Source organism: Paenibacillus helianthi, assembly GCF_001909055.1.
In the GTDB taxonomy this organism is placed as follows: Bacteria; Bacillota; Bacilli; order Paenibacillales; family Paenibacillaceae; genus Paenibacillus_AQ; species Paenibacillus_AQ helianthi.
The window spans coordinates 1-108,707 of record NZ_LVWI01000042.1 but is presented as its reverse complement, the minus strand read 5'-3'; the positions used below and the strand labels follow the sequence as shown (position 1 = coordinate 108,707).

The 108,707-nt window shown below is 50.6% G+C and carries 87 protein-coding genes and 1 riboswitch; of the genes, 77 read left to right on the top strand and 10 right to left on the bottom strand.

From position 1 onward, the window contains the following. The first annotated feature begins 10 nt into the window (after window positions 1-10). From A3844_RS15780 to A3844_RS15725, 12 genes are all read left to right on the top strand, one after another. Window positions 11-196 (top strand): group II intron maturase-specific domain-containing protein, encoded by a 186-nt coding sequence (locus tag A3844_RS15780; protein WP_083607069.1) that lies wholly within the window; start codon window positions 11-13, stop codon window positions 194-196. A gap of 585 nt (window positions 197-781) precedes the next feature. After that, window positions 782-2,353: an FAD-dependent oxidoreductase gene (locus A3844_RS15775; RefSeq protein ID WP_074107863.1), complete on the top strand. Its 1,572-nt coding sequence runs from the start codon at window positions 782-784 to the stop codon at window positions 2,351-2,353. 194 nt (window positions 2,354-2,547) lie between these two features. Continuing rightward, the gene (locus A3844_RS15770; protein WP_074087367.1) at window positions 2,548-2,883 is read left to right on the top strand and encodes a DUF3243 domain-containing protein; all 336 of its coding nucleotides are present in this window, start codon (window positions 2,548-2,550) and stop codon (window positions 2,881-2,883) included. 184 nt (window positions 2,884-3,067) lie between these two features. Continuing rightward, a complete protein-coding gene (locus A3844_RS15765) occupies window positions 3,068-4,087 on the top strand; it encodes an LLM class flavin-dependent oxidoreductase (protein ID WP_074107862.1) in 1,020 nt (339 codons plus the stop codon). A 114-nt stretch (window positions 4,088-4,201) separates the two neighbouring features. Beyond that, window positions 4,202-4,678 carry a glutathione peroxidase gene (locus A3844_RS15760; protein ID WP_074087365.1) on the top strand — a complete coding sequence of 159 codons (477 nt, stop codon included), beginning with the start codon at window positions 4,202-4,204 and terminating at the stop codon, window positions 4,676-4,678. A 244-nt stretch (window positions 4,679-4,922) separates the two neighbouring features. Next, on the top strand, window positions 4,923-6,563 hold the full coding sequence (locus A3844_RS15755; protein WP_074107861.1) for a formate--tetrahydrofolate ligase: 1,641 nt from the start codon (window positions 4,923-4,925) through the stop codon (window positions 6,561-6,563). A 329-nt stretch (window positions 6,564-6,892) separates the two neighbouring features. Beyond that, window positions 6,893-8,257 carry an FAD-dependent oxidoreductase gene (locus tag A3844_RS15750; protein WP_074107860.1) on the top strand — a complete coding sequence of 455 codons (1,365 nt, stop codon included), beginning with the start codon at window positions 6,893-6,895 and terminating at the stop codon, window positions 8,255-8,257. A gap of 276 nt (window positions 8,258-8,533) precedes the next feature. Beyond that, complete coding sequence (locus A3844_RS15745) at window positions 8,534-9,361, top strand: formate/nitrite transporter family protein (RefSeq protein WP_074087362.1); 828 nt, start codon at window positions 8,534-8,536, stop codon at window positions 9,359-9,361. A 278-nt stretch (window positions 9,362-9,639) separates the two neighbouring features. Then, entirely contained in the window at window positions 9,640-11,736 is a 2,097-nt protein-coding gene (locus A3844_RS15740) for a molybdopterin-containing oxidoreductase family protein (protein WP_083606876.1), read from the top strand. 129 nt (window positions 11,737-11,865) lie between these two features. Then, window positions 11,866-13,077 carry an MFS transporter gene (locus A3844_RS15735; RefSeq protein WP_074087360.1) on the top strand — a complete coding sequence of 404 codons (1,212 nt, stop codon included), beginning with the start codon at window positions 11,866-11,868 and terminating at the stop codon, window positions 13,075-13,077. A gap of 75 nt (window positions 13,078-13,152) precedes the next feature. Continuing rightward, window positions 13,153-13,683, top strand: coding sequence for a GNAT family N-acetyltransferase (locus A3844_RS15730; RefSeq protein WP_074087359.1), 531 nt, complete (start codon window positions 13,153-13,155; stop codon window positions 13,681-13,683). After that, the gene (locus A3844_RS15725) at window positions 13,649-14,308 is read left to right on the top strand and encodes an MOSC domain-containing protein (protein WP_425270604.1); all 660 of its coding nucleotides are present in this window, start codon (window positions 13,649-13,651) and stop codon (window positions 14,306-14,308) included. Before A3844_RS15730 ends, A3844_RS15725 begins: the two co-directional genes overlap by 35 nt. 333 nt (window positions 14,309-14,641) lie before the next feature. On the opposite strand, the gene A3844_RS15720 is transcribed toward A3844_RS15725, so the two are convergent. Then, a complete protein-coding gene (locus tag A3844_RS15720; protein ID WP_074087358.1) occupies window positions 14,642-15,190 on the bottom strand; it encodes a GNAT family N-acetyltransferase in 549 nt (182 codons plus the stop codon). A gap of 27 nt (window positions 15,191-15,217) precedes the next feature. After that, on the bottom strand, window positions 15,218-15,463 hold the full coding sequence (locus A3844_RS15715; protein WP_074101976.1) for a DUF2164 domain-containing protein: 246 nt from the start codon (window positions 15,461-15,463) through the stop codon (window positions 15,218-15,220). Window positions 15,464-15,690: 227 nt separating this feature from the next. Here A3844_RS15715 and A3844_RS15710 point away from each other — a divergent pair, with 227 nt between their 5' ends. Then, window positions 15,691-17,391 carry a glutamine--tRNA ligase/YqeY domain fusion protein gene (locus A3844_RS15710; protein WP_074087356.1) on the top strand — a complete coding sequence of 567 codons (1,701 nt, stop codon included), beginning with the start codon at window positions 15,691-15,693 and terminating at the stop codon, window positions 17,389-17,391. A 381-nt stretch (window positions 17,392-17,772) separates the two neighbouring features. Here the strand turns inward: A3844_RS15710 and A3844_RS15705 are convergent, their stop codons facing one another. After that, a complete protein-coding gene (locus A3844_RS15705) occupies window positions 17,773-18,993 on the bottom strand; it encodes an MFS transporter (RefSeq protein ID WP_074107858.1) in 1,221 nt (406 codons plus the stop codon). A gap of 145 nt (window positions 18,994-19,138) precedes the next feature. Here A3844_RS15705 and mobA point away from each other — a divergent pair, with 145 nt between their 5' ends. The 4 genes from mobA (at window position 19,139) to A3844_RS15685 (ending at window position 23,414) form a co-directional block, all read left to right on the top strand. Then, window positions 19,139-19,771 carry a molybdenum cofactor guanylyltransferase gene (gene mobA / locus A3844_RS15700; protein WP_083606874.1) on the top strand — a complete coding sequence of 211 codons (633 nt, stop codon included), beginning with the start codon at window positions 19,139-19,141 and terminating at the stop codon, window positions 19,769-19,771. A gap of 105 nt (window positions 19,772-19,876) precedes the next feature. Further along, window positions 19,877-21,742, top strand: coding sequence for an ABC transporter ATP-binding protein (locus A3844_RS15695; RefSeq protein WP_074101974.1), 1,866 nt, complete (start codon window positions 19,877-19,879; stop codon window positions 21,740-21,742). Then, entirely contained in the window at window positions 21,672-22,349 is a 678-nt protein-coding gene (locus tag A3844_RS15690) for a response regulator transcription factor (protein ID WP_074101973.1), read from the top strand. Before A3844_RS15695 ends, A3844_RS15690 begins: the two co-directional genes overlap by 71 nt. Continuing rightward, window positions 22,350-23,414, top strand: coding sequence for a sensor histidine kinase (locus tag A3844_RS15685; protein ID WP_074107857.1), 1,065 nt, complete (start codon window positions 22,350-22,352; stop codon window positions 23,412-23,414). It begins immediately after the preceding gene. Here the strand turns inward: A3844_RS15685 and A3844_RS15680 are convergent. After that, the gene (locus A3844_RS15680) at window positions 23,407-24,150 is read right to left on the bottom strand and encodes an SDR family oxidoreductase (protein WP_074107856.1); all 744 of its coding nucleotides are present in this window, start codon (window positions 24,148-24,150) and stop codon (window positions 23,407-23,409) included. The two genes, A3844_RS15685 and A3844_RS15680, sit on opposite strands and share 8 nt — an antisense overlap. A gap of 34 nt (window positions 24,151-24,184) precedes the next feature. Continuing rightward, window positions 24,185-24,790, bottom strand: a complete 606-nt coding sequence (locus tag A3844_RS15675; RefSeq protein ID WP_074087350.1) for a TetR/AcrR family transcriptional regulator — start codon at window positions 24,788-24,790, stop codon at window positions 24,185-24,187. Between the two features lie 182 nt (window positions 24,791-24,972). On the opposite strand from A3844_RS15675, the gene A3844_RS15670 reads away from it, so the two are divergent. Then, window positions 24,973-28,755 (top strand): immunoglobulin-like domain-containing protein, encoded by a 3,783-nt coding sequence (locus tag A3844_RS15670; protein ID WP_074087349.1) that lies wholly within the window; start codon window positions 24,973-24,975, stop codon window positions 28,753-28,755. Between the two features lie 179 nt (window positions 28,756-28,934). On the opposite strand, the gene A3844_RS15665 is transcribed toward A3844_RS15670, so the two are convergent. Next, a complete protein-coding gene (locus A3844_RS15665; RefSeq protein WP_074107871.1) occupies window positions 28,935-30,395 on the bottom strand; it encodes an aminotransferase-like domain-containing protein in 1,461 nt (486 codons plus the stop codon). A gap of 282 nt (window positions 30,396-30,677) precedes the next feature. On the opposite strand from A3844_RS15665, the gene A3844_RS15660 reads away from it, so the two are divergent. The 4 genes from A3844_RS15660 (at window position 30,678) to A3844_RS15645 (ending at window position 34,767) form a co-directional block, all read left to right on the top strand. Continuing rightward, complete coding sequence (locus A3844_RS15660) at window positions 30,678-31,289, top strand: LysE/ArgO family amino acid transporter (protein ID WP_074101968.1); 612 nt, start codon at window positions 30,678-30,680, stop codon at window positions 31,287-31,289. A gap of 175 nt (window positions 31,290-31,464) precedes the next feature. After that, the gene (locus A3844_RS15655; protein WP_244169784.1) at window positions 31,465-32,859 is read left to right on the top strand and encodes a helix-turn-helix domain-containing protein; all 1,395 of its coding nucleotides are present in this window, start codon (window positions 31,465-31,467) and stop codon (window positions 32,857-32,859) included. A gap of 385 nt (window positions 32,860-33,244) precedes the next feature. Then, on the top strand, window positions 33,245-33,424 hold the full coding sequence (locus A3844_RS15650; protein WP_074101967.1) for an aspartyl-phosphate phosphatase Spo0E family protein: 180 nt from the start codon (window positions 33,245-33,247) through the stop codon (window positions 33,422-33,424). A gap of 53 nt (window positions 33,425-33,477) precedes the next feature. Then, window positions 33,478-34,767 (top strand): helix-turn-helix domain-containing protein, encoded by a 1,290-nt coding sequence (locus A3844_RS15645; RefSeq protein ID WP_074101966.1) that lies wholly within the window; start codon window positions 33,478-33,480, stop codon window positions 34,765-34,767. A gap of 310 nt (window positions 34,768-35,077) precedes the next feature. On the opposite strand, the gene moaA is transcribed toward A3844_RS15645, so the two are convergent. Beyond that, a complete protein-coding gene (moaA, locus tag A3844_RS15640; protein WP_074101965.1) occupies window positions 35,078-36,079 on the bottom strand; it encodes a GTP 3',8-cyclase MoaA in 1,002 nt (333 codons plus the stop codon). Between the two features lie 488 nt (window positions 36,080-36,567). Here moaA and A3844_RS15635 point away from each other — a divergent pair, with 488 nt between their 5' ends. From A3844_RS15635 to A3844_RS15625, 3 genes are all read left to right on the top strand, one after another. Next, window positions 36,568-37,263: a TorD/DmsD family molecular chaperone gene (locus A3844_RS15635; RefSeq protein WP_074087346.1), complete on the top strand. Its 696-nt coding sequence runs from the start codon at window positions 36,568-36,570 to the stop codon at window positions 37,261-37,263. A 167-nt stretch (window positions 37,264-37,430) separates the two neighbouring features. Next, entirely contained in the window at window positions 37,431-37,904 is a 474-nt protein-coding gene (locus A3844_RS15630) for a MarR family transcriptional regulator (protein WP_074087345.1), read from the top strand. A gap of 156 nt (window positions 37,905-38,060) precedes the next feature. Continuing rightward, the gene (locus A3844_RS15625) at window positions 38,061-39,296 is read left to right on the top strand and encodes an MFS transporter (RefSeq protein ID WP_074107855.1); all 1,236 of its coding nucleotides are present in this window, start codon (window positions 38,061-38,063) and stop codon (window positions 39,294-39,296) included. 66 nt (window positions 39,297-39,362) lie between these two features. Here the strand turns inward: A3844_RS15625 and A3844_RS15620 are convergent, their stop codons facing one another. Then, window positions 39,363-42,521, bottom strand: coding sequence for an efflux RND transporter permease subunit (locus A3844_RS15620; RefSeq protein ID WP_074107854.1), 3,159 nt, complete (start codon window positions 42,519-42,521; stop codon window positions 39,363-39,365). 108 nt (window positions 42,522-42,629) lie between these two features. Beyond that, a complete protein-coding gene (locus A3844_RS15615) occupies window positions 42,630-43,547 on the bottom strand; it encodes a TetR/AcrR family transcriptional regulator (RefSeq protein WP_083606872.1) in 918 nt (305 codons plus the stop codon). 235 nt (window positions 43,548-43,782) lie between these two features. Here A3844_RS15615 and cls point away from each other — a divergent pair, with 235 nt between their 5' ends. Next, window positions 43,783-45,291: a cardiolipin synthase gene (gene cls, locus A3844_RS15610; protein ID WP_074087342.1), complete on the top strand. Its 1,509-nt coding sequence runs from the start codon at window positions 43,783-43,785 to the stop codon at window positions 45,289-45,291. A 142-nt stretch (window positions 45,292-45,433) separates the two neighbouring features. Here cls and A3844_RS15605 read toward each other — a convergent pair whose 3' ends face one another. Continuing rightward, a complete protein-coding gene (locus A3844_RS15605; RefSeq protein ID WP_208619436.1) occupies window positions 45,434-46,978 on the bottom strand; it encodes a phospholipase D family protein in 1,545 nt (514 codons plus the stop codon). Between the two features lie 280 nt (window positions 46,979-47,258). Between A3844_RS15605 and fni the strand changes: the two genes are divergently transcribed. From fni to A3844_RS15350, 51 genes are all read left to right on the top strand, one after another. Continuing rightward, a complete protein-coding gene (fni, locus tag A3844_RS15600) occupies window positions 47,259-48,386 on the top strand; it encodes a type 2 isopentenyl-diphosphate Delta-isomerase (protein WP_083606871.1) in 1,128 nt (375 codons plus the stop codon). A 39-nt stretch (window positions 48,387-48,425) separates the two neighbouring features. Beyond that, window positions 48,426-48,896, top strand: coding sequence for a GNAT family N-acetyltransferase (locus A3844_RS15595; protein ID WP_244169783.1), 471 nt, complete (start codon window positions 48,426-48,428; stop codon window positions 48,894-48,896). A gap of 233 nt (window positions 48,897-49,129) precedes the next feature. Continuing rightward, window positions 49,130-50,230, top strand: a complete 1,101-nt coding sequence (gene ychF / locus A3844_RS15590) for a redox-regulated ATPase YchF (protein WP_074087341.1) — start codon at window positions 49,130-49,132, stop codon at window positions 50,228-50,230. A gap of 298 nt (window positions 50,231-50,528) precedes the next feature. After that, entirely contained in the window at window positions 50,529-51,596 is a 1,068-nt protein-coding gene (gene prfA, locus A3844_RS15585) for a peptide chain release factor 1 (RefSeq protein WP_074087340.1), read from the top strand. 4 nt (window positions 51,597-51,600) lie between these two features. Then, window positions 51,601-52,785 (top strand): N5-glutamine methyltransferase family protein, encoded by a 1,185-nt coding sequence (locus A3844_RS15580; RefSeq protein WP_074107853.1) that lies wholly within the window; start codon window positions 51,601-51,603, stop codon window positions 52,783-52,785. Between the two features lie 669 nt (window positions 52,786-53,454). Continuing rightward, window positions 53,455-54,639 carry an FtsW/RodA/SpoVE family cell cycle protein gene (locus tag A3844_RS15575; RefSeq protein WP_074101961.1) on the top strand — a complete coding sequence of 395 codons (1,185 nt, stop codon included), beginning with the start codon at window positions 53,455-53,457 and terminating at the stop codon, window positions 54,637-54,639. Between the two features lie 224 nt (window positions 54,640-54,863). Beyond that, the gene (locus tag A3844_RS15570) at window positions 54,864-56,030 is read left to right on the top strand and encodes an FtsW/RodA/SpoVE family cell cycle protein (protein ID WP_074107852.1); all 1,167 of its coding nucleotides are present in this window, start codon (window positions 54,864-54,866) and stop codon (window positions 56,028-56,030) included. Window positions 56,031-56,124: 94 nt separating this feature from the next. Further along, the gene (spoIIR, locus tag A3844_RS15565) at window positions 56,125-56,883 is read left to right on the top strand and encodes a stage II sporulation protein R (RefSeq protein WP_074107851.1); all 759 of its coding nucleotides are present in this window, start codon (window positions 56,125-56,127) and stop codon (window positions 56,881-56,883) included. A 168-nt stretch (window positions 56,884-57,051) separates the two neighbouring features. Next, on the top strand, window positions 57,052-58,314 hold the full coding sequence (locus tag A3844_RS15560; RefSeq protein WP_074107867.1) for an L-threonylcarbamoyladenylate synthase: 1,263 nt from the start codon (window positions 57,052-57,054) through the stop codon (window positions 58,312-58,314). Between the two features lie 145 nt (window positions 58,315-58,459). Continuing rightward, window positions 58,460-59,032, top strand: a complete 573-nt coding sequence (locus A3844_RS15555) for a manganese efflux pump MntP (RefSeq protein ID WP_074087336.1) — start codon at window positions 58,460-58,462, stop codon at window positions 59,030-59,032. Window positions 59,033-59,092: 60 nt separating this feature from the next. After that, window positions 59,093-59,680, top strand: coding sequence for a low molecular weight protein arginine phosphatase (locus tag A3844_RS15550; RefSeq protein ID WP_074101958.1), 588 nt, complete (start codon window positions 59,093-59,095; stop codon window positions 59,678-59,680). 51 nt (window positions 59,681-59,731) lie between these two features. Continuing rightward, a riboswitch (ZMP/ZTP riboswitch) is annotated at window positions 59,732-59,814 on the top strand. A gap of 94 nt (window positions 59,815-59,908) precedes the next feature. Next, a complete protein-coding gene (locus tag A3844_RS15545) occupies window positions 59,909-60,562 on the top strand; it encodes a TIGR01440 family protein (RefSeq protein WP_074087334.1) in 654 nt (217 codons plus the stop codon). Between the two features lie 114 nt (window positions 60,563-60,676). Then, complete coding sequence (locus A3844_RS15540; RefSeq protein ID WP_074087445.1) at window positions 60,677-61,927, top strand: serine hydroxymethyltransferase; 1,251 nt, start codon at window positions 60,677-60,679, stop codon at window positions 61,925-61,927. A gap of 701 nt (window positions 61,928-62,628) precedes the next feature. Beyond that, window positions 62,629-63,258 (top strand): uracil phosphoribosyltransferase, encoded by a 630-nt coding sequence (gene upp, locus A3844_RS15535; protein WP_074087330.1) that lies wholly within the window; start codon window positions 62,629-62,631, stop codon window positions 63,256-63,258. 68 nt (window positions 63,259-63,326) lie between these two features. Continuing rightward, a complete protein-coding gene (wecB, locus tag A3844_RS15530; RefSeq protein ID WP_074107850.1) occupies window positions 63,327-64,514 on the top strand; it encodes a non-hydrolyzing UDP-N-acetylglucosamine 2-epimerase in 1,188 nt (395 codons plus the stop codon). Window positions 64,515-64,675: 161 nt separating this feature from the next. Then, a complete protein-coding gene (locus A3844_RS15525; protein WP_074087328.1) occupies window positions 64,676-64,930 on the top strand; it encodes an AtpZ/AtpI family protein in 255 nt (84 codons plus the stop codon). Continuing rightward, window positions 64,923-65,315 carry an ATP synthase subunit I gene (locus A3844_RS15520; RefSeq protein WP_074087327.1) on the top strand — a complete coding sequence of 131 codons (393 nt, stop codon included), beginning with the start codon at window positions 64,923-64,925 and terminating at the stop codon, window positions 65,313-65,315. The genes A3844_RS15525 and A3844_RS15520 overlap by 8 nt, the downstream gene beginning before the upstream one ends. A gap of 15 nt (window positions 65,316-65,330) precedes the next feature. Next, a complete protein-coding gene (atpB, locus tag A3844_RS15515; RefSeq protein ID WP_074087326.1) occupies window positions 65,331-66,149 on the top strand; it encodes a F0F1 ATP synthase subunit A in 819 nt (272 codons plus the stop codon). Window positions 66,150-66,237: 88 nt separating this feature from the next. Next, window positions 66,238-66,468: a F0F1 ATP synthase subunit C gene (gene atpE / locus A3844_RS15510; RefSeq protein WP_074087325.1), complete on the top strand. Its 231-nt coding sequence runs from the start codon at window positions 66,238-66,240 to the stop codon at window positions 66,466-66,468. A 126-nt stretch (window positions 66,469-66,594) separates the two neighbouring features. Continuing rightward, window positions 66,595-67,083: a F0F1 ATP synthase subunit B gene (atpF, locus tag A3844_RS15505; RefSeq protein ID WP_074107849.1), complete on the top strand. Its 489-nt coding sequence runs from the start codon at window positions 66,595-66,597 to the stop codon at window positions 67,081-67,083. Further along, on the top strand, window positions 67,080-67,631 hold the full coding sequence (locus tag A3844_RS15500; protein WP_074087323.1) for a F0F1 ATP synthase subunit delta: 552 nt from the start codon (window positions 67,080-67,082) through the stop codon (window positions 67,629-67,631). The genes atpF and A3844_RS15500 overlap by 4 nt, the downstream gene beginning before the upstream one ends. Window positions 67,632-67,642: 11 nt before the next feature. Next, window positions 67,643-69,154, top strand: coding sequence for a F0F1 ATP synthase subunit alpha (gene atpA, locus A3844_RS15495; RefSeq protein ID WP_074087322.1), 1,512 nt, complete (start codon window positions 67,643-67,645; stop codon window positions 69,152-69,154). 154 nt (window positions 69,155-69,308) lie between these two features. Further along, window positions 69,309-70,181 (top strand): ATP synthase F1 subunit gamma, encoded by an 873-nt coding sequence (atpG, locus tag A3844_RS15490; RefSeq protein WP_074087321.1) that lies wholly within the window; start codon window positions 69,309-69,311, stop codon window positions 70,179-70,181. 133 nt (window positions 70,182-70,314) lie between these two features. Further along, window positions 70,315-71,712: a F0F1 ATP synthase subunit beta gene (atpD, locus tag A3844_RS15485; protein WP_074087320.1), complete on the top strand. Its 1,398-nt coding sequence runs from the start codon at window positions 70,315-70,317 to the stop codon at window positions 71,710-71,712. A gap of 59 nt (window positions 71,713-71,771) precedes the next feature. After that, window positions 71,772-72,188 (top strand): F0F1 ATP synthase subunit epsilon, encoded by a 417-nt coding sequence (locus tag A3844_RS15480; RefSeq protein ID WP_074087319.1) that lies wholly within the window; start codon window positions 71,772-71,774, stop codon window positions 72,186-72,188. 258 nt (window positions 72,189-72,446) lie between these two features. After that, window positions 72,447-72,704 (top strand): DUF1146 family protein, encoded by a 258-nt coding sequence (locus A3844_RS15475; RefSeq protein WP_074107848.1) that lies wholly within the window; start codon window positions 72,447-72,449, stop codon window positions 72,702-72,704. Between the two features lie 191 nt (window positions 72,705-72,895). Further along, window positions 72,896-74,278, top strand: a complete 1,383-nt coding sequence (gene murA, locus A3844_RS15470; protein ID WP_074087317.1) for a UDP-N-acetylglucosamine 1-carboxyvinyltransferase — start codon at window positions 72,896-72,898, stop codon at window positions 74,276-74,278. A gap of 218 nt (window positions 74,279-74,496) precedes the next feature. Beyond that, window positions 74,497-75,582, top strand: a complete 1,086-nt coding sequence (gene spoIID, locus A3844_RS15465; RefSeq protein WP_244169782.1) for a stage II sporulation protein D — start codon at window positions 74,497-74,499, stop codon at window positions 75,580-75,582. Window positions 75,583-75,643: 61 nt separating this feature from the next. Beyond that, entirely contained in the window at window positions 75,644-76,387 is a 744-nt protein-coding gene (locus A3844_RS15460; RefSeq protein WP_074087315.1) for a M23 family metallopeptidase, read from the top strand. A 310-nt stretch (window positions 76,388-76,697) separates the two neighbouring features. After that, on the top strand, window positions 76,698-76,985 hold the full coding sequence (gene spoIIID / locus A3844_RS15455) for a sporulation transcriptional regulator SpoIIID (protein WP_019915029.1): 288 nt from the start codon (window positions 76,698-76,700) through the stop codon (window positions 76,983-76,985). A 130-nt stretch (window positions 76,986-77,115) separates the two neighbouring features. Then, on the top strand, window positions 77,116-78,114 hold the full coding sequence (gene mreB / locus A3844_RS15450; protein ID WP_074087314.1) for a rod shape-determining protein: 999 nt from the start codon (window positions 77,116-77,118) through the stop codon (window positions 78,112-78,114). A 50-nt stretch (window positions 78,115-78,164) separates the two neighbouring features. Next, window positions 78,165-79,040 (top strand): flagellar hook-basal body protein, encoded by an 876-nt coding sequence (locus tag A3844_RS15445; RefSeq protein WP_074087313.1) that lies wholly within the window; start codon window positions 78,165-78,167, stop codon window positions 79,038-79,040. Between the two features lie 17 nt (window positions 79,041-79,057). Beyond that, window positions 79,058-79,873: a flagellar hook-basal body protein gene (locus A3844_RS15440; RefSeq protein WP_074101954.1), complete on the top strand. Its 816-nt coding sequence runs from the start codon at window positions 79,058-79,060 to the stop codon at window positions 79,871-79,873. A gap of 8 nt (window positions 79,874-79,881) precedes the next feature. After that, on the top strand, window positions 79,882-80,124 hold the full coding sequence (locus A3844_RS15435) for a DNA-directed RNA polymerase subunit beta (protein WP_074087311.1): 243 nt from the start codon (window positions 79,882-79,884) through the stop codon (window positions 80,122-80,124). Between the two features lie 282 nt (window positions 80,125-80,406). After that, complete coding sequence (gene fabZ / locus A3844_RS15430) at window positions 80,407-80,829, top strand: 3-hydroxyacyl-ACP dehydratase FabZ (protein ID WP_074087310.1); 423 nt, start codon at window positions 80,407-80,409, stop codon at window positions 80,827-80,829. A gap of 48 nt (window positions 80,830-80,877) precedes the next feature. Beyond that, window positions 80,878-82,596 (top strand): phospho-sugar mutase, encoded by a 1,719-nt coding sequence (locus A3844_RS15425; protein WP_074107846.1) that lies wholly within the window; start codon window positions 80,878-80,880, stop codon window positions 82,594-82,596. A gap of 115 nt (window positions 82,597-82,711) precedes the next feature. Beyond that, a complete protein-coding gene (locus A3844_RS15420; protein WP_074107845.1) occupies window positions 82,712-84,748 on the top strand; it encodes a DUF5693 family protein in 2,037 nt (678 codons plus the stop codon). Then, entirely contained in the window at window positions 84,724-85,860 is a 1,137-nt protein-coding gene (gene csaB / locus A3844_RS15415) for a polysaccharide pyruvyl transferase CsaB (protein ID WP_074107844.1), read from the top strand. The genes A3844_RS15420 and csaB overlap by 25 nt, the downstream gene beginning before the upstream one ends. 7 nt (window positions 85,861-85,867) lie before the next feature. After that, on the top strand, window positions 85,868-86,623 hold the full coding sequence (locus A3844_RS15410; protein ID WP_074107843.1) for a WecB/TagA/CpsF family glycosyltransferase: 756 nt from the start codon (window positions 85,868-85,870) through the stop codon (window positions 86,621-86,623). 116 nt (window positions 86,624-86,739) lie between these two features. Then, complete coding sequence (locus A3844_RS15405) at window positions 86,740-87,867, top strand: glycosyltransferase family 4 protein (protein ID WP_074087305.1); 1,128 nt, start codon at window positions 86,740-86,742, stop codon at window positions 87,865-87,867. A gap of 165 nt (window positions 87,868-88,032) precedes the next feature. Then, a complete protein-coding gene (locus A3844_RS15400; protein WP_074107842.1) occupies window positions 88,033-91,986 on the top strand; it encodes an S-layer homology domain-containing protein in 3,954 nt (1,317 codons plus the stop codon). A gap of 153 nt (window positions 91,987-92,139) precedes the next feature. After that, on the top strand, window positions 92,140-92,481 hold the full coding sequence (locus tag A3844_RS15395) for a hypothetical protein (protein WP_074087303.1): 342 nt from the start codon (window positions 92,140-92,142) through the stop codon (window positions 92,479-92,481). 497 nt (window positions 92,482-92,978) lie between these two features. Then, window positions 92,979-95,870 (top strand): beta strand repeat-containing protein, encoded by a 2,892-nt coding sequence (locus tag A3844_RS15390; RefSeq protein ID WP_074107841.1) that lies wholly within the window; start codon window positions 92,979-92,981, stop codon window positions 95,868-95,870. Window positions 95,871-95,971: 101 nt separating this feature from the next. After that, the gene (locus A3844_RS15385; RefSeq protein ID WP_074107866.1) at window positions 95,972-96,535 is read left to right on the top strand and encodes a hypothetical protein; all 564 of its coding nucleotides are present in this window, start codon (window positions 95,972-95,974) and stop codon (window positions 96,533-96,535) included. 277 nt (window positions 96,536-96,812) lie between these two features. Then, complete coding sequence (locus A3844_RS15380) at window positions 96,813-97,082, top strand: alpha/beta-type small acid-soluble spore protein (RefSeq protein ID WP_074107840.1); 270 nt, start codon at window positions 96,813-96,815, stop codon at window positions 97,080-97,082. A gap of 257 nt (window positions 97,083-97,339) precedes the next feature. Beyond that, complete coding sequence (gene metK, locus A3844_RS15375) at window positions 97,340-98,542, top strand: methionine adenosyltransferase (RefSeq protein WP_074107839.1); 1,203 nt, start codon at window positions 97,340-97,342, stop codon at window positions 98,540-98,542. A 261-nt stretch (window positions 98,543-98,803) separates the two neighbouring features. Further along, window positions 98,804-102,841 carry an Ig-like domain-containing protein gene (locus A3844_RS15370; RefSeq protein ID WP_074107838.1) on the top strand — a complete coding sequence of 1,346 codons (4,038 nt, stop codon included), beginning with the start codon at window positions 98,804-98,806 and terminating at the stop codon, window positions 102,839-102,841. A gap of 217 nt (window positions 102,842-103,058) precedes the next feature. Further along, a complete protein-coding gene (locus tag A3844_RS15365; protein ID WP_083606869.1) occupies window positions 103,059-105,788 on the top strand; it encodes a stalk domain-containing protein in 2,730 nt (909 codons plus the stop codon). Window positions 105,789-105,846: 58 nt separating this feature from the next. Next, window positions 105,847-107,004 carry a sensor histidine kinase gene (locus A3844_RS15360; protein WP_074087441.1) on the top strand — a complete coding sequence of 386 codons (1,158 nt, stop codon included), beginning with the start codon at window positions 105,847-105,849 and terminating at the stop codon, window positions 107,002-107,004. A 4-nt stretch (window positions 107,005-107,008) separates the two neighbouring features. Continuing rightward, window positions 107,009-107,731 (top strand): response regulator, encoded by a 723-nt coding sequence (locus tag A3844_RS15355; RefSeq protein WP_074087298.1) that lies wholly within the window; start codon window positions 107,009-107,011, stop codon window positions 107,729-107,731. Between the two features lie 162 nt (window positions 107,732-107,893). Beyond that, window positions 107,894-108,337 carry a glycosyltransferase family 2 protein gene (locus A3844_RS15350; RefSeq protein ID WP_074107837.1) on the top strand — a complete coding sequence of 148 codons (444 nt, stop codon included), beginning with the start codon at window positions 107,894-107,896 and terminating at the stop codon, window positions 108,335-108,337. Window positions 108,338-108,707 lie beyond the last annotated feature (370 nt).

Here is a 108,707-nt window from a genome sequence, read left to right as displayed (position 1 = left end):
CAATCCGAAGATACAAGGATGGAGAAATTACTATTACACGAACTACAGCCAAAAGAGATTAGCGAAACTGGATTGGTATATTTTGCAGCGATTAACCCGGTGGTATGCAAAGAAGAGGCAACGAAGAAGATGGATGGGGTCATTGAATGAAGTTAGACACATTGCCAACCAATATGGATTAAAAACGTTATTGTAATCCGCATGCCCATGAATGACGAACATCGGAAAGCCGTATGAGGGAAAACCTCACGTACGGTTTGATGAGGAGGGGCTGGTTAAACCCAGCCCTTTACTCTAGTGGAACGAACCGGAAGTCAAAAGGGTAGCGTGTGGGGATCTGCAGGAAGTGGAGTGGAGTTAGTACACTTAAATAGAGGGAGATGCGTCCTGTATAGGGGATAGTTGGAAAAAGTAGACTTCATTTAAGCGAATTCATCTGAAAAGATGGAAATCGGTCGGATTAGGTTTCCTTTTTCCAATTAACGCTTACGCAGTAGTGGGACGGGACAGCATTAGGTTCACTTTTTCCACTTGGACTTGCCGCCAAATCTAATGAAGGCCCTCCAGGCCGCTATATATCAGAAATCATATAGCGGCTACGCTGTCCTGTTCATGACCAGTAGGCTTTGTAGCAATCTTTGTAGCTGCCGATGTACAATTTCAGCCTGTTTCTAAGCCCACTTATAAATATAAGTTGTTAAAATATCATTCCAAACTACATATAAGTTAGAGGCAGGGAAATACAGCACTCATTTTCTTTCAATTATGGAGGAGGAATGAAATGACCAAGCAGATTCAGGCAGATGTTGTTATTATTGGCGGAGGGACGGGAGGCTGTGCGGCCGCTCTGGGTGCTGCCAGATCAGGACGGTCGGTAGTAATGACCGAGGAATATGATTGGATCGGCGGACAGCTCACCAGCCAGGTGGTGCCGCCTGACGAGAACCGGTGGATCGAGCAGTTGGGCTGTACGGCAAGCTACCGGACTTATCGCAATGCAGTGCGCGATTATTACCGCAGATTATTCCCGCTCACGGAGCAGGCGCGCGCCCGGGCGGCCCTCAATCCCGGAAATGCCTGGGTCAGCCGGCTCTCTCATGAGCCGCGTGCCGCGCTGGCTGTACTCCGGGATATGCTGGCCCCCTATGTACATAGCGGGCGGCTGCAGATATGGACAGGATACAAGCCCGTGCGGGCAGAGACAGACGGCGATGATGTGATTTCAGTAACCGTATGCGGTCAGGATGGGGAGAAGCTCGTCCTGACCGGCAGCTACTTTTTGGATGCGACTGAAGAAGGGGATGTGCTGCCGCTGGCAGGCGTAGAGTACGTAACGGGCGCCGAGTCCGCTGCAGAGACCGGGGAAAGGCATGCGCTTGCGGGTCCGGCCGATCCGCAGGATATTCAAGCGTTTACGCATTGTCTGGCAGTAGACTATACCGAGGGCGAGGATTATACGATTGCCAAGCCGCGGGAATATAACTTTTGGAGAAGCTACCAGGCCGATTTTTGGCCTGCTCCGCAGCTCAGCTGGACGGTTCCTTCCCCTTCGACGCAAAAGCCTGTAACCTACGTGCTCTTACCGGAGGAGGGGGGGAATCCGCTGTTTACTTACCGTAGACTGGCGGACCGCAGTAATTTTCAGCCGGGGGTCTACAAGACAGATCTCAGTGTGGTCAACTGGCCGCAGAATGACTATTGGCTTGGGTCGATTATTGACGTTTCTGCCGGGGAAAGGCAGCGCCACCTGGAGCATGCGAAGCAGCTCAGTCTTTCCTTGCTGTACTGGATGCAGACGGAGGCGCCGCGCAAGGATGGCGGCATAGGTTATCCCGGCTTGCGTCCACGCCCCGATGCTACGGGGGCGCCGCATGGCCTTGCGCAAGCTCCGTATATTCGGGAAGGACGGCGAATCCGGGCGGAGTTCACCATCCTGGAGCAGCATCTGAGCCCGGCAGACCGCCCGGACGGCCGGGCTGAGAAATACCCGGATACGGTTGGCATCGGCAGTTACCGGATTGATCTTCACCCCAGCACCGCGCTGCGGACCTTTATCGACATTCCTTCACTGCCGTTCCAGATTCCGCTGGGAGCGCTGATCCCGATTCGGGTGAACAACCTGATCGCTGCTGCCAAAGACATTGGGACCACGCATATCACCAACGGCTGCTATCGGCTTCATCCGGTGGAATGGAACATTGGAGAGGCTGCTGGCATGCTAGCCGCATATTGTCTGGATAACGGGATCACCCCCCGTGAGGTACGGAATTCTCCCCAGCAGCTGAGCAGCTTCCAGACCCGCCTGCGCAATAACGGCTTTGAGCTGGAGTGGCCGTCCATAGGTGCGGTCTAGATTGGGCAAGGGACGAAGTTCGGCCTGTATCTCTGTATTTTCTGTGAACTAGGGGTTGGCGGAAAAGTTCTCGCCTGCTGACCATGCTGTGGCTGCCTTTTCCATTGAAGGCAGCATCTCCCGTTGATTCATCTGTCTGACCCTTGGTTAAGTAGTGGGAAACCATGAATTTTCCAGCGGAAGGGGAATTTCAGATGTCGGAGCATAATCATGTTGTAGATAAGGACGGAAATGTTGCGCTAGGCAAAGTGAATGAAGCCCTGGACCGGATTGACCCGGAACAGAAGGAAGTCATTTTGAACAATTTTGAGGATTTCAAGGCCTATTTAGGAAAGCGTATTCATCTGGCTCGGAAAATCGGTCTGGGTGAAGAGCAGCTGGCGGTGGCGGCGGAAAAAATAGCCGACTATCTGGCTGACCATGAAGAACCGCGCAATAGCGAGGAGAAGCTGCTGCAGGAGCTGTGGAAGGTGGGCAGCAAGGAAGAACGCCACCGGCTGGCCCATATGCTGGTGAAGCTGGCCCGGTGAGCCGGGCAGATGCTGCTACACTGGCATCTCAAAGTGTGGGCTTGAAGATTTCCGCCCTGTACGGGGCGGTTTTTTGCGAATGAGAGCCTCCGGAAATCATGGTGAAGGTGCGGGGAACGGGATGATATAATGGAGACAGCAATGGTTATCACCCCCTATTACCTGACTTGGAGATGCTCAGTCTATGAAATTAAGCATTTTGGATCAATCACCCGTCTCTGAGGGCTGCACGCCCGCTGAGGCAATCGCCCAGACCGTAAGCCTTGCCAGAGAGGCTGACAGGCTGGGCTATCACCGTTTCTGGGTCTCCGAGCATCATGCCGCACGCGGACTGGCCGGTTCAAGTCCCGAGGTGCTGATGGCCCATCTGGCTGCAGTAACCTCAACGATCCGCATTGGTTCAGGAGCCGTGTTGCTCCCCCATTATAGCGCGTACAAGGTAGCCGAAAATTTCCGCGTACTTGAAGCTCTATATCCCGGACGCATCGATCTAGGGGTGGGCAGTGCTGCAGGAGGCGGGGCACTTGCTGTAAGAGCGCTTCAGGAGAACCGGACAGGCGGTGCGGAACTTTACGAATTGCAGATCATGGATCTGCTCAGCTATCTGTACGGCGGTCCGGATGCCGCACACCGTTTTGCCGGGCTTGCGGCCAGTCCGCAAGTCAGCACTGCACCGGAGCTTTGGCTGCTCGGGTCCAGCAGGGACAGCGCCGATCTTGCCGCAAGGCTGGGCACCCGCTTCGCCTATGCCAGATTCATTAATGGTGACGGAGGCGGGAAGACGGTCCAATCCTTTCAGAACAGCTTCCACCCCTCCCCCGCAGCCGCTGCTCCACGGGCGCTGGTATCGGTGTTTGCTGTGTGTGCCGGGACTTCCGCAGAAGCAGACCGGCTGGCTGCCAGCATGGATTTGTCGCTGGTTCTGCTGGAGAAAGGCCATGTCTCAACAGGGACACCTTCAGTAGAAACCGCTCTGGACTACACCTATACACCGTACGACCGCTTTCGGATTGAGGAGAACCGCAGGCGGACGGTCCTGGGATCGCCGGAGGAGGTGCGGCAGCAGTTTATTGCGCTCATGGAAGAATACCGCTGCGAGGAGATTATGTTCGCCATGCCGATGCACGGCTTGGAGGACAAGCTGAAATCTCTCCGGCTGATTGCAGATGCCTGCGGATTGTCCCGAACGGAAGGGGATCATTAGCTTGTCCGGGCACAATGCCTTTATTTTGTATTCCTCCGGCAATAGGGTAAGATAAAGGTTGGCTTACAGAGCATAGCCGGTTGATCAATCCACGGATGAAGGGAAGGATGCAGAATGTCTATTTACAGTTTTGCCGGAGTGAAACCATCGGGTACAGAAGTGCCTTTCAAGGACTATGAAGGCAAGGTGCTGCTGATTGCCAACACGGCCAGCAAATGCGGACTTACACCACAGTACGGGGATTTGCAAAAGCTCTATGAACAATACGGAGACCAAGGGCTTGTCGTATTGGGTTTTCCCTGCAACCAATTTGCCGGACAGGAGCCCGGAACCAGTGAAGAAGCGGAAGAGTTCTGCCAAATTAACTATGGCGTGAAGTTCCCTGTTTTTGCCAAGGTGGATGTGAACGGGCCGGATGCCAGTCTGCTCTTTCAGTATTTGAAGGGCCAGCAGCCGGGTGATGGCGAGAGCAGTGATATCCAATGGAACTTCACCAAGTTCCTCGTGGACCGCAGCGGTAATGTGGTAGCCCGTGTAGAGCCTAAGGAATCGCCGGAAGGCATGAAGGCACAGATCGAAGCCCTGCTCTAAGATGCGCATTTTTTTCGAATCCTAGCCGCTTCGCTGTCTTTTATTAATTGAATGTATACCTACACCCCCTGAATGACGGCATTTGCTGTGTTTAGGGGGATTTTTCAGTTACGGCTTATGAAAATTATCCTTGACGCTTTTCACAGACCCTGTATTCTTTGAAGAGGAATAAGGTACATCATGGGGAATGGAATAAAGGGCAGAATGAAGCAGGATAATAACGGCAGGAGGGTTTTATAAGGGCATGAGATTAATTACAGAGGTGGCATCGGCAGCAGGAATTCATGAAGAGCATCTGGAACTGTACGGCAAATATAAAAGCAAGCTGTCGCCATCTCTATGGGACGAGCTTAAGCACAAGCAGGACGGAAAGCTGGTGCTGGTTACTGCAGTGAATCCGACCCCGGCAGGTGAAGGTAAAACGCTGACGACGATCGGACTCTCCCAGGCGCTGAACGCAGCGGGAATCAAGACAGTAGCTGCACTGCGTGAACCATCCCTTGGTCCATGTCTGGGCATGAAGGGTGGAGCAACAGGAGGGGGCAAGGCACAGATTGTTCCGGCAGACGAGATCAACCTGCATTTTACGGGCGATATACATGCGGTAACTTCGGCGCATAATCTGCTGTCGGCTATGATCGACAATCATATTTTCCAGGGCAATGCACTGGGACTTGACCCTCAGCGTATAGTCTGGAAGCGCGTAATGGATATGAATGACCGCAGCCTGCGCAGCATTGTGACTGGCCTCGGCGATGGCAACGGTACCGTGCGGGAGAGCGGATTCCAGATCACGACGGCCTCAGAGATTATGGCCGTACTGTGTCTATGCGATGATCTTACCGATCTCAAAAACCGGCTCAGCCGCATGCTGGTCGGATATGACCAGTTGGGACAGCCGGTGACGGCAAAGCAAATCGGAGCAGTAGAAGCCATGGCTGCGCTGCTGAAGGAAGCCGTGAAGCCTAATCTGGTGCAGACTCTGGAGGGGACGCCTGTGATCGTGCACGGCGGACCGTTTGCCAATATCGCGCACGGCTGCAGCAGTGTAATCGGTACCCGTTATGCCTTGAAGCTGGGGGATGTGGTAGTGACGGAAGCGGGGTTCGGTGCGGATCTGGGCGCAGAGAAGTTCATGGATATTAAATGCCGCCAAGCCGGACTCACTCCCGCCGCAGCTGTGCTGGTAGTGACGGTGAAATCGCTGAAATACAATGGCGGTGTCCGTAAAGATGAGCTGTACACAACCAACCGGGCAGCATTGCTCTCCGGTATTGCCAACATGGAGCGTCACATTGAGAATTTGGGCAAATTCGGCGTTCCGGTGCTTGTAGCGCTTAATCACTTCGAGGGCGACGCCCCTTCGGAGATTAACGATGTCCTGGAGGCTTGCCGCCGTCTGGGTGTGCCGGCAGCCATCTCCAAAGTATGGGCGGAAGGCAGCGCCGGGGGGCTTGAACTCGCCCTGGAGCTGAAAAAGCTCTTGGAACAGGGAGAAGGTAAGCCCTCGGCTTTCGCTCCTTTGTATGAGGACAATTTGGACATTCCGGCCAAAATCAATAAAATCGTTACCGAAATCTACCACGGTGCGGAAGTGTCCTTCTCGCCGGCAGCGAAGCGCAGCCTGAACATCATAGAGAAGCTTGGCCTGCAGCAGCTTCAGGTTTGTATGGCGAAGACCCCATACTCATTCTCGGACCAGCCTAGACTGCTGGGAGCACCCGAAGGCTTCACCATGGGTGTCCGCGATATTACGCTGTCGCTTGGAGCGGGTTTTGCGGTGGTCATCACCGGCAATATGGTCACTATGCCCGGACTTCCGGCCAAACCGGCGGCAGAGGGTATACAGGTAGACGAGGATGGCGTTATTAACGGCCTGGAATAAATCAAAGTCATCTTGATTCAAGACTTCAGCCCCCATATCTCTGCGACTTAAGCAGAAGTATGGGGGCTTTGCTGCGCGGTTTGCCGGCTTGAGGGTTCCCTGCTCCTTCCTCTCCCCTCCAGACATAATGTGCTCGCCCGGGGAGAAACTAATGCAGACGCACCGGAAATACGGGGACTATATATCTGCATCAAATGTGAACAATGTGAGAAAAATCACAAAAAGACTTGTAATGTGAGAAAAATCACAATATAATCAACGCATAAAGTGAAATTAATCACATACAAACACAAATAAATGAAATGCCCAATCTGGAGGAGGAACAAACCATGAAAGTAGCAGTCGTAGGATGTACCCATGCCGGAACCGCAGCAATCGTCAATACCGCCCAGCTTTACCCGGATGCCGAGATTACTGTGTATGAACGCAATGATAATATTTCTTTCCTGTCATGCGGGATCGCGCTTTATGTGGGTGGAGTCATCAAAGACCCGCAGGGCCTGTTCTACTCATCGCCGGAGAAGCTGGCGGAGCTTGGCGTCAAGACGAACATGCGCCACGAAGTTATCGGGATTGATACCGACCGCAAAACACTGCGTGCCCGCAATCTGGCGACAGGCCAGGAATTCGATGACTCCTATGACAAGCTGATCATGACTACCGGCTCATGGCCGATTGTTCCCAAGCTGGAGGGCATGGAGCTTGACGGTATTCTCCTCTCCAAGAACTACAATCATTCCAACACCATCATCGAAAGAGCGCAGCAGGTGGACAGAATCACTGTTGTCGGTGCCGGGTATATCGGAGTCGAGCTGGTGGAGGCTTTTCAAATGAATGGCAAACAGGTTACGCTAATTGACGGCGAGGACCGTATCCTGAGCAAATATCTGGATGAAGAATTCACGACTCCTATTCAAAAATCGCTGGAGGATCACGGAATCACTCTTGCACTTGGCGAGAAGGTTAGCTCGTTTGTTGGCGAGAACGGCAAAGTGACCAAGGTAATCACTAGCAAAGGCGAGCATGAGACCGACCTGGTTATCCTCTGTATCGGATTCCGTCCGAATACCGAACTGCTGAAGGGTAAGGTGGATATGCTGCCTAACGGCGCGATTATCGTCAATGACTATATGCAGACCAGCCTTCCGGACATCTATGCCGCCGGTGACAGCTGTGCAATTCATTATAATCCAACCGGCAAACATGCTTACATTCCGCTGGCCACCAACGCTGTACGCATGGGAACACTGGTAGCCCGCAACCTGGTATCGCAGACGATCCCATACATGGGTACACAGGGAACTTCGGGAATAAAGATTTATGAAGATAATATTGCCGGAACCGGGCTGACAGAGGATGCCGCTATTGCAGAAGGAATGGATATCGAGAGTGTTCTGCTGACCGACAACTATCGTCCCGAGTTCATGCCAACCTTTGAGCAGGTTCAGCTAAAAATGGTCTATGACCGCTCGACCCGCCGCATTCTCGGCGCACAGATCATGTCCAAGATGGATCTGACACAGTCGATCAATACCGTGTCAGTGTGCATTCAGAATAAAATGACTGTAGACCAGCTGGCCTTCATTGATTTCTTCTTCCAGCCGCACTACAACAAGCCTTGGAATTTCTTGAATACAGCGGGACTTCAAGCCTTGCCTGCAACAGTTGCCCGTAAAGAAACCGTAACTGTCTAAACCTAAAGCTGCCCCCTTTAGCCGGAGCCGATTTTGTGGCTCCGGCTTTTTGCTGTTTTGGGGTAACGGAAGTTGACTCCTGCAGAAAATGGGGAATTCGTCTCTTCTGAGATAAAAAATATTCCGCAGCGGATGCTTTTGTGGTAAATTTGACATGTCAGTGAAAACTTTCACTTAGTTTTTACAAGAGTGATATTTATCACGTAAATGTGTTAGTTGACACGCTACAATGGCATAAAGGAACAAATTTTAAGTAATTCGAAGGGGATAGGAATCATGGCTTATAACAAACCGCAGGGGATTGCCGAAGTCACGGTAGAGAACGGAATTAAGAAGGCGCATAATTCACTCAGTACCGTACTTATTCTTGGCTTCTTGGGGGGAGCGTTCATCGCGCTCGGATTTTTGCTGGACATTCGCGTTATCGCAGGCGCACCGAAGGAATGGGGCTCTATCGCTAACTTTATTGGCGCTTCCGTGTTCCCGGTAGGTCTGATCCTGGTGCTGCTGGCCGGAGGGGAACTGCTGACCGGTAATATGATGGCTGTGCCGCTAGCTTTTATGGCGAAGAAGATTTCGCTATGGGAAATGTTCAAGAATCTGGTGCTGATTACAATCAGTAATTTCGCCGGTGCCTTGTTCGTCGCTTATTTCTTCGGCCACGTTGTTGGCCTCACTGCAGATGGCGTGTATCTGGATAAACTGGTGGATATGGCCGGACACAAGATTGATGCTACCTTCCTGCAGGCCTTTGTTTCCGGTATCGGTTGTAACTGGCTCGTTGCCCTGGCGGTATGGCTCTCTTACGGAGCGGATAATTTCAGTGGTAAAATCCTCGGGATCTGGTTTCCGACCATGGCGTTTGTAGCTATCGGCTTCCAGCACGTTGTAGCTAACATGTTCCTTATCCCTGCTGCTATTTTTGAAGGTCACTTTACCTGGTCGCAGTATTTCGGCAATTTCGCTCCGGTCTGGCTGGGCAACCTGACAGGCGGCGCCATCTTCGTCGCTTTTGCATACTGGATGGCTTACCTGCGCAAAGCGCCAGCGGCTATTCAATCGGTGGAAGGTATTTCTGCTGCCGGTGTGAAAAAACACGCATAAAATACTAGCGGTCCGCATGGGCTGGATGGTTATACAGACACTCCCTGATATCTATTAGGGAGTGTCTTTTTGTATCTCAGACAACACAAAATTCGCCGTGCATATCCGACTCGGGGGAACGAAATCGGGCTCACGGCGAATTCATAGGGAGTGTTTCATATGCTCTATTACCCTGACATAGTTGGAACGAATCAGTTTGTTTTCGCCTATTTTCTTTACGTAGAACAGGTGCAGTTATAGAATATACATATTCAAGTGACAAGGGGGGACTAACGCCCATGAGTTACAGCGGAGATGGGGTTTTTCCGGCGGTATGTCCGCTGGATTGCCCTGACACATGCGGACTTCTAGTGCATAAGCAGGACGGCAAAATCATTAAAGTGGAAGGCAACCCCGAGCATCCGGTGACCAAAGGGGCGATCTGCAACAAGATACGGCATATGGCCGAACGGGTGCATCACCCCGAACGTCTGTTGCAGCCTCTGCGTCGTACAGGGCCGAAAGGGAGTGGTTCTTTCAAGCCGATCAGCTGGGAGGAGGCCATCGGTGAAATCGCCAGCCGTTTCAAGGAACTGTCCGGTACCTATGGGCCGGAAAGCATTCTTCCTTACAGCTTCTATGGCAATATGGGGGTGCTTAGTGTGGACGGGATGGACCGGCGGTTTTTTAATGCGCTCGGTGCAAGTCGTCTGGAGCAGGGCATTTGCAGTGCGGCAGGGACTGCTGGCTGGAAATATACGATGGGATTCAATGGCGGGACAAGTCCCGAGGATACGGTCAATGCCGATCTGATCATTGTCTGGGGCGGCAACATTGTCAGCACGAACATGCATCAGGTCATCTATGCCGAACAGGCCCGTAAACGGGGGGCGAAGGTGGTTGTGATCGATGTGCACCGCAACCGTACGGCACAGTGGGCAGACTGGTTCCTGCCGCTCTATCCCGGCACGGATACAGCCCTCGCGCTAGGGATGATGCATATCCTGTTCAGGGATGGCTTGACGGATGAAGCATTTATGGAGCGTTATACAACCGGGCACGCGGAGCTGCGCGGGCATGTGCTTGCGTATCCGCCTGAACGGGTCGCAGAGATTACTGGCATTGCGGCGGCAGATATCGAGAAGCTGGCCAAGCTGTACGGCGAAGCCAAGGTATCACATATCCACATCGGCAATGGCCTGCAGCACCACGATAATGGGGGCATGAATGTGCGCACGATTGCTTGTCTTCCGGCACTTACAGGTGCTTGGCGGAAGAGCGGAGGCGGAGCGATCAAGTCAAATGGAGGCTACACCGCAACGAATGCCCGTGCTCTAACGTGTCCTGATCTGCGTCCAAACCGCGGGACACGCACGATCAACATGAACCGGATCGGTGAAGCGCTGGAGATGAAAGAGCAGCCGGTGATGGGCATGTTCGTCTACTGCTGCAATCCAGTAGTGGTGGCGCCCGATGCGGAGCGTGTGCGCAAGGGATTTGCCCGCGAGGATTTGTTCACAGTAGTACATGATCTGTTTATGACCGACACGGCGCTCTATGCCGATATCCTATTGCCTGCAACCTCCACGTTTGAGAATGTGGATCTGTACGGTTCGTATTGGCATCACTATATGCAGCTTCAGGAGCCTGTGCTGGATGCGCCGGGCGAATGCAAAAGCAATATGGAGGTCTTCTCGCTGCTTGGCCGGGCGATGGGCTTTGATGCAGCAGCTTTCAGCGATTCCGAATATGATATGATCCGTCAGGCGCTGGATTATCCGCACAATCCCTATATGAAAGGGGTCACGCTGGAGCGGCTGGTGGCTGAACGGTTCGTGAAACTGGATATGTCGCCGCAGGCGGATTATCTGGAACACCTGCCGACACCGTCCGGCAGAATCGAGCTGTATTCCAAGGCCATGGAGCTGGCCGGGCTGCCTCCGCTGCCAACATACACGCCGCTCAAGGAAGGCTATGACGGTCAGCGGCTGCCGCAGCCGGGGGCGGCTTATCCCCTGATGTTCGTGTCGCCGCCGAATCATAATTTCCTGAACTCCACCTTCTCCAATGTGGAGAAGCACCAGCGCATGGAGAAGCGTCCAACGCTGCAGATTCATCCCGTAGATGCAGCGGCAAGAGGCATAGCGGACGGTGACGAACTGACTGTGTACAACGGCAGAGGCGCTATCGAGCTGTGGGCAATGGTAACGGACAAGATGCTTCCGGGCACCGTGATCAGCCAGGGGCTGTGGTGGGAAGGCAAGGGACGCAGACAGAGGGTGAACGTGCTGACACCGGACCGGCTGAGCGATATGGGCAACGGGGCCACTTTTTTCTCAGCAACGGTAGAAGTGAAGCGAAGTGGAGAAGCGCAGCCTGCAGGAGAATCTGTTTAATTTGAATGGAATATATTATGCTTAGGTGACGCGCCAATGCGTCAGTTCATACGCTTGCTCTTGACCCTGTTTTGGGATGATACTGGATGGATTAATGACACATAGGTAACAGGGGATGAAAGACAAAATATGAGGTTTTTGCAAGGATATCCTAAAGAAGTCAAAGTATTTCTCATTGCCAGCTTGATTAACGCAACCGGCAGCGCGCTCATGTGGCCGCTTGTGACCATGTATGTATACGATGAGCTCGGCCGCAGTATGAAGGATGCCGGTATCGTGCTGCTTGTTCAGGCACTCGGCGGGATTGCCGGCCAGCTGCTGGGTGGCTCGCTCTATCATAAGGTCGGCGTTAACCGCCTGATTGTAGGAGCTCTTGCCTTGACTGCCTTGTCCCTGTTCTCCATTCCTGCGGCAAGCAACAACTGGCATTTATTCATCGTCTTGATGGGATTATTCGGATTGTTCAACTCGCTGTCTCTGCCGGCAATCCAGGCATTTGTCGGATTCCGCTTTGCCGAGCAGCGCGCGGAGCTGTTTAACATTATCTATGTTTGCAATAATATAGGGGTAGCCATCGGAACGTCACTTAGCGGCTTTCTGGGCAACTATATGCTTAGTTTTGTGCTGAACGGAGTGACCTCGGCGGTGTTTGCCGTATTTTTCTTTTTTTATTTGCGCAAGGTGGGAACAGCATCACCGGATGAGCAGCACCTGAGAAAACAACCTCAGCATGAACAATCCGGCTGGAGGCTTATGGGCCACACGCGGATTTACCTGTTCATGGCTATTGGCTCGATGTTTCTGCTGATCGGGAATTCGATCTGGAATGCCGGCGTATCCCCGTTTATTATTTCGGAAGGCTGGCCGAAGCAGATGTACGGCTTCCTGTGGACGCTGAACGGTATTCTGATCTTCGCTGCCCAGCCGCTGGTCAGCCTGATCAAACGCTGGTTCGCGGCAACCTCAACGGCGCAAATGACAGCAAGTGCCGTGTTCTATCTGGCCGGCTATGCGATGATCCTGCTTATGCCAAGCTATCCGGGACTGCTGCTGGCAATGGTGCTGGCTACACTCGGAGAGATGCTGATCTCCCCCGCAATGCCTTCGTTCATCTCAGATCATTCCGGCCACAGTGCTCCATTCTACCTGGGACTTAGTGGTGGAATCGGCGCGGTTGGCAGGGTGATCGGGCCTTATCTGCTGGGCGTCCAGTTTGATAGCGGAGGGCTTGCGCCGACGGGGTGGCTGGCCTGCGGGATGGCTGTGCTGTCGGTAGGGTTCTTTGGGTTCCATGCATACATCAACCGGATGTCCCGTACACTGGAACGGGATGCGGCATAAATCTGCAAGTGGGAATCCTTAATTGAACTGTGGCCCGTTTCGGGTGACTAGAGTAAGGCAAGGGGTGTAAAAGCGATGCAACAACTGAACAGGGATGCCTTTACAATCCGGCCCTCGGAAATCAAGGATGCCCGGGAGCTGATTGTTCTTGATAATATGATCTGGACCGAGGATACAACACCCGGACCGTTAATGTGGCGCTCGCGCGAGGATTATCTGATGCATGCCCCTCCCGGCTCGCAGCTGGTGGCTCTGCAGGACGGGGAACTGTGCGGCTATGTCGGCTTTGGCTGTCCCAGTGGTATGGAGAGCAACCGCCATGTATGTGAGGTCAATATCGCCGTTCATCCCCGTTTTCAGAGACAGGGTATCGGGCGCCAGCTGATCCAGGCGATCAAAAGCCATGCGGCAGAGAATGGAATTCGCAAATTGCGGCTGCGTGTGCTGTCCTGCAACGAACCTGCGCTTGCATTTTACCGCAAATGCGGGTTTGTGGAGGAAGGCCGTCTGTATGAGGAGTTCTATCTCAGCGGACGTTATGTAGATGAGGTCTTTATGAGTTGCAAGCTGATTGGAGGGAATACGAATGGAAGTCATCTCGCTTAATGTAGGCAAGCCCAAGACTGTGGATTACCGGGGGAAGCCGCTGGAAACCGGCATTTACAAACTGCCGGCAGCCGGTAGGATGCAGCTTCATTCGGAAGGGTTCGACGGAGATGGACAAGCGGATCGTGTGAACCACGGCGGTCCCGACAAGGCAGTGTGCGTGTATCCCTTTGAGCATTATGCTTATTGGGAGGAGTGGCTGGGCAAGAAGCTGGAGTATTCTGCGTTCGGCGAAAATATCACTGCCAGCGGCCTGCTGGAGACGGAAGTCTGCATCGGCGATGTGTATGAGATGGGTTCGGCTCTGCTGCAGGTTAGCCAGCCGCGTTTTCCGTGCTATAAGCTGGCGCAAAAACACGGACCCGCCGATATGCCGGCCCAGGTGTTAAAAACCGGATACAGCGGCTTCTACTTCCGTGTGCTGCGTGAGGGTCATGTGGCCGCTGGCGACCCAATCATCAAACGGGAAAGCGGCGAGGGCAGCTTTCCCGTCAAGCAAGTGCTCTATCTCATGGAGCACGGACGCAAGGTCAAGACTGGCTTGGCAGAGCTTGCCCGGCTGGAGAGCCTGTCTGCTGTGACGCGGGCGAAGTTCCAGGGCTGGCTGGATGCGGAGGAGAGCTAGAGCGTCCGCGCTGTTATAGCCGGAGCTTAAGACGAATGTCCGGCTTATCTTTGATATAATCATGCACGGCATACGCAAGGTTCCATCCATACGGTCTAACATTTGAAATGTGTCCAGGTAAAAATCAAACCCCGGGGGAATAAGTCCTCCGGGGGTTTGGGCGCTGCACTCCGTTAGTTTCGAACCCAAGGCATAGGCCGTTTATTCCAACGAGCTTGTACCTTCCGTACCGATACTGTAGAAACAAACCTGCTTTTTCCGCATCGTATACTGTGCCAGCGCACCTATACTTTCCGTACTGCTTCCCGTCCTAGCAGCCTCTACTCCACCTTTTCACCCCAGCAGCTTCCACTCACTGCGCAGCAGGCCATAGACAGCGTGGTTCACATAGCCGGCCGGGAGCTTCTCCGCCTGGCGGATGACTCCCTCGAATATGAAGCTCAGCCGTTCAGGTATGGCCCGGCTTGCCCGGTTTCCGGTGGCACAGCGGATTTCGACGCGGTTCAGATCCATTTCGAGCAGTGCGTAATCCACGAGGACCCGGCAGGCGCTGGTCATGTAGCCTTTGCCTTCATAGCCTTCGCCGAGCCAGTAGCCGATGCCAACCGAGCGGTTGTGCCAGTCAATCTCGTGGTATCCGATGATGCCGGCCAGCTCGCCCCGGACCCACAGTCCGGCGGAGAAACCGCCGTTCTCACTGGCCTGCTTTACGGAATTTTTGATAAATGTCTCCAGATGAGCCTGCTCCGTCACCCCATCAACCCAAGGCAGCCACTTTCTGAGGCGGGTGCGCGAGCGCTCCACCAGCGCGAACATGTGGCGTGCATGCTCAGGCATCAGCAGCTTCAGCGTAAGCTCTTCATCAATGACATAATTGAACATGAGGCTGCCCCCTCTGCGGCACAAGGATTAGCGTTTCTTCCATTCCAATGCGTAAATGTCTTCCTCCAGCGATTGCATCCGCTCACCTACCAGTGTGCGGCAGTCGCCCAGTGCTCCGTTATATATCGCCGGGCCCAGCTCCTGCAGGAAGAATTCCAGCAGGCTGTCTGCCGCCAGATGACCGATAGTTTCACCGCGCTCGGTCTCGAAGTAGGCCTGGATATTCCCGGTAATGATCTCCCGCTGTTCTTTGGGCAGCTTGATCGGCTTCATGAATGAGTCCCCCTCTATTAGATTTACAGATATATACCCATAATCCTCATGCTACCCCATAGCTGTGAAATAAGTCAAAGCACCCCGTGGAAACAGGCCTCTGAAGCTGGACCTCCCCGCCGTTTCTTCTTGACTTTTATTGAACATTCCCTGGTTAACGGGTATATTAGTAGGAAACATGTTCATACAAGGAAGTAGTAATATTACAGAATGAAAGGTTGATAACTGTGGAGAACCGTGGAACACCCTCCAATTTCATCAAGAATGTCATTACCGAAGATCTGAGCTCGGGAAAAGTGAAGGAAGTGGTCACCCGCTTCCCGCCGGAGCCGAACGGTTATTTACATATCGGGCATGCCAAAGCGATCTGGATTAATTTTACCCTGGCTGATGAATTCGGCGGCAAGACTCACCTGAGATTCGACGACACCAATCCGCTCAAAGAGGATACGGAATACGTGAACTCTATTCAGGAGGATGTGAAGTGGCTCGGCTATGAATGGGAAGAGCTGCGTTTTGCTTCGGATTACTTCGGGGACATGTACGAAAGAGCAGAGCTGCTGATTCAAAAAGGCAAAGCTTACGTGGACGACCTTACCGCTGAGCAAATCCGTGAGCATCGGGGTACGCTGACCGAGCCGGGAGTGAACAGCCCGTACCGGGAGCGCGGAATCGAAGAGAACCTGGATTTGTTCCGCCGCATGCGGGCAGGGGAATTCAAGGATGGCGAAAAGGTGCTGCGTGCCAAAATTGACATGTCCGCCCCTAACATCAACCTGCGCGACCCGGTCATTTACCGGATTTCTCATTCTCATCATCATAATACGGGCGATGCATGGTGCATCTATCCGATGTATACCTTTGCGCATCCGCTTGAGGATGCTATTGAGCATGTGACGCATTCGCTCTGCTCCCTGGAGTTCGAGGACCAGCGGCCATTCTACGACTGGGTGGTAGCCGAATGCGAAATGCCGGCTTCCCCGCATCAATATGAATTTGGGCGCCTTAATCTCGCCCAGACGGTCACGAGCAAGCGCAAGCTGAAGCTGCTGGTGGATGAAGGCCATGTTGACGGCTGGGACGATCCGCGCATGCCGACGATCTCCGGGCTCCGCCGCCGTGGCTATACACCGGAAGCAATCCGCAGCTTTGTGCATGAGACCGGGATTTCCAAGAGCCAGGGTCTGGTGGACCTGCAAATGCTGGAGCATTTTATCCGTGAGGATCTCAAGCTGACGGTTCCCCGGACCATGTCGGTGCTGCGGCCGCTGAAGGTGGTTATCACCAACTACCCGGAAGGCCAAACAGAATGGTTCGAAATTGAGAACAATGTGGAGAATGAGGCCATGGGCACCCGCCAAATTCCGTTCTCCCGTGAGATCTATATTGAGCGTGATGACTTTATGGAGAACCCGCCGAACAAGTATTTCCGTCTGTTCCCCGGCAATGAAGTGCGCCTGAAGAATGCTTATTTCATCAAATGTACGGATTTCATCAAGGATGAGAACGGCGAAGTTGTCGAGCTGCATTGTACGTACGACCCGGAAACCAAGAGCGGCAGCGGCTTCACCGGCCGGAAGGTAAAGGGAACGCTGCACTGGGTGGATGCCAGCCAAGCTGTACCGGCAGAATTTCGCCTCTATGAGCCGCTGATTTCCGCCGAGGAGGCGGATCAGGAGGCTGAAGTTGAAGGCATGGAGCCTTCCGCCGACAAGCCGGAACCCACCTTCCTGGATCAGTTGAATCCGAAATCTATCGAGATCCTCCATGGCTTTGTGGAGCCGGGGCTGAAGGATAGTGTAGCGCAGGACAAGTTCCAGTTCTTCCGTCATGGATACTTCAACGTGGACAGCAAATATTCGGCACCGGATCACCTGGTATTCAATCTTATCGTTTCCCTCAAAAGCTCGTTCCAACCTGCCAAATAAGGCTGTAACGTCTGAAATGCCACAAGGGGCTGCCCGGAGTCATGATAGGGCGGAAGCAGCCCCTTTGCTCTGGGGCGAAAGTGACGGAATCAAAGGTAGAAATACCTTTGATTGAGCCAAACAGGCGAAGTAGAGCGGAATCAAAGGCAGAAATACCTTTGAATGAGCCAAACAGGTGAAGTAGAGCGTAATCAAAGGTAGAAATACCTTTGAATGAGCCAAACAGGCGAAGTAGAGCGGAATCAAAGGTAGAAATACCTTTGAATGAGCAGGAGCAGCAGTTGACTAAAAATAAAAAGCAGCGATCTTCCAGCCAAGGGACTGGATGATCGCTGCTTTTCTGATTTTTACGGCCTGAGACTCAGGCTTCAACGTTTTAGTTCAAATATCTTCTAGTTCTTCGTCCGGATGCCCGCCGTGGGGATGATAGCCCCCGCGGCTGACAAGCAGCCACATCGCGCCGAATCCCAGGGTTCCGATCAGCGTCATAAAGACGCTGGATTGGTACATGCTCTGTGCGCCAAGATACTGGTATAGCCAGCCGCCGAGAACACCGCCCATAATCCCAGAGAGGCCGCTCCAGGTCAGGGTATACAGCGCTTGTCCTGAGGAACGGTAAGGCTTCGGAACCAGCAGCATGGTCAGCCGGGTGCCGACAAAGAAGAACCCCCCGAACGTAACGCAATGCAGGATTTGTATAAAAGCCACCTGCAGCGGTGTGGTCGAATCGGCCATTAGCCACCAACGCAGGACGAATAGGGCGCTGACCAGCGCCAGCCAGCCGAGCAGTACCGGTATGCTGCGTTTCAAGTAACGTTCGCACAACAGCAGAACAGCCACCTCCAGAATCGAGGAGAGGAACACGGCCAGACCGATCATGGTTTTGCTGCCCCCAAGCTCCGTGATATACAGGGACACGAAGGTGTTGTTCATCGTATTGGGGATCGAGACCAGAATCCCAAAGAAGATGAAGCTCAGAAAAAACGGATGATAAAAAATCTGGCCGAACCCCTTGAATGGCAGCGGCGCAATACCGATGGAATGGTCGAGTCTGGGCAGGACAATCAGAGAGATCATGGCTGCACAGAGCAGCGCCGCGAATAGGTAGGACAGCACGGACACCCCGCCCCAATCGATTACCGGTCCGGCAAGAATAGCCGTAAACGCCCAACCCAGCGATCCCCATAGCCGGAAAGAGCTGAAGCGGTGCCTTGTACCGTCAATGTAGCTCAGAATCATGGTGTTGCTCTCGGCAAACAGCGGACCCTGGAAAAAATAAAAGAACAGTATGGAAACATAGATCATTTCATATGTATTTGCCTGAAACACAACCTGGGATAATACCAGTGTCCCTGTCAGCATCAGCAGAACAATCCGGCGGATATTCTGGTACCGGTCTGTCCAAATGCCCCAGAAGGGATTGGCAATAATGGAGACAAGCGCCCCAACAGACATTAAACTCCCGATCTCCAGCTTGTTCATTCCCACTTCCTGCAGGTATAGTGGAAAGAAGCTGGTGAAGAGGACGACTGTCCCATATAAGAAGAAGTTGTACCACTTCAATGAGGTGAAGGAAAACTGCTTATCAAGGTTCTCCCGCAAAATTGGGCACTCCTTTCCTGCCAGATGCCTTTCATTCATTCACACAGCCTTGAAGGGGCTGCTTCTACCACTGTAACACTTGTTGAAAAGGGATACAAACCTGCGGTTAAATCATTGCCAAATCCATGGAATAGTGAGGATATATATGGAAATTACAGGAGTGATTTTGGCTGGAGGACGCTCCCGGCGGATGGGAGCCGACAAAGCGCTGCTTATGCTAGAGGGGAAGCCGCTGATCGCTTACAGCGCAGCCAGGTTATCCTCCATAACGGAACATGTAGTCATTGCTTGCGGTGAAGAAGAACGGAGGGCTTACCGCATGTTTCACCTGCCGTTGATCCCGGATATCTATCCGGGACTTGGACCGCTAGCCGGGCTGCATGCCGCACTTCAGGGATCTCATACAGAATGGGTAGCTGTACTGGCCTGTGACCTGCCTTTTGCTTCGGAAGGACTGTTCTTGCATATGCTGGAGATTGCGTACGGAGGGGGGGATATACAGGCCGTTGTTCCTGTAACCTCCGAAGGCCGAGTCCAGCCGCTGCTCGCGCTCTATAACCGGAGCATCCTCCCGATTCTGGAGAAATTCCTGTCGCGGCGGCAACTGCGGGTAATGGAGTTCCTGGATGTACTTGATGTTCATTATGTCCGGGACAGTGATTATGAGGAAGGCCCCCGAACACATACGTTTTCCCTGATGAACATGAACACACCGGAGGACTATGCCGCCGCCCTCAAGCTGGCCCCGCTTCACCCGGATGATTCCTCTGTACAATAGTCAGCCGTTTAACTTCAGTTTACACGGCTAAGATAATGTGGTGATTAAGGCGGAAGAGACGGCAAACGACGTCATTGCATGAACCCGCTGGAAAGGGGAATTTCTATGAATAATAATCAGCCTGACAAGAAACAGGGCACGTCCTTGAAGCCTTTTTTGAAGCTATTGCAGGGCACCAGGCCTTCCTATGGACTGCTTACTCTTGCTGTTGCGCTTAGCATGATATCGACTCTTGTGGGTCTTGTGATCCCCATGTTCACCAAGAACATGGTCGACGGGTTCTCGCTGGCATCCATCAGCAAGCTGCAGATTGCCGGTATTGCGGGGGCTTTTATTGCCCAGACTCTTGCTGGAGGAATCTCGATCTACTTGCTGAACTATGCCGGTCAGAAGACAGTGGCAGGCTTGCGGGACAGGTTGTGGCGTAAGTTTCTTGTGCTTCCGGTAGCGTACTACAATGACAACCGTACCGGAGAAAGTGTCAGCCGGATGACGAACGACACCGGGATCATCAAGACGCTGATTTCGGAGCATTTGGCGAGCCTGTTCACCGGAGTGATCTCCATCGTCGGCTCGATTGCTGTACTGCTCTATCTGAATTGGCAAATGACGCTGGTGCTGTTCACGGTACTCCCGCTGTCCGCACTGATTCTGGTTCCGCTGGGACGGCAGATGTACAAAATATCCAAGGGCACACAGGATGAAACAGCGTCCTTTACCGCTACACTCAGCGGCGTTTTGTCTGAAATCCGGCTGGTGAAATCCTCCGGCGCGGAGCAAAAAGAATATGAAGCAGGGCGTACCGGAATCATGAACCTGCTGTCCTTCGGTATCCGTGAGGGCAAAATCAGCGCCATGATCAGCCCGCTCGTCTCCTTCGTATTCATGATGCTGCTGGTAGTGATTATCGGCTACGGCGGAATGCAGGTGTCTTCAGGTGTCCTGACGGCAGGGGAGCTGGTCGCGTTCATCCTGTATTTAATTCAGATCGTGATGCCGCTAACCCAACTGACCCAGTTCTTCACCCAGATTCAAAAAGCCAAAGGCGCCTCCGAGCGGATCATTGAAACCCTGGCGGCCGATGAGGAAATTTACGAGGGTGTAGAGGAGGTTAAGGGGGCTGAGGAGCCTATCGTGATCGATGATTTAAGCTTTGGTTACAAAACAGGTGAACCGGTGCTCAGCGGAGTGAGCTTCTCCATGCTTCCGGGACAGGTGACGGCGATTGTCGGACCCAGCGGGGGCGGCAAAACCACTCTTTTCTCGCTGCTGGAACGGTTCTATGAACCGCAGAGCGGGGTGATCAAGCTGGGAGCGAAGCCGGTGTCCACCTTCTCCCTTCGTTCCTGGCGCAAGCTGATCGGCTACGTGTCTCAAGAAAGCCCGCTGCTCTCCGGCACGATTGCCGACAACCTTGCTTATGGCCTGAACCGGGAGGTTGGCATGGATGAGCTGCGCCGTGCGGCGGCGATGGCCTATGCCGACGGCTTCATCAGCGAGCTGCCGCAGGGTTATGATACGGATGTCGGAGAACGCGGGGTGAAGCTGTCCGGAGGCCAGCGTCAGAGGATCGCCATTGCACGGGCGCTGCTGCGCGATCCCCGGATTCTGATGCTCGACGAAGCCACCTCCAGTCTCGACAGCCAGTCGGAAGCGGTGGTGCAAAAAGCTTTGTCTAACCTGATGAAGGGACGGACGACGATTGTCATTGCCCACCGGCTGGCGACTGTAGTGAATGCGGACCAGATTATTTTTATGGAAAAGGGCCGGATTACCGGCAGGGGAACACATGAGGAGCTGCTAAATGAGCATGAACTGTACCGGGAATTCGCTAACCAGCAGCTGCAGTTGAATACACCGGAGCTTCCGGGCGGCGGAGAAGGGGAGGGTTCAGCAGGATATGGCCAAAATTCTGGTAGTGGACGACGATCCGCACATCCGCGAATTGGTGGAAGTCTTTTTGAGGGCTGAAGGCATGGAAGAGGTCTACGGCGCTTCTGATGGAGTGGAGGCGCTGCAGGTCCTTGAGGATAACAGTGTGGATCTGGCGGTCATTGATGTCATGATGCCGAATATGGATGGCTGGGAGCTGTGCCGGCAGCTGCGGAGAAGCTATGAGTTTCCAATATTGATGCTGACGGCCATAGGGGAGACCTCCCAGATCGTCAAGGGCTTCGAGCTGGGGACCGACGATTATCTGGTCAAGCCGTTCGAGCCTCCCGTGCTGATTGCCCGGGTTAAAGCGCTGCTGAAACGGTACCAGATTTCTGCCGCGCAGAGCGTAACGGTAGGACATCTGCGCATGAACCGCAAAACGTTCGAGGTCATCACGGATCAGGGGAATATGACGCTGCCGCTTAAGGAATTTGAGCTGCTGTTCAAGCTGGCCAGCTATCCGGGGCAGACGCTGACGCGTGACCGGCTGATTGAAGAAATTTGGGGATATGACTTCGATGGGAACGAACGCACGCTGGATGTGCACGTGGGCCGCCTGCGAGATCGGTTCGCCCAGGAGGACTTTGGTTTTACCATCCGCACGGTTCGTGGTCTCGGCTACCGCCTGGAGGTGGATAAATAAATGAGCAGAAGCAGAGCAGGAGAGATTGTAAAAGCAGTCATGGGGATGATCATGGTCATCACAGGCTTCTATCTTTCCTGGAACGCCGGGTACTTCGGATTAAAGCTGCTCGAGAAGCATTATAAATGGTCTCTTACACCCTATAGGTTCCAATTGCTGACGATGGTGCTGCAGTTTCTCATTTTGTTCCTGCTGGCCGGCATCGCGGGGCTGATCGGACACCTGAGAGGAGGCGAACGAGCCTTCTATATCCCGATTATTACGGCGATGCGGCAAATTTCCAAGGGGGACTTCAAGGTGGAGCTGGAGAACGACAGGCGCTATGGGCAATTCGGCAGTATTGTTGAAGGCATCAACGAAATGGCGAGTGAGCTGAACCGGATGGAAACCATGCGCCAGGATTTCATCTCGAATGTCTCCCATGAGATCCAGTCTCCGCTCACCTCCATCAGAGGCTTCGCCCGCGCGTTGAGGGATGAAGGGCTGAGTGCGGAGAGCAGGGCGCATTATCTTGATATCATTGAAGCCGAAGGCAGCCGCCTCTCCGGACTCAGTGACAACCTGCTGAAGCTGTCGATCCTCGAAGCGGAGAGCTTTCCGTTCGAACGCAAGGCCTATCGGCTGGATAAGCAGCTGCAGGAGATGATTCTGGCCTGTGAGCCGCAGTGGCTGGGCAAGAACATTGATGTCGAGGCTGAACTGGAGGAGGTCACTGTAGAAGCGGTCAAGGATCTCTTGAGCCAGGTATGGACCAACCTGCTGCATAACAGCATCAAATTCACCCCGCAGGGCGGAATGATCACGGTCCGGCTGCAGACACTGGATAACCGGATAGAGATTGGGATTAGAGACACTGGCATCGGCATTGCCGAGGAGGAGCTGCCCCGCATTTATGAACGCTTCTATAAGGTGGACCAGGCCAGAAGCATCAGTGGGGGCGGAAGCGGATTAGGTTTGTCTCTGGTCAAAAAAATCGTGGAGCTTCACGACGGCATCATAACCATCACAAGCCGTCCCGGAGAGGGGACGGCTTGTGTAGTGGTCTTGCCGCTGAAGCTTAGATAAATCCGCCGTTCACACGGAGGGTCTGGCCGGTAATCCACCCGGACTGTGCTCCGGCGAGGAAGCTGACGACGCCGGCGATGTCGTCCGGCTGGCCCAGACGTCCGAAGGCATTCATCTTCTTCAGGCCCTCAAGCTGAGCTTCGGATTTGCCCTCCAGGAACAGGTCTGTGGCGACAGGACCGGGCGCAACCGCGTTGATAGTGATGCCTTTGCTGCCAAACTCCTTGGCCAGCTGGCGGGTGAACTGCTCCACGGCGCCTTTGGTTCCGGCATAGATGCTGTAGGCCGGGAACATCTGCCCGTTAACTGAAGTGGAGAAGTTGATGATCCGCCCACCCTGTTCCAGGTGCAAGAAGGCCTGCTGACAAGAGAAGTAGGTTCCTTTGACATTAATGGCGAACTGCTTGTCGAACTGCTCTTCGGTAGCCTCCCCGACCAGGCTGTTGATCATAATTCCCGCGTTGTTGACCACAATATCGATTTGTCCGAACAATGCTTTCGTATCCTTGTACAGCTGCTCAATCTGTGCGGGCTTGCTGATATCGGCCTGAACCGCGGCGGCGGTTCCGCCTTTGGCTTGGATGCCCTGTACCACCTCATCCGCCTGTTTCGGGCTGCTTGAATAGTTGATAACAACCGAAGCCCCCTCTTCCGCTAATCTCTCCGCGACAGTACGCCCTATGCCTCTTGACGACCCGGTAACAATCGCAACCTTGCCTTGCAGGGACTGACTCATCATATATTCCTCCCAGAATGTGATATGGATTTACTTAATGAACTGAAGCGGTAAGGCCCTGTTCCAGAAGCAGCCATAGCTGATCGAAGTCCTGCCTGGAGCTTGCACTCCGCCATTCATAGGCATGAGCCGGATGGTGAAACCTGGATGTAGCATGAAAAATCGTGCGGGCGAGCATCCCCGTTTCGGCACTCTGTGCAATCCGGTTCTGCTGGACCCCTCTGTCAATAAGGATGCTCATCTGATCTATAATCCGCTGAATGTGCTGCTGGATCAGCTCAGCGGCTTCCATCGTAACATCCGTGTACATCTTGAACATTTCACTGTCCTGTTCGGCATAGTGACGCTTCAGCTCGATCAGCCGGGCGATATATATTCTTAACTGCGCTAGCGCATTCTCTGCCGGGGCATTCACAATCTGTTCCAGCGGGACAACGATCTGCTCTTCCAGCCAGCGTTCCGTAACGGCTTCCCTCAGTGCCGCTTTGCTGGGGAAATGGCGGTACAGGGTGCCGTGGCTGACACCAAGCAGCTTAGCTACATCGGTTACCGAGGTCTTGTCAGGCCCGAATCTTCGCAGCGTCTGTTCTGCGGCATCCATAATCTCCGTTTTACTCAAAAATGAGCCTGCCTTGTTCATGAGCTCACCCTCCTCTGATACACAGTATATCATTGATTTCATCAAATGACAAAAAATATTATTTGTCATTTGATGAATGATTTGAGATTACAAAAATGTTCAACAAATTTCGACATCGCTTTACATTCGCCCTTTATTCTTAATACAGATTGTACGTAATTTTAAGAATATTGGAGGAACACATGTTGAAGAAAAGAAATCTCCGCTTCTATCTGTCCACATCACTTGCTGCAGTGCTTATGTGGCAAAGCTTGTCCATACCACCGGCCTACGGCTCGCCTGCAGAAACCTTGACCCCGCAGGAACCTGCGGCTTCCGCAAGTACAGGGGAATGGATGTCGGGCGAATTCCACGCCCACACCTATGAATCCGACGACGCCCAATCGTCTCTCGAGAGCGTATTAGATGCCGCCTTCGATAAATACGGCCTGGATTGGATCGCAACCGCCAATCACTTGAGATCGTCCAAACGGGACGATACCGGAGCCGACGTGCCGGGAGGACCGATCCCGTTCTCCAAGGGCGCCAGCGAATACGAAGTCCCCAAAATAAAAGCGTTGCAGGCTCAGGGAAAATATGCGGGCAAAACGATATTTTCCGCCTTCGAATGGGACATTCCGACGCATGACCATGCGGCCGTAGGCATTCTGTCCGACCAGCCGGGATCGGCCGAGGCGCTGAAGGCTGAGAACCAATTCGAATATTTGTTCACCAACCGCTCCGAATCGATGTTCAATCCGGCCGATGTGGCGGCCTGGAATCAACAGGACACCCGCATCAGCAACTTCAATCACGCCGATGCCCTAGCGGCTATTCAATGGCTGAAGAAGAACTTCGCGGACACCAGCTACTTTATCGTCACCCACCCTTCCAGAGGGTACGGCAAGACGACGGTAGCCGCCCTTCGCGACTTCAACAATGCGGCGCCGGACATCAACTTCGGGTTCGAAGGCATGATCGGCGGGCAGATGGAGCCGAATCGCGGCGGATATACGACCAGCTACAATACCTCCGACCCGACGGCCGATAACAAGTACAAGAACCGTTCCTTCGGCGGTACGGATTATATGGTCGCCAAGGTTGGAGGCGTTTGGGACGCGTTGCTCGGAGAAGGACGGAATTATTGGAACTTCGCCAACTCGGACTATCACTTCAAGATTATCGCCCCCTACACCAGCGGATACTGGCCGGGTGAATACGCCAAGAACTACACCTGGACGCAAGGCAACGACATGCAAGCCGTTCTGAACGGAATGCGTTCGGGCAAATCGTTCTCCGTCTATGGCGACCTTATCAATGCACTCGACTTCCACATCGATGGAGAAGGCGGCAAGCTGGAGATGGGAGCGAGCAATCCGAACGTAACGGTAACCGAAGGCGATCACCGTAAACTTACGATCCGGTTCAAGAGCCCCAAGAGCAACAATTATGAGAATCCAGTGGACAGCGGGATATCGGGCGGCATGAGGCCCCAGGTGGATCACGTAGACCTGATTGCCGGCGATATTACAGGCTTGGCGGACCCGTCCGACTCGACCGCCTACAACAAGGACACCAACGATTCGACCAAAGTGCTCGCTTCGTTTACCTCGGATGATTGGGTAACGGATGCGGAAGGCTACAATGTAATCACTTATGACTTGGGCTCGGCGAAGAAGTCGCAATACTTCCGGTTGCGCGGCACGAATCTGGGCTATAACGTAGCCGGAGAGACCGATGAGCAAGGCAATCCGCTCCTCGATCCGGAGACGATCGAAGCCGACGACACCACGCGCTACAACCAGATCAACGACCGCAACTATAAAGACTTGTGGTTCTATTCCAATCCGATCTTCGTTAATGTGGCACCGTACAGCGACAAGCAGGCAGTGGATGATACCTTAGCGTCGCTGGACCTTGGAAATACAACGGCGGTGACCGCCGATCTGAAACTTCCTGAGGGCGGCAAGCATGGCGCACTGGTGAAGTGGGAGAGCAGTAATCCAAATGTGCTGCGTAATGAAGACGGAGTGGGCCATATCACCCGTCCGGCAGCAGGACAGCCTGATGCTTCTGTAACGCTGAAGGCGACAGCAAGCCGCGGAAATGAGAGCGAAGTGAAGACGTTCGATCTTACTATAAAAGCTATGGATTACACAGACGCTGAAGCTGTGCAGCTTGCCAAAGAGAAGCTGACGCTCGGAGACACAAGCGCTGTGAAAAGCAATCTGTACCTCCCGGAGGCAGGGGAACAGGGCACAAGCATCAGCTGGGAGAGCTCAAGTCCGCTGCTGATGACAAACGCCGGGAAGCTTGTCTTCCAGCCACAAAAGGATACTCAGCTGACGTTGACAGCTACGATCCGCAGGGGGGCTGCTGTGGAGACCAAGAGTTTCAAGGTTAATCTTAGCGGCGATGCCAGCGTGACTCCGCTCGCGCTCCGCGGCACTCTGCAAACGGCGGATGGACATGCCTATCTTAGCGGTGCCTGGACGAATCAAAATGTTACCGTAAGTGTGTACGCCAATGTGTACGTGCCTGGCAGTGAAGTATCCTTTAAGGTTCGTCAGGATGGTGGAGAAGGCCAGCCGTATGAGAAAGGCCAGCCTATCAAGCTTACAGCAGAAGGCCAGCACCAGTTGGAGCTTCAAGCGTTAGATACATTGGGTAATACAGCCTCATTGCCGCTTGCGGTAAATATTGACCGGACCGCGCCCGTGATTTCCCTGAAGGGCAGCAGTAGCCTGACCCTTGCCCAAGGGACCAGCTTCGTTGATCCGGGTACGGAGATTACGGACAAGCTGGGCATTGCGGGACTGGTAACAGTAACCGGAACAGTAGATACCCTGATTCCGGGAACCTATACCCTGCGTTACAATGCCAGCGATCTGGCTGGTAATGCAGCCCTTGAAGTGATTCGGACCGTAGTGGTAACAGCACCTTCCAACACCGGAAATGGTAATGGAAGCGGTGGAGGCACGACCATCAGTCCGGTTGCCACTCCGCCTGCAACAAATGTAGAGAAGCCTCCCGTTGTAGAGGTGAAGGTTGAGGTATCGGCACAGCAGGGCGCTACAGGCTCACTTCCAGGTGTGGCGAGCTTCTCTGTTCCAGCAGGGGCATTACCTGCAAATGCCACGCTCACACTGAAAGCTCTGGCAGCCAATGAAGCACCGGCTGCGGGGCAGCTCAAGTCCTTAAGCCCAGCGGTGGCATTCGCTGCAAGCAGAGAAAGCAAGCTCAGTAAGCCCGTGGCATTATCCCTCGCCTATGATCCGGGGCAGGTCACATCCGGCCATAAAGCGGCTGTATATTATTACAATGAGCAGAGCGGCAATTGGATTTATGTGGGGGGTACCTCCAACCCGGATGGGACGATCACCGCAAATGCCAACCGCTTCGCAACCTATTCTGTAATGAATTATCAGCCTCTGGCGCTCACAGATCTGAGCAACCACTGGGCTACAGAGTATACGGACCGTCTGATCGGGATGGGCGTCATGAAGGGCTTCGAAGACCAAAGCTTCCGCCCGAATGAACCGGTTACCCGGGCGCAGTTCGCTTCTATTATTGCAAGAGCTTTGGGACTGCAGGCTTCCGGCAGTGCCGCTGGATTTGCTGACCAGGGCAACATTCCTGCTTGGGCGGCTGGTGATGTAGCGGCAGCTGTAGAATCCGGGATCATCAAAGGCTATGCATCTGGGGGCCAAGCCGTATTCAGAGGCTCGGAGAAGATTACCCGCGCCGAAATGTCTGTGATGCTTGCCAATGCCCTAAGCACCGGCTCCGCCACACTTACGGGCAGCAGCATTGTCCTTGCCGATCAATCAGCGATCCCGGCATGGGCGCAGGCATCGGTGAAAGCCGGAATCGCAGCCGGCATTCTGGGCGGCTTCGAAGACAACACCTTCCGTCCGGACAAGACAGCCACCCGGGCGGAAGCGGCAGCAGCAATCTATAAGCTGCTTACAGCGCTCTCGATCTAGATGACAAATAAAGGCCGTTCCTGTGTATTGCACAGGGCCGGTCTTTATTTGTGTATAGGGAAGTATGCTTGTCCTTCATTATGCGAACGGGAACGCCCGGCAACCCTGTAACTTACAAACTTGCAAACGGCTCCGCAGTCCAGGTAAAGGCCTTTGTAGCTGTTAGCTTGTTGCACTGTTCAAACACCGGGCTGCTGCAGCTTGCGGATCAATCCGGCTAGCAGAGGGAGGCCAAGCTCAAGCTCGGCAGGCGAGGCGTAGACATAGGACAGCCGCAGATGGCGGTTGTCACCACGGTCATACAGATCGCCGGTGTTCAGCAGCAGCCCTGCTTTATGGGCCGTGCGGAACAGCGTCCGCAGCGGTACCGGCTTGTCCAGGGACAGCCAGATGTAGAAGCCGCCCGCCGGAACGTTCCATGCAGCCAGTCCGGTAAAATGGCGCTGTAGCAGATCTAGCACGGCATCGCGCCGTTTCCGAAGCCGTGCCCGCAGGTGCTGGAGATGCTCCTCGTGATAGCCGCCTTCCAGCCACCGGGCGGCGGCCAGCTGTGATAATGAGCTGGCGCCATAATCGGTCTGCATCTTAATGTCGGCCAGCCGCCGCACGACGGGCTCCGGGCCAACAATCCAGCCGATGCGCAGCCCGGGGCTGGCTGCTTTGGAGAGGGTGCCGAGATGCAGTACTCTGCCTTCGCGGTCCAGTGCTTTTAGCGGTGGAGGCGGGGGTGTATCGAGCCAGAGCTCCTGATAGGCTCCGTCCTCCAGGATCGGGAGGCCAAGCTGGCCCGTTACCTCCATGAGTTCCTGCCTCCGCTTCGCGTTCATCAGAACCCCTGTTGGATTATGAAAAGACGGGATGCTGTACAGCATAGCTGCCTTGGACCGACGGGCTTCCCGGGCCAGCCCGTCCATTTGCAGCCCCTGCTCATCCATAGGCAGGCCGCTGAACTTCACGCCAGCGGATTGGAAGGCATGGATGGAATAGAGATAGGATGGCTTCTCCAGCAGTATGGTGGACCCGCGCGGCAAAAGGCCAACCGCAATCAGCTGCAGCCCCTGAAGTGCTCCGGAAGTAATCAGAATGGAGTCGGGATCAGCTTGTATGCCGTTCTTCGCCAGCTCGCGGCTAACCGCACTCCGCAGTCCGGGGCTGCCAAGGGGCTCCTCATAGGAGAGGGGAGGCAGGGTCTGCCGGGAGAGCTCGGCCAGCACACGGGTCATGGCCGAGCCGGGCAGCAGCTCCGGTGCCGGCTCTCCGGTGCCAAGGCGGATCAGCCCCTGCTCATATTCCAGGCGGTTGATGTCCTGTACCGTAGGCAGATTAGGGTAGTGTACGCCCTCTTCAACGTATGCATTCCAGCTTCCGGCAGACGGCACTGGCAATAGATCTGTTCTTGCCGGATCAGGAGATGAGACCGCTTCGTCTGCGGCTGCCTGTACTTCAGCCACCCGGGTCCCGCCGCCCCGCCTGCCCTCAATCAGCCCCAGCGCTGACAGCTGGCCCAGTGCGGTTACCACCGTGCTGCGGTTCACACCAAACTGGCGGCACAGCTCGCGCTGAGGGGCTAGCCGCATGCCGGGCGGCCAGGCCCCGCTGCTGATTTTATCCATGAGATAATTGGAGATCTGCCTGTGCATTGGCAGGGGGGATGACGGGTCAGGTGTCCATCGCTTGCCGGGGCTTTGTTCCGTGCAATGTTTTTCTGTCACAAGCCCAGCTCCTTTTGGAGAGTTATATACACAAGCTGTTTCGGAAGTGTTCTTTTATTTGCAGTATACCACCTTTGTCCTGCTCTCCTTAGTTTGGTTGGGTAGCATTTGGAGGATTTGGCTGGTTACGTATCCCGTTCATACAGGGTACTATCAGGAATGCGGTGGAACCCAAATCATAATCCGCAGCAGACTGGGAGGAACAGAGTAATGTGGGAAGCAGTAGTACATGGAATCATATTGGCCTTCGGGCTTATTTTGCCGCTGGGCGTACAGAATATATTTGTGTTTAACCAAGGAGCGCTTCAGTCCCGGTTCCGCAGAGCCTTGCCTGTGGTTCTTACGGCAGCCGTATGCGACACACTGCTGATTGCTGCTGCCGTTGGCGGGATTTCGCTCATTTTGCTGTCTGTGGAGTGGGTGACGCCAATCGTGTACGGTGCGGGAATTCTATTTCTATGCATCATGGGCTGGAAAATCTGGAACGCAGCTCCGGCGGAGGGAGAGGCCCGAATGCTGTCCCTGAAAGGCCAAGTGGCCTACGCCCTCTCGGTGTCTTTGCTGAACCCGCATGCTCTGCTGGATACAGTGGGTGTCATCGGTACAAATTCGCTGCAATATACCGGCGCTGAACGCTGGGCTTTTGCAGCCGCCACAGCCGGCGTCTCCTGGATATGGTTCCTGAGCCTGGCGGCAGCCGGCCGGTTGCTGAGCAGAACTGATTCCTCAAGCAGGATGATCCGGCTGCTGAATACCACTTCAGCTCTGCTAATTTGGGGTATTGCGGTATACATGGGAGTACAGTTATGGAGATCATTTTGACATGCTAATCCTTGTTTCATTGGGAAATGGCAACTGGATTGCCTTAATATTAAGATATTTAGTTTTGTTCACTTTTTATACTAATCTAGTCTATTGACCGGTGGAATATTATCACATAGTATTACAGATATCAAAGAAAAATCCTATTTTCTGGAATTTGAAAGGCGGTGTTTCCTTGGAGGCTACAGCCACGATTCGAGATCAGCTAGCGAGTTATTTATCTGAACAAGGCATGTCTATTAATCAGTTTGCAGACAGATCCGGCATTAATTCCGGAACACTGAGCCGGATTGTCAAAGGGCATCAGCCTATCGCAATGAGTCACCTGGAGCTGATTACCAAAGGGATAGGGGAGGTGGAGGATCGCTTTTTTAGCCTGTATGTGGATGAATGCTTCTATCATTCGGCACCCACCTGGCGGCGGCTACGGCCGTTCATGATCCGGTGTGCAGAGCTTGGACGCATGGATTGCATTGAACGAATGGTCCAGATTCTGCTCGATAATCTCAGCAATGTGCCAACGTTATTCGACGTAGCCGAGGGACTGTTTGAGCATGGTCAGTGGAAGGCGGCAGCAATCTTGTACGAGAATGTGAGCGCCAGCGAGAAATACCAGTATTCCGAACGCCTGGCGGCTTGCCAGTATCGTTTGTTCCGAATCGCGCTTGGGGATGACCAGAGTGAGAATCTGCGTGCGGCGACGCTGTTCGAACCTTATGTTCCCAGACTGGATGAGGCGGATCAGCTAGATGGATTGAAGCACTTAATGAATGTATATTATTCACTGCATCAGTGGCATAAGGTGGAGGAATTGGCTCAGGAGTTACTCCGGCTTGCTACGATTCGATATGATCTTTATTGCTGTTCGGGACAGGAAAGAAATAACGAAAAAACACCTGAAAAACCGCTATACCTTTATATTTTATACGCTCATCTTATGCGTTCAAATGTATTCGAAGAATGTGGGGATTACAATTCTGCGCTGAGCCTTGTCCCTGTTTATACAGATGGCAGTTGGATACAGGAAGACAATGAGGAAGTAAAGCGAACCATAACTCAATTCCAGGAGTGGGGAAGGGCCAATTCATATTTGTATCGTTTGATGGCGGGGGAATCGGAAGTTCTAGCTGATTATGTTGAATATATTTCCACTCGGACAGGCGAGATATTTATGGCTGTTTGTAACATTATTAAATCGGCGAATCGGTATAATTGGAATGTCGATCACATTCTGGAACGTTTTTCTGCATGGATGACTTATTCAATTCTTTATACAGAGTTTGGTGAATATAACCGACAAATTATGGAAGATCAATATGCCAGGTTCCTTGCTGAATTAGCGGCCTATTACTTACGAAATAAACGAAAAGACGGTATTCGCTTCATACTACAGAGCTTGGAATATTCCACCAGAACCAATAACGAGGGTACTGTGCTCAATTGTGTAGATTTATTTGAACAGTATCGCTATTTCGCAGAAGATTCAGAGAAGGAGCAATACAAACTTCTGATAAGAGAGGTTAGGAATTTATATGATAAAAAAAATACTAATCCTGCTTGCCACGTGTAGCTTAGCTGTTTTGATCATTTTACCAAATGGAACTGTTGTATCTGTACCTGAAGGCAATATTCAAACGTTAGTCCAAACCACGGGACATGGCGCTGGTGGAGTTTGAATATTTGGGATTCTAAATAATGGATATCAGATAATCTAAGGCCGTTTGATTAAGTTTGATTACCTGTTCATATTCCTCAAGATCCGATAAGCCAGTTGGGTTCCCTTTGCCTATTTATTTAAAAATTCACTATGACGTCCTGCTACCCGGGGGCGTTTCTTTATGTATAACCCTGCTAAATCCTTTACCACGGAAATTAAATAAGGCACTGCAACTATAATAAACAACTATAATTTTACATAAATAACTAAAATATTGCATAAGGAGGCGGAAATCGTCATGAGTAATACTGAATTCATTAGAATTCGTATGGAGCGGGCAAGGCGTAAGCTTCATCCGATGCATATGCAGTATGGTGGTTTTAGCCACCCGGAGATACCTCGGCAATCAGCAGAACTGGACAAACTCCTGAACAATTACAGCAATATCCACATTAAGCAGAGACGGCGGCAGGTCTGAATAGAATGTATAAAGATAAATATGATTAAAAATCTGAAGAAGGTGGTATTGCCTTGGAGCATACAGCGACAATACGTGATAAGATATGGGCTTATTTATCAGACCAGAGGCTGACAATTAATAAATTTGCTGTACTCAGCGGTATTCATTCCGGGACACTTAGCCGGATTTTGAAAGGTCAGCAGGCTATGGCCATGAGCCATTTGGAACGGATCACCCGGAGTATGGGGCTGGAGGAAGACTATTTTTACAGTAAGTATGTGGATGAGTGCCTATATGATTCTGCACCGAATTGGCGGCGGCTTCGGCCGTTTATTTTGCGTTCTGCTGAGCTTGGACGTCTGGATTGCATCGAACGTTTGGTTCAGAGCCTGCTCGATAATCTTATGTATGGACCTCTGCTCTTTGATCTGGCGGAAGAGTTATTTCAGCAAGGTAAGCAACAGGCGGCGAGGATCTTATACGAAAATGTAGGGGATAGCGAGAAGTATCAGCACTCCGAACGGCTGGCGCTTTGTCAATACCGTCTCTTCGAGATGTCCTTGGGCGATGATCCGCAAAAGAATCTGCTAGCAGCTACTCTATTTGAGAGCTATGTGACTCGACTGAGTGAGGCGCATCAATTGGATGCGTTAAGACAGTTAATACATGTATATTATTCATTGCATGACTGGCCAAAGGCAGATGAACTGGCACAGGAAATGCACCGACTTGCAACTATTCAATATAATCTTCGCAGCCGGTCAGACCATAGGTATACCAATGACGAAATCTTGGAAAGACCTTTATATTATTATATTCTATACGCACAACTTATGCGTTCTTGTGCATTCGAGGAGCTTGGAGACTACAAGGCTGCGCTTGAGTTTGTGCCACTCTATACAGATGGCAGCTGGATACAGGAAGAAGGGGAGGAAGCCAACCGAATTATAGCCCAGTTCCATGAGTGGGGAACGGCAAATACTTATTTGATTCGCTTAATGGATGGACAGCAGGATGTACTAGATGAGTATGTGAATTTTGTTTCGACAAGGGAGAATGAGATTTTTACAGCCTTGTTTAAAATTGTGGAGACGGCCAATCGCTATCAGTGGGATGTGGACCACATCCTGAAGCGTTTTTCTGCTTACATACCTTACCGAAGATACGCCAAACGTAATAAGCAAATCAACGATGATCATCATACCCGTTTCTGCAGCGAACTGGCAACCTATTATCTGGCCCGCAGGCGGTACAAAGGCAATGAAATCTCAATGCGCAGCGTGGATCTTTCCGCCAAAATCGACAACGGGCGTAATGTCATCAAAGGCACGTTATCGGTGGATTTTGAGATTAATATATAGGGTGGTGTTCCGAATTCAATGTTCCATCCGTCCCACTCAGTGTTTGGAAGATATACAGAACTGATAGTAGTAGATTCTGCATTGCTATTGTCTACAAACTGATCTTTATAGCCTTGAATTTGCTTAATTGTACTGATCCTAAACTCATTCTATTTTAAGTGGTTTATAAATAGTGGTCTCTCTCTCTTTACAAACCGTATGAAAAGGAACTCCTTAGTTGTAATACGATGGATCGTCAACTAGACCGAACACAATAAACGGCAGAACTGTCCTGAAGCGGATAGTTCTGCCGTTTATTGTGTTATGGCCGCTACCCGCCGATTTGCGACATGCGTCTCGTGGTTGGGGTATGGCTTTGCGTTTTACGCTCCAGGGCGAGCGCCATTTCGTGGTTATGCGGCTTGTTGCCCAATGCCTGGCGGAATAAAGCCTGTACGGCTGCAGGATCACCGGTCAGAGGGCGTACATTGTACTCATCTGCCCAGTAGAGACAGGCCTTAATGTGTCCGTCTGCCGTAAGGCGCAGCCGGTTGCAATTGTCGCAGAAATGCTCGCTTACCGGATGGATCAGCCCGAAGGTCCCGCGCGCACCGACCACCCGCCGGTTCTGGGAGGGGCCATTGCCTGAGGGCATGTCCGCTTCTTCAGTAGCCCAGCCTGCTTCATTGCAGGCTTCAATTACCGTTTCCAGCGGCAGATACGTCTGACGCCAGGCATCGCTGGCGCTGCCGATGGGCATATATTCGATGAACCGTACATTCAGCGGGCTGTTCAGGGTCAGCGAGATAAAGTCTTTGATCTCATCATCATTGATGCCTTTCATCAGCACCACATTGAGCTTAATCGGGGAGAGTCCTGCCGCCTCTGCGGCTTCAATCCCTTTCAGCACCTTGGCGACTTCTCCGCCGCGTGTAATCATGGCGAAGCGGTCCTGCTGCAGTGAATCCAGGCTAATGTTCACACGTGACAAGCCCGATTGCTTGAGCAGCGCGGCTTTGGCGGGAAGCATCAGGCCGTTGGTCGTAAGGGATATATCTTCAATGCCCGGGATGGAGGCAATCATGGAGACCAGCTGATCCAGATCCTTGCGGACCAGAGGTTCGCCCCCGGTTAGCCGGACCTTGCGTAACCCCAGAGGGGCCAGCGCTTCCACCACAGCGGTAATTTCTTCGTAACTCATAATCTCGTCCTGGGGCTGGAATTGCATTCCTTCCGCAGGCATACAATAAATGCAGCGCAGGTTGCAGCGGTCTGTAACCGAAATGCGCATATAATCATGCAATCGTCCAAAAGGGTCCGTCAACGGTTCCATAGGGTGCTCCCTTCAGCGTCGAATTTTAAAAGATAAGAATTTATGCGCCTCGCGCAAACCATTATCCTTATCTTTCTCGCTGAAACGGGTGACGTCCTTGTAAGGACGGCGAAGCCGTTTCTACTTGGTTTAAATTTTAAGGAATGTTAGCGTCCACGTCAATGCGCCATGGCTGTGGCATGTATCGACAATGAAAGTGGAAGAGGGTGACGCCAGTTGTATATGAATAGAAACAGACAACCTATATAATATGTGACGAAACCCGAATGGCAAAGCCCAATTTTGACAGAAATGCGACAATTTAAGGGAATGGTCATAGAATGCTCACCGAAAGCGCTTCCTGATTCCGATATAATCTAGGTGCAGAAGTATTATTCGTTTACATTCACTCACTTTTTGCGAAGAACACAGCCAGGAGACCGGATAACGCGCGCCTTACATGCAATAGGCGATAAGCGCCCGGCAAACCAATAGGGAGGATTTGCAAAATGACTATAACCACTGTTCCATCGCTTGTCGTGCCGGAGGCATTCACTCGTTGGCTGGAAAGCCGGGGATTAATATATCAACTTTTAGTGGACTTTTATGGACGAAAGCCCAGTCTGTCTCTGGTCGCCCAGTGGAGCCGCAATCGCCAGATCAGTGTCGCAGCCGAGATGACGGAAGGCGGACGGGAGCTCAAACGCTACCTTTGCAGCCAGGAGCCTTCAGCGCTGCCACAGATTTGTGAGCGGGAGAACCGTGAATACATGCGCTTGATGAATGAACGTGCGGCCAGTACTATTGTGGCGCGCGAAGCAGCAGAGCTTGGCCGTGAGGAAGAATTCTGCAACGTGCTATCCGATGTGTATGCGTCGGCGGGAATTGTATTCAAGAAATGCGGCGGTGAAGCCGATGATCATATCTCCATTGAGTTGGAATTCATGGCCGTGCTGCATGAGCGTATGCTGTACAACAGCTTCTCGATCCGCAGTGCCATGGACCTGCTGGAGATCCAGGAACAGTTCCTGGAGGAGCATCTGCTGAAATGGACGCCGCAGTTCTGCGAGCGCCTGAATGCGGCAACAGATAGCCCGCTCTATCTTGGCCTCAGCCATATGTTGGAGGAATTCCTGCCGCAGGACCTGCAAATGCTGCGGGCCTGGAAAGCTTCGCTCGAGAGTTCCGCATCGGCGATGGCCTAAAAGGAGTATATACAGACAGAAATAAGACCGTCCTCAGTCAGGGCGGTCTATTTTTATTAGATAAGCATTAATAAACTTTCGGGGTGAGAGCAGGACTATCACTCTATTTTTGTTTTTGGTAAGGTAGAGTTATATTGTGGATGCACCAGCGGGTGGGAGGACAGGCCATGAACAAAGAAGAACAGGTCTTAACGGGTTTCAGGGACTTATTTAATAAGATGGTTTGGCTTAATAAGGATAAGATGGAAGACAGTCTTAAGGGCCATAAGTCTTCGGAGGTACATTGCATCGAATACATCGAAAGAAATACAGATTCCAACGTGACCAAACTTGCGGAGTCCTTGTATATGACTAGAGGTGCCATAAGTAAAATCACGAAGAAGCTCATAAAAAAGGGCCTTGTTGAAAGCTACCAGAAACCTGATAACAATAAAGAAATCTACTTTAGACTTACGGAACAGGGAAAAGAAATTAACAAAATCCATGAGGAACTGCACCAAGAGTTTCGAGAGCGGGATAAAGCTGTATTTGAGCAAGTAACTGAGGAGCAATTTGACAGTATGCTTATTTTCGTGGAAAGGTATAACAGGCACCTGGATGCAGAAATAAAAAAACTGGGTGCAGATACGAGGCCGGAATAAATTTGAATACTGAAAATCAAACCACAGGCAGCCGGGTTCTATGGAGAACGGGCTGCATTTTTATGGTTATTTTATTGTTGACTAGGAAACAAAAATATATTACGATAAATTTGTTTCCTAGGAAATAAAACGATAGCTTTTGAGGGGAGAACTTAAGTGTCCAAATTCAGATCACACAATGAACAGAAAACGGAACAAACCGTAGATAAACACGCATTAATATTCGGCCTTATATCTGTTTTTCTTTGTGGAATAGGCTTTAGTATCATAGCACCTGTCGTCCCATTCTTAGTACAGCCCTATACAAGCAATCCAGGAGAACAAGCTATAGTTGTTACGCTGCTGACCTCTGTTTATGCACTCTGCGTATTTTTTGCTGCTCCCGTACTAGGAGCCTTGAGCGATAAATATGGCCGTCGTCCGTTGCTCTTGATTTGCCTTTTAGGTTCCGCAGTCGGGTACTTGGTTTTCGGCATAGGAGGAGCTCTATGGGTACTGTTTGCCGGACGCATAATTGAAGGTGTAACCGGCGGCAGCATAGGTACGATCTTCGCCTATTTTGCTGACATCATTCCTCCGGAGCAAAGAACCAAATACTTTGGGTGGGTCAGTGCGGTTGTAGGGGTAGGCACCGTTATTGGCCCAACTCTGGGCGGGTTACTTGCCAAGTTTGGTTATTCTATACCTATGTACTTTGGAGCCGTAATCACTTTATTGAAAGTTACTTATGGATTCTTCTTTATGCCTGAGAGCCTTGGCAAGAATAACAGATTGAAAGTGATTACCTTGGTAAGATTGAATCCATTTATTCAGCTTGCAAGCATACTTTCCATGAAGAACTTAAGCAGGCTGCTTATCTCAGCATTCTTGCTCTGGATTCCGAACGGATCTTTACAGGCCGTTTTTTCACAATTTACATTGGATACTTTCAGTTGGAAGCCTGCACTAATCGGCCTTATGTTCTCAATCATGGGCTTCCAGGATATCATTTCCCAAGGTCTCATCATGCCAAAGCTTTTGAAAAAGTTCAGTGATGAACAGATAGCCATTCTTGGAATGGTCTCGGAGATGATCGGCTACAGTCTGTTTGCGTTATCTGCTTTGTTCTCGTTCTATCCTCTTTTTATCGCCGGAATGTTTATATTTGGTTTTGGCGATTCAGTCTTCGGGCCTTCTTTCAATGGGATGCTCTCCAAATCTGCCGATTCGAGCGAACAAGGAAGGATTCAAGGAGGGAGCCAGTCTATTCAGGCTCTGGCAAGAATGATCGGGCCTATCATCGGAGGTCAAATCTATGTGTCACTTGGCCATGCCGCGCCTGCTTTTATGGGTGTGATCCTTATAGCAGCGGCAATACCCGTTTTATATAAGAGAACGCAAATCAAAGTGTAGCCTATCCATAAAAGAGCACGGCGCCTTCCCATAAGGAAAGACGCCGTGCTCTTCGGAGATTAAGCCTTATTCATATACCTTTTTGCTGCGGAATTTCATCAGGAATTCATACACGACCGGCACAACGACCAGTGTCAGCAGGGTGGAGCTGACAAGACCGCCGATAACCGTTACACCGAGACCCTTGGAGATGATGCCGGCGCTGTTTTCGAGGCCGGATACGAGCGGCAGCAGTGCGCCGATGGTCGCCAGTGCGGTCATCAGAATCGGACGCAGGCGTGTAGCTCCGGCTTCAAGCAAGGCTTGACGCGTGGACAACCCTTCTTTTTCCTTGTGGATTACACGGTCGATCAAGACAATCGCATTGGTGACGACGATCCCGATGAGCATCAGTGCGCCCATAAGGGCAGAGACGTTCAGCGTTTCCCCCGCCAGCAGCAGGGCAACCAGTGCACCGATAATCGTGAATGGCAGGGAGAACAGAATTGCGAACGGTGCCAGACCGCCGCCAAACGTAACCACAAGCACGAAGTACACAATGGCAACAGCGGCTGCCATGGCAATGCCGAGTTGTCCGAATGTATCATTAATCTGCTCGGTTACACCGCCGAAGGTGACGGTTACGCCATCCGGCAGATCGAGGGCATCGATTTTTTCCTTGACGCTGTTCGAAGCGCTGTTCACATCATTCGCAATAATCTCAGCGGTAACATCCACCTTCATTTTACCGTCTTCCCGGGTAATGGAGTCCGGCGAAGTGCCGTTCTCAATCTTGGCAACCTCACCAATGGGCACCGTAATACCGAGCGGGGAAGTTAGTGTAGCGTCTTCCATTTCCTGAATGCTAGTATACGTATCTTTGTCGGTTTCAATGTAGACATTGTAGTTTTTGCCGTCCATTGCTACCTCTGTCAGTACAGGGCGGGTACCGGCAGGACTAAGCTTCATAGCAATTTGTCCGGCGGTTAGGCCGAGCGAACTGAGTTTGGCCTGATCCGCGACGATGGTGTACTGATCATAGGCTTCAGAGAGACTGGTCTCCCCGTCCTTGAAGTTGTTGGTGTCGGCCTTCACGATACCGGCAATTTCGTCGGCTACCGGCTTAAGCTGATCCAGACTGTCGCCAAAAATGTTCACGGTCAGCGTACTGCCGCCAAGACCACCGCCGGACATGCCGGACAAATCGCCCCAGACACCATTCGGTACTTCTTTGGTCAGACCTTTAATCAGGTTTTCTTTTACCGTATCGAAATCAGGAGTGTCGCTGTCAAAGGTAACGTAGAAGAGACCCGAATTCCCGGAGCCGCCCATCCCGAACGGGCTGCTGCCTCCGATGGAATATTGCATTTTATCCAGATGCTCTTTATCCATATACTTTTGAGCCAGTATATATTTTTCGGCCTTCAGGCCTTGCTCCTTGACGTCTTCCAGCGTTTGTCCTGCTTTTGGAGAGAAGGTAAGCGTAACGTTCTTCTCTTCCTGGGAAGGCAGGAAGCTGACACCGATAGGTTTAATCAGGAACACGCTGCCTATTAGCAGAAGCACAGCAACGCCGAAGGTGATCAGCTTATGGGATAGCGACCAATTCAGAATCTTCTGATAGCCGGCAGCCATTCTGTCAGGCTTCTCGCTATGGCTTTTCTTGCCTTTCTTCAGGCCGTTGCGGAACAGCGTATGCGCCAGTGCGGGCACCAGGGTAATGGCAACTACAAGTGAAGCGAGCAGAGCGAATACCATCGTGAGGGCAAACGGCAGGAACAGCTCGCCCACCATACCGCTGACAAAAGCGAGCGGCAGGAATACAGCAATAGTTACGATGGTGGAGGACATAATCGGGACGAACATTTCACGTGTCGCCGCGCTTATTAGCTCACGGCCGCGCAGTTTCTCCCCGGACAGGGTCAGCCGCCGGAAGATATTCTCTATGACGACGATTGAGTCATCGACGACACGCCCTATGGCAACCGTCATCGCTCCAAGTGTCATCATATTCAGCGTGATGTCCATCTGACGCAGGCAGAGAATCGCAATCAGCAGGGATAATGGGATAGAGATGATGGAAATAATCGTCGAGCGGATATTCCGCAGGAACAACAGGATAATCAGTACGGCGAACAGAGCACCAAAGGCAGCCTTGGACAACATCGTATTTACGGAATCCTCAATCGGCTTTCCTTGATCCAGCAGGACGGTGAGATTCATCGACTTGAACTGCTTCTTCAGTTGTTCCGTTTTATCCTTAACGCCGTTGACCACGTCTACCGTGTTGGCGTCATTGGCTTTTACAATCTGAATCCCGATGGATTCCTTGCCGTTCGTGCGGGAGATGGACTCGGATTTGCCGACAACTTCAATAGATGCCAGTTCTCCCAGCTTGACTGTGGGCAGTCCGGTCATAGCCGCACCGGGAGCAGGAGCGGCACCAGTACCTGCTGCGGCACCAGCTGCACTAGCACCTGGAGCTGCACCTGCACCAGACGGTACCACTGGAATACTCAGGTTTTTCAGATCTTCAACGGTAGTGACATTTCCGTCTACTACTACTGCTTTTTGCGAATGCTCCATGGTGAAAAGTCCAAGAGGCACACGCAGGGAAGAGCCTTGGACAATTCCCTTGATCGTCTCTTCAGTCAGCCCGTATTGCTTCAGCTTATCCTGGTTGAACTTAAGGGTAACTTCCTTCACATATTGTCCGGCAATCTGAACGGAGGCGACGCCTTCGATATCTTCCAGAGCAGGGCGGATATCGTTCTCCGCGATGCGGGTCAGTCCTTCCAGATTCTCAGAGCTGTTGTCGGACAAGCTAAGTGAAATGACCGGCAGGGAGCTTAGGCTGAACCGGGAGATTTGCGGCTTTTGCACATTCTCCGGCAAGGTGACTTCGTTCAGCGCCTCCCGGACAGCTGCCGTAGCGTTATCCAGATTCGTTCCATAATCAAATTCAATGGTGATGCTGGAGGCATTTTCGAGCGAGTTCGAGGTTAGTGTCTTCACGCCGTCCACATTGCGGAGCTTCTGCTCCAGCGGTTTGCTGACATCGTTCACCACGCCCTCTGGGGCAGCCCCCGGGTATATCGTTGTAATGCTGAGATAAGGGATGCTGATGTTAGGCAATGTCTCCTGTTTCATGGTCAGACCGCTGTAGAGACCGGCGAACACAATGATAATCGTCAGAAGCCAAATAGCGAATTTGTTTCTGAGCGAGAAATTAATTAAGCTCTTCATAAGTTGCGTTTCTGCTCCTCTCGGGCCTTCCTTAGGGAAAACCTCAATATAAATGTGAGACTGTTACTCCTATACATCTTTCTCTCTTTGCTGCTTACACGTACTTAATCAGTGAAAACCGCATATGCCCGGTGATTGTAGCGGGATCTGCTTCTGCAGATCCTCCAGTTGCTGTTGAACGGCGGAACAGCCCTGCAGGTTACCCAGCATGCCTTGAATAATGGCCTTGCGGGGGTGGGGCATGAGAATTTCGCCTTCCAGAATGGCTAACGATTCCAGGCCGTCATCTATGCTCTGCAGGTCCATGTCCTTGGCCGAATTCAGCAGCTCTTTCATTTCTTTGATCAGCTGCAGGGGATTTCGTTGAAGGCTGCTGCCATCATGATTCTCTATCCAGCTGTCCAGAACGATAGGAGCGATCAGAGGGACAGGATGTCCGGCGAGAAGACCGGCAACCACAATATCCAGAAGGTCCACAAGATGATCGGCAAGTCGCGGAATGGAAACTGCGGACTCGTGGTTGAAAAGAACCCAGATGTAGGAATGGAGGATTCCATGCCCCAGCAAGAATAACTCTCCTGTATAAGGAATGATCTCCTTACCGTACATAATCTCCAGCTTGTCCCGGGACCAGTTCAGCAGGGGTCCGTTGATTTTGCGCAGCCATTCAGGCGCATCGGGCATGCCTTTTCCGGCCAGCTCCTGAATTTGCCGCTGAAAAAATTCCCTCAGCTCATACACATGATGAAGCAGAATTTCAATCTGGTTGCGCAGCTTCGCGCGGGGAGGTCTTGAGCTCTCCTCCTCCTGCTGCAGAGGGTCGTGGATCATACGGAAGCAATATATATAAATGCTGCGTTCCAGCTCCTCCTTGGATTTGAACACCAGGTAGAGACTGCCTTTGGATATCCCGCATAATTCTGCAATCTCCTGCATCGAGGTGGAGGATGAACCTTTCACAGCGAATAGCTGCATGGCTGTTTTAATAATTTGTTCCTTTTTCATAGCATTTTTATTGGCTGACAAGGATGTTGGCTCCTTTCTGACCAGTGAGTTCTGTAATTGACTATTGGGTCAAACCGATTATAGTATATATATTAAGCCAATACAAATGTAGCTACGCAGGAGGCAGTCAAGTGGTTACAGTATTGTTGTAATTTCTGTTTTGCAATCGATTCCTGTAGGAAGAAAGGTTTTCTTCATGTAATATATAAATGTGTCATTTTAGTGATGAAAGGCAGAAAGAGAAGGTAGGTTATCTATGAGAAGAGGATTGCAGGCTTTAGTCATTATTGCAGCATTAGTGGCATATTATTATTTTGGCTTCGGCGTATTTGGCAATACTGCCGGGACAATTATGGGTGTTCTCTCTACGCTCACCGTCGTCTCCATCGGTCTTGGCATTTTTATGGAGAACCGTAATCCCTCCACGACGATGTCCTGGATTCTGCTGCTCGCGCTGATTCCGGTGCTGGGACTCGTCTTCTATGTACTGTTTGGGCAAAATGTGTTCAAACGGCGTAAATATGATAAAAAGGCTCAACGTGACCTAATGGCCTATGAACGGATTGAGAATGATGGCCTTCGTATGCACCAGGACTGGTCCATCTTTGATCCCAACCGCCAAAAGCTGCTGGGATTATCACAGAGGCTGGCGCGGACACCTGTTTCATTCAACTCCGAGACCCGCATTCTGACCAATGGTGAAGAGACCTTCGGCACACTGCTGCTGGAGCTGCGGCAGGCACAGCACCATATTCATATGGAATATTACATTTTTCGGGCGGACCATATCGGGACGCGGATTCAGCAGATTCTGATTGAGAAAGCCCGTGCGGGCGTAACCGTCAGATTTATGTATGACGCGGTGGGAAGTATTCAGCTGTCCCGTGCCTTTCTTAAGGAATTAAGCGATGCCGGAGTTCAGGTAGCGTCTTACGGCAATTCTACGTCCTTTTTTTCCAGCCGGGTCAACTACCGGAACCACCGTAAAATCGTGGTGATTGACGGAGATGTCGGCTTCATGGGCGGATTGAATGTGGGTGACGAATACCTCAGCCGCAGCAAGACATATGGTTTCTGGCGTGATACCCATATGTTGATTAGGGGCGAAGCGGTGCGGACGATGCAGATTATTTTTCTGCAGGACTGGATGCATACGACGGGCGAAAAAATACTGGAGCAGGATTACCTCTCCCCGCAGCTGCGGTTCACGACGGGGGACGGGGCGGTGCAGATTATCGCCAGCGGACCGGATAACGAGCGGCGTGCCCTCAAAAATATTTTCTTTTCCATGATCACTTCGGCGGAAAAATCAGTATGGATCGCCAGCCCCTACTTTATTCCGGATGAGGATATCTTAACGGCACTGCGGGTGGCGGCGATGTCCGGGCTGGATGTGCGGCTGCTGTTCCCGGCCAAACCGGACAAGTGGATTCCCTTTCTGGCCTCCCACTCCTATTTCCCGGCGCTGCTGGAATCGGGCGTGAAGATTTATGAATATGAGAAGGGCTTCATTCACTCCAAGCTGCTGATTACCGACGGTCAAATTGCAACGATTGGAACAGCAAATATGGACATGCGCAGCTTCCATCTCAACTTCGAGGTCAATGCGCTGCTGCTGCAGACGGAAAGTGTCTCCCGTATCGTGGCGGATTTCGAACGCGACCTGCTGTCCACCAGTCAGATTGTGCATGAGACCTTCATGAACAAACGGCTGCTGGAGCGGCTGCTGGAATCGGCGGCAAGACTGATGTCCCCGCTGCTGTAAGTCTGGCTTAAGCGGGCTAACGCAGATGGCTAAGCAATCGGCCAGTCCAATATATAACCTGAAAAGACCGCCGGACAAGGCTGCGTACAGCTGTCCGGCGGTCTTTGGTATGGAATCAGGGAGTGTGATGCTTCTTCAGGACTTAAAAAGTAGTGAACCCCAGGTTTTTCTGCATACGGAACAGGATATATTTGATCCAGGTCACATCACTTTGGTACTCTTCAAGCGGCAGACTGTACTGTGCATCCTCGTTGCTCCACAGCCGGTTGAAGTAGCTCTCCATTTCGGCATACAGCGGTTGTTCCTTCGTCAAGCCGACCCACAGATTATTTTCCAGATTAATGTCATCCAGGTTGCGGGCTGTAAAATTGGTTGAGCCACCGAGGACTACTGACTGGCCGCTGGCTTTGGCAATGAACATCAGCTTGGTATGGTATTGTTCTGTGCCTGTATTGTACCAGCGGATGGCAATTTTTCCGCCGGTGCGCTTGTTCAGATCCATGGCCACCGGACGGTTGGGGATACCGATTTTATCGCGTCCGAAGGCGTTCTGGTTCGGGTCCATCAGGAGCCGGATGTCTGCCCCCCGTGCGGATGCCTTCACCAGTTCGTCCAGAATCCTGTCATCGGCCAGATAGAACATGCCCATCCAGAGCGTGTCGCCCTTGCCGGTGGAACGGATGCCTTCGAGTGCGTATTTATAGATTTTGCTTTCGGTTAAGTAACGCACCTCCAGTGGTCCGCCGGGCTTCACAGCACCCTGTCGGGAGAATACGGGCATCTTGCTGAGGATCGGCCCCGCTTCAGACAGATCGGCTGCCGCCTGCTCGCTTTTCAGGATATCGGAGATGATGGGCCCCTGCACTTCCAATGCAATGTTGGAATGATAGGCACTGGCATCATGTACATTACCCGATGAGATCAGTGCGGTCTTCTCGCTGACTACCACTTTGCGGTGATTGGCTTTTACATTCAGCAGTTTCAGATAGGAGCGGGCCGTGATATCGGGTCCTCCGCTTGCCATCAGGTTGGGAATCCACCCTGTACCGGACTGGCCAAACCATTGAATGAAGGTCCGCCATACGGCTGAGTAGGCAGGGGTCGAATCACGCAGCGGATCAACATCAGTCAGGATGATCTTGATTCCGGCGGCTCTCATCTCTTCCAGCAGTGGATTCGGGGCAGATCCGTAATTGGTATTGACCTCATCCGTGATGAAGACGATCTCCATATCGGGGTGGGCCGCCTGCTGTGTGACGAGTTTATCGGCCAGCTCCTGGCTTACTGCAGGAAAGTGCTGATCTTTATGGGTGTAATGATTGAACAGGAACAGATCAATCACCAAAAACTGCCTTGATTCTTCTATGATCTGCAGGATGCGGGGCAAGATCTGATCTTCGTGCTGCTCACGCCCGCTCTTGTCCGGATAGGTAAGGTCATGCCAGAAAGACACCTTGTCGACTTGGTACACAGGACTTTCGAAAGATATTCCTGCAGGAAGCGGCTTGTGGGTCTGATATATCATCACCCCCGCCAGCCAAAAAATAAGGAGTCCAAGCATCCACCAAATCCATTTGTGTCGGCGGTGGCGGGGGGACCGCTTGTGATGAAGCGGAGGGGAATTCCGGTTATTGGCATTGTTGTTATCCGTTGGCCCGGACGGAGCGGTAGAGTGGTCTGGATTCATGGGTTCCTCCTGATGTGCTGCTGAATAAGCTTGTTATTAAGTATGCTCCGGCATAGTATTCAACTATTTACACCCGGAGCATTAAATTGAAGCAGATCTAATGCCTGATGCAAGGTTGCTACCGTGATTTATGAACATAGATGTGCTTTACGGATATGCGTTGCGGATATGCTATAATGGAACGTGCTGGTAAGCGCTCAACATTATGATGCTGAAAATCTCTTGCGGGAGGCAGTACCTCCCTGCATATCATAGATCGTTAGGAACGGGGGATGTCAGCATGAACCAGATGCCGCAGGATGAATTATCATACAACGTAGGCAAGAAACCCGGCACAGCCCCGCAAGCTGCAAAACCTGACGGACATCAGTCTCTGCTGCCTTCATCCACAACGGGGGAACGCAAGATTGAACATGTGAGACTCTGCTTGAACGAGGAAGTTGGAGGCAGCGGCATTACATCTGGCTTCGAGCATTACCGCTTCCGCCACAATGCGCTCCCTGAGATGAATTATGATGATATATCACTGCGGACAGTCTTTCTGGAACGGGAGCTGCGTACTCCGCTGCTGATCAGCTCCATGACCGGCGGAAGCAGTTCTACAGGCGCTATTAATGCCAGGCTGGCCGAGGCAGCCGAGCGCCGGGGTTGGGCGCTCGGGGTCGGTTCCATCCGGGCGGCCGTGGAACGGTCCGAGCTTGCCTCCACCTTCCAAGTCCGTGATAGAGCTCCAGGGATTCCTGTCATCGCCAACATCGGAGCGGTGCAGCTGTCCTACGGCTTTGGCGTGGATGAATGCCGCCGTGCTGTAGAGATAGCCGGTGCAGATTGGCTGGTGCTGCATCTGAACGGGATTCAGGAGGTCTTTCAGCCTGAGGGCAACACCGGATTTGCCTCCTTGCTGTCGCGGATTGAGCAGGTATCCCGGGCACTTGATATCCCTATCGGAGTCAAGGAGGTCGGTTGGGGAATTGATGGCGAAACGGCTTCCCGGCTGTATGATGCCGGTGTTGCCTTTGTCGATGTAGCGGGAGCTGGTGGAACATCATGGAGTCAGGTGGAGAAGTTCCGCAGCAGTGATCCGGTACGGCGGGCCGCTGCAGAGGCCTTCGCGGATTGGGGGATTCCCACTGCCGAATGCATTGCGGAGGTAAGAGCGGCATCGAAGCACGGTGCGCTGATCGGCAGCGGCGGGCTGAGACATGGCGTGGATGCAGCGAAAGCACTTGCGCTTGGGGCCGATCTTGCCGGCTTCGGTCGGAATCTGCTCGGTCCGGCAGTGGAATCCGAGGAGGCGCTGGACCATGCGCTGGCTCAGGTAGAGTTGGAGCTGCGGACCGCGATGTTCGGAATCGGTGCGCCTGATCTGGCTGCACTTCGCAATACTCCCCGCCTAATAAAGCATTGAAGCGATTAGAGAATACGGAACAAGGAAGGGCGCAAAACGATGATCAAACTGATTCAAATGGACGAAACCACATTTCAATTTTTCCTGAGCCAATCTACACGGGATTATGCAGAAGATAAAATAAAAGCCGGATCATGGGATACCGAGACTGCCATGCGGCTGTCCCAGGACGAGATGAACAAATCCCTGCCCGAAGGGCTCAACACCGAGGGGGCTTATATCTTTTCCATAGTAGAGACAGAGTCGGATGCCCAGGCCGGGTATATCTGGTTCAACGTGATCGAGGGACGCAGCGGGCGTGAGGCCTTTATTTATGATTTTTATGTTTTCGAACCGTTCCAGGGAAAAGGCTACGGCAAGCAGACGCTGCTTGCGCTTGATGAGGAAGCCCGTAAGCTGGACGTAACCAAAATCGGCCTGCATGTATTCGGGCAGAACAACCGTGCTTTCGAGCTGTACAAAAAAATGGGTTTTCTCATCACGGATATCACCATGTCGAAAGATCTCTAGAATAACTGGCCATGCTGGCAGGGAAGAGACCTCGGGGAGAGGTCTTTTTGGCGTTTTTATACATTAAGGTGGGGGTGGAGCTGATCACTATAAGCAGGCAGCTGCCCTTTAACGGACACATCCACCGGAGATCCGCTGTTGCTGGCGGTTTTGTTCTAATATATAATGGTTGAGATCAAGCCCCGGAAATTATGCGGTGATCAATCCAACCGAAAATAGGAGTTGTCATATAAATGGCTTTGAAAGCAGGTATCGTAGGACTTCCGAACGTAGGGAAATCCACATTGTTCAATGCAATTACACAAGCGGGAGCAGAATCCGCCAACTATCCGTTCTGTACCATTGACCCGAACGTAGGTGTCGTGGAAGTGCCAGATGAGCGTTTGGATAAGCTGACAGAGCTGGTGCAGCCGAATAAGACGGTTCCCACGGCTTTTGAATTTGTGGATATTGCCGGTCTGGTGCGCGGTGCGAGCAAAGGCGAAGGCCTCGGCAACAAGTTCCTGGCCCACATTCGTGAAGTGGATGCGATCGTTCATGTCGTGCGCTGCTTCGTGGATGAGAACGTTACCCATGTTGATGGCAAAGTGAACCCGATCAGCGACATCCAGACGATTAACCTGGAGCTGATTCTGGCTGACCTGGAGAGTATCGAGAAACGGATCGAACGCTCCCGCAAAAACATCAAGGGCGGCGACAAGAAATACGCCCAGGAAGTTGAAGTTCTGGAGCGCGTCAAAGAAGCGCTCTATCAAGACCAACCTGCGCGCAGCGTGGAATTATCCGATGACGAGCGTCTGATCGTGCGTGATCTTCACCTGCTCACCCTGAAGCCGGTACTGTATGCGGCCAATGTAGGCGAAGATGAAGTTGCCAGTGCTGAAGAGAACCCTTACGTTCAGCAGGTACGCGAGTTTGCTGTTGCCGAGAATGCCGAAGTAGTACCGATCAGCGCCAAAGTGGAAGCGGAGATTGCCGAGCTGGAAGGCGAAGACAAGGCAATGTTCCTGGAAGAGCTGGGCCTGCAGGAATCCGGGCTGAACCGCCTGATCAAAGCAGCCTACAAACTTCTCGGACTCTACACTTACTTCACTGCAGGTGTGCAGGAGGTTCGTGCCTGGACGATCCGCAAGGGAACCAAAGCACCGGGTGCCGCAGGGGTCATTCATACAGACTTTGAACGCGGATTTATCCGTGCGGAGGTTGTAGCATACGCTGATCTGCTTGCTGCCGGTTCGATGAACGGTGCCAAGGAACGCGGACAGCTGCGTCTGGAAGGCAAAGAGTATCTGGTACAGGACGGCGATGTCATGCATTTCCGTTTCAACGTATAGGCAAGCTAATCAAGTTATAGCAGCAGGAGGAAGTCATCCGGGCAGGGTTCTACTGGCGGATGGCTTTTTTTGCATAAGACCGTAGTAAGTCAACCTGTGTGAATAACATTTCTGCTGTTTTTACATAATAAGGAGCGGATTTCTCGGGCTGCAAAAATATACGTGACCTGGTGTGCGGCACTGTAGCCAATTGGCAGGTTCGGTGGTATAATATAAAGTCGTATATCTATTTTTATTGTATCAACAATTTAAAGTTTTAATATTGAATATGAAATTGAATCAGGAGAGGTGAATTCCCTTGTTGGACCGATTGCAATCCCTGGCGGACCGCTATGAGAAACTCAGTGAACTGCTTTGTGACCCGGATGTTGCAAGCGACAGTAAGAAACTGAGGGACTATTCCAAAGAACAATCCGATTTGCAGCCCGCCTTTGAGGCGTATGCCGAATATAAAAATGTAATGGAAGAGCTTGAAGCCGCTAAGATGATGCAGGGCGAAAAGCTTGATGATGAAATGAAGGAAATGGTCAAGATGGAGATTGACGACCTTTCCTCGCGCCAGGTTGTCCTGGAGGAGAAAATCCGCCTCCTGTTACTGCCGAAGGATCCTAATGACGACAAGAACGTGATTGTGGAAATCCGCGGCGCAGCCGGTGGGGACGAGGCGGCATTGTTCGCATCTGATCTGTACCGGATGTACACCCGCTATGCCGATACCCAAGGCTGGCGCATTGAACTGATGGATGTCAATACGAATGACCTCGGCGGATTCAAGGAGGTTATCTTCCTGATTAATGGACGTGGCGCCTACAGCAAAATGAAATTCGAAAGCGGCGCACACCGTGTTCAGCGTATTCCGGCCACGGAATCAGGCGGACGTATTCATACCTCGACTTCTACGGTATCGGTGATGCCTGAGGCGGAAGAATTCGAAATTGAAATTCACGATAAGGATATTCGCGTCGATACCTTTTGTTCCAGTGGTGCAGGCGGCCAGTCGGTTAATACCACCAAGTCAGCCGTTCGCGTAACCCACATCCCTACGGGGATAATGGCTACCTGTCAGGATGGAAAATCCCAGAACTCCAACAAGGAGAAGGCATTGCAGGTCCTGCGCGCCCGGATCTCGGATATGAAACGCCAGGAAGAGGAAGCAAAGTATGCCGGAGAACGCAAGAGCAAGGTCGGCACCGGTGACCGCAGTGAGCGGATTCGTACGTATAACTTCCCGCAGAGCCGTGTAACCGATCACCGTATCGGCCTTACGCTGCACCGCCTGGAGCAGGTTATGAACGGAGATATTACAGAAATTATCTCGGCGCTGTCAATTGCCGAGCAAGCGGAATTGATGGAAAAAGGAGAATAATGCTTTGAAACACGACGCTTATGTCATGCTTAACGTGCAAAGCATCCGGGAAGCCTTTGCGGAGGCTTCTTCTTTTTTGGACCAAGCCGGGTGTAATGAGCCGCAGCGCAGCAGCCAGCTGCTGCTGGAGCATGTGCTGGGCTTGTCCGGAGCGGCCTATTATATGGCTCTGGCTGACCCGTTTCCGCTTGCGGCGCGTGAGACCTGGGAAGCCGCAGTCACCCGCCGCGCGGCCGGTGAGCCGGTGCAGTATATCATCGGCGAGCAGGAGTTTTACGGGCGGGCATTTGAGGTGACGCCCGACGTGCTGATTCCCCGGCCCGAGACGGAGCTGCTCGTCGAGGCGATTCTGAAGTACGGCGCGGAGCTATGGCCGGACGGCCTTGTGACTGCGCCGGGCGGAGTGGCGCCGGACGTTGCGGTTGCGGGTGAAGTGGCGCGGGACAGTGTGGTTGCGGTTGAAGTGGCGCGGGACGTTGCGGCTGCGGTTGAAGTGGCGCGGGATGGTGCGGATGAGGTTGAAATAGCGCGGGGCAGTGCTGCGGCAGCGGGCGGTGTGGCTGCGGGTAAAGTGGCGCGGGACAGTGCATCGGCTGCGGGTGAAGCAGCCGATGGCGGAGCAGAGGCGGGCAGCTTGGCAGCCCGCCGGGAGAGCGGCGCGGCAGGTGCGCGCGCGCCGCGTCCGCTGACCGCCGTCGATATCGGCGCCGGCAGCGGAGCGATCTCCGTCACGCTGGCGGCGGAAGCGCCGGCGTGGCGGGTCTGCGCCGGCGACATCTCGCCCGGCGCGCTGGCCGTGGCCGGGCGCAATGCGCAGCGGCACGGCACGGCACTAGACCTGCGGCTCGGCGACCTGCTCGAGCCGTTTGCGGGGATGGAGACGGATATTCTCGTCTCCAACCCGCCGTATATTCCCGGCGCGGACATCGTCGGGCTGCAGCGCGAGGTGCGCGACCATGAGCCGCGCACCGCTCTGGATGGCGGCGACGACGGGCTGGACCCGTACCGCCGCATGATGGAACAGCTGGCGCTGCTTCCGGCGCCACCGCGCCTGGTCGGCTTCGAGCTCGGCCAGGGTCAGGCCGGGCAAGTGGCCGGCCTGCTGCGGGCGGCAGGCCACTGGAACGAGATCATCACGATCGATGATCTCGCGGGCATCCCCCGCCATGTGCTGGGGATAGCGCGCTAGAACGGCCAAGTGCTATTTGCTGCTGGTGATTGCCCTTCACACGGTCAATCACCGCGCCGTACAAGGCTGCTAAGGAAGGCTGGACAAGCCGGAGACAAGACATCTCCTGTAGTTTATCTTCTGTTTGTAAGAATAGAACTTTAAGAGTATTAACTGCTGATAGTGAAGTGGAATTTCTCCACTTATCCAGCAGGTATCCCTCTCAAGGCGACAGTTAGTGGGAATTCCTCCACTTATTTTGGATGAATCAAGGCTATTCACTCTAAATATCCAGATTAATTCTACTTATTCCCACTAATGACGTTACGGAAGCCGATTACCGCTGATTTAGTTTTACTTTTTCCACTATATAGAGTGAACTTAAGAATCTTACCTTGCAAATCGGTGAATCCCCGGGATAAAAAAGGGAGGGCCGTGCCGCTGCAGCTAAATGTAGCTTATATATACTATTAAGTGCGGTGAAAGTAAGGCATTCGTGTTACCTGTTACCAGATATGTTACGTTCTAATATGAACTAACTCTATGGGTTGGGCGGACATCCGTTCAGTGGAGCAGAACGATCCTCGTGTAAAATTGTATTTTTGCTGCCCCTTCCTTTACAATAGAATGGACGGGCCTTCGGTGCAGACAGGAATTCAGAAGACCCAGTACGGAGTAAGGAGACAGAATATGCTTCAGAAGATTAAAAAGATCGACGGTGTCATTGTAATCATTCTATTGCTGCTGATGGTCGTCAGCATTTTTTCCATATACAGCGTCACGCATGGGCGGGATAAGCTGGATGGGGCACATCTCCGGATGATCAAGTTCTATGTACTGGGCATCATCGCTTTTATCGGCCTGACTTTTGTGGATTATCGTTTGCTCGTGAAATATGCACTCTATGTGTATATCGCGGGAATAGGGATTCTGGTGCTGGTCAGCTTCATCGGCAAGGAGCAGAACGGAGCCCAGGGCTGGATTAAGCTCGGAGGGTTCAGCCTTCAGCCGGCGGAGCTCTTTAAGCTGATTTTGATTCTCTTTCTGGCGGCCATGCTTGTACGTAAGCGCAAAAACAAGCTGCTGTTCTGGCGGGATGTCGTTCCGTTGGGACTGCTCACCATACTGCCGTTCCTGATCGTCATCAGCCAGAATGACCTGGGTAATGCCCTTTCCTATATCATCATCCTGATTGGCCTGCTATGGATCGGCAATATCAAGTTCACCCATGCGCTGATCGGATTGCTGGTGATAGGCGGGACGGCAGCCGGGGGGATTATAAGCTACATTCACTACCATGATGAAATCAAGAATTTCCTTACCGATATCGGACGCTCCCACTGGGTGGAGCGCTTTGACCCGTGGCTGGTCCCTAATGAAGCGACTGCCAAAGCAAGCTACCATACCAAAAATGCCAAGCTGGCCATCGCCTCAGGAGGCATGAGTGGTGAGGGGTACATGAAGGGCAGCTCCGTGCAGACGGACCGGGTGCCTTACACCTATTCCGATTCCATTTTTGTGCAGATTGCTGAGGAATTCGGCTTCGTTGGCTCGGCGCTGGTACTGCTGCTCTATTTCATACTGATTCACCGGATGATTCTGATAGCACTGGAGTGCAAGGACCGGGGCGGGCCCTTCCTGATTGTAGGCATTGTAGCCATGATGCTGTACCAGATCTTCGAGAATATTGGTGCTTTTATCGGCTTGATGCCGCTGACCGGTATTACTCTGCCGTTCATTAGCTACGGGGGAACCTCACTGATGATCAATATGGCCAGCATCGGCCTGGTCATGAGTGTCCGCCTGCATGGTCAGGAAGTGGAAGAGGATCTGCCGAATCCGTCTTTATATGCCTCTCCTGCGAAGCAGGGATAGCTGTTTGAAAGATATACATGAAACCGCTGAAGCCCATCTGATGACGGGCTCCGGCGGTTTTTTATATTGCAGTGATGGTCTTGATGCCACACCAGGGATTGTATGGACGGCTTCTAAAAATTGTATTTGTATTGCAGCATGCTTTAAAATGGAAATTAACGGGTTTCTTCTGAATGAGTGCTCCAGCGGGAAACCGATTCCATGTACAGTTAGGGGCTAGCTCCATGCTGCAGAGGTTCAAAAAGATCGATGGTGTCATCGTCGTTGTTCTGCTTATGCTGATGGTCGTCAGTATTTTATCGATATATAGTGTCACGCACGGACGAGATGACGACGGGCTGCACATTCAGATGCTGAAGTGGTACGGGCTGGGCTTTGTTGTGTTCTTCGGATTGTCCCTGTTTGATTATCGTCTTCTGGTCAAATATGCACATTATATCTATATGCTGGGCGTAGTGATTCTGGTGGTGGTCAGCCTTTTTGGGACGGTAAAGTACGGTGCACGGGGCTGGCTGGAGGTAGGGGGATTAAGTGTTCAGCCGGCGGAGCTGTTCAAGCTGATTCTAATCCTCGCGCTGGCTGCACTGCTGGTCCGCAAAAATAAAAATGAGCTTCAGTTCTGGCGGGATGTCGTGCCGCTCAGTATGATTGCGCTGCTGCCGTTTGTGATCGTCATCAGCCAGAACGACCTGGGCAACGCGCTAAGCTATATGGTCATCCTGCTCGGTCTGCTGTGGATTGGCCGGATTAAATGGTCTCATGCGCTGATTGGACTGATTGTTGGGGGCGTTGCGGTGGGAGGGTTTATTTTCAGCTACATTAACTATCATGAGCAGATGACCCATTTCCTCAGTGATACTATTGGCCGCAAGCACTTTGTGGCCCGCTTCGACCCCTGGCTGGTGCCAGAGCTGGCAAGCAGCGACGACAGCTATCAGACGCGCAATGCCAAAATAGCCATTGCCTCAGGCGGGCTCAGCGGGGAAGGCTATATGAAGGGCGGTTCGGTACAGTCTGGTAAAATACCAGTGTTGTATACTGATGCGATCTTTGCCCAGATTGCCGAGGAGTTCGGTTTCGTGGGAGCGGCACTGCTATTGCTGCTGTTTTTTATTCTCATCCACCGGATGATTCTGATCGCTCTGGAATGCAGAGACCGCGCCGGACCTTATCTGATCATCGGGATTGTAGCCATGCTGCTGTATCAGATTCTTGAGAACATCGGCGCGTACATCGGCCTAATGCCGCTAACCGGAATAACGCTGCCGTTCATCAGCTATGGCGGGACCTCTGTATTAATTAATATGGCCAGTATGGGCATTGCGATGAGTGTGCTGCTGTATGGCCAGGATGTAGAGGAAGACCTGCCAGCGCCGGTAGTACATTTCTGAAACCTGTATAATTCATAGATTGATAGGTTTGCAGACTCTCCTTCCCGGGCATACTGGGGACATAAGCGTTTTTGAGGGAGAGGGGCTGCTGGAGATGGAACGGAACAAGACTGGAAAACAGGATTCGCTACGGGTAACTTTTAAGTATACTGCCATTTTAATTTGTTTTTTTATGGTTCTTATGATGGCCTGGGAAGGACAAAAAACCGATGCGGCTGTAGCGGAGATGTCCATTCCGCAGGATTCGATCCGGCTGCGCATTCTGGCGAATTCGGATGCGGCGGGTGATCAGCTCGTCAAACGCCAGATCCGCGACAGTGTAGTCGACCAGATGAACCAGTGGGTGGCTCTGCTGGAAGATCCGCAGAGTCTGGAACAGGCCCGGACGCTGATCCGGAGCCATTTGCCGGAACTGAATGCATTGGTGGCTCGGGAGCTGAATAAGCGGGGGATAGAATATGGCTATAACGTAGAGCTGGGTGTCGTCCCGTTTCCGACCAAAATGTACGGCGGCAAGGTCTATCCGGCCGGAGAGTATGAAGCGGTGCGCATCACGCTGGGCGCCGGCAAGGGACAGAACTGGTGGTGCGTGCTGTTTCCGCCGCTGTGCTTCATCGATGCAGGGTCCGGGGATGCAGCGGCACCTGCCGCGGCCAAAGCTAAGACCGCCTCGGCCGCAGCAGCTGGAGAGGGAGCCAAAGTGAAGACAGCGGATCAAGGGGCGGTAACCACAGCTTCTGTGAATACAGCGGTATCCGCTGCAAGCGGGGAAGCGGAAACGCCGAAGGTGCGGTTCTTCTTCTGGGAGCTGCTGGAGAAGTTATGGAGCTGGATCAGCGGATTATTCAGCTGAGATTATATGAATCTATAACGGCCTATGTTACGATATAATGTGAACTGAATCAGATTTCCTGCGGCGCCACCTGGTGGGGCCGCTTTTGTTGAACTTATAAGAGTTTATATATAAGGCTTTACATGCTGAGGCTATAAAGTCACCCTATGTAGAAAGCTTGTGATGAAAATGAAAAAACCTCAAGATTCCTCGTTTGCGGTCCAGCGCCGCAGCGGCCATATCGAATCTACCCGCTATTGGAAGCTGTCTCCGGCAGAACCAATGGGTGCGGATTGCGCTCCTTATCCGCAGAGCACGGCAGACCGGGAAGCCATTGAAGAGGCAGCAGCTCTGCTGCGAGAAGGAAGTACCGTCGCGTTCCCGACCGAGACGGTGTACGGACTGGGGGCGGACGCGCGCAGCACGGCTGCAGTAGAAGCGGTTTTTGCCGCAAAGGGGCGGCCTTCCGACAATCCGCTGATCGTGCACATTGCCGAGCGGAGCGAATTGGACGGGCTGGTGACAGAGGTACACCCTTCCGCGGCCGCGCTGATCGATGCTTTTTGGCCGGGTCCGCTAACTGTTGTGCTGCCGGTCCTGCCAGGCGTGCTGTCCCCACTGGTGACAGCGGGTCTGGATACAGTCGGCGTGCGCATGCCGGATCATCCGCTCGCGCTGGCGTTGATCCGCGCAGCAGGCTGCCCGGTGGCTGCGCCCAGCGCCAACCGCTCCGGGCGGCCGAGTCCAACGCTGGCCGCCCATGTGCTGGAGGACCTCGCCGGATACATCGGCGGAGTGCTTGACGGCGGCGCGGCCGGTGTCGGCCTGGAGTCGACCGTCGTGCAGGTGCAGCCGGACGGGACGGCCGCCGTGCTGCGTCCTGGCGGCATCACCGCCGAGCAGCTCGCGGCGGTGCTTGGTCCCGGGGCCGTCACTTCGGCCCCTGCCCCTGCCGTGGACGTTGCCGCCGGGGCCCCCGGCCCGTCCACGGACCTTGCGGAAGCGCCTGCGGCCGCTTCCGGATATTCCCCCGGCGCGGCGCATGCCGCCGGGGACAATAGCCCGGCTCCGCGCGCGCCGGGCATGAAGTACACGCACTACGCCCCGCGCGGAGCGCTTGGCGTAGTGCGCGGGGCTTCCGCGCAGCGCGTGGCGGAAGCCGCTGCGGATCTGCTGCAGGCGGCGCAGCGCGCCGGCGAGATCACGGGCCTGCTCCTCTTCGAGGAGCATAGGGCCCTGTATCCCGCCAACGCGGCCGCCTGCGTGGTCTCCCTCGGCTCGCTGGCCTCGCCGGAGGAAGGGGCGCGCTCCCTGTATGCCGCGCTGCGGCGCTTCGATGAAGCGGGAGCCACCTACATTCTGGCCGAGGCCTGCCCGGATACCGGCCTCGGCTTAGCCATCATGAACCGGCTGATGAAAGCCGCCGGCGGAACCGTCGTCGACGCGGGATAACCCTCGGGTGGCTTCCTTGCCGTATACCCTGACTGTTAAAGTTCCTATGTTGTACTCTCCGTGCGGACAGCGTGCTACAGTCATGAATCCCCCCTTGTCCGCATATGGTTGTGGTACAAGACTTTCGGACTTTGGGGGTATGGGCATGGACATAGGGGGAGTATATGCTGGCTGGGGCCAAATAGTAACGATAGCCATTATGGCAATCGCACTGGGGATGGACGCTTTTTCACTCGGTGTAGGCATCGGGATGAAGGGCATCCGTCTTTTGCATGTGCTGCAGCTCAGTCTCTTGATTGCTTTTTTTCATGTGCTGATGCCCCTGCTTGGGTTGTTCACCGGCAGCTATGTGGGACATTTCCTAGGACAAGTTACCACCTATGCAGCCGGAGGGCTGTTGGTACTGCTTGGCGGACACATGGTATTCAATTCCTTTCGGACAGAGCATACCCGGAGTAATCCTGTGGATCACCGCAATTTCTGGGGGATGCTGCTGATTTCGCTCAGTGTGAGTATAGATTCATTTTCGGTAGGGGTTTCCCTTGGGATGTTTGTGAATAGCATAGTGTTAACCGTGCTCGCCTTTGGGGCCTGCGGGGGTCTGATGTCGATTTCCGGTCTGCTGCTGGGAAGGAGAGTCAGCCGTGGACTTGGTGATTACGGGGAGGCGCTGGGCGGGGGAATCCTGCTTGCGTTTGGCTTACTGTTCATCTTTTGATACAATAACGGCACAACAATATTCTATAACTCAATTTATTCGTTGATGGAGGTGGAAAGTATGCTGCATATTTTATTCGTCTGCACAGGAAATACGTGCCGTAGTCCTATGGCTGAGGGGCTTCTCCGGAAGCTTGCGAAGGAGCGGGGAATCGACGTGGAAGTGCGGTCTGCAGGCGTTTCCGCCATTTCCGGTACTTCCATATCCAGACATGCCGCGGCGATTCTGCGGGACGAAGGAGTCCATGATCATATCCAGTCCACGCAGTTGAGCGGAGAGACAGTAGCCTGGGCAGATTTGGTGCTTACCCTCACGGGAGGCCACAAACGCCACTTGCTGCAGTATTTTCCAGAGGCTGTTGCGAAGACATATACGCTAAAAGAATATGTCTACGATGAAGAAGCCGTGAACGCAGATATCCGCGAGCTGGATAGCCTGTATGCGGATGCCGAGCTTAGTCTTGCACTGGGAGCAGAGCCGAAATCCGCTGATTTGCAGCGGATCATCGAAATCCGTCAACGGATTCCAAGCTTTGATATTTCCGATCCTTTTGGAGGTCCCAGGGAAGATTACGAGCTGGCCGCTGCTGAGATCCGTACAGCACTGTACAGTCTTCTGGATAAACTGGAGTCCTTACGCCGCTTGTAATGGTGGTTGATTTTTTGCAGCCATTCCTTTAAAATAAAATTAAATATTATCCGGTTCCGGTGTAACTGGCGACAGATGTGGATCAAACCACGATGGAGCACTGGAATAAACGGCCGGTCGCCTGGGCAAAAGAGCACATCCGCAGTAGGTTGCGGACTGCTCTTTTTTGTTTAAAATGCAGGACTGCAGTTAAGTTCAGTTTCTACTTGCTTGAGGGAGGCAGAAGTGATGAATCAAGTCATGAAGCAGGACTCACGGGCGAATCCGGCATCCGGCTATCAATCCGGTGATGCCGGTCAACCGGCGGGAGCAGAGCTTTCTTTAACGGCTGCAACCGCTGCTGTAGTACGGGAGCTGTCAGAAGCCGGAAATCTGGGACCCGGTAAAATCCTAGTCGTTGGTGCAAGCACAAGCGAGGTAGCCGGGGTCCGTATTGGTACCGGTGGTGCGCTGGAAGTGGCGCAGCAGCTGCTAGAGGGGATTGTTCAGGTCGCTGGGGAGAAAGGATTTCATCCGGTATACCAGTGCTGCGAGCATTTGAACCGCTCGCTGGTCATGGAGCGTTCATTGCTGGAGAAGCTGGGGCTTAGGGAAGTATCGGCTGTGCCGATACCGGGAGCCGGCGGTTCTATGGCTGCGGCTGCTTATCGTTCGATGGCCGATCCGGTCCTTGCGGAAACGGTGGAAGCCCATGCCGGCATTGATATTGGCGAGACGCTGATCGGCATGCACTTGCGCCGGGTAGCGGTGCCTTTCCGGCCAAGCTTGCGTTACATTGGTTCGGCCCGGGTGAATGCAGCCTGGAGCAGACCTCCGCTGATCGGCGGGGAACGTGCGGTTTACCGTACTCCGGAGACCAGCGGAACAGGCAATTGCGATTAGTACGCCTGAAATCTTTAAATAGTGGACAGACAGGTGTATTTTACCGGCATGCCACTGAATATGGAGTTTGACTTTACACAACATAAACTAAAGAGCACTAGGGAGGAAATAAGAATCATGGAACAATTGCGTAAGAGTGACCCTGCAGTACTGGAAGCGATGGGACTGGAACTGAGCCGTCAGCGTGCCAACATTGAGCTTATTGCCTCGGAGAATATCGTCAGCGAAGCCGTAATGGAAGCGATGGGTTCTGTGCTCACGAATAAATATGCCGAAGGTTACCCCGGCAAACGGTATTATGGCGGTTGTGAAGATGTGGATATCGTAGAGAATCTGGCCCGTGACCGTGCCAAGCAGCTCTTCGGTGCCGATCATGCCAATGTACAGCCGCACTCCGGTGCCCAAGCTAATATGGCGGTATATCTTGCTGCGCTGAATCCCGGCGATACCGTTCTGGGGATGAACCTGGCGCATGGCGGCCACCTGACACACGGCAGCCCTGTGAATGCTTCCGGCCTTTTGTATAATTTTGTGGCTTATGGTGTGCAGGAAGATACCTTCCTGATTGATTATGATGAAGTACGCAAGGCTGCATTCAAACACCGTCCGAAATTGATTGTTGCCGGAGCAAGCGCGTATCCCCGTACGATCGATTTTGAAGCCCTGGGCTCTATAGCGAACGATGTAGGCGCGTTGTTCATGGTGGATATGGCCCATATCGCCGGACTGGTGGCGGCCGGTCTTCACCCAAGTCCCGTTCCGCATGCCCATTTTGTAACCACAACCACACACAAAACCCTGCGCGGTCCCCGCGGAGGTATGATTCTCTGCAGACAGCCTTGGGCAGCGGCGATCGATAAGGCCGTATTCCCGGGCTCACAAGGCGGACCACTGATGCATGTGATTGCGTCCAAGGCGGTTTCCTTTGGTGAAGCTCTTCAGCCTTCATTCAAAACCTACGCCGAGAATGTGGTAAAGAACGCCAAGGTGCTGGCAGAAACATTGATTGGTGAGGGAGTTAACATTGTATCCGGCGGAACTGACAACCACTTGATGCTGCTTGATACCCGCAATCTCAATATCACTGGCAAGGATGCAGAGAAGGTTCTCGATTCTATCGGTATCACGGTTAATAAGAATGCTATTCCGTTTGATCCTACCAGCCCTTTTGTGACAAGCGGAATCCGTATTGGTACACCTGCAGTCACCTCGCGCGGAATGGACGAGCAGGCGATGGTTACCATTGGCCGCATTATTGCCAACGTATTGAAGAATCCTGCTGATGAAGGTAACCTCTCTGAGGCTGCCCGTGAAGTCGCTGCACTGACTGAGCAATACCCAATCTATCCAGGTCTTCAATACTAAACAAAAGGCAACGGCTGGAGCCACATTCCCGGCCTGTTGTTTCAAAAGCCTTTACAGACATCGGTGATGCCCGGTGCTGTAGAGGCTTTTTTTAAAAGATAAGAACGCATAGGTTTCACGCAATAATGAATCTTCTCTTTCCCGCTGAAACGGATACCCGAAAGCGATACCGGAGGGTCGCTGCTTCGGAAGCATAAGGCTTTAGAAGGACAGTGTAGACGTTTCCACTTGTGAAATGGTATGGATATACCTAAATGAAGGATATGATATTTGAAAACTGCATGTGTGCATGTTTGTATATAGTGGTCTTCCCGAACCTGCAGTTCTCTTAGAAGTTGTGAATCGATTAGAGTTGTTGCATAATGTTCACATTTACTTCCGTTGTTTTGTCGAAAATACTCATGAAAAATTCATGAAAGTTCATGGAATTTTCAACGAAATAAGTGAAAAAAATGTGAAAAGTATGATTTGAATAAAAGAGCATAAACTAAGGCGGATTTGTTTTTTGTACAGAAAGATACAGTTTATAGCCTTTTCGGCAAAGCTATGCAGCAGCAAATGTAATTCCGTTCTTCAGAACCAGTCCTTCCTAGGTGAAATACACCTCGGGTGATGATATAATAGACAAGATTTAGCCAGGGGAGAAGCAAAAGCGCTTTCTACGGCTATAAATAAGACTTACAATTACCGGAGGGACAAGAATGGGAAAATTGGTGATTTGCGATCATCCTTTGATTCAGCACAAGTTAACATTTATTCGCGATGTGCGCACGAACACGAAAGAGTTCAGAGAGCATGTTGATGAAGTCGCTACACTTATGGCATATGAGATCACGCGTGATATTCCACTCGAGACCATTACTGTGCAGACGCCTGTAGCAGAAACGGAGAGCAAAGTGATTTCCGGAAGAATGCTGGGCCTGATCCCGATTCTGCGGGCTGGACTGGGGATGCTTGAAGGCGTACTGAAGCTGCTGCCTGCTGCCAAGGTAGGCCATGTTGGATTGTTCCGTGATCCCGAAACCCTTCAACCGGTTGAATATTACATTAAGCTTCCTACGGATGTTCAGGAGCGTGAATTGATTGTTATCGACCCGATGCTGGCAACAGGCGGCTCCGCCATTGCCGCTATCACCTCGCTGAAGAACCGCGGATGCACACAGATCAAGATGATGAACCTGATTGCGGCTCCGGAAGGTGTTGCTGCTGTACAAGCTGCACACCCCGATGTTGATATCTATGTGGCTGCGCTGGATGACCATCTGAATGATCACGGCTATATTGTTCCGGGACTCGGGGATGCCGGTGACCGTCTGTATGGAACCAAATAAACATAATTAAGTAACAGTAGTATAGAACAAAGAAAATACTTAAGTATTTTGAAGAGAGGGTGGGGGTTATGTCCAAAATTAAAGTGATGACGATTTTCGGAGTTCGCCCCGAGGCGATCAAAATGGCGCCTTTGGTTCTGGAGCTTGCCAGACATCCCGAACACATTGAATCCGTGGTTTGCGTAACAGCGCAGCACCGCGAACTGCTGGACCAGGTGCTTGAGGTCTTCCGAATCACTCCTGATTATGATCTGGATGTGATGAAGGACCGCCAGACGCTGAACGAAATTACCATTCGGGTGCTGGAGGGGCTGGAACCAGTGCTTCGGGAAGCTAAGCCGGACCTTGTGCTGGTGCATGGCGATACTCTTACCACCTTCCTTGCCAGCTACGCTTCGTTCCTGCAGCAAATTCAGGTAGGCCATGTGGAAGCAGGACTTCGGACCTGGAACAAGCTGTCCCCTTATCCTGAAGAAATGAACCGTCAGTTGACAGGAGTTCTTGCAGACCTGCACTTTGCTCCGACTGACTGGTCGGCAGGCAATCTGAGACACGAGAACAAAAAAGAATCAAGTATTTATATCACAGGCAACACCGTAACCGATGTGTTTCAATATACCGTACAGCCGGACTACCGGCATCCTGTGCTGGATTTTGCTTCAGGAAAACGACTTATTTTAATGACGGCGCACCGCAGAGAATCCCAAGGCGAACCGCACCGTCATATTTTCCGTGCTGTCAAAAGAATCGCTGATGAATTTGAAGATGTAGCCATAGTTTATCCTGTGCATCCGAGTCCGGCAGTCAAGGAACCGGCGCATGAGATACTCGGCGGACACCCTAGAATCAAGCTGATTGATCCGCTGGATGTCGTTGACCTGCATAATTTTTATCCGCATACCCACCTGATATTAACCGATTCCGGCGGCCTGCAGGAGGAAGCTCCCTCCTTTGGAGTTCCTGTGCTTGTGCTGCGTGATACCACCGAGCGCCCGGAAGGGATCGAAGCCGGAACACTGGAGCTTGTGGGGACGGACGAGGAGAAGGTGTATCAACGGACACATGCCCTTTTGACTGATCAGGACCTCTATCAGTCGATGAGCCGGGCCGCCAACCCGTATGGAGACGGTAAAGCCTCCGAGAGAATTGTCAATGCGATTTTGCATCATTTCGGTGTGGTCCAGGAACGTCCGGAAGAGTTTCACAGAATGTTCACAAAACAGTCAGATGGCATGGAAAATGAACTTCTCAAATAACCAAAACCAACATACAGTGAAACTGTACGGTTTATATGGTTTTGGAATGTTTTGCTGTGATTATTTTCATATTTTCATCCGAAAAATCCACTGTTTTCACTGGATTGACAAAGTATTGTAACATTCAGTAAAATGAATTGGAATTCCGAGGACGGGATAGAATGAAAGAGCCTGGGCAGTCAAATAATGACAACCAAAAGCTGAGAAAATCATTTCAAGCGGCGGGTCTTGTCAGTGCTATTGGCATCGATCTTGCCGGATGTACAATTGGTGGATATTTGCTGGGAAGATGGCTTGGCAATATGTGGGGAAACCTTGGGCTGTGGGTTGGTATAGGTGTTCTTTTCGGTCTGCTGTCCGGAGCTTTCAGTATTGTAAGTCTTATCAAGAAAGTGACGAGGGATACCGATGACTGATCCGTCAAAAATGAATAAATTAATGCTCTTCAGCATAGCGGGAATTGTAATTGCATGTCTCGTTATCGCGGAGATCATGCCCCACCGCCGCACAGTGTTCCATGGTGTTGTACTTGGCGCTTCTGTCAGCTGCTTCAACATTTTTTACATGGCCCGCAAGATCATGAATATCGCCAAATCGGCATCTGGAGAACGCAAAGGCCGGGCTACACTGGGCTTTGGCTTTCGGATCGCCACTTCTATTTTGGCAATTGTGCTCGCGATTGAGTATCCTCATTACTTTAATGAGATCGCTGTATGCGCCAGTCTGGTAACCGGTTATTTTATCCTTCCTATTATAGGATTCATAATGGTATTAAATGAAGACAAACATCATGCTAAATAGAAAGGGGGGAGAAAAATGCACATATCGCCAATGATTGAGGTGGGAGGACTTGATTTCGACCTTTCAATCATATTGATGCTGATTGTTACCTGCACTATAGTTTTTGTCCTGGCTCGTCTGGCCACACGTAATTTGTCTGTGGAGAATCCGGGCAAGCTGCAAAATTTTATGGAGTGGCTCGTTGAATTTGTACAGGGCATGATGTCCAGCACCATGGATTTGAAGAAAGGCAAGCCGTTTCTCGGCCTGGGGCTTACATTAATCCTGTTCATCTTTGTAGGGAACATGCTTGGCCTACCGTTTGGTATTGTGACTGAATACCACGATGTGAACAAAGCGACGTTCTTTGGACATCAGCTTGTTAATGTAGTGGAAGAGATTCACAAGGTAGAGGCCGCAAATCCTGGCAAAGAAGTTGAAGTTGGAGTCACATGGTGGAAATCCCCTACAGCGGATGCTTCCGTATCGATGGGCTTGGCTGGACTGATTTTTGTGCTTGTGCACTTCCTGGGATTGACCCGGAATACAAAGGGTTATCTTAAGCACTATTTACAGCCGTTTGCCGTTTTCTTGCCGATTAACCTCATTGAGCAGTTCTCCAAGCTGCTGACGCACGGCATGCGTCTATTCGGTAACATCTTTGCGGGTGAAGTGCTGATTGCACAACTGGTCAAGCTGGGATCCACAGGTATTATAGGAGGAATTGCCTCTATACCGCTTCTAATGGTATGGCAGGGCTTTAGTATCTTTGTAGGATCGATTCAGGCGTTTGTTTTCGTCATGCTGACCTTCTTGTACATCTCGCAGGTTATCGATACTCATGAGGAGCACTAGCTAGCTACACAGTCACGGCGCACGCAAGTACGTCTGATTTTTAATTATATTTAAATAGTAAAACACAATTTTAAGGAGGATTTCACTAATGGGAGTTATGGCATACATCGCGGCAGCAATCGCGGTAGGTTTGGGCGCGCTTGGCGCAGGTATTGGTAACGGTCTGATTGTAAGCAAGACAGTAGAAGGTATCGCTCGTCAGCCGGAAGCTAGAGCAACACTGCAAACAACAATGTACATTGGTGTCGCTCTGGTAGAGGCCCTGCCGATTATCGGTGTCGTATTGGCATTCATTTTCTACGCAGGTGCAGGTTCTTAATACATGCTTTGATCAACTCGGCGGGGAAGGCCTTGGCCCTCCACGCTTTCTTTTTTGAACTGAAACGGAAATAAAAACGGAAATAAGAAGCATACAGAATGTTTACCCGGAAAGGAGTGACCTTAATTGCATTTTTCAATCACATCTCTTGTACTGGCGCTGATTGCGTTCCTAGCCCTGTATTTCCTGCTGAACAAATATGCTTTCGGGCCTTTGTTCTCTGTGATGGAGAAACGCCGTGAGCTAGTACTGCAGCAGATGAATGAAGCAGCCCAGACCCGCGAACAGGCAGTCTCTTATGTTGAAGAACAGAAACAGGCGCTTCAAACTGCACGTAAAGAAGCTCTTGAAATCATCGAGCAGTCCAGACAGACCAGCAGCAAGCAGACCGAGCAGCTGATCGAGTCGGCTAAGGTTGAGGCTTCCCGGATCAAGGATGAAGCCGTACGTGACATCCAGAACGAGAAGAACAAAGCGGTCGAAGAACTGCGCGGCGAGCTCGGAGCGGCATCCGTCAAGATTGCTTCCAAGCTGCTTCAAAAGGAAGTCAGCACCGATCCTGCGCAAGAAGGGCTTGTTGACCAATACCTCAAAGAGGTCGGAGGCCGGTCATGAGTCGGGATACGATAGTCGCCAAAAGATATGCGAAGGCATTGTTCGAGGTTGCTTTTGAAGAGCGGCAGACCCTGGAAATCGAAGAGGATCTGAAAAGCCTGGTTACTGCGCTGAATTCGGATACAGAGCTGCAGAGATTTATCAGCTCTCCGCGAATCTCCGGTGAAGACAAGCTTGCCGTGCTGAAAAGAGCGTTGGAAGGCAAGCTGTCGGGGGCGGTTATCAACACTCTGGAAATTCTGATGAAGCGGGGCAGAATGGATATCCTTCCGGATCTGCTGGACAGCTATATCAAGATTGAAGGAGATAGTCTTGGTCTGGCAGATGCCACCGTCTATTCAACCTATTCGCTCAGTAGTAGCGAGCTAACCCAGGTTGCCGAGGAATTCGGCCGTTTGTCGGGCCGAAATATCCGTATCACAAATGTGGTTGATAAAAGCTTGCTTGGCGGACTCAAGGTCGTCATCGGCGATACGCTGTATGACGGCAGCCTGTCCGGCAAACTTGCGCGTCTTGAGAAATCTTTTAATGATAAGCATAGAAGATAGGGGTGAGGATATTGAGCATTAGACCTGAAGAGATCAGCAGTTTGATCAAAAGTCAAATTGAGCAATATAAAGCCGAAATCGAAGTGGCCGAAATCGGCACCGTCATTCAAGTCGGCGACGGTATCGCCCGTGTCTACGGTCTGGAAAACGCGATGGCAGGGGAACTGCTGGAGTTCTCCAACGGAGTAGTGGGCATGGCTCTCAACCTGGAAGAAAGCAACGTCGGTGTTGTTATCCTGGGTGAGTACACGGAAATTCGTGAAGGCGATCAAGTAAAACGTACAGGACAAATTATGCAGGTTCCCGTAGGCGAAGCCCTGCTGGGCCGTGTAGTGAACGCACTGGGTCTGCCGGTTGACGGCAAGGGTCCAATTGCAACAACGGAATTCCGTCCGGTGGAAAACAATGCACCAGGCGTTATCGACCGTAAATCGGTGCATGAGCCTATGCAGACCGGTCTTAAGGCCGTCGATGCGATGGTGCCGATCGGCCGCGGACAACGCGAGCTCATCATCGGTGACCGTCAAACAGGTAAAACCGCAATTGCTATTGATGCGATTATCAACCAAAAAGGCAACGGCATGAAATGTATCTATGTTGCCATCGGCCAGAAGCAATCTACAGTAGCACAGGTTGTTGAAACCCTTCGCCGCCACGGCGCGCTGGATTATACAATTGTTGTGACCGCGTCGGCCTCCGAGCCTTCACCGCTGCTGTATATCGCTCCATACGCAGGCTGCGCAATGGGCGAATATTTCATGTACAAAGGCGAACACGTTCTTGTTATCTATGATGACCTTTCGAAGCAAGCTTCCGCTTATCGCGAATTGTCCTTGCTGCTCCGCCGTCCACCGGGCCGCGAAGCGTTCCCTGGTGACGTATTCTATCTGCACTCCCGTTTGCTGGAACGTGCGGCTAAGCTTAGCGATGAGCTTGGCGGGGGTTCATTAACCGCTCTGCCATTCATTGAAACACAGGCCTCTGACGTATCGGCGTACATTCCTACGAACGTAATTTCGATTACGGACGGTCAAATCTTCCTGGAATCCGATCTGTTCAACTCCGGACAGCGTCCGGCGATCAACGTGGGTATCTCTGTATCCCGTGTAGGTGGTTCTGCACAGATCAAGGCGATGAAGAAGGTTGCCGGCTCACTTCGTCTGGATTTGGCCCAATACCGCGAACTTCAGGCGTTCTCCCAGTTCGGTTCCGATCTAGATAAATCTACGCAGGCCCGTTTGAACCGTGGTGCGCGCATGATGGAGATCCTGAAACAGGGCGTTAACCAGCCGCTCTCCGTTGAGCATCAGGTTATCAGCTTGTATACCGCTGTCAAAGGCCATTTGGATGATATTCCAGTCAAAGACGTTAGACGTTTTGAGAAGGAATTCCTGGCTTATGTAGACAGCAATGCGGCTGAAATTGCTAAATCCATTACCGACACCAAGGATTTGACTGCTGATAACGAAGCTGCCCTTAAGGAAGCTATCGACAAGTTCAAAAGAGGCTTCGCGACCAGCTAAGCATTACAGTCATTCTATGGATGTTTTAAACCGGGCTTTGGCCTAGCCAAAGCACTGAAATATGCTTACAAATGGAGCTTTGATTATCGTCAAAGCTCAGATTATGCTTACGAAGTTAGCTTTGACTTCGTCAAAGCTCTAAGGTGGTGAAATCATGGCAAGAAGCATGCGTGATATTAAACGTCAAATCAAGAGCGTTCAGAACACCAGACAGATCACTAAAGCCATGGAGATGGTTGCCGCCTCCAAGCTGCGCAAAGCGCAGGAAAAGGCAGAAGCTGCCCGTCCTTATTCAGAAAAGCTGAAAGAGGTCGTAGCCAGTATTGCTTCCGGCTCACAGGGTGCTACGCATCCCATGCTGGTCAGCCGTCCTGTGAAGAAAACCGCGTATCTGATTGTGACCTCCGACAGAGGACTGGCAGGCGGATACAACGCGAATATTCTGCGTAAAGTGACCATGCTGCTCGCGGAGCGCCACAAGTCTAAAGATGAGTATGCTCTGTTCGTTATCGGCCGCAAAGGCCGTGACTTTCTACGCCGCCGTGAATATCCGATCGTGGAGGAAGTTACTGAGCTCTCCGATACACCGAAGTTTGCCGACATCAAGTCGATTGCCTACTCGGCGGTACAGCAGTTTGAAACAGGCGTTTATGACGAGCTGTACATCTGCTATAACCGCTTTGTGAATGCAATCAGTCAAGTGCCTACCGTTGACAGGCTGCTGCCTATGGAAGCGGTAGAGCATGAGAAGAAGGCAGAAGGCCTACATGCAATGTACGAGTATGAGCCTTCCGCTGAAGGCGTGCTTGAAGTACTGCTTCCGAAGTATGCAGAAACGCTGATTTACAGCGCTATTCTGGATGGCAAGGCCAGTGAGCTGGGTGCGAAAATGACAGCAATGGGCAGTGCAACGAAGAACGCGTCAAAAATGATCGGAGAACTTACACTTACGTATAACCGTGCCCGTCAGGCCGCAATTACGCAGGAAATTACCGAGATCGTGGCAGGAGCGAACGCGCAGTCTTAAAATATATGCGAAGCCAAACTCTTCGGCTTATATTTTCACAAGAAACAGGTGCCGTATAAGTGAGATTTATCCCACTTATGCGGTGCGGTGATTTCTTTTTAATGCAACAGCTTTCGAGGAGGGAAATAATATAATGAACAAAGGACGCGTTGTAAGCATTATGGGTCCGGTTGTCGATATTGAATTTGAACGCGGCCAGCTGCCCGAGATTTTCAACGCTATCAAGATTGTAACCAGCCTGGCAAACGGCCGCACGATTGATTTGACCCTGGAAGTTTCCAATCACCTGGGTGACAATCTGGTGCGTTGTATTGCCATGTCTTCCACAGACGGTCTGGTTCGGGGCTTGGAAGCAGATGATCAGGGAGGGCCGATTTCGGTTCCGGTTGGCACAGCTACACTTGGACGGGTATTTAACGTACTGGGAAATCCAATTGATAACGGCGCCGAAGTGGTTGCGGAGAGAAATCCGATTCACCGCCTGGCTCCGACATTTGATGAACTGTCAACACAAGCTGAAATTCTGGAAACCGGGATCAAGGTTATCGACCTGCTGGCCCCTTACGCTAAAGGCGGTAAAATCGGCCTCTTCGGCGGTGCCGGTGTAGGTAAAACCGTAACGATTCAGGAACTGATCAACAACATTGCCCAGGAACACGGCGGGATTTCCGTATTCGCAGGCGTTGGCGAACGTACCCGTGAAGGTAATGACCTCTATCATGAAATGACCGATTCCGGCGTTATCAAGAAGACAGCAATGGTATTCGGACAAATGAATGAGCCGCCGGGCGCACGTCTTCGTGTAGCTCTGACCGGACTGACCATGGCGGAATATTTCCGTGATGTAGAAGGCCGCGACACGCTGCTCTTTATCGATAACATATTCCGCTTCACCCAGGCGGGTTCCGAAGTATCCGCATTGCTTGGCCGTATGCCTTCTGCCGTAGGTTACCAGCCTACTCTGGCAACAGAAATGGGCCAGCTGCAAGAGCGTATCACTTCCACCAAAAAAGGTTCGGTTACCTCCATTCAGGCGATCTACGTGCCGGCGGATGACTACACTGACCCTGCTCCGGCCACAGCGTTTGCCCACTTGGATGCAACTACCAACCTGGAGCGTAAGATCTCCGAAAAAGGTATCTTCCCGGCTGTAGACCCTCTGGCATCCAGTTCGCGTATGCTGGCTCCGGAAATTGTTGGTGAGGAGCATTATGACGTGGCACAGGGTGTTAAGCAGCTGCTGCAGCGTTATACCGAGCTTCAGGATATCATTGCCATCCTGGGTATGGATGAGCTCAGTGAAGAAGATAAAATCATTGTGTCCCGTGCCCGTAAGGTTGAACGGTTCTTGTCGCAGCCATTCCATGTAGCTGAACAATTCACCGGTTTCAAAGGCAAATACGTGCCTATCAAAGAAACCGTACGCAGCTTCAAAGAAATTCTGGAAGGCAAACATGATGATCTTCCGGAAGCAGCGTTCCTGTTCGTAGGAACAATCGAAGAAGCAGTTGAAAAAGCGAAAACGATGTAACCCTGAACTATGGCTTTCGATGCGAGCTTGATTTCGTAAAGCTCTGAGGAGGAATGAAAGTGAATACCTTTCTGTTGGAAATTGTCACGCCGGAGCATCTTGTCTACTCCAAGCAGGTTATCAGCTTGACTGTAAAGGGTGCCGATGGTGATCTGGGTATTTTACCGGGACACATTCCGCTTGTAACTCCACTTCAGGTTGCTCCAATGTTCATCAAGGCGGATGGTGCTACAGTTACTATCGCTGTTCATGGCGGGTTCGTGGAAGTGCATAAAGACAAGGTGACCGTTCTGGCCGAAAGTGCTGAGCTGCCTACGGAAATCGATGTTGAACGCGCTGAAGCGGCGAAGGAGCGCGCACAGCGCCGCCTTCAGGCCCGCAGCAAACAGGATGAAATTGACCACCGCCGTGCGGAGCTGGCGCTTCAGCGCGCCGTTACACGGATCAAAGTGTCCACCAGAAAAGGACAACAATAGCAATTACGGTCAAGCCTGTGGCTTGGCCGTTTTTTTGCAGATATAGAAAGTTTCAGTTGTCCTTTTCCCCGCTTAAACAGTTCGTTCTGGCGGATAGCCGCCAAAGTCGTTCTTGTTGGGAAAGTGAATATCTCGTAAACATTACAGCTTACATTGTCTGAAATGTTTAAAAATTCGTAAAAGTACTGGATTCTTTTCCCCTACGCAAGTATGATATAAGAGTCGATTTCCGAGTAACCTAATACACAGGGGGCTAACATGGATACAGGGCTATATGATGAGTTGTCAAGCTCAATCGGCAGCAGTGGTTTGGTTTCTATGGTCATATCTTTATTTTGTGTTGCAATATCTTGGTGGGCACTTCAGAACCTTAAGCTCGATTTGGTCATAAGATATCCCAAGAGCCCTCAGGCAAGACTGCTGCATTTATTGCTGGCTATCGTATTGGGACACTTTGTGGCTGGGTTCCTGCTGGATTATCTGGGCTGGAGCGGGCAGATTCGCACCATGTTTTAACAAGAGGTGCTTTGGTTATATCTCTGTTAGGCCAAAGCCGTGAAAAAAGTGTCGAATAATACGGTTTTATTATGTCAACACTGATGTTTAAGGAGCGTGCCCGCACCTCGGGCGCAGGTCAGGGAATGGTAATATAAGAATTTCATACTAAGCCTTAATTTAAGAAATAATGGACGCGGAGGGAAACCGAAATGAGCAAATTTATCGTCCGCGGTGGCAACAGATTGACCGGGAGCGTGAAAGTTAGCGGCGCAAAAAATTCCGTACTACCGATCATAGCCGCCTCTCTATTGGCAGAAGAAGGAGTCAGCGTCATTGTGGACGCACCTCCGCTAGACGATGTAATGACAATCAGCAAAGTATTGGAATCTCTGGGTGCGGGTGTTACATACCAGAACGATATCATTGAGGTTGATGCCAGAAATCTTACTTCCTGTGAAGCACCATACGAATGGGTGCGGAAAATGCGGGCTTCTTTTTTGGTAATGGGCCCTCTTTTGTCCCGACTGGGTCATACACGTATTTCCTTGCCAGGCGGCTGCGCCATCGGTACAAGACCGATCGACCAGCACTTAAAAGGCTTTGAGGCGCTTGGTGCCGAAATTAGTCTGGGCCAGGGTTACATTGAAGCGAAAATAAACGGACGGTTGCGCGGGGCCAAGGTATATCTGGATGTAGCCAGCGTCGGCGCGACCGAAAACATAATGATGGCGGCAGCACTCGCCGAAGGCGTAACTGTAATTGAGAATGCGGCAAAAGAGCCGGAAATTGTGGACTTGGCTAACTATCTGAACGGGATGGGCGGTATCGTGCGCGGTGCGGGCACCGGAGTCATTCGCATTGAAGGCGTAGAACGCATGCACGGCGTCAGACACCATGTTATTCCTGACCGTATTGAAGCAGGTACCTATATGGCGGCGGCTGCGATTACAGGGGGCGATGTCTACGTGGAAGGCGCAATTGCAGACCACCTCGGTCCTGTGATTGCCAAGATGGAAGAGATGGGCGTGACAATTATCCCGGATGAGAACGGTGTTCGTGTTATCAGCGACAAGCCGCTCAAGGCTGTGGATTTGAAGACATTGCCGTATCCGGGTTTCCCAACCGACATGCAATCACAAATGATGGCGTTATTGCTTCGTTCGGAAGGCACGAGTGTTGTGACCGAAACGGTATTTGAGAACCGGTTCATGCATGTGGATGAATTCCACAATATGAATGCTGAGATTAAGATAGAAGGACGTTCCGCGATCGTAACCGGCAATGCAGAATTGGTCGGAGCCAAAGTAACCGCTACAGACCTGCGTGCAGGCGCTGCACTGATTTTGGCAGGACTGGTTGCAGAAGGCACGACAGAAGTTAGCGGAACCCATCATATCGATCGTGGATATGTACATCTGGCTGAGAAACTGTCGGGACTTGGTGCGGACATATGGCGGATTTCCATGGAAGAGTCAGAAGCGGCTGCTACGGCTGTGAAGGAAGAGGTTGCTAAACCGGGAGCTTCTAGAAGCGAATCCTTCAAAAGCGAAGAGGTTAAGCCCCGCTTTCAGGTTCAGCCAACCTGGGTATAATCACAATTCATAGCTCTTCAAGACCACCTCTATTTGCAGGTGGTCTTTTTTCGTTGATCTCTCTTTCTCTTAGAATATCGTTCTAGCAGTTGCACGTAATTCATATCTATAAGAATCAACGGTGACTGACGGAAGGAGACATAGAGATGAAAGATTACCGCTATCTGCTGCGGCGTAAAATCAAACCCCCGCGCCGTATCCTGCGCGCACGGCGCACGATGCCCCGGCTAAGGCGGCTGGCCCCCGCCGCCTGGCTCGCAGCGCCCCTACTGGCGGGGCTGCTGCTGCCGATGGCCGTTGTCCTGCTGCGCGGGGGACAACCAGTGCCCCCGGCTGTGCCGCAGGTTACAGCCTCCCCGGCGACGCCGGGTCCGGCAGCGGAGGAAGCCCCGCAGCCGAAGGTCGCTGTCTATTTGTCGCGCAGCAGACAAATAGAGACATTGCCGCTGGAGGACTACGTCAGCGGCGTGGTTGCGGCCGAGATGCCGGCGGACTTTGAGCTGGAGGCGCTCAAAGCGCAAGCCGTCGCGGCGCGCACCTTTATTGTCCGCCGCCTGCGGGCCGGCGACAGCAGTGGCGTGCCCGTTCCGGGCGCGAATGTGACGGATACGGTAAGCCATCAGGCTTACGTATCCCGGGCCGCACTGGAACGGGAGTGGACGCTCGGCGGCAAGAGCGCCGGGCTGGCCAAGATCCGCCGCGCGGTCCGGGAGACGCGCGGAGTGGTGATGACCTATCAAGGACAGCCGATCACCGCGTCCTTCTTCGCCTCCAGCGGAGGCTTTACCGAAAATTCCGAAGACTACTGGAATGCGGCTGTACCTTACCTTCGTAGTGTGGCCAGCCCATGGGATCAGGAAATCACGCCGAATCTGGCGGTGACATATACGTTCACGACTTCCGAACTGATACAGAAGCTAGGGATTGCAGATAGGGCCATTCCGGCTTCCGGCCATCTCGCTGCTTCTTCCCTGGCAAGACCTGTCTCCTCAACCTCCTCGAGCCTGCCTGCTGAAGTGCTGTCCCTGACAGCCGGGCACCGGGTCAAGAAAATTTCTATCGCCGGCACGGTGTTCACCGGACGGGAGGTTCGCGAAAAGCTGGGGCTGCGCTCCAGCCAGTTCACCTGGAAGCGGCAGGGCGGAAAAGTAGCGATTACAACCTATGGCAACGGACATGGTGTCGGCATGAGTCAGTGGGGGGCGAACGGGATGGCGAAGGAGGGGAGTACCGCTACGCAAATTCTCAAACACTATTATAGCGGGGTCTCTTTTAACCAAGTCTCAACTCTCCTGAAAAAATAACTTGAAAGATACGTATAAAAGCGAAGCGCCCGGTAACACTGGTTACTGAGGTGATAAGCATATGAATGAACAAGACAAAAACAAAACAAACCATGATGAATCTCTCAAAAATAAGCAGGGAGATTCAGGCGCTCAGCCTTCTTCATGGAACAGACTGTTGTCCAAACGGTGGGTATTTCCGGCAGTCTACACGGCGGCAGCGGCAATTATACTAACCTTGGTGTGGGTCTATCAGGACGCAGGCCAGAAGCCGCTGAATCCAGACACCGCCGCGGTTGTTTCACAGGAAGCCGGAGGTACAGGTACTGAGGCAGGCGCCACCAAGAATGACCCTGCTGCGCTGGAAGTTGTTGCTTCCGCAGAAACCCTGGCCTGGCCGGTAGCCAGTCCGGCAGATGTAGAAGTGGTTAAGCCGTTCTATGACGAAAATGGAACCGAAGAGAATCATGTGGCGGCCATGGTGCAATATAATGACACCTTCGTGCCTAACGTAGGTATTGACATCGCCCGTGAGGACAATCAGTCTTTTGATGTCAAAGCCGCACTCAGCGGTAAAGTCACCCGGGTAGAAGACGTTGCCGTATTCGGTAAAGTGGTTGAGGTCACCAGCGCAGGTAATTTGAAGACCGTCTACCAAAGCCTCGGCGACGCCAAGGTGAAGCAGGGGGACGAAGTGAAGCAGGGCGACACGCTGGCAACAGCAGGACGCAGTGAGATCGAGAAGAATCTTGGCAACCATGTTCACTTTGAAGTGTACGAGGATGGCAAGGTAGTTAACCCGTCGGATTTGCTGCCAAAGCGCTAAGTTTGAGAACTCTGCAGGGGGCCTTGGGCCTCCTGTTTTTTTGTAAACATAAGCAATAATAAGTTTCACGCTATATATGATCCTTATATTTCTTGCTGAAACGGATACCGTCCTTATAAAGACGGCGAAGCCGTTTCCATCTGTCTTGGAGAATCACATTTTGAAGCCATACCGCCGCAAGCAAGGGCTTATTTAGGTTGTCCAGGAAATAAAATGAGCCTTCCGGAGCTTGTCACGTCCTGAAAGCGTGAATATATAGGCCCGCCCCTCATATAATGTACCAAACTATCCACAGTTGGGAGGCGGGAGCGTGCACGATTACATCAAGGAACGTACGATCAAAATCGGACGCTGCATCGTGGAAACCAGGCACACGGTCCGGACCATAGCCAAAGAATTTGGCGTATCAAAGAGCACGGTGCATAAAGATTTAACGGAGCGTTTGCCGGAGATCAACCCTGATCTGGCCGATCAGGTGAAGCACATTCTCGAATATCACAAATCGATTCGTCATCTTCGGGGGGGAGAAGCCACAAAAATTAAATATAAAAAAACGACAGGGAAAAAGCGCGAGGTTGCCGTAGCCTCAAAGCCATAAGATTTTCGGAAATTTAAGGGATAATTCAGTTTTATTTCATTGTATCCTTCCCCTAAAGTATGGTATTTTTAAATTTGGGACTAACTAACTATTTTCTCATTTAAAATAACACTTTGGGGGCTCTTTCATTATGCTTAGCAAGGATATCGGAATCGATCTCGGCACGGCCAATGTGCTCATTCATGTCAAGGGAAGGGGAGTCGTTCTGGATGAACCCTCCGTGGTCACGCTCGAAAGTGATACGAAGAGAGTCCTTGCGGTAGGCGAACAAGCGCGGCGCATGGTAGGCCGTACACCGGGAAATATTATTACGATCCGTCCTCTCCGGGATGGGGTTATTGCGGATTTTGCGATTACGGAAATGATGCTGAAGTATTTCATTGACCGCGTAGGTGGCCGCTCCTGGTATGCAAGGCCACGTATTTTGATCTGCGCCCCCACAAATATTACCTCCGTTGAACAGAAATCGATCCGGGAAGCGGCGGAACGCAGCGGGGCCAAGGAAGTTTTTATGGAAGAAGAGCCCAAAGCCGCAGCGATCGGTGCGGGTATGGATATTTATCAGCCAAGTGGAAATATGGTCGTCGATATTGGCGGCGGAACGACGGATGTAGCCGTGTTGTCCATGGGCGACGTCGTCACCGCCTCCTCGATCAAAGTTGCAGGGGACAAGTTCGACGAGGCCATTTTAAGATATATTAAACAGAAGTACAAGCTGCTGATCGGCGAACGCACGGCAGAAGATATCAAGGTAACCATCGGCTCCGTCCGTCCGGGCGGTATGAAATCTGAAATGGATATTCGCGGGCGGGATATGGTAAGCGGACTTCCCCAGACGCTGACCATTTCTTCCGGTGAGGTGAAGGAAGCACTGTGGGATCCGGTTTCCTCCATCGTGGCTGCTGCCAAATCGGTCTTGGAGCGTACACCGCCAGAGCTGTCAGCAGACATTATTGACCGCGGTGTCGTATTGACCGGCGGAGGCGCATTGCTTAACGGTTTGGACGAGCTGCTCTCTGAGGAACTGCATGTTCCAGTCTGGGTGGCGGAGGATCCCATGCATTGTGTGGTTAAGGGTACCGGGATTATGCTTGATCAATTGGACAAGAATGTTAAGAAAAAATTCTAGGCTGCCGATAATATAAGTTAACAGCACAATCAGGAAGGGGACTCACCCTCATGCTTAGAGGATTATATACGGCCGCTGCCGGAATGGTAACGCAGCAGCGCAGACATGATACGGCAGTGCAGAACATTGCCAATTTGAACACAACGGGGTACAAGCAGGTAGACAGTGTCAGCCATGCTTTTCCTGAGGTACTTATTTCCGCAATGAGCGGCGGCATCGTCAAACCCGTTGGTAAAATGAATACAGGCGTGTTTGCCGAACAATCTGTCTCCCAATATTTGCAGGGGGATCTCATTGAAAGCGGCAAGCCGGCCGATTTCGCATTATCTACGGATCTGCAGGTGGCAGACCCGGCTACAGGCGGCAATATTAATTTTGACGGCTCGGGCAAGTATATAACCCCTCAAGGCGAGGTTATCTACCGGCCACAGGCTTTTTTTACGGTACAGGATAATGACGGTAATAATCTATATACACGAAACGGGAGCTTCAGAGTAGGACCGACTGGGGAGGTGCTTAGCGCGGGCGGCTTCAAAGTGCTCGACAGCAACGGCAAACCGCTCATCTTGACAGGTCCGCAAGACAATCTTAAAGTAGACGGACAGGGCAATCTACTTGACCCTGTAACAGGTCGCCCTTCTGGAACCAAAATAGGCATCAGTGTAGTTACCAGACCCCAGGAACTGGTTCGTGACGGGAACGGTGTTTTCCATGCAGATGATGTTAAGAATGCGGAGATCCGCTTCGCTAATGGCACAGACAATCTGCAGGTACGGCAGAGGTATCTTGAGAATTCCAATGTTGATGCGACCAAGATGACTGTAGATATGAATGCAGCTTACCGGGCGTACGAAGCAAATCAGAAGGTTGTCCAGTATTATGACAGCAGCTTGCAAAAAGCTGTAAATGAAGTTGGCAGAGTCTAGGACAGGAGGAGTAACCAATGAATAACTCGACAATAGGCGCATCCGTCTCAATGTCCAGTCTCCAGCAGCGTTTGGATATTATTGCTGACAATATCGCTAATATATATACTGAGGGATATAAGAGCAAAGAAGGCTCCTTTGAGGATGTTCTGACCCGGGTTCAGCAGCAGTCCAAGGATTATGATCAGCCGGGCCGAAGCACACCGCTTGGTTTTAATATCGGATTTGGGGTCCGGGTACCTATGGTGACAACCAACTGGGAGGAAGGCCCTCTCAAGGAGACTGGGAACCCAACCGATCTGGCCATTCAAGGCAATGGGTTATTTGGAGTTCAGGTGAACGGTGCTACAGCCTACACACGCCAAGGGGATTTTCACTTTGTACCGGACACCGCTAATCCTGCTAATATGATGCTGGTGGATAACACTGGTAACCCTGTGCTTAATACGCAAGGTAAGCCATTAACTGTACCGGCTAATGTAAAAGCCGCTATTGATGAGAGCGGACGGGTGCTGACCAAGACGGATGAGAATGCGCCAGCTAAGGTAGCTGGAACTATAATGATTGTAGAGCCTCTCAGCAAGAGTGCACTTCAGGCGGTTGACGGGAATTTCTATATGCTTGCTGACGGAGTTACCACACAGCAGGCTTTTAAAGCGGCGGGATTGCCTTCGACGGTAGGCGTAAGGTCTGGGTATCTGGAGCAGTCCAACGTGGATGTAAGTAAGGAAATGACGGAAATGATGCAGATTCAGCGCACTTACCAGCTCGCCTCCCGGGCACTATCCTCCAGTGATCAAATGCAAGGCCTGGCTAATAACATGCGCGGGTAGGTGAAGGAATGGCTCGTCAGATCAATGGTAAGCCGGAATCAACCGAAGATGAACATCAGCAGCAACCTGTAAAGCGCCGGGGGATCTCCAAATGGACGATTGTTCAATGGTTTCTAATTCCGGTACTGCTGATAGCAGCACTGTCCGGTGGCTTGGTGACCGGTTACGTTGTCCTCGGTAAAAAGGATTTCAGTGATGTGCTTCAGTGGAGCACCTGGAAGCATGTTTACGATTTAGTGTTTGCGCCATAAATAAGCATAAATATTCACACTCCCTTGTTGTACAGGGGAGTTTTCTTTTTTATACTGGAAAATGTATAATGATGGAGGCCCCTGAGACAAAAAGGGCCCTCTCCGCCATGTGTGGTGGAGAAAGCCCCTTATCTCAACCTCCACTGCTGCAGGTGGTGAAGGATATTATAATATTTCCCGATGCTGCCCATATTTATGCAGTACCGTGAAGAATAAAACAAAACGCTGCAGCGGCAGACAGTGTAGAAGATGCGGTTTATATCCGAAAGGAGCTTTGTATCCATGATGAATATCAATGAAATTCAAGAAATAATCCCCCACCGGCCCCCATTTCTGCTGGTGGACAAAATTACCGAAATAGAGATGGGCAAGCGGGCAGTCGGCATCAAGAATGTTACAGTGAATGAACCTTTTTTTGCAGGCCATTTCCCCGGATATCCGGTTATGCCAGGTGTACTGATCACTGAAGCACTCGCTCAGGTAGGTGCTGTAGCGATTCTTGGCGTGGAAGCCAACAAAGGGAAAATCGGTTTTCTGGCAGGCTTGGACGGATTCCGTTTCCGTGGTCAGGTTGTTCCGGGAGACACGCTTGAGCTGGAAGTGGAGATTACACGCCTTAAGGGCAGCATAGGTAAAGGTCAAGCTACAGCGAGAGTGGATGGCAAAGTGGTTGCGTCCGGTGAAATAATGTTCGCACTCAGCTAAGACCTGTTATAAAATCATATATCATAAATGGAGAAGGAGAGATTTGATATGACTCAACTAAGCCCGAAGGCCGCAGAGACCCTATCACGCTGGCTGCAGGACCCATCCGTTGACGAGAACACCAAGGCGGAACTGAAGGCACTCGAGAATGAGCCGCAGGAACTGGAAGAACGCTTTTACAGAGATCTGGAGTTCGGTACGGGCGGTTTGCGCGGAGTTATCGGAGCAGGCAGCAACCGGATTAACCGGTACACGGTAGGCAGAGCGACTCAAGGCTTCGCCAATTATATTCTTGAACAGCACACTGGTGAAGGCAGACCTTCTGTGGTAATTGCGCACGACTCCCGCCGCTTCTCGCCGGAGTTCACCCTTGAGGCAGCGCTGGTACTGGCCGGAAACGGTATTGAGACTCATCTGTTCACATCTCTTCGCTCTACGCCGCAGCTGTCTTTTACTGTGCGTCATCTGAAGGCTACTGGAGGCATAGTGATTACTGCAAGCCACAATCCTCCGGAGTACAATGGCTACAAAGTATATAATGCCGAAGGTGGACAACTTGTTCCTCATGAGGCTGAAAAAGTCATCTCCTACATCATGGAAGTGGACTCCTTTAATGGTGTAAAACGCATGTCCCAAGAAGAGGCAGAGGCTGGAGGGCTGCTTCACTGGCTAGGTGAGCAAGAAGATGAAGCATTCACTGATACGGTGGCGGCTGTCAGTGTGGCCCGTGATGAGATTGCATCCAAGCTGGGACGTGATTTCAAAATTGTATACACACCGCTTCATGGGACAGGCAATCTGCCGGTCCGCAGTGTACTGAACAAAATTGGTTTCACTGAGGTGCATGTGGTGCCCGAGCAGGAGCAGCCGGATTCGGAATTCTCCACAGTGAAATCACCTAATCCTGAAGAACGGGAAGCTTTCACTCTTGCGATAAAGCTTGGTGAGGAGCTCGGCGCAGATCTGCTGATTGGTACAGATCCGGACGCAGACCGCATGGGCGCTGTCGTACGCGACAATGAAGGGAAGTTCGTCGTTCTCTCCGGCAACCAGTCTGGAGCCCTCATGATTCATTACTATTTGAGCCGTCTGCAAGAACAGGGCAAGCTGCCAAGCAATGGAGCAGTCGTTAAGACCATAGTAACGAGTGAAATGGGTGCAGCTGTTGCTGAGCATTATGGGGCTACTGTATTTAATACCCTTACCGGGTTCAAATATATCGGTGAAAAAATGACCCAGTTCCAGCAGTCCGGTGAATATACCTACCTGTTCGGCTATGAAGAGAGCTATGGATACCTTGCCGGCAATTATGCCCGTGACAAGGATGCCGTGCTTGCTTCCATGCTGATTGCTGAAGCGGGTGCATATTACAAAGCTCAGGGCAAGACGCTATATGATGTACTTCAGGAGCTCTACGAACAGTTCGGCTATTTCCTGGAGAGCCTGGAATCACGTACTTTGAAGGGCAAAGACGGTGTGGCGCAGATTCAGGGGATTATGAATGACTGGCGCAGCAATCCACCGAAGGAGATCGCCGGTGCGGCTGTAAGCGAAGTGCTGGATTATTCACTGGGACTAAACGGACTCCCTAAAGAAAACGTTCTAAAGTATTTGCTGTCTGACGGTTCATGGTTCTGCTTGCGTCCATCGGGCACAGAGCCGAAGATTAAAGTGTATTTTGCAGTACGCGGAGAATCGCTGCAGAACGCAAAAGATAAGGTTGCTAAGCTTACAGAACAGGTTATGTCCCGTGTCGACGGGAAATAAATAATAGAAAAACAGGATTCAAGCGAAACGGATACCGGTCCTCTAAGGATGCGCATCCGTTTCTGCTTGAAATTAGCCTTGAACAGGCTTTAAGTGAAAGAGGAGGTACTTTGGAGTGCAGCAGAAATGGCAACGTTGGAACATCGCTTCACGGAAGTGGTTGTGGATAATAGTGGTGATTGGTGTGCTTGCCGCATTGCCTGTCGTCTATGATCGTCTGCAGACGGAGAAATCTTCCAAGACTGTTGAATTTGTTTTTGATTATCGTGACTTAGTGGAAGTGGCCAGCTACCGGGCGAATCCGCAGGACTACATTTCCCAGCAGCTTGACCGTTTGAAGGCTGCCGGAGTAGGCAGTATGGCTATTTACGAGAACACGCTGGAAGATTACCGCAAAGCCCGCCGGGTGATGATATGGGGAGCGGCAGATATTGCCAACCTCATGAACACCGTGATTCCGGAGAATGAGAACTATACATATGTCCTCTTTACCAGCCCGGAGAACAGTGAAACCCTTGCACCTATCATCCGTGATGGTTTTAGCGGCATGGATATAGCTACTGAGGATTGGAGCTTCCGCGGGCAACATGGACTTATTATCAAAACCCCGCTGGAGGATGCTACATTAAAGCCGTTGCAACCAGACCCTTTTACTCTGGAGATGCTGCATGACAAAGGGTTTAATATCGTACCTCGGCTTGTGGATTCCCTGCCATACAATGAGGCTGCTGTCACCAAACTGCTGGATCGATACCAGGAGCTCGGTGTCAAACGTCTGCTTTTTGAAGGCGAGTCTGTTAAAGGATTTAACGATGATGCTGATTTGAAGAGTATTACTGCGTTTGCTGATCTTCTTAAAGATCGGGGAATGGGGATTGCTGCTATTGAGAATATCAAAGCACAGCAAAAAGGCTTCAATAAACTAGCGTATCTGCTGGATTACAATGTAACCCGTCTGTACTCGCTCAGTGAAGGGGATTCGGCCCTTTCTCCGGAAACGATTGCCGACCGCTTTGCACTTGCCACAAAGGACCGGAACATCCGTATGATTTACCTCAATACGATTCCATCGCGTGACACCTCCAAAGCGCAGATTAAAGACACTTTGGATAATCTCATTACAAGCCTCAGTGAGCCTGGAGGCGCAGTGGAAAAAATCAAGAGCAACGGATTCACTTTGGGACAAGCCACTGCCTTTGATGTTGTGGATTCCTCTTTCCAGCGGTATTTCAAATTGGTTGCTGTGATAGGTGCATTGGCGATGGTAGCTCTTTTGGTCTCTTATTTTATACCATGGCTTACGTTGCCTGCTTGGGCCCTTGGTCTTGTGGGGAGCGCCGGGCTTATGCTTCTGAAACCGGAATTGTTCGAACAGGCTTTAGCGCTTGCAGTAGCGATTAGCGCACCGACTGTCGCAACCATACTGGCGATACGTAAAATTAATGAAATGGGCCCTCCGCTTAGGACTAATCCATTGACTTTTGTGGTTATGACACCGCAGCGCCGCCTAACCCACAGTCTGGTACTCTATATCAAAACTGCTTTGATCTCCCTGAGTGCCGTGCCGTTTGTCATCGCGCTGCTGAACAATATCACCTATAGTCTCGTGCTCAACCAGTTCCGTGGTGTCAGTCTGCTGCATCTGGCGCCAATTGCGCTGATTGCTGTATATGTGCTGCTGTATCGTGGAGAATTCGTTCTGAGCAAGACCGGTAAGCTTCTGCGGACGCCGATTACCTTAGCTTGGGTGATAGCTGCCGGTGTGCTTGGAATTATGGGAATGTACTATCTGAGCCGGACCGGAAATAACGGCAATGTAAGCTCTCTGGAAATGTCTTTCCGTAACTTCCTTGAGAATGCAGTCGGGGTCCGTCCGCGCAACAAGGAATTCCTGCTCGCTCATCCGCTGTTTATCCTTGGGGCTTTTATGGCCTATAAATACCGGAATGCCGCTTTTATCATGATCATTGCTGTTATCGGCCAGCTCTCCATGGTTGATACCTTTGCCCATATTCACTCTCCAGTTCTGATTTCACTGGTTCGTGGACTTCTGGGACTTGGACTGGGCCTGATTATTGGTCTGATCGCAGTAGGGGTATGGCAGCTTGTAGAAGGGTGTTGGAAACGATGGTCGCCGCTCCTCAGAAAATAATCATCTCGGGGTATTACGGTTTCCGAAACAGTGGAGATGAAGCGGTGCTGCAGTCTATCCTTATTGCACTGCAGAAGCATTCCCTGGCGACGGGGATAGTTCTCGACCCTGTTGTACTATCGATAGATCCCGAATGGACAACAGCGGCCTATGGTGTAAAGTCCGTACACCGCATGAAGCTGGGAGAGGTGCGAAGCGCCATTGCCGGAAGTGCAGGATTGATTAGCGGGGGAGGCAGCCTGCTGCAGGATGTGACCGGGAGCAAGACTATCCCATATTACCTTGGTATTATCAAGCTGGCTCAATGGATGGGCAAACCGACCTTTATTTATGCTCAGGGAATTGGCCCGGTCAACCGTAAGCTCTTTCACCCGTTAATCAAATCGGTTTTCCGCAAATGCAGCTATATCTCTGTACGGGATGAGCAGTCGCGTGAGTTGCTGCAGTCCATGGGATTAGACTGGAATAAGATAGAAGTGGTTCCTGACCCGGTGATGGGCTTAAGCCTTCCCGAAGATCAAGTACCAAGCAGCAAAGGAGCTCTTTCACCGCCGGCAGTTCAGACTGTTGGAATTTCGGTACGCTTCTGGGAACAATCGCGCGGGGAACTGGATGCTATCACTGAGGGGTTGCTGAAGGCCTGCAAGCAGACTCCGCTTCATCTTAGGTTTCTGCCTTTCCACCATTCATCTGATAATGAGGCATCACGGTATATCATGCAGAAGCTGGAGAATGAAATCTCCCAGTATGGTGGAGTGGTCAGTATCTGTGAGGATGCACTGCATCCACAGCAAATGCTGCGGGAGGTAGGGGAATGTGATGTTCTAATCGGAATGCGGCTGCACAGCTTGATTTATGCTGCAGGCAGACGGGTGCCTCTCATTGGCATATCGTATGATCCGAAGATTGATCATTTTCTGGAACGGGTTGGTTGCCAGCCTATTGGAACGACGTCTTCACTGGATAGCGGCAAGCTGGCTGCGGAAGTGCTACAGCTTTTATCAGCAACGGATGAGTGGAAGCTTAATCGTGAGCCGCTTATTGCTTCACTAGTGCAGGAGGCAGAGGCGCCAGCCCGGCAAATTGTTGAATATTTCCGCCGTAAAGGGTGAGTGATACATGAAAGCAGACAGTGTGATCCCCACGGTGCCGATTTATGGTATCCGGGTATCCAAAATTGATATGAAAGCCACTGTTTCCTATTTAACCGATGCCGTCCAAAAACGTGAGCCGCATCAGGTCATTACAGCCAATCCAATCATGGTAATGATGGCATTGGAGAATCCGGCGTATATGGAAATTATGAAATCAGCCGAACTGGTGGTTCCCGATGGAACAGGTGTCGTGTGGGCTGCGGAATACTGCAAACAGCCCGTAGCTGAGCGCGTAGCAGGGTTTGATCTGTTACATGAATTGCTGCACCGAGGAGAAAGCTACAATTGGAAGGTATATCTGTTGGGTTCTACACCCGAGGTGATTCGCGAGACGGCCTCCCGGTTACAAACTCAGTATCCTGGTATCATCATCGCGGGCTATCACGACGGCTTTTTCGGTCCCGATGCGGATGAGGAGATTATTAGTGGAATCGTCAAAGCTCAGCCTGACCTGCTTTTTGTCGCCAGAGGAGCAGATAGTCAGGAGCCCTGGATCGCCAAATACAAAACCCGGCTGAACATCCCGGTCATGATGGGTGTCGGCGGAAGCTTTGATGTGATCTCCGGCAAGAGCCGCAGGGCGCCAAAAGCCTTCCAAAAACTTCGTGCGGAGTGGTTATATCGACTTCTTAAGGAGCCAACCCGCTACAAAAGAATGCTTGCGCTGCCGAAATTCGCAGTAAAAGTGCTACGTGAGAAAGATAAAGTGACAAAAGTCTAGAGAAATGCGGTTATTTAGTGCAAAAATCCGTTCAACAGCCTAAAAACGGAATTGGAATTTGTTTTACGTTCAGCGTATAATTCAATGCGGTAGAGAAATGGAGGTCGACTGGTCAAATGTTAATCATATACATCGCCGGATTCATTGTGTGCATGGGACTTGCACTGCTTTTGACACCACTGGTGAAGAAATTCGCAATTAAGATTGGTGCCACGGATGTGCCGAATGCCCGTAAAGTGCATACTAAGATCATGCCCCGCCTCGGTGGACTAGGTATTTTTCTGGCGTTTGTGTTAGGTCTGCTTGCCGTATTACCGCTTATTCCTTATGATTTTACTCCGCGGGAGGTAAGTTTCATCAAAGCGCTGCTCTCGGGCGGCGGACTGATCGTTCTTATCGGTGCACTGGATGACCGGTTCGAGCTTTCGGCAAAGGTGAAACTGTTAGGCCAGATAGCCGCAGCGTGCATCGTTGTTTTTGGATTTGGGATTACCGTTGATTTCGTAAACATTCCATTTAATAATACGTATTCCTCGCTGGAAAGCTGGATTGCCATTCCGCTGACCATTTTCTGGATCGTCGGGGTAACGAACGCCGTTAACCTGATCGATGGGTTGGACGGGCTTGCTGCCGGGGTTTCCGGTATCGCGATCGCTACTATTGCTGTCATGGCGTTTTTGATGGGCAATACGATGGTTGCACTGCTTTGCCTGCTCCTGCTGGGCAGTATTTTGGGTTTCTTGTTCTTTAACTTTCATCCTGCCAAAATTTTTATGGGTGATACAGGCTCACTGTTCCTGGGCTTCTGCCTGGCGCTTCTTGCCTTGCTGGGATTCAAACAGATTGCAGTTGTTTCCTTTATTACACCACTGTTGATCATCGGAGTTCCGCTGTCGGATACGTTTTTTGCAATCGTCCGCCGGAAGCTGCAGAAGAAGCCGATCTTCGCTCCGGACAAAGGTCATTTGCATCACTGCCTGCGCGAGCTCGGCTTCAGCCACAGACAGACAGTATTGATTATATATGGGATTGCCGCATTCTTTGGGGTACTGGCTGTGATCCAAACATCTGCGTCCCTATATGAAGCCAACTGGGTAACCTTCGTCGTAATTTGCGTGATGCTCTTCTTCCTGCAGATCGGCGCGGAGATCACGGGTGTCATCAGCAAGACCAAACGTCCTTTAATTGACTTCCTGCTAAGAATGCGAATGAAGGTCAGTCCGGAGCGCGGTTCCAAGTCATAAAGGCATTAAATACGGAAATATGCAATTATATTCCTTTAATTTACAAAGCTCATCCTTTTTAGGATGAGCTTTTTTATTGTATTCCTAAAAAATTCTGCCACTATAACCGATAAAGAACAAAGTGAAGGATATCGAGAACATATACTCAAAGGAGAGATATAACACATGTTACGCTTTAAGAGACCATTCGTTTGGCTGCTGCTCGCGGCTCTAATCGTTTCCATGTTTCCAGGCAAATACACGCCGCAAGCAGCGGCAGCAACTACTGCGACCACGACCTACTTCAGTCCGGATGATCTCACGCTGCGGAATACAGCAAAACTTGACCAGACAGCTGCCGCTGGTTCTTTGACTGAAATTACCAGGAATACAGTATATAAGACAAGCACCCCTAACTTCTCCATTACGGGTACCTATGCACAGGTAACAGCTTCCACTATGAAAGTTACTGTGCAACAGATGACGCAGAGTGGGGGGAAGTGGGTTACCGATGATACGCATACCACTACTGGTGCGGTAACTACAGACACATTAAACCCTGATAACCGGTTCATTGCAAGTGGCCTCACCCTTTTCACAGGATATAATAAAGTCACTTTCTCAGGGATGCAGGGCTCGTTGACACGCTCCGAATCGTTTTATGTTCTCTATGATAAGGTCCCTTACATTTCTTCTCTCCAAGTGCTTGGAGGAGGACCTACGGCCATTAATTTAAATGAAGGTACAAAGGTTGTTGTACCTAACCAGCAGATTACGCTGCAAGGTAATGTGACGAACGCGACCAAGGTAGGCGTATCCCTCAATGGGGGTTCTTCACTGCAAACCTCACTTCTTGAGGATGGAACCTTCTTTACACCAGCTCTTACTTTGAAATCCGGAGAGAATACGCTGGACATTGTTGTGCAGAATGCAGCCGACTCGATTTCAATTAAACGTTCGGTGTATTACTTTGACACTAATAAGCCTTTTACCGATTTACTAATCACTCACGGAGATTCAACGCTGGCCACACCCGTTTATAAAGCTTATAATATTTTGGATAACATCCCTACCCTAACCGCTCAAGATACCACAGCCAAGATTATGGGTCAGGTACTTTTGCCGTACAATGCTAGCACCAAGTCTTTTGAAGCGGATCATGAAGTGAAGATTAATGATCAGATCGTTCCAATCGACGTACTGGATTCCTATACGGTTGCCGCAGACGGTACATTTAGTACAAAGCCGAGTGCATCACCACAGAAAGAAATCATTATCCCGGCTCCGGATGGCGTGACACCTCAATATCGCCTGATCACATTCCAGACTACAAACCCATTCACGATTACTGCGGGAACTTCTAACGTAATCGTTGGTATTAAGTACGGAACTTACACTACATCGGTCAAAGAAACCTATAAGTTCTTGTCGGGCGAGAATGTCATTACAGATATGTACTATCTTTCAGGGTATAAGGAAAGTACAGGTACCATTGATGCTACAACCTTATCAAAGCTTCCTTTAAACGGCGCTGAAGTTGAAACGCCTGACTTTTTCATTATGGTGAAGTCAAGCGCAGCACCTTCAACTTTACTGGGTTCTTACCTCCCCTTGGGTGCATCGTTGAAGCTAGTGCTACAGTCTAACCTTACTAACCTGGGTACTAATGAGGCTGTCTATAAAGTCGTTGGCTTCTCCAACGGACAGCAGAAGGTGAAATTTCAATTTTCAGGTTCGCAATCCTTCTATAATGCAGATATTGCTTATGTTTCTAAGAACTATATTTATGTAGCTAACTTAAATGATGGTCAGACCTATACATTTAGTTCGGCTAGCAATGCAAACACTATGTTGGTATCAGGTGAATATATCGGGTTCGAAAATATCAGCAATGCTCAATTTTTCGTCAACGGAACTTCAAATGACAAACTTGTTCCAGCGCTTCAGTCTACTGATAAATTCGATCCGAAGAGTGACCCGAAATTCTCATTTGTATTGAACATTGCAGCTGCGGGACCACTTGTATATGGAGAGAATAAAATTGTATTCACCGGGACATCCATGGACAATGTGGGGAATAAGAGGGAAATACGCAAAGAACTGAAAATCTATATTGTAGATACCAATGTTTCTAACCTGTCGCAATTCCACCCTAAGCTACCTAATGGGAGAGCTGTGCTCAGCCATACGGATATAAAGGACTATACGGATAAAGAGCTTAACGATATTCTTGGTTTGACTTCTGAGTTCATCTATAAGGACGAAAAGTATGTTACAAGTCAAACCAGCTACGATTTGGTACTCAGAGGTGGAGCGGCGACCAAACTTAACCTGTACCAAGGTTCTGAGTTGTTCCTTTCCCTGGATAATACTATCTTAGGTACATCCTCAGCCAAAGCAGGTCCAACAAATTTCACTTATAGAGGAAAGACTTATTACTATGATTTTGTAGGTAGCAGCAAGGATTTCATTCTCCGGATCATGGACATTCCGGCAGAAACCGCGGGAAGCATTGTATATAACCTGGAATTAATCAATGAAACTGGTGCCCGCACGAATCAACGTATGGAAGTGGAACGCGAAGTTTCTCCATACCGTATTTTGTCTCCAGTAGAAACGGTCGGAAAACAGATCGTCGTCAATAAAAACTTTGTCCGTTTTGATATTGAAGCTGAAGGGGCAACTAAGGTTTTAGTTGATAAGTTTGTAGCTGTTCCACGCACAGATTTGCCGAACAGATTTACGCTGGATTATGTAGGTTTGAAGCCAGATAAGGCTACTACAATTAAAATTCAGATTGTCCGTGCTGCGGCAACCATTAATGATACAATCACTGTCTATTACGCTAGTGCCGTTCAAGTAGACACGCAATTTATGGCTGAAAAGGTTGCTGCTAAGTATAGTGTGTTTAACAAAGGACTGGAGCTTTCGTTTCCAAAGGGCACACTAATGAAAGGCAACACCAGTTCCGGTGCAGCAAAGTACTATCCTGATACCAAGCTGTTATTCGGAATTGCAGATCCGGTAGACGGTGTGGTTGAACGTAAAAATGATTATGGTAATACGATCAACGTAGATGCAGATGCACGTACCCCAGGAGGCCAAAGCACATTGCTGATTCCTTCCGATTTGGTTTTGCGTTTTAACTCTACAGTAGAAACCAATAACTTTTCCCGGGTTTCCGACATTTACTGGATCAGCGGAGGTCTTGGAGAAAAGGGAACTAAGGGCACTGCACTCTATAAACCGGCTACAAATGGTATTGCGCCATACTCGGTGGAAGGTAACTTCACACAAATTGAAGCCGAACGAAAAATTGTTCCTACACAGCGTGGAGATCTGACCCTGACATTTAGTCCTAATATTGTGGATGAAGTTGGGTCAACAATAACAGTGTACCGTTATACGGATTCGGGACAATGGGAAAACATTGGCGGTGAGGTCGATACGAAGAAACATACGATCACCGTGCCTTTTGATCAGTTCGGATATTATACAGTAATGAAACTCCGTCGTGGATATACAGACATCACGAATCATCCATGGGCAAGAAACCTTTTGAATGGGCTATACTCCAAAGGAATTATGAAAAATCTTAGATTCGACCAATTTGGAGCGGATGATACGACTACGCGTGGTGAATTTGCCACCTTGCTGGTAAAAGGGTTGAATATCCCTCTTAGCTACAATAACAGCCAGCAAACCTTCTTTGATATTGTGCCGGAGGCAGTTTCGACAACATGGGACTTCAAACATATTGAGACCGCGGCCAGAGCAGGGATCGTAACAGGCTTAAGTGATGGATTCTTCGGCCCGGATCAGCCGCTAACAAGAGAACAGGCCGCAGTAATGATTGCAAGAGCCTTGAAGCTTAAAATGGCCCTCAACGATGCCAAGCTGCTGACCACCCTTACCAAATCATTTGTAGATTCGGGAAGTATGGATTTTTACTCCAGACCAGCCATTGACGCGGTGTCGAAAGCTAAAATCATGGAAGGCAGTGCAGTGACGATTACGGGTCAAACCAAACCGGTATATAATTTCAATCCGAAGGGCAAGCTGACAAGAGCGGAAGCCGGAAAGATTGCTGTGGCACTCTTTCAGAAGAGCACAAGCATCTTCCCAAAAACCTTCAATTAATGTAGGAATAGAACGACAGGTCCGCGAAAACTGTTCGCGGGCCTGTTCTTTTGTAATGGAAAATATCTGCCATCGACATTAACTTTGTAATCTGTATCGTTTTACGTTACAATAACTTAGAAAATAATATTTTCTGAAAGGTGAAAGCCATCGATGAAACCGATTTTATCAAAAGCACAGCTAGACTACATGAAAGCAAAGAATGCGTTTGAGAATAGAGCAAAAGTTATGGAAAAGGAAATTGCCGCAAAACGTGCATTGCAGGAGATAACGCAAGAGGTTATGGAAGAGCTTGTACAGGCTACAGGATTCCATGACGCATATAATGATCTTGTCTCTGCAGAGAATGCTCTAATTGAATGGTCGCATACTACGATCAAACATGAGAAGACCTACCGCGAAAATCGCGGGGCAATTGATGCAATGTACGAGAACGTAAACGCCAGCCCTGAGAAACGTCAGGAATTGATTCAACTATCAATGAAGATTCGTTAGACTATAGCTATAGAGAAAGCGCCTAGAAGGGCGCTTTTTGTTTGCTCTTATTATCAAAGAACGGTTTGAAATAGGATAATTATGTTTATTTACTTAACAAATATTGCTTAATGACGTTTTAAAAGTCTCTATGCTATACTGAGTCCCGTAGCCCCCCCATCATTAACAATAGTTAGTAGAACATACATAATGTATCTTCTAATGGAAAAATGCCGGGTCACAGTCCTTAAAAAAATATTTTGAACAAAGCGCAACTTTTCTGAATCTTCTGCGTTTAAGGTGTAGAGTCATTTACCCACGGCATTTGCAATATCGGAGAGCATAGCCGATTGGAAAAATTAGCTTTACGTGACTTGAGGCACATTGTATAATACTTAGGTAGAATTAGGAATCTAGTATTACTCTGTCTTCAACCTGTTTACAAGTTTCTGTGATACCCGTCACAGACATTATTTATACTTAATATGCTCAACTCGGGAAAGGGGGTGCATCGGCTAATGAGTGACATGAGCTACCCAACTAAAGAAAAATCTCAGTTCATGAACGTCCAAGGAGGAGAAAAAAAGGTTATGAAGAAAATTTTATCCGTAGCATTATCTACAGCAATGGCATTCTCGATGTTTGCCTCTGTAGCGTTTGGTGAAACTGCAACTGCAACAACTCCACAAGCAAAATTTGATGCTTTAGCAGCTAAGGGTGTCCTTAACGGATATCCAGACGGTAAAGCTCATCTTGAAAAAGATCTGACTCGTGCTGAGTTTGCTAAGATCGTTACTAAATTGTTCGGTCTTACTGAAGTAACTGGCAAACTGTCTTACAAAGACAAAGGTTACACAGCAAGTAACTGGGCAGTTCCTTACATCGAAGCAGCTTCTGCAGCTAAATTGATGCAAGGTAAAGATACTGTTAAAGGTATCTTCGACTACAATGGTAAAGTAACAGTTGAAGAAGTAGCGGCCGTATTGTTCCGCGCTCTGAAACTTGAAACTCCAGCTACAACTGATAACTCCGCATCTGCATGGGCTAAGGGCTATGCTCAAGCAGTTATCAACGCAGGACTGGTTGCTCAAGGTACTAACTTCAAAGCTAACGCTACTCGCTCTTTGGTAGTAGAAGCAGCTTATGCAGTTGACACTATGACTAAAGCTCCAGCAATCAAAACTGTAGAAGTTTTGGATGCTTCAACTTTGAGCGTAACATTTGTTGACGGCAAAACTGCCGAAATCAAATTGGCTACAGCTCTTGTGGCTGACAAAGCAACTGAAGTGAGTTTCACTTACAACGGTTACTCCTACAAGTACACAGTTACACTGACTGCTCCACAAGTTAAAACTGTAACTGTTCTGAATGCTAAGCAAATTCAAGTAGTATTCAACAGAACTGTGGATGAAACTTCCGCAGAAACAGTAACTAACTATACTTACCAAACTAATGCAATGTCTAAAGCTCAGGCTATTCCTGCTAAAGGAACAAACGGAACTGACATTGAATTGGGCGCTGATAAGAGAACTGTAACAATCACAACTCCAGCTGCTTTGAATTCGAGCCTTGGTGGAATCACTGCCGGAACTCCATTCAAATTCACTGTTACTGGCGTAAAAGATACATCTGCTGCAACAGTTGCTGATTACACTGCAACTTTGACTTCCAGTGATTCCGTAGCTCCAGTACTTACTGCTGCTAGTGCAACAGCTAAGACAACTACAAACGTTGTTACTCTTACCTTCTCCGAACCGGTTGATCCAACTGGCGCAATCGTATATGTAGGTGGCACAGCTGCAAAATCCGAAGCTGGTTCCACTCCTACAACAATTAAAGTAACAACTGGTCAAACTCTGACTGCTGGTAAATCCTATGAAATCAGCGCTTTGAACTTCAAAGATTTCGCTGGCAACTTCTTGGCTCCAAACCCAACTGCTTTGTCTGTGGCTGTGTCCTCTGACGTAGTAGCTCCGGTAGTTCAAAGTGTAACAGCAACACGCGATAACTTGATCAAAGTTGTATTTGACAAGAATGTTGCAGCTCCAATTACTGGTGCAGTTAAACTTCTTGATGGTAACGGAAACCCTGTAACAGTATTGAACTCCAAACCTGATGGAAAAAATCTTAATGTTGAACTTGGAACTGTACCTTTCAACTCTGCCGGTACTTTCACTGGTACATTGATCCTTACAGACGCAATCCAAGATACTTTGGGTAATGCTAAAACAACTACAAGTCATGCTGTTACGTTGACTAAGGACGTAATTGCTCCTGTGGTTCAATCCGCATCTTATGACACTAGCAAAATCGCTACTGGCGAAATTGTTGTTAAGTTCAGTGAAGATGTTACAGCTTCCGGTAGCGCTAGTGCATTCAGCTTGATCAATGCTAATGGTGTGGTAGTTAATAGCCCTACACTTGTGTCAGCTATTGGTGACGCAAATGATTCCACACAATTGCGTGTTACTACAAGTACAGCTCTGACTTCCGGTACTTACACTCTGCGTGTAAACAATGGCGTTGCTAAGGATAAATCCACTCAAACAAACAGTAACGGTGCAGCTGTTCTGAGCTTTACTGTGGGTGCTTCTTCCGATAGCGGCAAACCAGAAGTAGCAACTACTGCAACTCCAGTACCAGCTGCAAATCGTTTGGCTGGTAACCAAATTAAGATCACCATGAAAGACAACATCGGTCTTGATCTGGTATCTGTTCAAAACGTAAGCAATTACTTGCTCAATGGTAAAGCACTTCCATCCGGAGCTTATGTAACAGTTGTGTTGGATTCTGGTGTTTCTGAAAGTGCAGCAACTGGTATTACTGCAGTTATCAACTTGCCAGCTGGCTCTATCGCATCCACTGAAGGTTACACACTGAATGTCACTAATGTTAAAGACAAAGCTGGAAATATCGCTAATGCGGTTGCTGTTTCCGGTCTGGGTCTAAACGATGATGTATCACCAGTTATGAATTCTGCAACAATCTCCAGCAATGGTTTGGTTGTTCTTGGATTCAGTGAAAATGTATCTACAGTAACGGCTGGAACTTACGATGACTTCGAATTCGTAATCAATAACGTAACTGTAGCTGGATCCAATGTTCAAAACATTGCTACATTTGCACCAGGTACTGGTACTGATGCAGGTAAATATGTAGTTACCTTCAAACAACTGGTTGACGCTACTGGTCAATTGTTCCTAGATGTTGATGGTAGTGGTACTTACACTGCTGGTGATATCCTGATTCAAACTGCTTCCACTGCTTCTAATGGAACGTTTGATGTGAACAAGGTTGCAACATTAACTGTTAGAGTTTCCAATGCGGCTAATACTGTAACTGACGTTGTTAAATCACCAAGTCCATTCGCTAACCCAATCACTACTGGCACAAGCATCACAGTGAAATAATATTTCACTTAAGCTTTACATTAAGGCAGAGAGCAGTGATGCTCTCTGCCTTTTTATTTAGTTATTTTTATCAGAATGAGAAAGGGCTGAACTATAGACGTATGAATAAACTAACAAAAATTTCTGCGCTTACTGCAGTTCTAGGTATCACTCTTGTCGCAGGATCCATTATGAATCCTTTTGCCGAAGGAGCAAGTGTAGGCTCGCAGCCAGGAACAGCCGATGATCCGGTTGTAACCAAAAGTTATGTGGACCAGCAAATTCAGAAAGCACTTCAGGGTGGTGGAACTGCTACTCAAGCACCAGTGGCAACAGCTACCCCCGCAACAACTGCCGCACCAAGCAAAACTCCTACCCCTGGACCATCAAGCACACCGGCCCAGATTGCCTCAACTGCGTATGTTATTGTCGATGTGAAGCCAGGTCAAACCCTGATTGCAGGAGCAGGTGCCGAGTTTATTGTACGTGCCGGTAAGGCAGTAATTACTACGCAAGACAGCAATGGCGTCGGTGACCTGACCGACGGAGTAGATCTTGCCAATGGAACTGCAGCTCCGACAAACCACTTGCTATCTTTTCCACGTGAAGGCCGGGGGATAACTGTCCAAGACGGTCAAACGTTGGGTCTGGTTGTCATGGTTCGCGGCACATATACGTTAAAATAACCAATACTGAATACACGTATTTTTGAAATTGCATTTGTTGGAATATGGGTCTTATATGTTTCACGCAATAAATGATTTTATATTTCTCGCTGAACGGATACTGTAAAGGACGGCGAAGCCGTTTCGGCTTACTTACCAGATAGGATACCCTAAAGATGGCTTGATCATACTCTCGGAACGGATTGCCATGACTGACAAACATTGAAATGACTCGGGATTATGGATCAAGCGCACAATACTTCCTGTATTCTTAACAATCATCAGGAGGTGCTTGATTATGGCACGTGCTAATCGTACAGTGGTACCCGAAAGCCGGGCAATGCTCAAACAAATGCAATACGAAATTGCTTCTGAGTTTGGTTTATATGGTGCTCCTTCTAGCGGGGGAGCAGATACTGAATTTGCCTCTGAACTTGGTGTAACCGGTGGTTCCATAGGGTATGGATATTCTTATCTGGGACATCTTACTTCCCGAGACAATGGATCTGTTGGTGGAGAAATTACCAAGAGGCTTGTGAAGCAGGCTGAGCAGTCTCTTTTTAAATAAGAATGGCTTGAATTGACACCATCCGGCAAATAAGATAATATGACTTTTGAGGAAAGCCATAACCTTTTCCAATCGGAAAAGGTTCATTTTTTGAACTTATTCAACAAAAACTATGATTATTGAGTCGAGGGTATTAAGTAATGCTAGACGGAAGTGGACAGGCTGGTCCAATTCTATTTTTTATGAGATATTTAGTCTGGTATTCACGAAAAATCTCTTTATACAGTGTCAAATAAACAATATGGGAGGTTGTTGTATTGTCTATTAAAGGACGTCATTTGTTTACTTCAGAGTCTGTAACCGAGGGACATCCGGATAAAATCTGCGATCAGATCTCCGATGCGGTCCTCGATGCTTTTTTGGCTAATGATCCTAATGCCCGTGTGGCTTGTGAAGTTGCTGTTGCAACAGGTCTGGTATTGGTCATTGGTGAGATCAGCACCAAATCGGAATATGTGGATATCCCGGCAATTGTTCGCAATACCATCAAGGAAATTGGCTATACGCGTGCGAAATTCGGTTTTGACTATAATACATGTGCCGTTTTGAGCTCATTAAATGAACAGTCAGCAGACATTGCCCAAGGGGTCAATGCTGCACTGGAGAACCGGGACCCTGCACAGGTTGCTGAGGAAACTGCAAATATTGGTGCCGGCGATCAAGGACTGATGTTTGGTTTTGCTACCAATGAAACTCCTGAATTAATGCCGCTGCCCATTGCATTGTCTCACCGTATTGCCCGCCGCTTGTCTGAGGTCCGTAAGGATGGTACCTTGGAGTATTTGCGTCCCGACGGCAAAACACAGGTAACCATTGAATACGACAATGATAGACCGGTTCGAGTGGACACCATAGTAGTCTCTACACAGCATGCGGAAGAAATCTCGCTTGAACAGATTCAGGCTGATATTAAGGAATATGTGATTCTGCCCGTAGTTCCGGCTGAGCTGCTTGATGAAAACACGAAGTACTTTATTAATCCGACAGGACGTTTTGTCATTGGTGGTCCACAAGGCGATGCAGGTCTGACCGGACGTAAGATTATCGTCGACACCTATGGCGGTTATGCCCGTCATGGCGGTGGTGCGTTCTCAGGGAAGGATCCGACGAAAGTTGACCGTTCTGCGGCTTATGCAGCCCGTTACGTGGCTAAGAATCTGGTTGCTGCCGGCTTGGCTGACAAATGTGAGATTCAATTGGCTTATGCCATTGGGGTAGCTAATCCTGTCTCGATTAATGTGGATACATACGGAACAGGTAAAATCAGTGAAGAAAAGCTTGCCGAGCTGATTAGCAGCAATTTTGATCTTCGTCCAGCCGGAATCATTTCAATGCTGGATCTGCGTAAGCCTATCTATAGACAAACCGCAGCGTATGGCCATTTTGGACGTACGGATATTGACCTTCCATGGGAACGGGTAGACAAAGCCCAAATGCTGAAGACTCAGGCAGGACTATAAGATACAGGTGATTTTCACAACACTGGGCATGCATATTGCTCTGATATAACGAGTTTCTTCCTTATTATATGCTCGCCCGCAGGACAGCGCTTTGATCATTAGAGCCAGCTGCTGCGGGCTTTTTTGTGCGCCTGGAAATGTAATGGTTTGTATTCCCCTCTATCCCATCCTGGAAGTCTTCTAAACTTTGGAAGCCTTGTAGCCGAAATATAAGAATATATGTAAAAACGAATGTATGGCTTGAGAGGAGTCTATCACCACATGAAAAGAAAAGTTACCATATGGGCAGCACTCATTCTGGCAGGGGAATTACTCTTGGGGACGGTCTCTCCTTCACTAGGACTTGGGACATCGCCGGTATTCGCCGCAAGTGAGTTCGGGTTGTCTGCAACTTCACCTGCTGCAGGGGAGACCAACATCAACATAGGCTCCTCGATTAAACTGAGTTTTGACCATGTAGTGACTCCGCAGAGCGGAGATATCACAATTACCCAGGCAGGTACACCTTTTGCTACTATTCCCGTAGGGAGTCTCGGATTGGTCGGAACCTCTAATTACTTTGAAATCAAATGGGGGCCTAATAAGCCGCTTGAAGCCAACAAAAGCTATAATGTATCACTTCCGAGGGGGTTATTTAAAGATAGCTCGGGAGCGGAATCATCGGCGACAAACTGGACATTCACCACTTCTCCTGAAGTTAGTGCCGCCGTGTCTATTACTGAATTCTCACCAGTGAACAACTCACGGCCTGATTCTACAACACTGAACCAGTTAAACTTTAAGCTCAACAAGAAGCTGCAAAAAGGCGGAGGGTCCGCAAAGCTCATCTCTTCAGCCGACAATACACTTATTCAGGAGTTCAAATTCAGAGACGGAGAACCCTATGTAAATGTGCAAAGCGATGGCACTACCACTAATGTAAGTATGACCTTGGCCAGTAGACTGACGCCAGGCGGTACTTATTATGTACTGATCGACAACTATGCACTCAAAGATGACGATAACCGCACCTTTTCCGGGATATCCAGCGGCAGCGTATGGAGCTTTACGGCCAAAAGCAATGGAGTAGGGGGAACCGTTTCACCTGCCGGAGGTTCTACTGGTATTCATCCTGCAAGTGATATCCAACTGAATTTTGACCGGCCGATGATGCCCAATACAGGCGCAATCTCATTGACACCCGTTAACAACAGTGCAGGAAGTATAAAATATTTTAATGTCAATTCTACAGCGGTTACAGGAGGTGGTACGCGAACCATCACAGTAGATGCGGCCTCGCCTGCGAACATGTTGCTGGAGAAAACCATGTATACCGTTTCTGTGCCGCAAGGAGCCTTTTATGATCAGGACGGCAATTTATTCCCTGCTTCCGGGCCACTTACATGGAGCTATACCACAAGTGAGATCACGGGGTTTGGTATCGAGTCGCTTACTCCAGTAGACCGCAGCGAAGCTGTAGGACTTAACCCAACTATCAAAATTACATTTAACAGGAATGTTGTACAGAACAATGCGGTGGCAAATCCGGTAACCCTTTATAAGGGGGATGGTACAAAACTGAATTCAAACCTATCTCCAGGTGCTACGGCCAAAGAGTTTATCGTAACCCCAGCCGCGGCATTTGAGAATAATACGACGTACTACTTGGATATTGCCAATGGCGCTTTTGTGGATGCTAACAATAGTCAGGTTATCTATGGCGGACTAAGCGGCAAAAATGCCTGGAGCTTTCAGACTTATTCGCTGGACAAGACAGCTCCCGTGCTCGCGCTTGCACAACTGGATAATACCCGCACCATCCGTTTGAAATATGATGAAATACTAAAAACTGATGCGTCGCTGCTGCCTTCAAGCTTTGTCGTGATTGTTAACGATGAGAAGCGTGCGATTGATGGCATCTCCATTCAGGGAGACAGTATCTACATCACGCTCAGTACAGGAGTTGCTGTAGGCCAGGTTATCAAGATCAGCTATACAGGGGGACTTCGGACCATTCAGGATTTGAGCGGGAATGTTGCCAGTACCTTCTCCCAGCGTCAGGTTACCAATGGAGTCCAATCCGCTTTAACGACTCTGAAAGACGGAATACTTACCGAAAAAACTGTTTTGCTAAATTTTAATGATACTCTAAAAGCAGCCAATTCTAATGCTTACAGCCAGTTCAATGTTTATGCAGATGGCTCTTCTCTTGGGGTGAACACGATTACCTCCAGTGGGGCAACGGTTTACTTGAGCTTGAATAATGCAGCGACAAATACCCAGATTATCCGTGTGTCTTATTCTGCGGGCTCTTATCCGGTGCAGGATATGAATGGACAGAATGTAGCGAATTTCAGTGATGTCTATATCCGCAATAGTGGGGACACGGTTGCACCAGCATTTCAGAGTGCGACCGGTTCAGGCAACAAAATTGTACTGACCTATAACGAGGGATTATCTTCAACCAGTCTTCCAATGAACAGCCAGTTTTCCGTTCTGGTAGGCAGTACACCGAACTACGTTACGGGCGTGGATGTTAGTGGAGCGCAAGTCACATTAAAGCTGCAGAGTGCGTTGGCAGTGAATCAGCCGACTACAGTCTCGTACGTACCAGGAACAACAGGAATCAGCGATCTGAACGGCAACCGTGCGCCATATCTTAACCTTCAGCCGGTGAACGTTTCGGGTACAAGCGGTACTACAGTCCCTAATATCAGTTCAGCAACCATTACAGGGGACGAGCTGACTTTGACCTTCAGCAAAACCATGCAGGCCTCTTCAACACTGAACGCAAATCAATTTGCTGTAAGATTTGACGGCAGCAGTATTGGTGTGCAGAGCTATTACATGTCCGGCAATACACTCAAATTGGTACTGTCCAGCGTGGCAAAGACCGGTCAAGCGGTGGATGTATCCTATATGTCTAGTTCAGGTACTATCTCGGATCAAAGTGGGACTACCTTATCTTCCTTTAGCGCACTTACGGTACAAAATCTGACGGGGATTACAGGAAATGCCTCAATAGCAGGCAGCCCCTCTTATCTGGGGATCTTGGCAGCCAGTGAGTTTGGAAAAGAATATCCTTTGCTCAAAAGTGACTCCTCTACAACGGTAGATGACCGTTCAGTGTACAGCCAATCTGCAAAAAGATATAACCTGACCGCTGACCGCCTAAAGGCCAGTTATGATTTTGTATACAAACTCGGCAGTTCCGCAGTGGCTTTTGAGGTTCCTTCAACGGAATCGTCAGCCTATGTGAGTGTACCACTCAAACCTCTGCTGGATGCAGTGAACCGTGACAGCAAGGCGGTATTTCTGGTCCGTTATGGTGACCATCTATACAGTCTTGGGCTAAATAACGTGAATATGAACAGTCTTGCCGCGACATTGATTGCCGACAGCAACAATATCTCACTTGTTTTGCGGCTGGAGAAGGTCCCTGCCGGCACCTTTACACCATTTGAGCAAAAGCTACAGACACAGGGGCTTCGGACCATAACCGGACTTATGGATATCCGCCTAAGTGCTGCGGTTAACGGAAATTACACCAGCACTACTGCGTTGAGTGTACCTGCTGAATATACAGTGCGTACAACTGCTACGCTGAACGGTGACCAGACTTCGGCTGCCAGATTGGATCTTGCATACTATGATGCTACCTATCTCCCAACCAAAATCAGCGCAGCGGGCAGTTATACAGTGATCAAAGCCAGCACAACCGGCAATCAGGTAGTCGGTACATTCCTCTCGACCCGGAGTTTTTCCGACATGAGCAGTCATTGGAGCAAAGCGATCGTTTCTCAATTAGCCGCTAAGAATATTATCGACAGCAGCTATGGCAGTGCTTTTATGCCGGAGCAGAAGATTACACGGTCTGAGTTTGCTATTATGCTCAGCCGGGGACTGGGGCTGCTGGGAGACCGGGAGACGGCACAGCGCTTCAGAGATGTACAGCCTTCAACCCAGACAGGCGATTATATTGGCGCAGCCGCCAAAGCTGGGATTATTACCGGAAATACGGATGCTACGTTCCGTCCGAGTGATAATATTACACGTGAGCAAATGGCAATTATGATGATCCGGGCTATGGAGTATACCGGGCATCCGATAACCCTGAATGGAAGCTCCGCTTCCGCTTTGGCGGCATTCAAGGATCGTTCCAGCATTCAAAGTCAGGCTGCTGAATTTGTGGCTAAGGCTGTACAGCAAGGAATTATCCTGGGAATGACTACCACCAAATTTCAGCCTCAGGGTAATGCCACACGTGCCCAAGCTGCCGTTATGCTGCAACGGATGTTGACCATGGCAGGATATCTGTAAAATCAAATGAAATATACTTAAGGCCCCGCTTTTGCGGGGCTTTTTTTGCATTCTCTGTGCAGCTCCAAGAAGTAGAGGATTTAGCTTAAATCTAGCAATATTCGCAACTTTTCCTCTTAAAATCAGTCTATTAAAGGGTAGCGGGAAACTAGGAATGTGTTCCCAGCCTTTGAAAGATTCTTGATATTTAAAAAAGAGATGGGAGAGTTACGCTGAAATGAATGAAGTTTTCATGGGGAAGAAGAGTAGAGAGCAATTGCAGGAAATGAAGAAGCAGCCAGCCAAAAGGTGGATTGCGGCTTCATTGGCAGGAGTACTGTGGATCATGCCCGTCCTAGGCATTGAAGGTATGCCGCAATTTAGTTCAGGGCCGGCACCGATCGCGGAGGCAGCCTCCTCCTTTGCCGTTACCAAGCTGGGTGAAGAGGTTATTACTTCAGGCGCTATTATGATGAAATATAAATACACAACTGCCCGTTCGGGGAAAGCAGCCAGCGGTCTTGCGGATGTTATCCGCATCGATCTTAGTAATGCTTACGTATCCCTCGATGTCATGACCGGCAAGGGCGGCCATTTGACTACGCGGCAAAGCACCGGAGGCATGGCTGCGGAGACAGGGGCAGTAGCCGCGGTTAACGGAGACTATTTCAATACAGGCGGTGAAGGTGCACCCATCGGTGGGCAGGTGTCCGGTGGAGTTGTTGTATCCACACCTTCACAGCTTGACGGAATGTACGCTTTTGCTGTAACCAAAGACCGCAAACCCGTGATTGATGAGTATTCATTTGAAGGACTAGTAACCGCGGAGGACGGAGCCCAATTCCCATTGTCTGGTATCAATAAAGGTGCATACAGCCCGGAGGGCGGCAGCTCGACTTATAGTCATGCCAACGCAGCGTATATCTATACAGATGCCTGGACGGCTCTGGACCGGCCAAAGAACAGCTCGACTACACCTACCGAGGTGCTTGTAGAAAACGATATCATTACCCAGATTTCAGCGGACAAAGCTTTGCCCATGACGGTTCCAAAGGGAGCCTACATCCTGCGGACACACGGGCTGGGAGCCCAGTTCGTTAAAGCTCATCTGGTTGTAGGGCAAAAGCTGAGCAGTGTCTACACCCTACGTTCCAAAACTACGAAGCAGGAACTTGATCCAGCCAGTCTGCAGATGATGATTGGCGGGCATACCATTCTGGTGAATAACGGCCAAGCGGCAACGTTTTCCCGCTCCACCTCCAGTATCGGAGGCTATCGTGCACGAACAGCGCTGGGCTACTCACAGGATGGACGGTATGTATACGTTGTTGCAGTCGAAGACAATGCCAATAGTGCGGGGATGTCGCTGACTGAGCTGCAATCCTTTATGACAAATATCGGTGTCTGGAAAGGATTGAATCTGGACGGGGGCGGTTCTACAACCATGGTTGACCGGCCGCTTGCCGAAACCTCGACGACCCTGACCTTCAACACCGAGTATGGTACCGAGCAGCGGAGTATTGTCAACGGGGTAGGTGTGTATACCTCGGCTCCGCAAGGGGAAGTGAAAGGGATCAAAATTAGCGGCAGTTCGGCAATGCTAATCGGACAAAAGGCAAGCTATTCTTTAAAAGGCTATGATACGTACTACAATCCAATCGATGTGGCTTCGGGCAATCCTTCCTGGACTTCAAGTAACGGCAGTGTAACCATAAGCGGCGGGGAAGCTACTGCTGTCAAAGCAGGCACCGCTACATTGACAGCCGCAAGCGGGGCTGCCACTGCCTCGACCAAGGTTACGGTACTAGGTGGAGAGAACCTCTCAAGCCTAACGGTAGGAACAGCAACCGCGCCACTCACAGCCGGGGCGTCAGTGTCTGTACCTGTGACAGCTGTAGCCCAAAATGGTTCTTCGCTTACCGTTCCGCCAGCATCACTGAACTGGGAGCTGATAGGCTTTAAGGGCAGTGTGGTGGACGGCAAACTTACGGTTGATTCCGTGGACCCTGGTGTTACGACAGGATATGCTATTGCTCGTTATGACGGATTCAGCACTGCAGTTGTCTTGTCAGCAGCAACTGCAACCCCGTGGGAGGATTTTGAAAATGTTAGTTATCCTATCGCATTCACATCCAATGTGAGCAGTGTGACCGGAACTGCGGCAGTTATGGCGGGAAGCGCTGAAAAAGCGGGCTCCAAAGTGCTGTCACTCAGCTATGATATGACTGCGGGCAGCGGCAAAATGTACGCATATGCCCAGCTTAATGGAAGCAGTGGCAAAAGCATACCGGCAGCGGCAACATCGATGTCACTTGATGTAATGGGGGATATGAGCCTTAACTGGCTGCGGGCAGAAGTGGTGGATGGAAGCGGAGCTATTTCCTACATCGATCTGGCCAAAGTGATCGACTGGAACGGCTGGAAAAACCTCAATATTGATTTGTCAGGTTCCGGCATCAAGTTCCCGGCATCATTGAAGCGTCTGTATGTGGTGAATGTGGAGGAAGGCCAGGATGAACGGGCCAAGACAGGCACGGTTGCTTTTGACAATCTGTCATTCGTCATGCCTTCCCTATCGAGTGAAGCCGGACTTCCGAAGGGAACTGCTGCGATGAGCATCGGGTCCAAGTCTATTACACTAAACGGTGTGAAGAAACCGATTGATGTGGCTCCGATTGTCAAAAATGGAAGCACCTACGTGCCGATAAAGGTAGTTATGGATGCATTTGGCGGGAGTGCCTCATGGGATAAGAACACCAAAGGGATTCTGGTGCTGCGTGGGGCCAAGGCGCTTGATCTGACCGTAAACATGAAGGAATTTGTATTGAACGGTAAACGCCAAAGTGCTGAAGTAGCGCCTTTAATCCTACAAGGCAGGACTTTAGTACCGCTCAGATTAGTTTCAGAACAACTGGGATTGACCGTAAAATGGGAACAGAAAACGAAGACCGTAACTATCGAATCGTGATATGGTAATATTAAAGGAAAGCCTTTAATACGATCCGATAGAAATGGGGCAAGCATCCGTGGAATTTCAAGCCGATGCGATAGATCGCGTCATTAAGAATACCATCGACGTGATGGAGAGCAGCAAGTATCAGATATTTGAAATATTGCAGGTTGCACGGGATGAGCTTGTTGCACTCACCAAAGAACTGCAGCGGGTCATAGATGAAACGGATGAAACATTGCAAAAGGTAGACAAGCTGGAGCTGCAGTACCACCGCTCCCGTATCCGGCTGACGGAGGTCAGCCGGGACTTTGTCCGTTACTCCGAGAAGGATATCCGGATCGCGTACGAGAAAGCAACAGAGCTTCAGCTTGAGCTCATGATGACCAGAGAGAGGGAAGTCTATCTTCGGAGCAGGCGAGACGAGCTGCAGCTGCGGGTCCGCAGTGTCGAAAATTCGGTAGAGCGGGCAGAATCTATTGGTTCGCAAATGAGTGTTGTTTTGGAATATCTATCCGGGGAACTAGGACAAGTGACCAGGATTGTCGAATCTGCGAAGAACCGTCAGATGATTGGACTCAAAATAATCCTGGCTCAGGAAGAGGAACGGAAAAGAATTGCCCGGGAAATTCATGACGGTCCCGCTCAAATGCTGGCGAATCTAGTCCTAAGGACGGAAATTGTAGAAAGAATGCTGGTAAAGCAGGAATTCGGGCTGGTACAGGACGAAGTAATAGACTTGAAAGGGCAGGTAAGATACAGTCTGGAAGAAATGCGTAAGGTGATTTTTAATCTGCGTCCGATGGCGCTCGATGATTTGGGTCTGATTCCGACACTTCGAAAATACGTACATGATTATGAGGAAAAGACAAAGATCCGCACCTCCTTTGAAACGAGGGGCAAGGAGCACCGGCTGTCTTCAGCTATGGAGGCAGCCGTATACCGTCTGGTCCAGGAGGCATTGTCGAATGCGGCCAAGCATGCTTTTCCAAGCTACGTATTGGTGGAGATCACCTATCAGGCACAGCTGATCAAGATTGTCGTGAAGGATAATGGATTAGGCTTCAATGTGAAAAAAATCAGTGAACAGGCAAATCGTGAAAGTTTTGGGTTGGTCGGCATGCGTGAACGCGTGGAACTGCTCGAAGGAAGAATGGAAATACTGTCAGCTGAGAATCAGGGCACAACAATCGTAATTCACATTCCGACGAATGTGGAAAAAGGGAAGGAGTAATGTGATGGAAAACCAGAATCCTGGCAAGTCGCCCATTAAAGTTCTTTTGGCCGATGATCATCAGTTGTTTCGTGAAGGGCTTAAGCGGATTTTAAATATGGAGGAAGATATTGAGGTCATAGGGGAATGTGGTGACGGTATTCAGGTACTTGAATTCTGTAATGAAACCAAACCTGATATCGTACTGATGGACATCAATATGCCAATTGAAAATGGTGTGGAAGCCACTCAAAAACTGCGGGAAATGTTCCCGGATGTCAAAGTTATTATTTTATCGATTCACGATGATGAAAGTTATGTATTTGAAACCCTGCGCAAGGGCGCCAATGGCTATTTGCTGAAGGATATGGAGGCGGAATCGCTTATTAATGCGATCCGTTCAGTCTGTGAAGGCCATGCCTTCATTCATCCAAAGGTTACGGGCAAGCTCATCAACCAGCTGCGCCGTATGACATACCTCAATGAAACAGGAGCTATTGCTGAAACTGCGGTTAAAGAGGCTGGTGTCAAATTTGTTGCAGGCGATAATAATCCGCTGACCCGGCGTGAAGCAGAAGTGCTTCGGCTGATGGCTGAAGGCAAGAGCAACAAGATGATTGGTGAATATCTGTTTATCAGCGAAAAAACCGTCAAGAACCATGTGAGTAGCATTCTCCAAAAAATGGAAGTCGACGATCGAACACAGGCTGTTATCAATTCGATTAAATATGGGTGGGTAACCCTGTAGTGGTAGGTTAAACTTTTACATATAATGATTGTAGCTGCTCTGCTGCAGTCAAAGTATTGGTTGAGTCTGCAGCATTATTTGAAGGAAATGCAGTCTGCTCTGGGCAGTCACCGACCTTTTATCACCGGCATATATTGTCGGTATAAGAGGAGGTGTATCTCCATGGTAGCCCAGTTAATATGGATTGCGGCCATCTATGTTTTTGCGGTAGTGTTGGTTCATATGCTGAGTAAACGGGAGCAATCCCGGCAGGGCAGCCAGTCTAGCAAACGGCTTCATTACATTCTCATTACCCGTAATCATGAATATGTAGTGGAATGGTATATCAGAGCGCTGACCTTCCATTCATTACTAAGCGGAAAGATGCTGCAGGTAACCTTGATGGATGACGGATCCAGTGATGCAACGTTGGACGTAGCTACTCGGCTTGCCCAGAACGGTTCCGCCCTGGAATTTGTTCCGGCTATGCCGGTCTGCGCCTTTGAATCGGATCTAAACCTTCAATCTGGAATCGTAGTGGATTTACGGGGGACCGGACAATCGGTGCCGCTGCCTTTTCTGCAAATACCGTGGAGCAGGGGATGCAGATCAAAGCGAGGCGAATAATCATAACATATGCAAGCAAAGCAGGAAACGGGTGAAGCACACTCTTCAGAAATGGGGGAGTGTGCTTTTTTGTGTTGGCGTGCCCAGAGGCACGCATTATCTAGTTGGTGAAAGTCCAACCCAAGGAGGGACCAAGCCGCCTTTGTAGCTAGGATGCTTGCACATGGCGAAATCTGTGTGTAAAAGCGCATCGACAAAAGTACCGGTCGGAGATCGGGCGAGCAACAATCCAGGCCGCAACATGAAGTGAATCCTGCCGCGTCGTCAAAAAGGCCCTGCGAAGGGGAAAAGAGGGAGCCGAGTCTCGCGACTATAGACGAAGGCCAAGGAAACTGTATAGAACTTGGAACAACAGTGAAGAACCCTCCGG

Bases quoted from the DNA above. Each gene is read 5' to 3' on its own strand.
- A3844_RS15775 (WP_074107863.1), top strand. From the start codon at position 782: ATGACCAAGCAGATTCAGGCAGATGTTGTTATTATTGGCGGAGGGACG.
- A3844_RS15770 (WP_074087367.1), top strand. From the start codon at position 2,548: ATGTCGGAGCATAATCATGTTGTAGATAAGGACGGAAATGTTGCGCTA.
- A3844_RS15765 (WP_074107862.1), top strand. From the start codon at position 3,068: ATGAAATTAAGCATTTTGGATCAATCACCCGTCTCTGAGGGCTGCACG.
- A3844_RS15760 (WP_074087365.1), top strand. From the start codon at position 4,202: ATGTCTATTTACAGTTTTGCCGGAGTGAAACCATCGGGTACAGAAGTG.
- A3844_RS15755 (WP_074107861.1), top strand. From the start codon at position 4,923: ATGAGATTAATTACAGAGGTGGCATCGGCAGCAGGAATTCATGAAGAG.
- A3844_RS15750 (WP_074107860.1), top strand. From the start codon at position 6,893: ATGAAAGTAGCAGTCGTAGGATGTACCCATGCCGGAACCGCAGCAATC.
- A3844_RS15745 (WP_074087362.1), top strand. From the start codon at position 8,534: ATGGCTTATAACAAACCGCAGGGGATTGCCGAAGTCACGGTAGAGAAC.
- A3844_RS15740 (WP_083606876.1), top strand. From the start codon at position 9,640: ATGAGTTACAGCGGAGATGGGGTTTTTCCGGCGGTATGTCCGCTGGAT.
- A3844_RS15735 (WP_074087360.1), top strand. From the start codon at position 11,866: ATGAGGTTTTTGCAAGGATATCCTAAAGAAGTCAAAGTATTTCTCATT.
- A3844_RS15730 (WP_074087359.1), top strand. From the start codon at position 13,153: ATGCAACAACTGAACAGGGATGCCTTTACAATCCGGCCCTCGGAAATC.
- A3844_RS15720 (WP_074087358.1), bottom strand. From the start codon at position 15,190: ATGTTCAATTATGTCATTGATGAAGAGCTTACGCTGAAGCTGCTGATG.
- A3844_RS15715 (WP_074101976.1), bottom strand. From the start codon at position 15,463: ATGAAGCCGATCAAGCTGCCCAAAGAACAGCGGGAGATCATTACCGGG.
- mobA (WP_083606874.1), top strand. From the start codon at position 19,139: ATGGAAATTACAGGAGTGATTTTGGCTGGAGGACGCTCCCGGCGGATG.
- A3844_RS15695 (WP_074101974.1), top strand. From the start codon at position 19,877: ATGAATAATAATCAGCCTGACAAGAAACAGGGCACGTCCTTGAAGCCT.
- A3844_RS15690 (WP_074101973.1), top strand. From the start codon at position 21,672: ATGGCCAAAATTCTGGTAGTGGACGACGATCCGCACATCCGCGAATTG.
- A3844_RS15685 (WP_074107857.1), top strand. From the start codon at position 22,350: ATGAGCAGAAGCAGAGCAGGAGAGATTGTAAAAGCAGTCATGGGGATG.
- A3844_RS15680 (WP_074107856.1), bottom strand. From the start codon at position 24,150: ATGAGTCAGTCCCTGCAAGGCAAGGTTGCGATTGTTACCGGGTCGTCA.
- A3844_RS15675 (WP_074087350.1), bottom strand. From the start codon at position 24,790: ATGAACAAGGCAGGCTCATTTTTGAGTAAAACGGAGATTATGGATGCC.
- A3844_RS15670 (WP_074087349.1), top strand. From the start codon at position 24,973: ATGTTGAAGAAAAGAAATCTCCGCTTCTATCTGTCCACATCACTTGCT.
- A3844_RS15665 (WP_074107871.1), bottom strand. From the start codon at position 30,395: ATGCACAGGCAGATCTCCAATTATCTCATGGATAAAATCAGCAGCGGG.
- A3844_RS15660 (WP_074101968.1), top strand. From the start codon at position 30,678: ATGTGGGAAGCAGTAGTACATGGAATCATATTGGCCTTCGGGCTTATT.
- A3844_RS15650 (WP_074101967.1), top strand. From the start codon at position 33,245: ATGAGTAATACTGAATTCATTAGAATTCGTATGGAGCGGGCAAGGCGT.
- moaA (WP_074101965.1), bottom strand. From the start codon at position 36,079: ATGGAACCGTTGACGGACCCTTTTGGACGATTGCATGATTATATGCGC.
- A3844_RS15635 (WP_074087346.1), top strand. From the start codon at position 36,568: ATGACTATAACCACTGTTCCATCGCTTGTCGTGCCGGAGGCATTCACT.
- A3844_RS15630 (WP_074087345.1), top strand. From the start codon at position 37,431: ATGAACAAAGAAGAACAGGTCTTAACGGGTTTCAGGGACTTATTTAAT.
- A3844_RS15620 (WP_074107854.1), bottom strand. From the start codon at position 42,521: ATGAAGAGCTTAATTAATTTCTCGCTCAGAAACAAATTCGCTATTTGG.
- cls (WP_074087342.1), top strand. From the start codon at position 43,783: ATGAGAAGAGGATTGCAGGCTTTAGTCATTATTGCAGCATTAGTGGCA.
- A3844_RS15605 (WP_208619436.1), bottom strand. From the start codon at position 46,978: ATGAATCCAGACCACTCTACCGCTCCGTCCGGGCCAACGGATAACAAC.
- fni (WP_083606871.1), top strand. From the start codon at position 47,259: ATGAACCAGATGCCGCAGGATGAATTATCATACAACGTAGGCAAGAAA.
- A3844_RS15595 (WP_244169783.1), top strand. From the start codon at position 48,426: ATGATCAAACTGATTCAAATGGACGAAACCACATTTCAATTTTTCCTG.
- ychF (WP_074087341.1), top strand. From the start codon at position 49,130: ATGGCTTTGAAAGCAGGTATCGTAGGACTTCCGAACGTAGGGAAATCC.
- A3844_RS15575 (WP_074101961.1), top strand. From the start codon at position 53,455: ATGCTTCAGAAGATTAAAAAGATCGACGGTGTCATTGTAATCATTCTA.
- A3844_RS15570 (WP_074107852.1), top strand. From the start codon at position 54,864: ATGCTGCAGAGGTTCAAAAAGATCGATGGTGTCATCGTCGTTGTTCTG.
- spoIIR (WP_074107851.1), top strand. From the start codon at position 56,125: ATGGAACGGAACAAGACTGGAAAACAGGATTCGCTACGGGTAACTTTT.
- A3844_RS15560 (WP_074107867.1), top strand. From the start codon at position 57,052: ATGAAAAAACCTCAAGATTCCTCGTTTGCGGTCCAGCGCCGCAGCGGC.
- A3844_RS15555 (WP_074087336.1), top strand. From the start codon at position 58,460: ATGGACATAGGGGGAGTATATGCTGGCTGGGGCCAAATAGTAACGATA.
- A3844_RS15550 (WP_074101958.1), top strand. From the start codon at position 59,093: ATGCTGCATATTTTATTCGTCTGCACAGGAAATACGTGCCGTAGTCCT.
- A3844_RS15545 (WP_074087334.1), top strand. From the start codon at position 59,909: ATGAATCAAGTCATGAAGCAGGACTCACGGGCGAATCCGGCATCCGGC.
- upp (WP_074087330.1), top strand. From the start codon at position 62,629: ATGGGAAAATTGGTGATTTGCGATCATCCTTTGATTCAGCACAAGTTA.
- wecB (WP_074107850.1), top strand. From the start codon at position 63,327: ATGTCCAAAATTAAAGTGATGACGATTTTCGGAGTTCGCCCCGAGGCG.
- A3844_RS15525 (WP_074087328.1), top strand. From the start codon at position 64,676: ATGAAAGAGCCTGGGCAGTCAAATAATGACAACCAAAAGCTGAGAAAA.
- A3844_RS15520 (WP_074087327.1), top strand. From the start codon at position 64,923: ATGACTGATCCGTCAAAAATGAATAAATTAATGCTCTTCAGCATAGCG.
- atpB (WP_074087326.1), top strand. From the start codon at position 65,331: ATGCACATATCGCCAATGATTGAGGTGGGAGGACTTGATTTCGACCTT.
- atpE (WP_074087325.1), top strand. From the start codon at position 66,238: ATGGGAGTTATGGCATACATCGCGGCAGCAATCGCGGTAGGTTTGGGC.
- A3844_RS15500 (WP_074087323.1), top strand. From the start codon at position 67,080: ATGAGTCGGGATACGATAGTCGCCAAAAGATATGCGAAGGCATTGTTC.
- atpG (WP_074087321.1), top strand. From the start codon at position 69,309: ATGGCAAGAAGCATGCGTGATATTAAACGTCAAATCAAGAGCGTTCAG.
- atpD (WP_074087320.1), top strand. From the start codon at position 70,315: ATGAACAAAGGACGCGTTGTAAGCATTATGGGTCCGGTTGTCGATATT.
- A3844_RS15475 (WP_074107848.1), top strand. From the start codon at position 72,447: ATGGATACAGGGCTATATGATGAGTTGTCAAGCTCAATCGGCAGCAGT.
- murA (WP_074087317.1), top strand. From the start codon at position 72,896: ATGAGCAAATTTATCGTCCGCGGTGGCAACAGATTGACCGGGAGCGTG.
- spoIID (WP_244169782.1), top strand. From the start codon at position 74,497: ATGCCCCGGCTAAGGCGGCTGGCCCCCGCCGCCTGGCTCGCAGCGCCC.
- A3844_RS15460 (WP_074087315.1), top strand. From the start codon at position 75,644: ATGAATGAACAAGACAAAAACAAAACAAACCATGATGAATCTCTCAAA.
- mreB (WP_074087314.1), top strand. From the start codon at position 77,116: ATGCTTAGCAAGGATATCGGAATCGATCTCGGCACGGCCAATGTGCTC.
- A3844_RS15445 (WP_074087313.1), top strand. From the start codon at position 78,165: ATGCTTAGAGGATTATATACGGCCGCTGCCGGAATGGTAACGCAGCAG.
- A3844_RS15440 (WP_074101954.1), top strand. From the start codon at position 79,058: ATGAATAACTCGACAATAGGCGCATCCGTCTCAATGTCCAGTCTCCAG.
- A3844_RS15435 (WP_074087311.1), top strand. From the start codon at position 79,882: ATGGCTCGTCAGATCAATGGTAAGCCGGAATCAACCGAAGATGAACAT.
- fabZ (WP_074087310.1), top strand. From the start codon at position 80,407: ATGATGAATATCAATGAAATTCAAGAAATAATCCCCCACCGGCCCCCA.
- A3844_RS15425 (WP_074107846.1), top strand. From the start codon at position 80,878: ATGACTCAACTAAGCCCGAAGGCCGCAGAGACCCTATCACGCTGGCTG.
- csaB (WP_074107844.1), top strand. From the start codon at position 84,724: ATGGTCGCCGCTCCTCAGAAAATAATCATCTCGGGGTATTACGGTTTC.
- A3844_RS15410 (WP_074107843.1), top strand. From the start codon at position 85,868: ATGAAAGCAGACAGTGTGATCCCCACGGTGCCGATTTATGGTATCCGG.
- A3844_RS15405 (WP_074087305.1), top strand. From the start codon at position 86,740: ATGTTAATCATATACATCGCCGGATTCATTGTGTGCATGGGACTTGCA.
- A3844_RS15400 (WP_074107842.1), top strand. From the start codon at position 88,033: ATGTTACGCTTTAAGAGACCATTCGTTTGGCTGCTGCTCGCGGCTCTA.
- A3844_RS15395 (WP_074087303.1), top strand. From the start codon at position 92,140: ATGAAACCGATTTTATCAAAAGCACAGCTAGACTACATGAAAGCAAAG.
- A3844_RS15390 (WP_074107841.1), top strand. From the start codon at position 92,979: ATGAGTGACATGAGCTACCCAACTAAAGAAAAATCTCAGTTCATGAAC.
- A3844_RS15385 (WP_074107866.1), top strand. From the start codon at position 95,972: ATGAATAAACTAACAAAAATTTCTGCGCTTACTGCAGTTCTAGGTATC.
- A3844_RS15380 (WP_074107840.1), top strand. From the start codon at position 96,813: ATGGCACGTGCTAATCGTACAGTGGTACCCGAAAGCCGGGCAATGCTC.
- A3844_RS15370 (WP_074107838.1), top strand. From the start codon at position 98,804: ATGAAAAGAAAAGTTACCATATGGGCAGCACTCATTCTGGCAGGGGAA.
- A3844_RS15365 (WP_083606869.1), top strand. From the start codon at position 103,059: ATGAATGAAGTTTTCATGGGGAAGAAGAGTAGAGAGCAATTGCAGGAA.
- A3844_RS15355 (WP_074087298.1), top strand. From the start codon at position 107,009: ATGGAAAACCAGAATCCTGGCAAGTCGCCCATTAAAGTTCTTTTGGCC.
- A3844_RS15350 (WP_074107837.1), top strand. From the start codon at position 107,894: ATGGTAGCCCAGTTAATATGGATTGCGGCCATCTATGTTTTTGCGGTA.